The sequence below is a fragment of the Microbacterium murale genome (genome assembly GCF_014635185.1).
GTDB lineage: Bacteria > Actinomycetota > Actinomycetes > Actinomycetales > Microbacteriaceae > Microbacterium > Microbacterium murale.
Genome location: NZ_BMCM01000002.1, coordinates 54,690 through 170,032 on the forward strand (window position 1 = coordinate 54,690; position 115,343 = coordinate 170,032).

A 115,343-nucleotide genomic window follows, 5' to 3' on the forward strand; every position below is an offset into this window, starting at 1 on the left:
CAACGCGGCCGCGATGGACTGGTTGTCACCGGCGACGTCCATCAGCCTGGTCTGGATGGCTGGGCTCAACACCGACGAGACCAGCCCGACCGCGAACGCGAGCAGCGCGAGCAGGATGATCTGGAAGGACAGCAGCGCCAGCATCCCGAGCACGATCGCGAGGCCGGCCATCCCCAGCCGCAGCGTCAGGCGCAGATCGCGGTCTGCCAGATATCCGCCCAGCAGGTTGCCGACCGTCATGCCCAGCCCGACGATCACCAGCACGATGGGCACCGCCCATTCGGGAGAGCCGGCGACCTCGGTGACGAGCGGTGCGACGTAGCTGTACACCGCGAAGAATCCGCCGAAGCCGATCGCTCCGATACCGAGCGTGAGCCAGACCTGCCCGATACGGAACACGCCGAGTTCCGAGCGCAGCGTGCGACCGGCATCACCCGGATGCTTCGGGACGAACTTCGCGATGCAGACGGTGGCCAGCGCGAACACGACGGTCACGACCATGAATGCGCTCCGCCACCCCCACTGCTGTCCGAGGTAGGTGCCCAGCGGCACGCCCACCACGTTCGCGATGGTGAGGCCGGTGAGGATGAACGCGACGCCCTTGGCGCGCTTGCCCGGTCCGAGCACATCGGCGGCGACGAGCGCGCCGATGCCGAAATACGCCCCGTGTGGCAGCCCGGCGAGCAGGCGCGAGGCGCCGACGAGTCCGAAGCTCGGCAGTACGACGGTGAGTGCGTTGAACACGGTCAGCGCGAGCGCGAGACCGATCATGACACGGTGACGGGGGAACCGCGCGACCAGGCCGGCGATCGTCGGTGCACCGATCACGACGCCGAGCGCGTACAGCGAGATGAGCACGCCGGACTGTGCGATGGCGTCTTCGTGGCTGGTCTGCCAGAGGTCGGGCAACAGGTCCTGTGCGATCTGCGGCAGCAGGCCCATCATGACGAACTCGGTCATGCCGATTCCGAATGAGCCGATGGCGAGGGAGAGGAGCGCCCACTTCGCCGCACCCCTCGAATTCTTCGAGGGATTCACCCGTCCATGCTACTGGTCGCCGGACTCCTCGATCGCCGCCTCGAGTCGGTCGATCTTGGCGTCGAGCTCTCCGCTGTACCCGGGTCGGATGTCGGCCTTCAGCACGAGCGAGACGCGTGACCCGAACGGCATCACGGCCTCGGTGGCGCGCTTGACGACATCCATCACGGTGTCCCAGTCCGGTCCCTCGATCTCGGTGAACATGCTGGTCGTGCGATGTGGGAGCCCGGACTCGCGGACGACCTTGACGGCGGCTGCGACCGCATCGTGCACGGATCCGTCGGTGTTCCCGGAGCCGCCGGGGGCGACGGAGAAGGCGATGAGCATGAGGATTCCTCTCGTTCAGTGGTCAGGTTCGGATGGACTTGCGCGTCGTCGGCACCCGCACCATGGCGCGCACCCCGATGACGAACAGCGCGATCAGCAGCAGATTGCGTGCGGTGAGCAGGAGCACGGGTACGAGCTCCGCATGCAGCAGCCCGTCGTACGTCAACGGGTAGATCAGGCATGTCAGTGCGCACAGTACGAGCACCACACCCGCCGGCAGGCCCGATCTCGTGCGGTCGAAGATGATCCAGAGGATCACCGGGGCGATCAGCCAGGTCTGGAACTGCGGCGAGCCGACCTTGTTCGTCACGATGAGCACGGCGACGAGCGTGAGAGCGAGCGGCGGGAAGAGCCGCGGGAACGACGCCCCTCGGGTGGCTTTGACGACTCCGACCACGATCAGCGCCGCGACGGCGACCACCATGATCGGCGTCAGCACGCCCGCCAGCACACTCACGCCGGGCGCCCCGATCTGGAAGGTGAGGATCTCGAAGCTGTAGTCGATGGATGCTGCGCCGAAATGCGCCAGCCACATGAACGGCGTCGCGGCGACCGATTCGATCTGCACCCCGCGCCCGGTCTGCTCCGTGAGGAACCCGAGCAGGTGCCGGTCGGCGCCGACGAGGAAGAGTACGAGCACGATCGCCGCGCACGCCCCGACCGCGGCCAGCAGAATCCGGATGCGTCCCCGCGCGGCGACCACCGCGGCCAGCACGAGCGCGCCCGGCCAGATCTTGATCCATGCCGCGACCGTGAGCAGCGTCGTCGCGACGACAGGGCACTTGATCAGCCAGAGCCCGCCGATCACCGCGAGCGCCACGGTCACGGCGTCGATCCGGTAGATGCCGATCGGTCCGAGCAACAGCAGCGCAGCGGTCCAGAACCATCCGGCGGAACGCCGAGCGGCCGTGCCGCGTCTGCCCACGAGCACGCCGAAGGCGACAGCATCCACTGCCGTCACCATCACCGCCCAGCCGATCAGGTAGGCGCCAGAGGTGCCGACGAATCCGATCAGTGGCCACGCCAGCAGCTTCGTCAGCAGCATCGGCAGCAGTGCCAGCTGCGGGTACACCCACGGCTCCGTGATCCCCACGATCGCGCCGCCGGACACCGCGGCGGTCGACCAGGGCTCGTAGACGAGGACCACATCGCCCATCGGCTGAGTCGGGTACACCCATCCCAACCACGCGACCAGCACATGGACGGCGAGGAAAGCGGCCCACAGGAGGGTCGTGCGCGGCCTCACGACAGCAGGTCTTCGATGGCTGCCGGCAGGGCTTCGGCCACATCGAGCGCGACGATCGGATGGCCATGAGCCCCCGCGGACGACCCCGACGCGAGAGTTGCGGCGCGCCCGTGCAGCCATGCCGCCGATGCCGCGACCTCCGCAACGGAGGCGTCCGGCGCAGCCGCGAGGAGTGCACCGAGCACGCCGGCGAGCACGTCCCCCGCACCCGCCGTCGCCAGCCAGGCGGGGGCGGATGCCACCGAGAGCACGCGGGCACCGTCGGATGCTGCGACCAGCGTCGTCGCGCCCTTCAGCAGGACAGCACGACCGAGGGCGTGCGCCGCCTCGGCGGCATCGACGACGCGATCGCCCGTTCCCTCCGGCGGCAGGCCCAGCAGCTCCCGCAGCCGCGCGAATTCGCCGGCGTGCGGGGTGACGACGAGCGGAGCCGAGGCCATCGGCGCGAGATCCAGCGCCCCCGCATCGACGACGACCGGGACGGAGCCGCTCAGGATGTCGCGCAGTGCGCGCTCCTCGTCCGGCGAGCGGTCCGCGGCATCCGTGCCGGATCCGATGACCCAGGCACCCACACGAGTGCGTCCGATGTCCGGTGCGGCGACGGTCTCGGGTCGGCGGGCGATCACGGCATCCGCTGCGCGTTCCTCGCCGACGAAGCGGACGTATCCTGCGCCAGCGCGCCAGGCGGCTTCCACACCCAGCACGGCCGCACCGGGATACGCGTTCGAACCGGTGCGCAGCGCGACGACGCCGCGCGAGTACTTGTCATCGCCCTGGCCCGGAACGCGCAGCAGGCGCGCGGTGTCGGCGCTGCACCATTCGCGGACGTCGACCATGCTTCCACGCTAGCGCGCCTCGTGCTCCCCAGCGGCACTACGGTCGAAGAGTGAGTCACCTCTTCTCCCCTCTCAGCATCCGCTCCGTCACGTTCCCGAATCGCCTCTGGGTGTCGCCGATGTGCATGTACAGCGCCGTCGACGGTGTGGTCCAGGAGTGGCACCACACGCATCTGACCCAGTTCGCCTCAGGAGGCGCCGGCCTCGTCGTCGCCGAGGCGACCAGCGTCGTCCCCGAGGGGCGCATCTCGCCGCGTGACACCGGCATCTGGAACGATGAGCAGCGTGACGCCTGGGCGCCGATCGTCAAGGCGATCCATGATCGCGGCGGGCTCGCCGGTATCCAGCTCGCGCATGCCGGACGCAAGGCATCGACCTGGTGGCCGTGGGCCGAACAGCACGGATCGGTGCCTGAAGCCGATGGCGGCTGGACGACAACGGCTCCGTCCGCAGTGGCGTTCGAAGGATTCGCGGCGCCGACCGCGCTGGACGACGCCGGCATCGAGCGGGTCGTCGAAAGATTCCGCACCGCGGCGCGGCGTGCGCTGGATGCCGGGTTCGATGCCCTCGAAGTGCACGGCGCCCATGGCTACCTGTTGCATCAGTTTCTCTCGCCGCTGTCGAACCTGCGCACGGACGAGTACGGCGGACCGCTCGAGAATCGCGCACGCCTGCTGCTGCGCGTCGTGGATGCTGTGCGCGAGGTCGCTGGCGACGCGGTGCCGCTGTTCGTGCGGATCTCCGCCACCGACCACGCCGAGGGCGGCTTCACGCCGGACGAAGCGGCAGTGGCCGCCGGCTGGGCGATCGAGCACGGCGCCGACCTCATCGACGTCTCCAGCGGCGGGCTCGTCGCACATCAGCGGATCGACGTGCACCCGGGTTACCAGGTGCCATTGGCCGAGACCGTCCGCCAGGGCGGGCGGATCCCGGTCTCGGCTGTCGGACTCATCATCGCCGCAGAGCAGGCGGAGCGGGTGCTCGCCGACGGCGCGGCCGACGCCATCTTCGCCGGTCGGGAGTGGCTGCGCGACCCGCACTTCGGTCTGCGGGCCGCGCACGAGCTCGACGACACGGTCACATGGCAGCCGCAGTACCTGCGGGCGCGCTGGCGCTGAGCGCTCGGCTCGAGGTCGGGTTCAGCGTCCGTGCACGCGACGAGTCGCGTCCTGCACCTCTCCGACCAGCTCCTCCAGGATGTCCTCCAGGAACAGCACTGCAGTGGTCTCGCCCTGCGCATTGCGGACCTTGGCGAGGTGGCGACCGGCACGACGCATGACCGCGAGAGCGTCTTCCAGATCGGTGTCCTCCTGCACCGGCACCATGTGATGGATGCGCTTCGAGGGGATGGGCACCGCCGTCGTGGTTGCGGCATCCGCCCCTTCCGAGGCCCGGAGGATGTCCTTGAGATGCACATATCCCAAGGGTGCGCGCGCCTGATCGACGATCACGTAACGCGAGAATCCGTAGCGGGCGACGGCCTTCTCGATATCGTCCGGGGTGGACGTCTCCGGCAGCGTCACCAGGTCGCTCAGTGCCACGGCGACGTCGCGCGCCTTCTTGTCCGTGAACTCGACCGCCTTCGACACAGTGCCTGACGCGTCTGTCAGCACGCCTTCGCGACGCGACTGATTGACGATCGTGGCGACCTCGTCGATCGTGAAGGTCGATGCCGCTTCGTTCTTCGGCTCCACGCGGAACAGGCGCAGCACGCCGTTGGCTGCGGCGTTGAGCACCCAGATCACCGGGTGGAAGATCTTCGAGATCCACACCAGCGGCGGCGCGAGGATCAGCACTGCGCGATCGGGCAACGAGAACGCGAGGTTCTTCGGCACCATCTCGCCGAAGACCACGTGCAAGTACGACACGATCAGCAGTGCGACGACGAACGCGACGACGTCGACGACGGCATCCGCCCACCCGAAGGCGTGCATCGGGATTCCGAGCAGGTGGTGGATCGCGGGCTCGGAGACATTCAGGATCAGCAGCGAGCAGATCGTGATCCCGAGCTGCGATGTCGCGAGCATGAGGGTCGCGTGCTCCATGGCGTAGAGCGCGGTCTTGGCGGAGCGCGAGCCCTGTTCGGCGCGCGGTTCGATCTGCGAGCGGCGGGCCGAGATCACCGCGAACTCGGCGCCGACGAAGAAGGCGTTCGCGACGAGCAGGATCACGAGCCAGACGATTCCCATCCAATCGCTCATCGCGTCACCTCCTCACTCGCGACATCGACCGGCACCGGCGTGTACCGGATGCGGTCGACACGGCGCCCGTCCATGCGGACGACCTGCAGTACACCGGAGTCCAAGGTGACCTCGTCACCGTTCACGGGCACGCGTTCCAGAACGCTCATGACATAACCGCCGACGGTGTCGTACACGTCTCCCTCAGGCACCAGGACGCCGGTGCGACTTCGAAGTTCATCCGGGCGGAGCTCGCCAGGGAAGGTGATGGAGTCTCGGCCGCGGACGACGCCGGCGCGACTGCGATCGTGCTCGTCTGACACCTCGCCGACGATCTCCTCCACCAGGTCCTCCAGCGTGACGATGCCGGCGGTGCCGCCGTACTCGTCGACGACGATCGCGAGCTGGTATCCCTTCGCGCGGAGCTCCGAGATCAGCACATCGAGGTGAACGGTCTCGGGAACGCGCAGCGGCTCGGTCGCGAGCGCACCGACCGGAACCTCGCTGCGACGCTCACGGGGCACGGAGACCGCAGCCTTCAGGTGCACGACACCCGTGATGTCGTCGAGGTCGTCGTCATAGACGGGAAAGCGACTGTGGCCGGTGCGGCGAGCGAGCTGGATGACGTCCTCTGCGGAGTCGCCGGCGGCGATCGCGTGCATGCTCGGCCGCGGCGTCATCACGTCGTCGGCGGAGAGCCGCGAGAAGGTGAGAGTGCGATCGAGCAGGCTGGCGGTGTCGGCCTCGAGCACGCCGGCGCTGGCCGACCGGCGAACGAGCGACGAGAGTTCTTCGGCCGTACGCGCGCCGGAGAGTTCCTCCTTGGGCTCGACTCCCATCGAGCGCAGGATGCCGTTGGCACTGCCGTTGAGCAGCACGATGGCGGGCTTGAACACCGTGGTGAACGCCACCTGGAACGGCACCACGAGCTTCGCCGTCGCGCGTGGCAGTGCGAGCGCGAAGTTCTTGGGCACCAGTTCACCGAGGATCATGGAGAGCACAGTCGCGATGAACATGGCGACCACGGTGGCGATCGGGCGCACAGCGCCCTCAGCGATCCCCCATCCGGTCAGTACCGGACTCAGCAGGTTCGACAGCGCCGGTTCCATCGTGTAACCGGTGAGCAGCGTGGTCAGCGTGATGCCGAGCTGCGCGGACGACAGGTGCGTCGAGGTGTGCCGCAGAGCACCGATCGTGATCGCGAGCCGTGTCTCGCCTCGGGCCTGACGAGCCTCGAGTTCGGCTCGGTCCAGGTTCACGAGTGCGAACTCGCTGGCGACGAACAGTCCCGTTCCCACCGTGAGCAGAAGCCCCACGCCCAACATGATGTAATCCATCAGCAGTTCCCCTCCTGAGGAAGCAGGGGCGGACAGTGGGGCGATGTACTACAACTGGGAGGGTCGTCCATGGTGCAACGATTCTACAGATTCTCGGCAGTGTCGAAGCTGTGCGCCCGACTATTTCTGACGGGGCTGCATCGATTGCGCGCCTACCAGCTGACCGGCAGCGCCTTGCCCTCTTCGTAGCCGGCGGCGGACTGGCGTCCGACCAGGGCGCGGTCGTGGAACTCCGGCACCGTCGCCGCGCCCGCGTACGTGAACGATGACCGAACGCCCGACGTGATCATGTCGAGCAGGTCCTCCAGTCCCGGCCGCAGGGGGTCGAGGTAGATCTTCGATGACGAGATGCCCTCGGCGAACAGCTCTTTGCGCGCACGCTCGTACGCATCGAGCCGTCCGAACCGCGCCTGCACGGCCTTGGTCGACGCCATGCCCCACGACTCCTTGTAGATGCGCCCATCGGCGTCGGTCTGCAGCTGACCTGGCGCCTCGATCGTCCCGGCGAACCAGGAGCCGATCATCACGGATGCCGCGCCGGCGGCGAGCGCGAGCGCGACGTCGCGCGGGTAGCGCACTCCCCCGTCCGCCCACACGTGGGCGCCCAGTTCGTGCGCGGCCTGGGCCGTCTCGAGCACGGCGGAGAACTGCGGGCGTCCGACCGCCGTCATCATGCGCGTGGTGCACATGGCGCCAGGGCCGACCCCGACCTTGAGTATCGACGCTCCGGCATCCACGAGGTCGTTCGCGCCGTCTGCGGTGACGATGTTGCCCGCGACCAGCGGGATGCCGAGGTTCAGAGCCGCGACCGTCGTCAGAGCGCGCAGCATCCCCTCCTGATGACCGTGCGCGGTGTCGAGGACGAGCACATCGACACCGGCTGCAGCGAGCGCCTTGGCTTTGGCGGCCACATCGCCGTTGATACCGATCGCGGCGCCCACCGCCAGACGCCCGTCCGCATCGACCGCTGGCGTGTACAGCGTCGAGCGCAGTGCACTGCGTGCGCTCAGTGTGCCGATCAGATGGCCGTGACGCTGGATCGTGACGAGCTCGGCGCCCGTCGCGGTGATGACGTCGAAGGCCGCGCGTCCGCTCGTGACGTCTTCAGCATCCAGTGCCGGGGTGCCCGCGTGCACGAGATCTCCCAGCTGCGCATCCGGAAGCGCCGTCGCGAGCCTGGTGGCCGGAAGGATGCCGCGCACTGCTGATGCCTCGACCACGGAGCCTGCGACGCCTTCAGCGACCACGATGCCGTGACCCGCCGTGGCGGGCATCAGATAGAGCGCTTCCGCAACGGTCGCCGAGGGCGGAAGCACGAGCGGCGTGTCCCACGCGACCGGTTGGCGCTTCACATCGCGGATGGCGGCATCCAGATCCTGCAGCGGCATGTCCTGCGGGAGGATCCCCAGACCGCCGCGCCGAGCGAGCACTGCGGCGAGCCTGGGGCCTGTGACCGAGTTCATGTTCGATGCGACCAGGGGGATCGTCGCCGGTGTGCCGTCCCGTGGGGTCAGATCGACCTCGAGCCTGCTGGTGATTTCAGAGCGACGTGGCACCAGGAAGACATCCGAATAGGTGAGATCCACGGCAGGTTGCTCGCTGACGAACTTCATACCCCCACGGTAGCTTCACAGGGTCGGATCGGGCAGCCGCACTCGCGTATCCGTGCACGAGAACACGTTAGGCTAGAGGGTAGAGCGCGCTGACCCGGGGGCCTCCCGTTTCGCGCGTGGACAAAAGCTTCAGCGATGAAAGAGGGCGATAGCGCGTGGCGAACCAGGTGGCCGGCGTCGGGAGTTCAGACGACGGAGATTTCGGAGCCAACTCGTGGCTCGTCGACGAACTCTACGAACAGTTCAAGATCGATCGCAACTCCGTCGACAAGGAGTGGTGGCCGATCCTGGAGACCTACAAGCCGGATGCTGCGTCCCCACCAGCCGCGACGGCGCCTGCACCGCCCTCCGGCGCAGCGTCCGCTGCAGCCGCCGAGCATCCAGTGACCGCGCCGATCCCGGTGATCGGCTCGCAGCCCGTCGCCCGCACCACGGCGAAGCCCGCCGCCCCGGCGCCGATCCCCGCCCAGGCGCCGAAGCCGGAGGCCAAGACCGCCGAGGAGACGGCCGACGAGGACAAGGCCACTCCGCTTCGCGGCATGTCCAAGACTCTCGCCGCGAACATGGACCAGTCGCTGACGGTTCCGACCGCGACCAGCGTGCGCACCATCCCGGCGAAGCTGATGATCGACAACCGCATCGTCATCAACAACCACATGTCGCGCTCGCGCGGCGGCAAGATCAGCTTCACGCACCTCATCGGCTGGGCCCTGATCCAGACGCTGAAGGAGTTCCCGAGCCAGAACGTGTTCTACGCCGAGATCGACGGCAAGCCGTCCGTCGTCGCCCCGGCTCATGTGAACCTCGGCATCGCGATCGATCTTCCCAAGCCCGACGGCACCCGCGCCCTCATGGTGCCGAGCATCAAGCGCGCCGACACCCTGACATTCACCGAGTACCTGTCCGCGTACGAAGACCTCGTCACCCGTGCGCGCGCCAACAAGCTCACCGCCGCCGACTTCGCAGGCACCACTGTCTCGCTGACCAACCCCGGCGGCATCGGCACCGTGCACTCCGTGCCGCGGCTCATGAAGGGCCAGGGCTGCATCATCGGCGCCGGCGCGCTCGAGTACCCTGCCGAGTTCCAGGGCGCGAGTTCGAAGACGCTCGCCGAGCTCGGCATCGGAAAGACCATCACGCTCACCAGCACCTACGACCACCGCGTCATCCAGGGTGCCGGTTCCGGCGAGTTCCTCAAGAAGACGCATGAGCTGCTCCTCGGCGAACGCGGATTCTACGACGACATCTTCGCGGCGCTGCGCATCCCGTACGCGCCGATCCGCTGGAACGCCGACATCGCGGTCGACCTCGCCGAGCGGGTCGACAAGCAGTCCAGGGTGCAGGAGCTGATCAACTCCTACCGTGTCCGCGGACACCTGATGGCCGACATCGATCCGCTGCAGTACGTGCAGCGTTCGCACCACGACCTCGAGATCGAGAGCCACGGCCTCACGTTCTGGGATCTCGACCGGGAATTCGTCACCGGCGGCTTCGGCGGCAAGCGCGTCATGAAGCTGCGCGACATCCTCGGTGTGCTGCGCGACTCGTACTGCCGCACACTCGGCATCGAGTACATGCACATCCAGGATCCTGAACAGCGTCGCTGGTTCCAGGAGCAGGTCGAGGTCAAGTACCAGAAGCCGGGCCACGACGAGCAGCTGCGGGTGCTCCGCAAGCTCAACGAGGCCGAGGCGTTCGAGACGTTCCTGCAGACCAAGTTCGTGGGTCAGAAGCGCTTCTCGCTCGAGGGCGGCGAATCGCTGATCCCGCTGCTCGACGAGATTCTCCAGGGTGCCGCCGCAGGCGGTCTCGAGGGCGCCGCGATCGGGATGGCCCACCGCGGCCGGCTGAACGTGCTCACCAACATCGCCGGCAAGACGTACGGACAGGTGTTCCGCGAGTTCGAGGGTCTTCAGGCCACGGGCAACAAGCGCGGCTCCGGTGACGTGAAGTACCACCTCGGAACTCAGGGCACGTTCATCGCCGACGACAAGTCGGAGTTGCCGGTGTACCTCGCGGCGAACCCCTCGCATCTCGAGACCGTCGATGGCGTGCTCGAGGGCATCGTGCGCGCCAAGCAGGACCGCAAGCCGATCGGCACGTTCTCGTGGCTGCCGATCCTCGTGCACGGTGACGCGGCCTTCGCCGGCCAGGGCGTCGTGGTAGAGACGCTGCAGATGGCGCAACTGCGCGGTTACCGCACGGGTGGCACGATCCACGTCGTCGTCAACAACCAGGTCGGCTTCACCACGACGCCGACGGATGCTCGTACCTCGGTGTATGCGACCGACGTCGCCAAGACGACTCAGGCGCCGATCTTCCACGTCAACGGCGATGACCCCGAGTCGGTCATCCACGTCGCACAGCTCGCCTTCGAATACCGTGAGCGCTTCCACCGCGACGTCGTGATCGATCTCGTCTGCTACCGCCGTCGCGGCCACAACGAGGGTGACGATCCCTCGATGACGCAGCCGCTCATGACCGACCTCATCCAGGAGAAGCGCTCGGTGCGCAAGCTCTACACCGAGGCTCTGGTCGGCCGCGGTGACATCACAGAGGAAGAATACGACCAGGCCAAGGACGACTTCCAACGTCGTCTCGAGGTCGCGTTCGCCGAGACGCATGCGGCGGAGACCGGCGCTACGCCGATCGCTCCGGATCTCGTCCCCGTCGACGAGATCACCGGCGAACCCGATGTGACCGGCGTCTCCGCCGAGGTGGTCAGTCTCATCGGAGAGGCGTTCGCCAACAAGCCGGAGGGCTTCACCGTGCACCCGAAGATCCAGCAGCTGCTGGACAAGCGGGTCGAGATGACGCGCAGCGGCAACATCGACTGGGGCTTCGGCGAGCTGCTCGCGTTCGGCTCGCTGCTCGTCGAGGGCACCCCGGTGCGTCTCGCGGGTCAGGACTCCAGGCGCGGTACCTTCGTGCAGCGTCACGCCGTCATGCACGATCGCGCGAACGGCCAGGAGTGGTTGCCGCTTGCGAATCTCTCCGAGAACCAGGGGCGTTTCTTCGTCTACGACTCCCTGCTGAGCGAATACGCCGCGATGGCGTACGAGTACGGCTACTCGGTCGAGGCGCCTGAGGCTCTCGTGCTGTGGGAGGCGCAGTTCGGCGATTTCGCGAACACGGCGCAGGCTGTCATCGACGAGTACATCTCCTCAGCCGAGCAGAAGTGGGGCCAGCAGTCCAGTGTCACGCTGCTGCTGCCGCACGGCTACGAGGGCCAGGGACCGGATCACTCGTCCGCACGCATCGAGCGCTTCCTGCAGCTGTGCGCGCAGGACAACATGACCGTCGCCCGTCCGTCGACTCCTGCCTCGCACTTCCACCTGCTGCGGCGCCAGGCCTACGCCCGTCCGCGCCGCCCTCTGATCGTTTTCACACCGAAGGCGATGCTGCGTCTTCGCGGTGCGACCAGCAAGGTCGAGGACTTCACCCAGGGACGCTTCGAACCGCTGATCGACGACCACCGCGAGTTGGACCGCGAGAGCGTGAAGCGCATTCTCGTGCACTCCGGCAAGGTGCACTGGGATCTTCGCAGCGAGCTCGACAAGAACCCTAACCCCGAGATCGCGCTGGTACGGCTCGAGCAGTTGTACCCGACGCCGATCGACGAGCTCAAGGCGATCACGAACACCTACCCCAACGCCGAACTGGTGTGGGTTCAGGAAGAGCCGGAGAACCAGGGAGCGTGGCCGTTCCTCGCGCTCGCGTTCGACGCAGTGCGCGAGCGCGGTTTCCGCGTCGTCTCGCGCGCAGCCTCGGCATCACCCGCGGCCGGATCCTCCAAGGTGCACGCCGCAGAGCAGGCCGACCTGCTCAAGCGTGCCCTGACCCTCTGACGCCAGGGTTCCCGCTGCTCAGTACCAGATACCGAGCAGCGGGACCTCTGCGGCGCGGAATGCGTCGTCGACGGATGCTGCGACTTCCGCAGTAATGCTCAGCAGGCCTGCGGCCCGAAGCTGCACGGCACTCACTCCCCCGGCGTAGAGCGCTGACAGCGTCGCCACGTCGAGGACCACGTCGGCGGCGGCATCGTCCGCGGACGTGACGGTCGCGTGCCCGCCGTCTGCGGTGAGCCGCCAGGAGCCGGCGGCGAAGCCGAGCGAGTCGGCCACGCGGAACACCAGATCGATCGGCGCGCGGTACGTACGCGCGGAGAGCGCTGCGGGAACGTCGAGGATGCGCAGCCAGCCGTGATCATGCACGACGACTTCCACGCCACGGCGGTCGGCGACGAGCCACGGCAGAGGGTCATCGATCGGGCGGAGATCGACGCTCACCTTGTCGACCAGGTCATGCTGCAGCGCGAAGCCCCAGAGCGCGGTGAGCGCATCGGAGGTCACGGCGGAGAGGTGGAAGATCGTCATCTCCGAACGGAAGACGCCGGGGATCTCGGCGAGCTTGTACGCCATCACGCCCCGCACCGCACCGCTCTCGTCGAGATAGCGGACGCCGCGCACCGCCGCGGCGGACGGATGATCCGGCGTCAACCCCGCCGCCCTCTCCCAGCGCAGATTCCACCCCGCGATCTGGCCGGAACGCCGGGTACGCTCCACCTCGTGCAGCGTCGAGAGGTGATCTCTCAACGTCTCCTTGTCGATGTACTCCACCCGGCCGGCGGGTGTGGTGGCGCTCCAACCGGCGCGACGGGTGTCGACGGTGATCCGCGCCACCGGGATGGCCGGAGCGAACCCGTAGCGGCCGTAGATCGTCGCCTCGGACGCGGTGAGCCCGGCGATCGGGACACCGGCGTATGCCGCGGTTCGCAGCTCGCCCTCGAGCAGAGCACGCGCGATGCCGCGCCGCCGGTGAGTGCCGGAGACCGTCACGGAGCTGATCGCCCACATGTCGACCTCGCCACCCGGGACGGTGAGCGGCGTGATCCATGAGTTCACCGTCGCCACAGGCAGAGTGCTCGCCTCGGCGCCGGCCTCGAACACGCCGATGTTGCGACGGTCCTTCAGGGCGGCGGTCGTCGACGCAACAGCCTCGGCGGTGGGCTCGGAGTCGAGGAAACCCCGCGCATCGGCACGGAAGAACGCCTCGGCCTCGGCCGGCGACGACATGTCGATCATCCGGTACGTGAGGTGCTGGCCGCCCAGCCGCTCGACGGACGTGGGGTCGGCTGGGATGCTGCGCGCGTCGGTCATCCCTCCACCCTAAAGGCAGCCGCCGACTCCGCGTCAGAGCGAGGACTCAGTGCGCGGCGACCTGCGCGGCGCGCAGCTTGGCGAGCACCAGATCGCGCAGCTCCTCCGGAGCCGTCTCCTTGCATGCACGCGCCACGACCTCGGTGAGGGTGCTGGCGACGAGAGCCTCGCCCTGGCAGGACGGGCAGTTCTCGATGTGCTCGCGGATCTGGGTGTGCTCAGTCTTGCACACCTCGTTGCGGAGGTACTCCTCCAGATCCTGACGGGCCTTGTCGCAGCCGCAGTCGCTCATTTCTTGCTCCTCGTACCAGCCGCGGCGATTCCTCGCTCAGCGGCATAATCGGACAGCAACTCGCGCAGCATTCGCCTGCCACGGTGCAGGCGGCTCATCACGGTGCCGATGGGGGTCTTCATGATGTCGGCGATCTCCTGGTACGCGAATCCCTCCACGTCAGCCAGGTACACCGCCAGTCGGAAGTCCTCCGGGACCTCCTGCAGGGCATCCTTCACGACGGATGCCGGCATGCGATCGATCGCCTCAGCCTCAGCCGAACGGCTGTGCGACGCGGTGGTCGATTCCGCACCGCCCATCTGCCAGTCCTCGAGCTCGTCGATCGTGCCCTGGAACGGCTCGCGCTGCTTCTTGCGATAGATGTTGATGTACGTGTTCGTGAGAATGCGGTACAGCCAGGCCTTCAGATTGGTGCCCTGTGTGAAAGAGGCCCACGACGCGAAGGCCTTCACGAAGGTCTCCTGCACCAGGTCAGCGGCGTCGGCGGGGTTGCGCGTCATGCGCATAGCCGCCGCATACAGCTGATCCATGAAGGGGATCGCCTGTTCCTCGAACTCGCGCCGAGCGTCGCCGACCGTGTCGGCGGGTGCCATGTCATCCATCACGGGCCAGTCTAGGCCGGTGATGTCCGTGATCCCGCTTTCCAGCGTTGCGAGCATACGTTCTCCTTCTCGGCGCGTGCCCCGCCGTTCACTAAGGTGGAACCGATGAGCGACACTCGGTATTCCACCTCCCCTGCCAGGGGCGCCTACAGTGCGCCCGTAGCCGCCGGTGCTGCGCACTCGACGCTGACCATTCCGGGGTCGAAGTCGCTCACCAACCGCGAACTGATCATCGCCGCGATCGCAGACGGCCCCGGTCGCCTGACTGCGCCGCTGCATTCGGACGACTCCCGGCGCATGGTCGACGCGCTGCGCTCGCTGGGCGTCAGCATCGAGGAGATCGAGGGCGAAGGCGAGTTCGGGCCGGATCTGCTCGTGACCCCAGGGCATCTGCGCGGCGGCGGCACGGTCGACTGCGGCCAGGCGGGCACCGTCATGCGCTTCATCGCGCCGATCGCCGGCCTCGCCGGCGAGGACGTCCATCTCACCGCGCATGAGACCGCGCTGCACCGCCCCATGGGCGCGATGATCACCGCACTTCGCGACCTCGGAGTCGATATCGACGACGAAGGCACCTGGTCTCTCCCGTTCACCATTCGCGGTCATGGCCGCATCCGCGGGGGTCGGATCGAGATCGACGCCTCCGCATCGAGTCAGTTCGTCTCCGGCCTGCTGCTGGCCGCTCCTCGATTCGATGTCGGCCTGCACCTCGTGCACACCGGCGAGCACCTGCCGAGCCTTCCGCACATCGACATGACCATCGAGTCCCTGAGCCGCCGCGGCATCCGCATCGAGCGTCCCGCCGCCGGGGAATGGCTCGTCGAGGCGGGCGTCCCGCGGGCGAAGGAGATCGCGATCGAGCCGGATCTCTCCAATGCGGCTCCGTTCCTCGCCGCGGCGATGGTGACCGGCGGTGAGGTCTCGGTCACCGGCTGGCCGCTGCATTCCACTCAGCCCGGTGCGCTGCTGCCCGACATCCTGCAGGCGATGGGTGCGCACGTCGGCCGCCACAGCGGCACGATGACCGTGCGCGCCGGCGACGGCATCCGCGGCCTCGATCTCGACCTCTCCGCGGCCAGCGAGCTGTCCCCCACCATCGTCGGACTCGCTGCTTTCGCGGACGGCCCGACGACGATCCGCGGGATCGGACACATCCGCATGCACGAGACCGACCGCATCGCGGCGCTGATCGGCAACCTCACCGCGCTGGGCGGCGAGGTGGAGGAACTGTCGGACGGCCTGCGGATCATCCCGCGGCCGCTGCACGGCGGAATCTGGTCCTCTCACCACGACCACCGCATCGCGACGACGGGCGCTCTGGTCGGACTGCGCGTGCCCGACGTTCAGATCGACGACATCGGCACGACGGCGAAGACCCTTCCGGAGTTCACGCAACTCTGGGAACGGATGCTGGGAGGCACCTCCGCGTGAGCTGGCTCGACCCTGACGACGACCTCGACGGCGACTTCGAGGACTTCGACGAGAGCAGCATCCGGATGCGGCCCAATCCCAAGGCGAACCGTCCGCGCACCAAACGCCGTCCTGCCCACGACGACGCGCAGATCGGTCGAGTGCTCGGTGTCGACCGTGGACGCTACAGCGTGATGCTCGATGAGGGCACCGATGACGAGCGCACGATCACCACCACGCGAGCCAGGGAGCTGCGGCGCATGCCCGTCGTCACCGGCGATCAGGCACGCGTGGTGGGCGACACATCGGGCGATGAGGGCACCCTGGCGCGCATCGTGGGGATCGTCGAGCGCTCGTCGCTCCTGCGTCGCAGCGCCGACGACACCGACCAGGTGGAGCGCGTGATCGTGGCCAACGCCGATCAGATGCTGATCGTCGTCGCCGCTGCCGATCCTGAGCCGCGTGCCCGCCTGGTCGATCGATACCTCGTGGCGGCGCTGGATGCCGGCGTCCGTCCGCTCCTCGTCGTCACCAAGACCGATCTCGCCGACCCTGCGCAGTTCCTGTCGCACTTCGACGGACTCGACCTGCGTGTGTTCACGAGCGCACAGGAGGAGATGCCGACTGACGAGATCGGCGCGGCGCTGATCGGGCACTCGACCGTGTTCGTCGGCCACTCCGGCGTCGGCAAGTCGACTCTCGTGAACGCGCTCGTCCCGTCCGCCGGACGCGCGACGGGACATGTGAACCAGGTGACGGGCCGTGGACGCCACACCTCCTCATCGACGGTCTCGCTGCGCTACGTGAGTCCCGGGGGCACCGGATGGGTGATCGACACGCCGGGCGTGCGCTCCTTCGGCCTGGGACATGTCGACCCGGCGAACATCCTCGCGTCGTTCACCGAGCTCGCCGAGATCGCCGAGAACTGCCCTCGAGGATGCACCCACCTGACCGATGCGCCCGACTGCGCGTTGATCGAGGCCGCCGAGCGCGGCGAACTCAGTCCGGCGACCCTCTCGCGCCTGGACTCGCTGCAGCGTCTTCTGCAGACGTTCGCCGACAAGGCAGAGGCCAGTTCCGGGTCATCGCCTCGGTAGGCTGGAGGGCGTGACTGTGCGCCTCGAATCCGGTACCTCTGCCCCCGACTTCACCCTCCTCGATCAGGACGGTGCGACGCTCTCCCTGGCCGACCTCCGCGGCCAGAAGACGATCCTCTACTTCTACCCTGCGGCGATGACGCCCGGCTGCACGACCCAGGCGTGTGACTTCAGGGACAGCATCGCGTCCCTGCAGGGCGCCGGTTACCGCGTCGTCGGCATCTCGCGCGACGAGCCTTCGAAGCTGAAGGAGTTCCGCGATCGCGACGGCCTCACCTTCACCCTCCTGAGCGATCCAGACCATGCGGTGCACTCCGCCTACGGCGTGTGGGGCGAGAAGATGAACTACGGCAAGGTCATCGAGGGAGTGATCCGCTCGACCTTCGTGCTCGACGAGGACGGCACGATCACGCAGGCGCTGTACAACGTCAAGGCCACCGGCCACGTCGCACGGCTGCGCAGGATGCTCGGCGTCGACGCCTGAGCGTCAGTCGTCCGCCGAATCGTCCACCGGTTCGATGCTCTCGCTGCGCGCGCTCGCGATGAGCAGCACGAATCCCACGACCGCCGGCAATCCGACCCCGAGCACGAACGTCCACAGCACCGGCTGAACGGTCAGCGACGCCAGTGCGAGCGCTGCAGCGAGCACCTGGAGCACGACGCCGCCGGAGCGGGCCCATGTGCGTCCTCGGAGGGTGCCGACCGCGAATGCGAACAGGGCGCCTGCGCCGATCAGCGTGAGCACGATGAGCGCGATCGCAGTGGGAAGCGATGCGGCGTCTCCGGCGCCGAGTCCGAAGAGTTCGACCAGGGCGACGACGGTGAGCGCCGCTCCCTCGAGCGCGAGCACTGCTGCGGCGGCGGCCGCCAGACGGGGTGAACGCAAAGTGTCTCCTGGGAAATCAGATTTGTAGGCACAAAATCCTTGATTTCGGGCCCGAGCTGTAACACAATGTTAACAGTCATGTGCTCCCACAGCGGCGTGGGGCGAGCAACCGCTCGCATCACTACGGGTCGACGACACCCCGATTTCGCCGCCCATCACCGAGCCATCGCCCTGCGACCGCTCACGAGAATCCACACCGAGGAGCCCCCATGGACTGGCGCGACAAAGCCGCCTGCCTGACTGTCGACCCTGAGCTGTTCTTCCCCGTGGGGAACACCGGGCCGGCCGTCGATCAGATCGAGAAGGCGAAAACCGTCTGCGCCACCTGCACGGTGACCGAGGTCTGCCTGCAGTACGCACTGGAGACGAGCCAGGACTCCGGAGTGTGGGGCGGTCTCTCCGAAGACGAGCGCCGCGCCCTCAAGCGCCGCGCTGCGCGCGCCCGCCGCGCCTCCTGAGTCGAGAGGTACCAGGCGGCCTGGGTTTCGACCCTGGCTGCTTCGAGTGCCCCGCTCAACCTTGAGTTGACCCGCGTCAGATCCGCTTCGCGGACGAGACCCGGGTCAACTCAATGCTTCAACCAGCGCATCGGGATGTCGATCAGCACGTCCGTGCCCTCGCCGTCGGCACCGCGCCACTCGATGCTGCCGCCCAGCTCTCCCTGGATGAGCGTGCGGATGATCTGCGTGCCGAGGCCCTGACCGATCCGCCCCTCCGGGAGGCCGTGACCGGTGTCGTGGACCGACACGTGCAGCTTCTCGTCGGTGCGAACGGCGTCGATCGTCACCATGCCCTCCTTGCCGGCGAGGCCGTGCTCGACGGCGTTCGTGACGACCTCGGTGAGGGCCAGTGCGAGAGGCGTGGCGTACTCGCTGGGCAGGACGCCGAAATGTCCGGTCGACATGGTGCGAGCACGCGTGTTGGGTGCGGCGGCGACCTCGGCGACGAGTTTGAGCACCCGGTGGAAGACCTCATCGAAGTCGACGGTCTGCGTCAGTCCCTGCGCCAGTGTGTCGTGCACGACGGCGATGGCATCCACCCGCCTCATCGCCTGCGTGAGCGCGTCACGCGCTTCATCCGAATGCGTGCGGCGCGCCTGGATGCGCAGCAGCGAGGCCACGGTCTGCAGATTGTTCTTGACGCGGTGGTGGATCTCGCGGATCGTCGCGTCCTTGGTGATCAGCTCCTGCTCCTGGTGGCGCAGCTCGCTCACATCGCGGCACAGGATGATCGCGCCCACACGGGTGCCGTGATCCTTCAGCGGGATGGCACGCAGGGAGACGGTCACGCCGCGCGCCTCGATGTCGGTGCGCCATGGCGCACGTCCGGTGACGACGACGGGGAGAGACTCGTCGACCTGTCTGGTCGAGGGCAGGATGCGCGTGGTCACCTCGGCAAGCGACTCCCCCTCGAGCTCGTCATCGAAGCCCATCCGGTTGAACGCCGAGAGAGCATTGGGGCTCGCGAACGTGGTGATCCCGTCGACATCGATGCGGATGAGGCCGTCCGACGCGCGGGGAGCGCCCCGCCGCGGCGATGTGGGGGCGGTCGGATCGGGGAACTCGCTCGACGAGATCATCCGGAAGAGGTCGTCGGCGCATTCGTCGAACGTGATCTGCTGCCGTGACGGTGTGCGGGTCTCGCCCAGGTTGCTGTGCCGCGTGAGCACGCCGATCACCGGCGGCCGGTTGCCGTCCTTGCCGCGCTCGCGAACGATCGGCACGGCGCGAAGCCGCGTGGGCGTCTCCTCGAACCAGTCGGGCGAAGAGGAATCGACGATCTGGCCGGAGTCGAAGGCACCCCGCACCTGGGTGCGCCACTGCTGCCTGACACCCTCCCCGACGATGTCGCGGTAGAACAGGGTTGCGGCTCCGCTCGGACGCGCGTGGGCGACCGCGACGAACGATCCGTCGTTCGTGGCGACCCAGATCACGATGTCGGCAGAGGCGAGGTCGGCGAGCAACTGCCCGTCGCTCGCGAGTCGATGGAGCCATTCGACATCATTGTCGTTCAAGCAGCCCTGGGCATGGACGAGATCACTGAGGGTGGACACCACACAAGCCTAATGGCGCGCGCCCGGCCACTCAGAGCACGGCGACCGGCAGCTCAGAGCACGGCGAACGATGTGGCGCGCCAGCGCCGGTCAAGACCTTCCAGCCGGATGGCCACGGCCCGCGTGCGCCCTGGCCCCGCAACCACGACGACAGCCTCCACCACGCCGTCGGCTGGCACCGTCTCTCGGATGGAGAGCACTTCGAACACCGGTCTGACGGGAGGGACTCCACGTGCGCTGCGCGCCCGTGCGGAGAGGTTCGCTCTCGCGCCGAGTCTTCGAAACGCCTCTTCGCTGAACCAGCGTGCGAGCTGGTCGATCTCTCGAACGCCGGCGAACACCTCGAGCACTCCCTGTGTGAGGCTCCGCAGCAGTTGCGTCGGATTCGGCAGATCTGCTCCCGGAGTCGGCTGCGGGGCGAAGTACTCGTGAAGCGTCATCGTATTCACTTTCGGTCTCGATGCGTGCCAGTAGACCACGTCCTGCAACCCTCGCGCCAGACCCGAAACGCAAGTTGTGGATAACTCCCGCGGCATCCGCATGCTCTCCCCTACGCTCGTTCGCGTGCACTGGGATCGTCTGTTCGAAGACCTCGAAGGTCAGCTGGCCGCCGAATGGGAGGCCGAGCGCGCTGTGCTCGATGCGGAGTCGGAGCGGCTGCGCATCGCGAGACTCGGCCTGCGCACACGCCTGCGCAGATTCGAGCACGATGCCGCGCTGGTCGGTCTGCGACTGGCCGACGGGGAACGCCGATCCGTGCGCGTGCGCGTCGTCGGGGCGGATTGGATCGCCGCCCAGCCCTCCGACGTCGGCGGCGCTCTGATCGTGCCGCTCAGCGCGATCACCGGTGTCGAGACCACGCATGGCGCGCTGCTGGCGACGCTGGAGGACGCAGTGCTTCCGACCGATGAGCTGCGGGGGCGGATGACGCTGGGTTTCCTGATGCGAGACCTCGCCCGACGGCGCACGCCGTTGCACGTCGCGTTGCGCGACGGCGAACGTCTGCACGGGACCGTGGACCGCGCGGGCGCCGACCATCTCGATCTCGCCGTCCACGACGCAGGCCAGGCACGACGCGCCGACGCCGTGCGGGCGTTCCGCATCGTCCCGTTCGACGCGCTGGTGTCGGCGCGAATGGACGGCGCGGTGTTCTGAAGGAAGCGGGGCCGGTCAGCGCGTGGGGCGCTGCGTGCCCCAGACCTCTGGGAAGCTCGCGGCATCGGCCTGACGCCACAGCGCCATGCGCCGTGCTTCTTCGGTCTGCTCTGCCAGGTACTCGGCGATGCTGTCCTCTGCCACCCGCCAGCGCGCGGGTGTGCCGAGCTGCGCACCACGCAGTCTGCCGCTGATCACGAGTGCCACGACTTCGTCGACGTCGATCGCGAGGAGCTCGGCGACCTGCGCAGGCGCGAGGAAGCGAGGAGCTGATGCGGGCGAATCGGCCATGACTTCATTGTCTCGCGTCCTGGATGCTCATATGCCCACGCGGAGCCACCTTGTGGATAACTTTCGACTCCACCCGGGCGATTCTGTGACGATATGTGCATGACGACCCAACCACGCGCACGGCGTGCCTTCTGGGGTGACATCCGTTTTCTGATCGGCATCGCCCTGGTGATCCTCTCCATCGTCGGTGTCTGGTTGATCGTGTCGTCTGCGCGCCAGACGACGCCGGTGCTGCAGGCCGATCGGACGATAGCGCAGGGCGAGGCCCTCGTCTCCGACGACTTCCGCGTCGTAGAGGTGAGCCTCGGCACCGTCGTCGACGGATACCTCGCCCCTCAGGATCTCGAACCGGGCATGATCGCGTCGCGAACGCTCTCGGCCGGAGAACTGTTGCCGGCCACGGCAGCCGCCGATGCGCAGTCCAGCCGCACGACGAGCATCGTGATCGAGAGCAGCGTCGGCATACCCGAGAGCGTCGCGGTCGGAACGCCCGTCGAGCTCTGGTACGCACCGCTGGTGGCGGAGACCGACGAGTTCGACCCGCCGCGCATCCTCGTCGCCGATGTCGTCGTCGCCTCGATCCCCGAGACCGATGGGATGCTCGCGCAGCGCACCGCGATGCTCGAGATCGTGATCGATCGATCCGATGTGGCCGACGTCCTCGCTGCGATCACCGGTGGTGCTGCCCTGTCAGTGGTGCCGCTGGGACACGCCTCATGACCTCGGTCCTGATCGCTCTCGACGAGCCGAGGGCATCAGCCATCGGCTCGGATCTCGAACGCGACGGCATCCGGGTCATCGGCATCCTTCCGCCTGCCGAGCTCACTGTCTCGCTGCTGAGCGAGTCGGATGCCGTGATCCTGCCGGCCACCCGATCGGCGCTGACGAGCGAGCTGGTGGAAGCCTGCGACCGGAGCGGGGTGCGCATCATCACTCTGGGAACGGGCGACTCGCGTCTGCTCAGCCGCTACGGGCTCCCAGAAGCGCTCCCTGAGGATGCCGACGCGTGGCTGATCGCAGACGCCCTCTCCGACGAGGTCCCGGTCACCGCGCCGCCTGAGACGCCAGCGAGCCGACGAGTGATCGCGGTGTGGGGTGCGCAGGGCGCGCCGGGGCGCTCCACCGTCGCGATCCAGCTGGCCGTGGAGATGATGCGATCAGGCCGGTCCTGTGCACTCGTCGACGCGGACACGGTCGCACCGTCGCTCGCCCTGCTGCTCGGACTCGGCGACGATGCCCCAGGGATCGCAGCGGCCTGTCGGCGTGCGGAGCTCGGCGGCCTCGATGCCGCAGAGCTCGGCCGCCTCGCCACGCGAGTCGAGACGAGCGCCGGAAGCCTGGAGGTCCTCGGCGGACTCAATCGTCCCTCCCGCTGGCCCGAACTCGCTGCCGGACGACTGCGCACAACGCTTCAGGTGTGCCGGGAGTGGGCGGACGTCACGATCGTCGACGTGTCAGCGGCCTTCGACGCCGACGAGGAGATCACCGACGACCTCGCCGGTCCCAGACGCAATGCCGCCACCACCACCGTGCTGCGGGAAGCGGATGTCGTGGTGGCCGTCACCGCAGCCGACCCGCTGTCGGTGTCGCGATTCCTTCGTGATCATGCCGAACTGCGCAGACTCATCGGGCCCACCGCGCGCGTCGCCGTCGTCGCGAACCAGGTGCGACCCGGTCCGCTGGGAATCGACGCGCGTGGTCAGATCCGGGGCGCACTGGAACGGTTCGCCGGCATCACCGACGTCTCCTTCCTGCCCCTCGATCAGCGCGCGGCGGACGCCGCCCTTCTGCATGCGCGGCCGATGGCGGACATCACTCCCCGCTCCGCGCTCGTGGCGGCGATACGGCGTCTCGCCGAGACGCTCGAGCCGGTCCGGACGACCGGGTCGAAGGTCACTGCCGGTAGTCGGCGAGGAAGTTCCCCAGTCGCTCGATGGCTTCGCCCAGCACGCGGGGCTCGGGCAGCGTCACCACTCGGAAGTGATCGGGAGTGGGCCAGTTGAAACCGGTTCCCTGCACGAGCAGGATGTGTTCGGCGACGAGCAGATCGTAGACGAACTTGCCGTCGTCACGGATCTCGTGCACGTTCGGGTCCAGCCGCGGGAAGGCGTACAGCGCACCGAGCGGCTTCACGCATGAGACTCCGGGGATCGACTCCAGACCTTCCCAGGCGACATCGCGCTGTTCGTGCAGCCGGCCGCTGGATGAGATCAGACCGTCGATGGACTGCACGCCGCTGAGCGCGGCCTGCACCGCGTGCTGTGCGGGAACATTCGGGCAGAGGCGGGTCGATGCGAGCAGCGTGATGCCCTCGAGGAACCCTTTGGCATGCTCCTGCGGCCCTGTGATCACCAACCAGCCGGAACGGAACCCTGCCACCCGGTACGTCTTGGACAGACCGTTGAACGTCAGGCACAGCAGATCGGGGGCGAGCGTGGCGGTGGGGATGTGCACGGCATCGTCGAACAGGATCCGGTCGTAGATCTCGTCCGACAGGATCAGCAGTTCGTTCTCGCGGGCGATCTGAACGAGGCCTTCCAGTACCGATCGCGAGTAGACGGCACCGGTGGGGTTGTTCGGGTTGATGATGACGATCGCCTTGGTGGCGGGTGTGACCTTGGAGCGGATGTCTTCCAGATCCGGTTCCCAGCCACTGAGCTCGTCGCAGATGTAGTGCACCGGAGTTCCGCCGGCGAGGCTCGTCATCGCGGTCCACAGCGGGTAATCCGGGGCAGGGATCAGCACTTCGTCGCCCTGGTCGAGCAGCGCCTGCATCGTCATCGTGATGAGCTCGGAGACGCCGTTTCCGAGATACACGTCCTCAGGTCCGAACGACGGGAAGCCCTCGATCTGCTCGTACCGGCTCACCACGGCGCGACGCGCGGAGATGATGCCCCGACTGTCGCTGTAACCGTGCGAGGTCGGCAGCGCCGCGAGCATGTCGTGCACGATCTGATGCGGCGCCTCGAATCCGAAGATCGCCGGATTGCCCGTGTTGAGCTTGAGGACGTTGTGGCCCTCGGCCTCCAGCCGCGCCGCCTCGACGAGCGCTTTGCCGCGAATCTCGTACAGGACGTTCTTGAGCTTCGACGACTGGTCGAAGTGGCGTGGAGGGGTCATTGCGAAAGCCTACCGGCTCGGGCCGGATGCTCAGCGCCGCTCAGGGCGCTGAGCTCAGCCGTCGATCACTTCTTCTTCTTGCCCTGCGCACGTCGCTGCTCACGGTTGCCCGGGGCGGATGCCGGAGCATCCGTCCGCTGACCGAAAGCTCCGCGCGCGCCCTGTTCGGGTGCGGCCGGTGCTTCGCTCTCGGATGCCGCGGCTGTGGCGGCGGCCTGTCGAAGGCGGTCCGTCGCCGACTGCTGCACCTGACCGCGGTCGTTGCGGACTTCCACTTCACCGGCGTCGTTGGGCGCGGAGTACTCCAGCCGCTGCTCTCCGCCGTCTGTGGCGAGGCCCTTGGCTTCGACCTCGGTGGTTTCGGAGTCACCGGCCCGCCGCACCTCGACCTCGAGGTTGTAGAGGTAGCCGACCGACTCCTCCTTGATCTGGCCCATCATCGACTGGAACATCGCGAAACCCTCGCGCTGGTACTCGATCAGCGGGTCGCGCTGCGCCATCGCCCGCAGGCCGATGCCGTCCTTGAGATAGTCCATCTCGTAGAGGTGGTCGCGCCAGCGACGATCGAGCACCTGCAGAACGACTCGGCGTTCCAGCTCACGTGTCGCGGCCTCCCCGAGCGTGCTCTCGCGCGTCTCGTAGGCGATCCTGGCGTCGGAGAGCAGCTCGCGCGTCAGCCCCTCGGCGTCGATGCCGCCCTTGCGGCCGCTGGCCTCGGCGACGACCTCGTCGATCGTGACGCTGACGGGGTACAGCGTCTTCAGCTCGGTCCACAGCGCGTCGAAGTCCCAGCTCTCGTTGTGTCCGGAGCCGGTGTGATCCGTGACGACGCCGGTGATGGCATCCTCGATGAAGTGCTGCACGCGGTCCGCGATGTCATCACCCTGCAGGATGTGGCGACGGTCGGCGTAGATCGCCTCGCGTTGACGGTTGAGGACGTCGTCGTACTTGAGGACGTTCTTGCGCATCTCGGCGTTTCGCGACTCGACCTGCGACTGCGCGCTGCGGATGGCGCGGGAGACGAGTCCGGATTCGATCGGAACATCGTCGGGGAAGTTGGTGCGCGCGAGGATCGCCTCGGCAGCACCGGACTGGAACAGCCGCATGAGGTCGTCGGTGAGGCTGAGGTAGAACCGGCTCTCGCCGGGGTCGCCCTGACGGCCGGAGCGCCCACGAAGCTGGTTGTCGATGCGACGCGATTCATGACGCTCGGTGCCCAGCACGTAGAGGCCGCCGGCGTCGGTGACCTTGGTGCTCTCCTCGGCGACGACGCCCTTCATCGACTCGTACGTCTCGTCCCAGGCGGCTTCGTACTCCTCCGGAGTCTCGGCCGGGTCGAGGCCCTTGCCCTTGAGCTCCTGCACGGCGAGGAACTCGGCGTTGCCGCCGAGCATGATGTCGGTACCACGACCGGCCATGTTGGTGGCGACCGTGACGGCGCCGAGACGGCCGGCACGTGCGACGATCTCCGCCTCACGGGCGTGGTTCTTCGCGTTCAGGACCTCGTGCTTGATGCCCTTCTTCGCCAGCAGCCGGGAGAGGTACTCGCTCTTCTCGACGCTGACCGTGCCGACCAGCACCGGCTGACCCGTCTCGTGACGTTCGACGATGTCCTCGACGACCTGCGCGAACTTCGCCGTCTCGTTCTTGTAGACGAGGTCGGCGTTGTCCTTGCGGATCATCGGGCGGTTCGTGGGGATCTGCACGACGCCGAGCTTGTACGTCGACATGAACTCCGCGGCCTCGGTCTCGGCCGTACCGGTCATGCCCGCGAGCTTGTCGTACAGGCGGAAGTAGTTCTGCAGCGTGACGGTCGCGAGGGTCTGGTTCTCGGCCTTGACCGGCACGGCCTCCTTCGCCTCGATCGCCTGGTGGATGCCCTCGTTGTAGCGACGACCGACCAGGATGCGACCGGTGTGCTCGTCGACGATCATGACCTCGTCGTTCATCACGACGTAGTCGGTGTTCTTCTTGAACAGGGCGAGCGCCTTGATCGAGTTGTTCAGGAACGAGATGAGCGGCGTGTTCGCCGACTCGTAGAGGTTCTCGATGCCGAGGTAGTCCTCGACCTTCTCGATGCCGGGTTCCAGCACACCGATCGTGCGCTTCTTCTCGTCGACCTCGTAGTCCTCACCGGGCTCGAGCGTACGAGCGATCTTGGCGAACTCGGTGAACCAGCGGTTCGCCTCTCCGGAGGACGGGCCGGAGATGATGAGCGGCGTGCGCGCCTCATCGATCAGGATCGAGTCGACCTCGTCGACGATCGCGTAAAAGTGCTCGCGCTGGACGAGATCCTCCTTGCGCCAGGCCATGTTGTCGCGCAGGTAGTCGAAGCCGAACTCGTTGTTCGTTCCGTAGGTGATGTCTGCGGCGTACTGCTCGCGCCTGACAGCGGGGGTCTGCCCCGAGACGATGATGCCGGTCTTCATGCCGAGAGCGCGGAACACGCGCCCCATGAGCTCGGCCTGGTAGGAGGCGAGGAAGTCGTTGACCGTGATGATGTGAACGCCCTTGCCGGCGATCGCATTCAGATACGCAGGGAACGTCGCGACGAGCGTCTTTCCCTCACCGGTCTTCATCTCGGCGATGTTGCCCATGTGCAGGGCCGCACCGCCCATCAGCTGCACGTCATATGCACGCATGCCGAGCGTGCGCTTGGCGGCTTCGCGGACGGCGGCGAAGGCCTCGGGCATCAGCTGATCGAGGGTCTCGCCCTTCTCGAACCGCTCCCGCAGCTGGGTGGTCTCGTCCGAGAGCTCCTCATCCGTGAGTTTCTCGAAGTCCTCCTCCAGCGCGCCGACGGCCTTCACGACCTGATTCAGGCGTCGAAGGATGCGACCCTCGCCCGCGCGCAGCAGCTTCTCAAGAGGATTCGCCACTTAAGTCATCTCCCTTTTGTGGGTCAGAACCCCGGCCACCCAGATCGGGCTTCAGTACCGGGCATACCTCGCTATGTTACCGGCCGGTGACCTTTGCATCGTCTGGATGGGCCATTCCGTCGACATTGCCACGTATGTATATATTGAGAAATCACTTCCGGAGGTCATATGTCGGTACGTCAGAGCCTGCTCGCCATTCTCGATCAGGGTCCCTGCTACGGCTACCAGCTGCGCAACGAGTTCGATCGCCGCACCGGCTCGACCTGGCCGCTGAATGTCGGCCAGATCTACAACACACTCGAGCGTCTCGAGCGCGACGGCCTGGTGGGACGCGGCGACACGGACGAGCATGGCCACGTGTACTGGCAGATCACGGATGCCGGTTCCGCCGAGGTCGCCTCGTGGCTCTCCTCCCCCGTGGTGCGCAGCGGTGCGACCAGGGACGAGCTCGCGATCAAGCTCGCGGTCGCTGCGACGCTGCCCGGCGTCGACGTCGCGGCCGTCATCCAGGCGCAGCGGACGGCATCGCTGGAGCAGATGCAGTCGCTGCAGCGTGCGCAGTACGCGGGCGCCGACCCTGACGGGCCGCAGGAGCTCGCCTGGTCGCTCGTCGTGGATTCGATGATCTTCGCGGCCGAGGCCGAGGTGCGCTGGCTCGATCACACCGAACAACGACTGACGCGGCATCCGCGCCACGCCATGGGTCTCGAGCTCGCGACCGAGCATCCGAAGAAGGGGCGCCCGACGCTGTCAAGGCCCAAGGCCCAGGTCGCGACTGCGGATCGATGACGCAGGGTGGTCGGCTGATGCACAGCCCACGCATCGTGAACGGAAAGTAGGATCGATCCATGGCCGGATTCTGGGGTAAGCGCAAGCGCGAAGAAGAGGCTGCGCAAGCAGCACAGGACGCCGATCTCGCTCGAAAGGCGGAACAGGCACTGGTCGCGGCAGATGAGCGCATCCGCACCGCCGGCGATGAACTCGCCTTCGCCGAGGCGGAGCTGGGGCTGTCGCTCACGAAGGATCTGACCGCAGCGCTGGATGCTGTGCGCACGCACCTGCGCGAGGCTTTCCAGCTGCATCAGCTCAACCATGACGAGATCCCCGACACGGATGAGGAACTCCGCACGCGCAACGCCCGGATCGTGCAGCTGTGCGACTGGGCCGAAGACCTGCTGGATGAGAAGACCGCGGCGCTGGCCGAATCCATCGCCAAGGTGCGCCGCGCACCGCAGGTGCGTGAGAAGGTGCGTGCGGATGCCGAGAGGTTGTCTGCACGTCTACCGCAGGCTCGCGAGATCATCGAGCGCCTCTCCACTCGGTACGCCGAGAGCGCGCTGCACCAGATCCGCAACAGCGCCGACGAGGCCGAGCAGCTCATCGCCTTCGCCACGCACGGCGCCGACGTCGCAGAGCGGCGTCGCGCCGCCAGGCAGAACGAAGAGGCGAATCTCGCTCTGGAGACCGCAACCGAGGCGATCCGTCGTGTCGGTGCCCTACTCGACGCGGTCGAGGACTTCGAGATCGAGGCGCTGCGCGCAGAATCCACCCTCGCCGAGGTCGTCGCCGACTCGCGAGGCGACATCATCGCGGCGCGCACGGCGCCGAAGCTGCCCGCCGTGTCCGAGGCGACGGCCGAGCTGGAGAAGGCGCTGGAGTCGCTGGCGCCGGCCGGATCCCGCAACGACCCGTTCGCCGAGTTGACCCGGCTGCGCACGGCCAACACCGCACTCGACGACGCGATCGGCAAGGCGCAGTACCGCATTCAGAACCCGCTGCCGAGCATCGCTCAGGTGCAGCATTCCCTCGACGATGCCGATCGTCAGCTCGGCGTCGCACGCGGACTGATCTCCGGGCATCGCGGCTGGATCGGCGCGGATGCCCGCACCCGCTTCGCGGAGGCGGAGCGACTGCGCATCGACATTCCAGAGCTCATGGCCGACGAAGACACGCGTGAGCAGGCACTCGCCGGGTCCCGTCGCGTCGCTCAGCTGGCAGCCGAGGCGCTGCAGCTCGCGCAGCGCGACATCGACTCCGCCAGGCCGCAGCAGCAACAGCAGGACTGGGGCGGCGGCTGGGGTGGCGGACGCCGCGGCGGCGGCGGCGACGTCATGGGCGGCATCATGGGCGGCCTTGTCATCGGCAGCATCCTGGATGGCATCTTCGACTGACAGCGGATATGAAGGAGGCCCCGGTATCCGCGGATACCGGGGCCTCCTTCAGTTCTCAGGAAGCGAGCGCCTCGCTGGGCGGAGCCTGGGCGGTCAACGAGATCACTCCGTAGTCCCAACCCTTGCGCCGGTAGACCACACTCGGGTGATCGGTACGGACATCGACGAACAGGAAGAAGTCGTGTCCGACGAGTTCCATCCGGTCGACGGCCTCTTCGACCGTCATCCATTCCGCGTCGAAGTTCTTCGTGCGGATGACGACGGGTGAGTACGCCTCCTCCTCGTCATTCTGAACAGGAATGGCGCCCGTGGCGACGGCGTGCAGCACGTCGGCCGACGCGGGTTCGACATCGATCCCTTCGAGAGCGCCGCTGCCCTTCTCGAAGTGTGCGCCGCGAGGATGTTGACGTCCGTCGACGCGCTTCTCCTTCGCGCGCCGCAACTGCTCGGAGAGCTTGTCGATCGCGAGGTCGAGTGCGACGAACTTGTCGCCGTCCTCCGCCTCCGCCCGGACGACCGGCCCCTTGCCGACCAGCGTGAGTTCAACAGTCTCATCGGGAACACGCCCGCCTCGATACGCGCGGTGCGTGACTTTGACATCCAGCCGTTGCGCCTTCGCTGCGAACGGCTGAACGCGGGCGATCTTCTCCTCGACAACGGTCCGGAAGCGATCGGTGATACCCACCCCGACGCCAACGATGCTTGTTTCCATTGCTGCCTCCTTGTCCCGGTCCTCCCGGCCAAGGGCGGACCGTGGTCGCCTTGTGAACCCCTACCGTAGTCCGCGTTGGTGTGGATGTCACCAGCCATTCACGATGCGTTCGCCTTGAATCCGCTATGTCGCGGTGTCGCAGCGAGCGTCACAGCCCCACGCACCCGGAATCCCGCCGTTGTCAGGGCGCGCGCGGCCTCATCGAGCGTGGCGCCCGTCGTCACGACATCGTCGACCACGATCACGTCGTACGCATCCCGGGCGTGTCGCGCGCGCATGCTGCCGGCTACATTTCGCCCACGCTCGGCCGCACCGAGTCCACGCTGATCCGCTGTCGAGCGCGCGCTGGCGAGCAGTCGGCTCGACTGAAAGCCGGCGCGGCGGATCAGCAGTTCCGGTACGCGGTACCCGCGGCGGCGGAAGGCTGCGGCCGAGGTCGGTACCGGCACCAGCGACGGTCGTTCCGCGTCGTAGGCTTCATCCGCGATGGCCGACCGCAGCGCCGCGCCCAGCGCCGCGCCCAGCGCCGCGCCCAGCGGTCGCGCGAGCAGCGTCTCGCCCTCTTCCTTCAGGCGTCGGATGCAGCGTGCAGTCACCGCGTCGTAGACGAGAGCTGCGGTGACCGGCAACCCGCCGGGCGTCTCCCGGCGCATTGGTGCCGCGACGAGCGCTCGTCCGCATTCGTCGCAGAGCAGCGTGCCGAGCAGATCGCAGCCAGCGCAGCATCCGGACAGCGCGAAGGCGGCGAGCTCATCGATGAGAGAGGACCACGGCCTTGCGAGCGGCATGCGATCGACACTGGCAGGTCCGGTCGCTGCACGCGCGGGGCGTGGGCGCGATCGGTGAAGAACGTCGGCGGACGCGGATCTGTGCAGGAGCTATTGCCCGGTGTGCGTGCCGAGCACCAGGACGTCTGCCAGCCCCATCTGCCATGTCGTCCCACGCTGTGCGAACAGCACACCCTCGGCGTCGAGTATGCGCACGGCCGATGGTGTGCTGCCGCCCGAGATCGAGATCGACGTGTCCGGTGCAGCAGCGAACAGGCCGGTGCCGCCGACAGCCTGCGTCAGCACCACACGGTTCCCGTCCGAATCCATCAGCACGCTGAGGCTGTCGTCGCCGACCCAGCTCACGCCGAGCGCGTCGCCGTCCAACTGCGCCACCGTGTGCACCGGTCCGAGCTCGGTCGGCGCACGATCCTGATCTCTGATGATGGCGGCGACGACCAACCAGCGCTGCCCGCCGATGGTCGCGACGGCGGCGACGCGCACCCCGTCCGGCCCTATCCGCAGATGAGAGATCGAGGAGGCGTCGGGGAACGCGTTCGCGATCTCGAGCGGCACCACATCCGGCTGCCATGCGGTGAGCGCGTGGGGGTTCGACGACGGCACGGTCCACGTGTAGCCGTACGGATCCATCGTCGGCTCGATGAGCCCCGGCCTGTTGTCCAGCCGATCGACGTTTCCGTCCGCCAGCGTGTAGACACCGCCGTCGTTCAGGAGCACAGCCGCCCTGGCGTCATCGGCGGCGACCTCGACCGACACGACTGATGCGGCGAGTTCGACCAGTTCCGCGGAGATCCCCGGGTACGACGCGATCTCGTCGCCGAGGTAGAGGCCGAACTCCGAGTCGGTGAGCACGACCGTTCCGGTCTCCGCACGCGGCGACTCGATCGTCGCGCGGCCGGCGTTCAGATCTCGACCGTTGACCGTCATTCGAACCTCGGTGACGCCGGCCGGGCGCAGCGTCTCCTCCAGCTGTGTGCGCATCCGAGACAGCGCGGTGGCGTCCAGCGACAGCGCGGGCTGAGTGAGCTCGACCGTGGCGACCTTGTCGGTGTCGACCGGAACCGAGTCGCGAGCGAGCGACACATCGCTCGGGAACGCGCTGCGCACCGCGGGAACCAGCCATGGACTGGGCGCACCTGAGAGCAGCGCCTGGGTCAGTGTCGTCGTGATCTGCCCCCGACGCGGGTACCACCTCACGTCGGGCACCAGATGGGTCCAGCCCTGATCGTAGAAGTGCAGGGCATAGCTGCGGTACACCTGCGGGAATGCCTCGGCGTCGAGGATGATGCCGTCGGAGGCGACCGTGATCCGCCACTCCCCATCGTCGTTCTTCGCTACTTCGAACGACACGACCGAGGTGTCCCCCGACAGCTCGGTATAGGCGCCGAATTCATTGACGCTTGCCGTCTGATCCAGCAGCACGCGCACATCGCCCTCCTGCGCTTCGTCGCCGACACCGGAGACGTCGGCGGTGAACTCCCGCGCGGCCGCCCCGGAGTCGATCGTGACCCCCGCGCCCGGACGCCATGTCTCGGCGAGATCCGGGCTCAGGAACTCACGGGCGGTCTTCCATCCGTCGGCGGGCGTGAGCGCGGCATCCAGGAAACCCTCCACGATCTCGTCAGGACTGGCGCCCTCCAGCGGACCGGCGGCGATCTGGCTGATGTCCGGCGGCAGATCGACGTCGCTCAGGGCGAGACCGGACTTCACCTCCCCCGTCGTCGGCAGCCCGGCGCACGCGGAGAGCAGCACCGTGAACACGGTCAGCAGAGCGATCGGGAGTCCTCGGCGTCTGCGTGTCATGGAGTGTCCTCCTCCGCGTTCAACATGGAATCGGGGAAATAGAGCTCGCGCAGTTCGGTGAGCTGGATCGGCTGCGTGGCGTGGCTGACGTCCGAGAGTACTTCCTCGGGCTCGAGCGACACCGGGGAGGCGCCGCTCAGATCTCCCGGCTGACGCGGCAGCGTCAGCACGAAGTTGGTGCCGACGGCGAGTTCCGACCAGACGGCGAGCGTCCCGCCGTGCAGCCTCGCATCGCCGAGCGCGATCGAGAGGCCGAGGCCAGTGCCGCCGATCGTGCGCTGACGGGACGGGTCGGCCCGCCAGAACCGGTCGAACACGCGCTGGGCGTCGTCCGGATCCATCCCGAGCCCGAAGTCGCGCACGCCCACCGCGACGGCGTGCTGATTGCTGTCGACGGTGACGACGACCGGACGCCCCTCGCCGTGCTCGATCGCATTGCCGATGAGGTTGCGCAGCACCCGGCGCACACGTCGCGGGTCCATGTCGACCGGGGTGTAGCCGCCCGGGGCGACCAGACGCAGTTCTGAACCGCGTCCCTGCGCGAGCGGCAGCATCTGCTCGATGATGTCCTCCGCGAGAGTCGTGAGGCTGGTCGCCTCCAGCTCCAGCTGGACGGATCCAGCGTCGTACCGGCTGATCTCCAGCAGGTCGGCGAGCAGCGTCTCGAAGCGCTGCACCTGGGTGTGCAGCAGCTCGGCCGTGCGGTTGGTCGTGGGGTCGAACTGGTCGCGCTGATCGTTGAGCATGTCGGCAGCGAGCCTGATCGTGGTGAGTGGTGTGCGCAGTTCGTGCGAGACATCCGAGACGAACCGCTGCTGCACGAGAGACAGCTCGCCGAGTTCCTTGATCTGGGACTCGATGCTGTCGGCCATGGCATTGAACGATCGCGCCAGAGTCGCGAGTTCGTCCTCGCCGTGCACGGGCAGGCGCACCTCCAGATCTCCCGAAGCGAGTCTCGCGCTGGTCTCGGCGGCCTCGATGATGGGCTTCGACACCGTGCGCAGCACGACCCATGAGATGCCGATGATGATCGCGATGAGGATGAGGCCGGCCACCCACAATGTGCTCTGCACGAACTGCAGGGTCTGCTGCGAGTCAGCGAGGTCGTACGCGATGTACACCTCGAACACACCGACCTCCGGCACGATCAGCTGCTGTCCGACGACGATCCCCGGGGCGGTCGACCCGTCCTCCATGGGGAGCGACAGCGACTGCCATGCTTGGCGATCCGGGAACGAAACCACGCGTTCGCGCAGCCCTGGGCTCAGCAGGTCGGCGCTCAGCCCGGTGGTGAAACCCCGCACGCCGGTGCCGACCGGAGGCTCGTCGATCGGGAAGGCCGCGATCAGTGAGGAGGAGGACGCCCGGGGGATCTCGTCGCGCACATCGGCCCACAGCGCCCGCAGTGCGGATGCGTCATCGGCCACCTCGGCGGAATCGAGCGTCTTCTGCGCGGCGCCCACCGCACTCAGGGCGTCGCTGAGCACCTCATCACGACGCGACTCGAACAGATTGTTCTGGATGACGAGAGCCATGGTCACGCTCGTCACGAAGATCGCGAAGGAAGTGAGCAGCAGCGTGATGGAGATGATGCGGAATCGCAGCGAGCGGCGCCACAGCGTCGCGATCGTCTCCGGCCAACCCCGCCAGTCGCGCAACAGCGCGACCGTCGTCGGAGTCGCGCTCGTCGCGGTCACCCCGGTCTCCTAGCTGACGCTGCCGGCCCGATAGCCCACGCCACGGACCGTCATGACGATCTTCGGCAGATCGGGGTCGAGTTCGACCTTCGCCCTCAGCCGCTGCACGTGCACATTGACCAGACGGGTGTCGGCCTTGTAGTGGTAGCCCCAGACCTGTTCGAGCAGCATCTCGCGGGAGAAGACCTGTTGCGGCTTCGACGCCAGGGCGACCAGCAGTTGGAACTCGAGCGGCGTCAGCGGAATCGGCATCGTGCCGCGGCGCACCTCGTGCGCGTCGACGTCGACGACCAGGTCGCCGATTCGCAGCACCTCGCTGGTCGCCGCGGTCACCGGACGCAGCCTGGTGCGGATGCGCGCGACGAGCTCCTTCGGGTTGAAGGGCTTGACCATGTAGTCGTCCGCGCCGACTTCGAGCCCGCGCACGACGTCTGCCGTGTCGCTGCGTGCGGTCAGCATGATGATCGGGATGCCGGATTCGGCGCGGATCTGCGTGCAGATCTCGATCCCGTCCATTCCGGGCAGCATGAGGTCGAGCAGCACGAGGTCGGGGCGCTGAGTGCGCCACTCTTCCACGGCCTTCGCGCCGTCGGCGCAGAACACCGGCTCGAAGCCTTCGGTGCGCAACACGATGCCGATCATCTCGGCGAGCGCGGTGTCATCGTCGACCACGAGGATCCGTGAGGTCATCTGATCCCAGCCTCATCTTTCTACGCATGTGCGCGGCGCCCGCGGGTCAGGGTGGAGCGCAGCACTTCTCAGACTACTTCATGACAACGTTTCGATCACGGTAGCGCCCCTGGCGTTCCTCTGCGGGAGGCCGGGGTATGACACGATGGTTTCGCACCGTCGGAGGGAGCGCCGTGAGCGCACAGGGTTGGACATCCGTAACCAGTTGGACGCCTGCCCTCAAACCTGGGCTCATCCCACTGCATCCGCTCACTTTCGGCGCCCTGCTCGGAAAGCCCTTCGCCACGCTGCGCCACAACCCGAAGGTGCTGTTCGGCTTCGCGATCGTCATCCAGCTCGTCGTCGCCGTCGTCACGGCGCTGGTCGTCGGCGCCGTCGTGTTCGCGACGTTCCTCCGGATGGAGTCCCTCTCCCCCAGTTCGCCCGATTTCTTCCCCGTGATGTGGGGCGCGATCGCCATCAATGCACTGGTCGTGCTGGCGATGGGATTCGTGAGCCTCGCGTTCACGGCCGTCATGCAGGGTGTCGTCGCGGCGAACGTCGGCCACGCCGCACTGGGCGAGAAGCCGTCGCTCGGCAGGCTGTGGCGCCTGATGCGACCGGCGTTCTGGCGTCTGGTGGGCTGGAGCGTCCTGCAGTCGCTGGCCGCACTCGTGCTCCTCGCGGTGATCGGCGGCATCATCGCCCTCGGCGTCGCGGCCGGAGTGGGCGGCTCCGCAGAGGGGGTCGGGCTCACTGTCGTGATCGGCATCCTGCTCGTGCTCGCGATGATCCCGCTGTGGGTGTGGCTGAGCACGAAGCTGCTGCTCGTGCCTTCGATCCTCGTGCTGGAGAGCGCCGGCATCCGTGCCGCGATCGTGCGTTCGTGGCGGCTGACCCGCGGTCGGTTCTGGACCGCGTTCGGTGTCATCCTCCTCGTCAACCTGATCATGGGCGCCGCCGTGAGCGTCGTGAGCATGCCGCTGTCGCTGCTGGGGTCACTGTTCGGCACCGTGATCGCGCCGACGGGCCCCAACGACACCTCGGGGATCGCGCTCTACATCATCACCGCGCTCGCACCGCAGCTGCTGATTTACGTGCTGCAGGCCGTCACCGTGGTCGTGCAGTGCGCCGCAGGCGTCTTCATCTACCTGGACTGCCGGATGCGATACGAAGGCCTCGATCACAGCCTCATCAGTTATCTGGAGCGACGCGACCTGGGCGCGAGCGAGGACGAACTCGGCGACCCGTTCGCGGTCGACCCCACCCGCGCCGTGAGCAGCACCCCACCGCCGAAGCCCGTCCCCTCGTACCAGGCAGCGCCGGTCGGCTGGGGTCAGTATCCGCAGCAGTCCTATCCGGCAGCGCCTCAGCCGTACCAGGCACCTCAGCAGTACCAGCCGTACCCGACGCAGCCGCCCTACCCGGCGCAGCCGCCCTACCCGGCGCAGCCGCAATACCCCGCCCAGCCGCCGTTCGCCACGCAGCCGCCGCCCCCGGCACCCGCTCAGCCGCTCCCGCCGCAGAGCGAGAGCGAGGGCGAGAGCGAGGGCGAGAGCCCGTGGGCTCCGCCCGGGTCAGGTGGCGCGTGATCCGATTCGACATCGATCCGTACGCGCCGGACGGCGATGAGGCACGACGCTGGGCCGAGCAGGAGTTGCAGAACCAGCGCTACGCCGACGCCAAGCCGACGTGGTTCGACTATCTGGCCGAAGACGTCGCGGAATTCATCAGCGGCCTGTTCTCGCCCGACACCGGCCAGCAGGTGGGGAATGTGGCGTTGATCATCGTCACGGTGGTCATCGTGGCCGCGCTCATCACCGTGCTGATCCTCTGGGGTCGGCCACGCGGATCACGTCGGGTGAGGCGCCCCGGGACCGATCTGCTCGGTGAACGCGATCGTCGCACGGCGGCGCAGCTTCGGGCGGATGCTGCGCGCAGCGCCCGTGAGGGCGATTGGGACACCGCGACCGTGCTGCGCTTCCGCGCCCTCGCCCGTGCGCTGCTCGAACGCGACATCATCGATCCCGCCCCGGGTGCGACCGCGCAGGCGATCGCCCGTGAAGCCGCGGTCGCCTTCGGCGCGCAGCGCGTCGAGCTGACTGCGGCGGCGAGTGCCTTCGACGATGTGCGCTACCTGCGCAGACCGGCATCCGAACAGAGCTATCTGGCCCTCGCCGAGACCGATGATCGGCTGGCATCGCTGCATCCCTCACTCATCGGCCCCACCTCACCCCAGGCGGTGCCCGCGTGACGATGACGGCAGAGCCGGTTGCCGAGGCGGCGGAGCGCGCGCCCAGCACGGCCGTGCGTGAGAAGGGGCGCCTGCGCTCCGCGCTCGGATGGGCGGCCATCGCCGCTCTCGTCATCGTGTTCGCGCTCTTCATCGGGAGCATCACCATCAACGCGCCTGGCTCACGAGGAGCGCTCGACCCGGAGAGCGCAGACGAGTCCGGTGCCCTCGCGCTCGCCGAACTGCTGCGCGATCAGGGCGTCGACATCACGATCACGCGCACCCGCTCCGAGGCCGCGGCCGCGCTCGATGCCGACAGCACGCTCGTGATGGCCGACCCGTTCGCGCTGTCCGATCAGGCGGTCGAAGACCTCATCGCGCCGGCCGATCGCACGGTCATCCTCTCCAGCGCGAGCCGTCTGCTTCGGATCCTGGAGCTCGGCGAGAACGCTCCGGCCACCTCCGACGCCGACGTGAACGCGCAGTGCGGTCTGCCCGAACTCGCCAATGTCGGCGCCGTGCATCCCGACCGCTTCTTCACCCCCGCCGACGGCGTCACCGGGTGCTACACGGACACCGACGGCGCAGCGGCGCTGCTCGTCGATGACAGCGGCGACCGCCGTGTCGCACTCATCGAAGGCAGTGCGCTGTTCGGCAACGAGCACCTCGCCGAGAACGGGAACGCTGCCCTCGGACTCGCCCTGCTCGGCCAGAGCGACCACGTCGTCTGGTACGTCCCCTCGTTCGACGACAGCGACATCGAAGCCCAGAGCGTCGACACTCTCGCCGCGCTCACACCGGAATGGGTGACACCGGCGATCCTCCTGCTTCTGTTCGCCGGCATCGTGGCCGGAATCGCACGCGGCCAGCGCTTCGGTCCCCTCGTCGCGGAGACACTGCCGGTGACCGTCCGGGCATCCGAGACCATGCACGGTCGCGCGCGCCTCACCGCGAAGGCCGCTGATGCCGCACACGCCGCGCGAGCGCTGCGCGATGGCTCACTGCGGCGCCTCGCCGCACGCCTCGGCCTGACGGCACGGTCGACGCCGTCCGAGATCGCGGATGCCGCAAGCGACCGGCTGCGCATTCCACGCGGCTCGCTGCACCAGTTACTCGCCGGTGATCTGCCCTCGAGCGACTCCGAACTGATCGACACCGCACGGCGGCTCGCCGAACTCGAAACGGCGGTCGAGACCGCCGTGCACGTGGAAAGGAACACACCGTGACAGACCCCTCCTCCCCTGCCACCACAGCAGCACCCGACGAGGCTCAGCTGCGCGCAGCGATGCACCGGGTGCGCGCTGAGGTCGACAAGGCCGTCATCGGCCAGGCCGGCACGATCACGGGGCTGCTGGTCTGCCTGCTCTCCCGCGGACATGTGCTCCTGGAGGGCGTGCCAGGCGTCGCGAAGACGCTGGTCGTGCGCTCGTTCGCGCGGGCGCTCGGCCTGGACACCAAGCGCGTGCAGTTCACCCCCGACCTGATGCCGGGCGACGTCACCGGCTCGCTCGTGTACGACGCGCGCACCGGGGAGTTCGAGTTCCGTCAGGGCCCGGTGTTCACCAACATCCTGCTGGCCGACGAGATCAACCGCACGCCGCCGAAGACGCAGGCCGCCCTGCTCGAGGCGATGGAGGAGCGTCAGGTCTCCGCGGATGGAGTCAGCCGCGACCTGCCCGATCCGTTCCTCGTGGCCGCGACGCAGAACCCCATCGAGCACGAGGGCACCTACTCCCTGCCGGAGGCGCAGCTCGACCGATTCCTCATGAAGCTCGTGGTGGGCATGCCGGAGCGCGACGCCGAGGTCACGGTGTTGCGACTGCACGCGAGTGGTTTCTCGCCCCGCGAGCTCACCGGTGTGGAAGCGGTCGTGACGGCGGATGAGATCCGCGCGGCACAGGACGCGGCATCCAGGGTCGAGGTGACCGACGAGGTGCTCGGCTACGTCGTCGACCTCGCCCGCGCCACTCGCCAGTCTCCCTCGGTGCTGCTCGGCGCGAGCCCGCGTGCCTCCACCGGTCTGCTCGCCGCCGCGAAGGCGTGGGCGTGGCTGAACGGCTCCAGCGCCGTCACCCCCGACCACGTGCAGACCATGCTCGTGCCGGTCTGGCGCCACCGCCTGCAGCTGCGGCCGGATGCCGAGATGGAGGGCGTATCGGCGGATGCCGTGCTCGCCAGCGTGATCCAGCAGACGCGGGTGCCGATCTAAGGTGTTCGTCTCCATCCGTCTCGCCGCAGCCATCGGGCTCGGCATCATCCCCCTCGTCGCGTTCACCGCGGCGGGGGTGCCAGTGTGGGCGGTGCTCTGCGGGTGGCTGCTGCTGTGCGGCATCCTGCTCGTCGTCGACATCTCCTCGGCGGCATCCGCACGGGCAGTGACGGTGACCAGACGCGTGCCGGCGCGTGCCCGGATGGGTGAACCCGTGACGGCGAGCGTCGCGATCCACAACCACGGAGCGCGAACCATGAACGCGCTGCTGCGCGACGCGTGGCAGCCGACAGCCGGTGCGGATCCCGCGCGACTGCATGTGAGGATCCCCGCGGGCGAACGACGCAGGGTGGAAGTGCCGCTGCTCCCCCGCCGCCGCGGCGAGCTCGTGAGCGAGTTCGTGTTCATCCGCTCCCGCGGACCGCTGGGACTCGGTGGCCGTCAGGCCCGCCACGAAGTACGAGGCGCGACCAGGGTGCTCCCCGCGTTCTCCTCCCGCAAGCACCTGCCCTCGCGTCTCGCGCGTCTGAGGGAGCTCGACGGCAACACCAGCATCCAGGTGCGGGGCCAGGGCACCGAGTTCGACTCGCTGCGCGAGTACGTGCGCGGTGACGACGTGCGTTCGATCGACTGGCGCGCGACGGCGAGAGCAGGAACGACCATGCTGCGCACGTGGCGCCCCGAACGCGACCGCCACGTGGTGATCCTGATCGACACGGGTCGAACCGCCGCGGCGCGCGTCGGCGACGGCACTCGACTGGATGCTGCGCTGGAGGCATCACTCCTGCTCGCGGCGCTCGCGACCAGGGCAGGCGATCACGTGCACCTGCTGCTGTACGACCGCGTCGTGCGCGCCCGGGTCACCGGTATCGATGGAGCAGGGCTCCTTCCCGCCATGACGGATGCCATGGCGCCCGTGCATGCGCGACTGGTCGACACCGACTGGTCCGGCGCGTTCGCCGCGATCCGCCCACTCACGACGCGGCCATCGCTCGTCGTCGTCCTGACGGCACAGGACGCCGCGGAGTCCGCTCGTGGATTCCTCGGCGCGTTCCCCACTCCGTCGCGAGCGACCACGGTGCTGGTCGGATCAGTGACGGACGATGCCGTCGGCGAGCTGGCGCAGCAGCGCTCCTCGCGCGAGGACATCTACCTCGCCGCGGCCGCCGAGCGCACTCTTCGTGACGCCGAGAACGTCGCGGACGCGATCCGGCGCGCGGGCGGAGAGGCGATCACGGCAGACCCGGAGTCGCTGCCCCCGAAGATCGCCGACCGCTATCTCGAGCTCAAGGCCGCCGGCCGTCTGTAGTCCGCTCATCTGACTGATTCCTTTTTGCGAATCATTCAGAACAGTGCCAGACTGGACCCATGGAGATGACGTCAGCGGCACCCGAGCGCCTGCGGGCCGCAGGGCTGCGCGTCACCGTCCAGCGCGTCGCGGTTCTCGAAGCGCTGACCGCACGCCCGCACGCATCGGCCGAGACCGTGTACTCCCGGCTTCGGGGCGATCTCAGCGGCGTCGCGCTGCCCACCGTCCACGGCATCCTGAACGACCTCACCGGTGCAGGCATCGTCCGCCGCGTGAGCCTTCCTGATGCGGCGAGCGCCCTCTACGAGGTGCAGGACGACTTCGACAACCACCACCACCTGCAGTGCGTGGAGTGCGGCCGGGTGGAAGACGTCGCCTGCGCCGTGGGCGAAGCGCCCTGCCTGCACCCCTCCCACGACCACGGGATGCGAATCCTCGAAGCCACTGTGACCTACCGAGCCATCTGCTCCGATTGCGAAAGGAAGAAGTGAATGACTGACAAGACTTTCACCACCACCCAGACCGGCACACCGGTCGCCAGCGACGCCCACTCGCTGACCTCCGGTGCCGACGGCATCACCGCGCTGCACGACCGCTACCTCGTCGAGAAGCTCGCCTCGTTCAACCGCGAGCGCGTGCCGGAGCGCAACCCGCACGCCAAGGGCGGCGGCGCGTTCGGCGAGTTCGTCGTCACCGAGGACGTCTCGCAGTACACCCGCGCTGCCGTGTTCCAGCCCGGGGCGACGAGCGAGACGCTGCTGCGCTTCTCCTCCGTCGCCGGTGAGCAGGGCTCGCCCGACACCTGGCGCGATGTGCGCGGCTTCGCCCTGCGCTTCTACACCACCGAGGGCAACCTCGACATCGTCGGCAACAACACCCCGACGTTCTTCCTGCGCGACGGCATCAAGTTCCCCGACTTCATCCACTCGCAGAAGCGCCTGACCGGTTCGGCCCTGCGCGACGCCGACATGCAGTGGGACTTCTGGACCCTCTCCCCCGAGTCCGCGCACCAGGTCAGCTACGTCATGGGAGATCGCGGCCTACCGCGCTCGTGGCGCCACATGAACGGCTACGGTTCGCACACGTACCAGTGGGTCAACGCCGAGGGCGAGCGCTTCTGGGTGCAGTACCACTTCCTCACCCAGCAGGGTGTCGAGCCGATGTTCGCCGACGAGGCCGAGCGCATCGCCGGTCAGGACTCCGACTACTACCGTCGCGACCTGTACGACGCCATCGAGCGCGGCGAGAACCCGTCGTGGGACGTCTACGTGCAGGTCATGCCATACGAAGAGGCGAAGGACTACCGCTTCAACCCGTTCGATCTGACCAAGATCTGGTCGAAGAAGGACTACCCGCGCATCAAGGTCGGCACGTTCACGCTGAACCGCAACCCGAAGAACTTCTTCGCCGAGATCGAGCAGGCCGCGTTCTCGCCCGGCAACCAGGTCCCCGGCACCGGCATCTCGCCGGACAAGATGCTGATGGCCCGCGCCTTCGCCTACGCGGATGCACAGCGCTACCGCATCGGCACGAACTACAACCAGCTGCCGGTGAACCAGCCGCATGCCGCCGTCGTGAGCAATTACATGCACGAGGGCAACATGCAGTACCACTTCAACACCGCAGAGCACCGCGTCTACACGCCGAACTCGTACGGTGCTGCCGGTGGTCCGGAGGCCGACCCTGCACGCGGGGTCGAGGCCAGCTGGGAGACCGACGGCGCCCTCATCCGCACCGCCGCGACCCTGCACTCGGAGGACGATGACTTCGGCCAGGCACGCACCCTGATCACCGAGGTGTTCAACGATGAGGAGCGTCAGCGTTTCATCGAGACACTCGCCGGGCAGTACCAGGCCCTCACTGTTCCCGCCATCCAGGAGCGCTTCTTCTGGTACTGGGGCCAGGTCGACCAGGACACGGCCGACAAGGTGCGCGCCCTCGCGCTGAGCACCGCGGACGCTTCGGCGGACCCGGTGGGCGTCGGCGAGTAAGGACACACCGTTCAGGGAGGGTCGGATGCTTCGGCATCCGGCCCTTCGTCGTCGGTGCGGCCGTGCGTCCGCTGTGAGAACGCTGAGTGCCCTTCGGCGCGCCTCCCTCATCGATACTCGCCCGGCGTGGAAGATGTGCCGTGAATTCGGTCAACTTCGACTCGAACCGATGAGAGGGAATCCCATGAGTGAATCACTCGCCGAAGCCGCGCCTCCGACACCGTCGGTCGGCGCTCGACTCACTGCCGAAGCGCTCGGCACCTTCCTGCTGGTGTTCGGCGGCGTCGGCACCGCACTGTTCGCCTCAAACCACTTCACCGACCCCGGATCGGGATCCGCCGTCTACGTGGCCGTCGCATTCGCGTTCGGTCTCACGGTCGTCGTCGGCGTGTACGCCTTCGGTCCGATCTCCGGCGGGCACTTCAACCCGGCAGTCAGCCTCGGCCTCGCCGCCGCCGGCCGACTTCCGTGGCGGGACGTCCCCGGCTACATCATCGCCCAGATCGTCGGCGGACTCATCGCGAGCACCGCGCTCGTGCTGATCGGTCTGTTCGGTCCGGACGGCTGGCTGACCACCGCGCAGGATGCCGGCTTCGCCAGCAACGGCTGGGGTGAGCACTCCCCGGGCGGATTCGGGATGTGGGGCGCGATCATCATCGAGGTGATCCTTACCGCGATCTTCCTCTTCGTGATCCTCGGAACGACGCACAAGCTGCGCCCGACCCCGTTCGCAGGACTGGCGATCGGCCTCACACTGACGCTGATCCACCTCATCAGCATCCCCGTCGACAACACCTCGGTGAACCCGGCACGCTCGATCGCCGCGGCGGTCTACGGCGGAGTCGGCCCGCTTTCTCAGCTGTGGGTCTTCCTGGTGTTCCCGATCGTCGGCGCACTGATCGCGGGCTTCGCGTACAAGACGCTGCTCGACGGCACGAAGAAGGTCTGACCGCCGTATCCACGACGATGCACGAAGAAGATCCCGCCTCCGGTTCGCCGGGGGCGGGATCGTTCTGTCAGCCGGCGACGAGCTGCGGCGTACCGGCCTCGTACTCGAGCAGATCGCCGCGTTCGCCGCGGCGATGGGCCCGACCGCCGACGAGCAGCATGTAGACGAGGAACGCGGCGAGGGCGGCAGCGCCGATGCCGATCTTGACCGGCCACGGCAACGACCACCCCGTCACGAAACCCTCCACGAGTCCCGACAGGAACAGCGCGAACACCAGGCCGATCGCCACTGTCGCGAGAGCTCTTCCCTCCTGGGCGAGTGCGGTCGCGCGGCTGCGCCGCCCCGGTGCCACCCAGGCCCAGAACAGGTGCAGTCCGCCGGCTGCCGCGACGAAGATGCTCGTCATCTCCAGCATCCCGTGCGGAAGGATGTAGAGCACCATCACATCGAGCCGGTCGTGCACCGCCATGACGGCCGCCGACACGCCTAACCCGAACGCATTCTGCGCGATCGCGTAGATCGGCCAGATCCCGGTGACGCCGAACAGCACGCACTGCACGGCGATCCACGCATTGTTCGTCCACACCATCCCGGCGAACACCGCGGCGGGGTTGTCGGTGTAGTACCCGGTGAAGCTCTCCTCGGCGTACTGCTCGAGGAAGTCAGCGGGTCCGAGTGTGGCGACGAGCGCCGGATCGCCGGATATCCACGCCGCGACGCCGACGGTGATCGCGATGAAGCACAGCGCGATCACGAGCGTGGTCCATCGCAGCCGGTACAGCGCGGCCGGCAGCTGGTCGGTGAAGAACCGGGCCGTCTGCGTGAGGATGCTGTCGGACGCACCCGTCAACCGCAGTCGCGCCTTCGCGAGGATCGAGGACACGTACGCGCCCTGCGGAGACTCCCCCACTGAGGTCTTCAGCTCGGCGAGGTCTGCGGATGCTGCGCGATACCGCACGATGAGCTCGTCCACTCCGTCGCCGTCGAGTCGCTGGCGGCTGAGTTCGTCCAGCCGCTCCCACTCGGTACGGCGGGCATCGCTGAGAGCATCGGCATCCACCTGATTTACTGTACTCATGTCCATGCCGATCGATACCGCCGACGAGGTGCTCTCAGGCGAAGCCGTCGCTATCGACGTGCAGCCGCTCAGCTTCTTCATGCGCGCCCTCGGCGCCCTGATCGACGTGATCATCAGCTGGGTCCTGTTCCTGCTGTTCCTCTGGTTGCGCATGTGGCTGCTGGGCAGCGGCATCGTCGATGCATCGATCGACGGCATCATGAACGTGACGGCGATCGTCGTGTGCTTCGTGGTGGTGCCGATCGTGGTCGAGCTCGCGACGCGGGGGCGCAGTCTCGGACGCCTTGCGGTCGGCGGTCGCATCGTGCGCCTGGACGGTGGTGCCGCCGGGTTCCGGCACGCATTCATCCGCGCCCTGGTCGGCGTGCTGGAGATCTACATGACGTTCGGCGCGATCGCGATCCTCGCCGGTGCGTTCACCGCACGATCGCAGCGGCTCGGCGATCTGGTCGCGGGCACGTACAGCCAGCGCGTGCGCACCCCGAGGCTCGTCCCCCTCGCCCCGGTGATGCCGCAGCCACTCGCAGGGTGGGCCCAGATCGCCGATGTCGCGCGGATGCCGGATCGCCTGGCGCGGCGCATCTCGCAGTTCCTGCAGCACGCTGAGCGGATGTCACCACCCGCCCGCGCACGGATCGCCCAGGAGCTCGTGACCGAGACGGCCCGCTACGTGTCGCCGCAGCCGGTCGCCCACCCGGAGCAGCTTCTGATCGCCATCACGGTGCTGCGTCGTGAACGCGAGCGTCGCGCACTGGCGATCGCCGACGCCAGGGCCGAGAAGCTCACCGGGCGCCACGTCGGCGTCTGAGAGCCTTCCTCGGGCACAGCGCGTGCACGCCGCCGCGGCCGGTCAGAACCGGATCGCGTCGATCACCTTCACGCGCAGCGCCACGAGCGCGGGGATGAAGCCCGCCACGGCGCCGACGACGACGGATGCCACGAGCCCCGTGATCGCAGCGCGCATCGGGAAGGGCGGCACATCCTGCATGCCCTGGAACATGGCCGGGATGACCCAGTCCGAGCGAAGGATCGCGACGACGACCGCGATGCCGATGATCCCCGCGACGGTGGTCGCGACCAGGCTCTCCAGCAGCACCGAGACGAACACGCGCCCGGCAGTGGCCCCGAAGGCGCGTCGCACGCCGATCTCGCGCACGCGCTGACGCATGGCGACGAGTTGGATGTTGATCAGGCTCAAGGCGCCGAGTGCCAGGATGAGAATGGCGATGCCGCCGGTGATGAGCTCGAACGTCCGCATGGATTCCGCCATGCCCGGTGTCGCACCCCAATCGGTGCGACTGACGGAGACGACCTGCCCGTCCGGCAGCCCTGCCCGCAGATCCATTGCCAGCACGGGACCGATCTCGGCGGACTCATCGGCGCCGACCCAGATCTCGTACTGGGGCCATGCGCCTTCGGGCAGGCTGTCGACGCGGTCGCGATACGAGTCATAGAGCACGTCGATCCGCAGCTCCTCGTCGCCGAACCCCTGACGAGGTACGACGCCGATCACCTGAAAGGTGCCACCGGCGTCGCCGGTGATCGTGATTGTCGGATGCTGATCCATCGGCACACGACCGGTCCGCTCCCACAGCGCTTCCGTGACGATCACGGGAGGCGCCAGGGCCGCGGTGTCATCTGCTCTGAACCAGCGTCCTTCCAGGAGCTGCTCCCGATGGATCTGCGAGTAGGCCGGATCAAGCAGGCGCCCGTTCACTTCGACGATTCCGTCCGGCAGCTGCGCACCGAACATCACACCCTGCGCGACCCTGGCGGTATGGCTGAAGCCGAACCGCTCAGAGACCCGCTCGAACCGGTCGCCGAACGCGTCGAAATCGACGGGGTCGCCGTTCTCGGTGCTGACGCTCACGACGATCGTCGCCGCCCTGCCGCCCCAGCGGTCGGACTGCTCGGTCTGATACTGCTGCTGATACTCCGAGAAGGCGATCACAGCGGTGAGCGCGGCGACCGAGACCGCGATGCCGATCAGACTCAGCAGCACGCGCAGCTTGTGCACTCTGATCTCGGCCCATGCGTCGGCCAGCGCGCCGAGGAACCCGCTCATGCGTCGGTTCCCAGGGCGAGCGTGGACGCCTCGAACGCACGGCTGAGGTCGGTGGGCGCCAGATGGCCCGCATCCAGCCGGTAGTGCCTGCGAGCGCGCGCCGCCACATGAAGATCGTGTGTGATCGTCACCAGCGCAGCGTCGGTCTCCGTCGCCACTTCGTCCAGCAGCGCCATGATGGATGCCCCGGTGTCGATGTCGAGCGCGCCGGTGGGCTCGTCGGCGAGGATGAGCACCGGCTGTCGCACCAGAGCCCTGGCGATCGCGACCCGCTGCTGCTCGCCTCCGGAGAGCCGGTCGGCGATCTGATCGATGCGGTGGCCGAGCCCGACGCGCTCAAGCATGTCTGTCGCGATCGCACGCCGCTTCCAGAACAGCCGCCCTTTGGCGTGCCCGAGCGGCATCATCACATTGTCGAGCGCCGTGCGTCCGGCCAAGAGGTTGAACTGCTGGAAGACGAACCCCACATTGTCACCGCGCACCCTGTCGAGCCTTCCGCTGCGCATCTTGTGCACCGGTCGGCCCTCGAACGCGACGGTGCCCGTCGTCGGCGCGTCCAGCATCCCGAGGATGTTCAGCAACGTGGACTTTCCCGACCCCGACCGCCCGACGATCGAGACGTGATCTCCTGCACTGACCTCCAGGGTGACGCCGCGGAGGATCTCGAGTCGCGAGTCGTCCGCGAGGAGCACGCTCTTGGTGACCTCGTCCAGGGCGACCAGGGTCACCAGCTGGTTCCGCTCTCGCACTGCTCGACGCCGGGCGAGACCTCGTAGCAGAACTCCTCGACCGGAGCCAGGAACCCGGGCACGAACTGGCGGATCGTCTCGCCCTCTTCCAGCCCTTCGACCACTTCCACCATTGCGCCGTCATTCACTCCAAGAGTGACGGCGCGTTCCTCCGCTTCGCTGCCGTCTCCGGCATCCACCCACACGCTGCCGGTGCCCGAGCCGCCCTGCACAGCCGTGACGGGGATGACGAGGGCATCGTCGACCTGGCCGAGAGCGAGGTCCATCTGTGCCGGAAGTCCGGCGAAGACGACCTGATCGGTGGGAATCGAACAGCGCACGCTTGCCGTGCCCTCCGTGCTGACCTGCACCCGCACACCGGTGCACCCGAACGGAGCCGGGCCTCCCGTGATCGTCACGGTCGCATCCGTCGGTGCGCCCACGAGCCGGTAGAGCTGCACGGGCTCGACCGTCGCGAGCAGGTGGTAACGGGCCGGGGTGAGGGTCGCCACCTCCGCGCCGACCGTGACGGTCTGCCCCTTGACGAGCGCGATCTCCGAGAGATCCCCCGCCTCCGGCGCCAAGATCTCGACGGTCTTCTGGGGATAGTCCTGCTTGACTGTGAACAGCAGCTGACCAGACGCGACTGCCGCGCCGTCTGCGACGTGCACGTCCGTCACTGTGCCGTTGATCTCCCCCCTCAGAGCGAAGGAATCGTCGCGAGCGATATTGCCGCTCAGGCTGAGCGCGTTGACCACGGATCCCCGCTCTACGGCGAGAACGGGGTCGGTGACGCCTGCTTCAGGGGTGACCTGTGCGTCGGCGGCGTCGGGGAAGAACGCCAGCTTGACGAGCGCGGCCGCGCAGAGTCCGAAGATGATCACGAGAAGCAGTGGGAAGACCCAACGACGCCAGACGATCACGAAGGCCTTTCCGGCTGCGCCACCGTGACGCGTCCGCGATCAGCATAGCCAGAGAGAACTCAGGCGCGCATCGCCTCGTGACGCACGACGATCCAGCCGGTCGGCACGGACACCCGCTCTGCATGCTGCGCACACAGATCATGCGCGTTGGGATGGTTCGTGCCCCCCAGCGGACCGAGTGCGGCCATCTGGTCGCCGTAGTCGTAGGTGAGCGTCGCCACGGCCTCACGGGCGCAGGTGACCTTCGAGCAGAGTCGTCCGTCCATCTGTGCCAGCGTAGAACGCTCCGCGGTCTCCGACCGGATGCCGCGCGGGACGCCATAGACTTTCGTCATGCCCCGTCGTCGGTCCGATCGCACCAGTGCAGCGCCCCGTCGTGGGGCACGGCACGGCCGTCATGGACGTCTCGGACGCAGTGAGGTCGTGCGTCCGCCGCTGCCTCCGCTGGAGGGGCGCGTGGAGCGGTTCGATGTCACGATCGGCACCGCAGTGGAGTTCCTGCGGGGCACGTGGCCGGAGCTGCAGGAAGTGCGCTTCGAGATCGGCGCGCTGCCGCCTAGCCCCGACACGACAGGGATCCCGCGCTGGCACATCGATCGTGAGGGCCGCCGGATCGTACTGTTCCGCATCCCGATAGAGCGGCTGCTTCCCCCTGGACATGACGACGCGATGCACCGCCGCATCGCGATCGAGAGCGCGGTCTTCCGTGCTGCTGCAGAGTACGTCGGCAAGGATCCGTGGGAGTTCGGCCCCGATCAGGGATAGACGGTCACGGCGTCGGCGGCAGCCGCGCCCGACCAGATCGGCCAGCCCGCGATCGCGTTCGTGCCCGCCATGTTGATCGCGGCGTGCACCGGAGCATCCATCGTCAGCGAGTACGTGCTGCCCTCGGAGACATCGACGGCAGCGGTGCCGCCTGCAGGAATCGCGATCTCCTGTGCCGCACCGCCCGCGGTGGGTGTGAGAGTGGCCGAGGCCGCTGCGTCACCGGAATTGATCAGATGGATGCGCGGACGCGGGCCGTTCGGCACGGCGATGAGCACCTCGCTCGAAAGCTCAGGCGCCGGCGTCATCCATGCGAAGTCGGCACCCGCGCCGATGCCGGTGACCTGGCGGACGGCTCCGACCAACGGCGCATCGGCTGTGACCTCGACGGTGTACACGCCGGTGTCCAGCCCATCAAGGTTCACCTCCGCCGGGATCCCCGCATCCAGCGGGACCGAGAGCTGCCGCACCACCTCATCGTCCGATCGGACAGTGATGTCCGCCTGTCCGCCTTGGTCGGTCGCCATCAGCCGGAGCAGGGCGACAGGGTAATCAGGGTTCTTGACGAGCACCTGAACACCCGCGAACGTGAGGTCCGTGCGCGGAGCACCGGCAGTGTCCTGCAGGTCGATTCCAGACGGGTCGAGCGTGCGGATGAGCGAGGACTGCAGTACCGCGCGCAGCGGTGCACCGGCGGCGGTGACGCGCACGACGGGCTGCTGAAGTCCCGCCGCGACAGATGCCAGGGGCACAGCGAGTTGAGTGCCGGCCGGCACGAGCGTCGTGGTCGACGACTGCTCACCTCCGAACACCGTGATCGTCGCCGTGGCGGTGACGTCGCCGGGATTGGACAGGATGATGAGGTCGCTCGTTCCGGTCTCGACGGTGCCGCCGACGAGCCATGACTCGGTGCTCGGCTCGCGGCATGCGCTGCCTGCCAGACCGGAGAGGTCTTCGGCTGCCAGCGAGATCGACTCCGCGGCGGCGATCAATGCGGCGGAACCCTGATCGGGGCTGCCGACGATCTTGCTCGGGCCGGACGCTGGACCGCTGAAATCGGCGGTGAGCAGATCCGAGGCGGAGAGCTCGGAGCTCTCACTTGCGCCGACGCTGTCGCGTGTCAGGGCGAAGTCACCTGCGGACGACATCTGACCGGCATTCTGCGTATTGCGGCCGATCGCCCGGAAGTCGCCGGTGCACACGAGCGTCGAGTCGCCCGCGGTCGGCGTCACCGAGACCTGAGCGGGCTCGTTCATCACGCCTGGCCACGGCAGAGCGACGGCAGCCGTCACTCCCACCACGCAGCCACCAGCGACTATCGCTCCGACGAGGAGCCTGGCGCCGGTCGCGACGACACGGATCGCACGGTTCTGAGTCATCGCTCCTTCTCCCGGTCGGTGCTGTCTTCAGGATCGCTGCTCTGCCCCGGTTCGGGTTCCTCGAGCGCGTCCTCGTCGGCCGCGGTCCCGTCGTCGTCTCGGACGGCTTCGTCGTCTCGGACGGCTTCGTCGTCTCGGACGGCTTCGTCGTCTCGGACGGCTTCGTCGCCGGCATCCGCCGTCTCGTCGTTCCGCTGCGGATCGCCGACCTCGTCATCCTCGTCGCGCCGCCGGCTCTCGTCCGGATGCTCATCGTGCAGCTGATCGTCGAGGCGTCTGGGGAGCACGATCGGCTCTTCGGGCGAGCGCCCGACGATGCGCGACTGGGCGCGCGCGGCCCGCCTGGAGGATCGGGTGGGGATGGCGAGCAGGAGCGCCGCGAACAGGACGATCAACTGCAGTGTGGTGACCGCGGTGGCCGTGCCTTCCTGCACATTGCTGAGGCCCACCCGCTCTGAGGGCGTGGCCTCGAGGCGCCAGAGCACGCCCTTGTCCGTCGCCCCGACCTTCACGAAGCCGGCGCGCTGGTCCAGCGCGGTGATCGCTGCCACTCGGAAGGCGCGCGCGGCATCCGACTCTTCGGTGTCGACCTGATCGAGAAGGACGAAATGGATGCCGTGAGCGGCGAGTTCGGCCGCCGCGTCGAAGGTGCGCGTGGAGAGCAGATCCACCGACAGCGCGCTGATGTCGGTTCCCTGCGGCGTGGTGGCGGTGCTGAGCATCGTCGTCTGCGCGCCCAGCGTCTCGCTCGCACCCCACACGACCTCGGCCGCCAGTCCGCCATCGTTCTGCGGAATGAGCATGAGGGTCGCGATCTCGCGGTCGCCCTTCGCCTCGGCCGCGACGAATGCAGGAAGAGTGCTCTCCGGCCCATCGGTGAGCACGGTGCGATCGGTGTGCAGAGCGGTGAGCGCCGGCACTGCGCAGAGCGCGAGCGCGAGGCCGGCGACGGTGACGGCGGCCACGCGAAGATTCGGCAGCGTCACCGCGGTGTCGAGTGTGACCAGGGCCGCGCCGACGACCCCGACCCAGGCGAGGCTCAAGCCGGTGCCGGGCCAGATCTCGACCGGCACGCCATGCGCGAAGCTGACGACCACGCCGACGGCGACGAATGCCGTCGCGAGGCCCGTCATCGCGACACCGAGAAGGGTGATGCCCGCGCCCCACCGAGGCGCGATCGCCGCGGCCAGAGCGAGCAGCGCGATCGGCACGATGAGCAGCGGAGCCCAGACGGCGACGGCCGGGTCGATCACTTCGGTCCAGCCAGCGAGGTCAGACGTCGGGAATCCGGTCGCCAGCAGCAACCGTCCTGCACTGTCGGCTGCGACCTGCGGACCGGCCCACGCCAGCCCTGGATCGGCGAAGATTGCCCACAGGTTGCCTCCACGCACCTGCCAGATCACCAACGGCGCGAACAGCACTGCGGTGGGGGCGAGCATCCAGAGCAGACGGACTGCACCATGGAACCAGCCGCGGGTCAGCACGATCACGAGGGCAGTGGCCCAGAGCAGGCCGAGGGCCGGAGCGAGTGCCGGCGCGCATGCGAGTACGGCGGCGAGAATGATGGATGCCGCGCCGGCGGCACCCCATGAACGATGCGCGACGACTGCGGCGTGGAAGAGCCACGGCAGCAGCAGATGCAGCAGGACGGCAGCCGGTCGCCCCTCGACCAGCGCGGTGAGGAAAGTCGGCGCGAGAGCCCATGCGACGCCACCGAAGATGCGCAGTCCGCCGCGGTCGGTGATCCGTGTCGCCGCGAACCAGCCTCCGAGCACAGCAAGAGGAAGGGCGAGCAGCCAGAGCAGCACGATCGAGAACGATGGAGCACCGGCCCACAGAGTACCGAGCACGGCGAGGACCCCGGAGAACGGATCTGCAGGGCCGACGACGCCGACTCCGATGCCGCGTTGTCCCCATGCCGCGTCCTCCCAGAGCGCGGCGACGGTGTTGCGCAGGGGCAGCAGGGCGCCCCCGCCGATCGCCGGCCACGCCAGCAGCGTGAAGAATGACGCGACGCCGACGACGAGCGCGCCGAGCACCGCCCAGGCACCACCGCCCGAGAAGAAATTCAGCTCACTGAGTGCGCCGCCCTCGCTGCCGTGACCGTCGTCGAGGCGTCGATGAAGCTGCGCGCGCGTCATGCGCAGCGGGGCGATGCTCGACCAGTTGGCGGTGCGGGAGGTGCGGATGCTCCGCCGCGAATGCGCGACGGCGCCGACACGGACCATCGCCATGATGGCTGCGCCCCACTCGGGGAGAACGGATGCCGGACGTTTGCCGATCAGGTGCACAATGGTGCGCCACAGCGCCAGCGGCAGCAGCGACAGCCAGTGCAGCGGCACGGTTGCCGCCGGCGCGTAGGAGAGGCGGCGGTGCAGCTGTGCGAGCCGCGTGACGTACGCGCGTTGTGCGGCGTTGCGCGGGAGGCCGGCGGGCCCGTCCGGGTGCACGGACACGCGCGCGCTCGGTGCCAGCACGACACGAGCTCCGGAGAGTCGTGCACGCACGCCGAGGTCGAGTCCTTCGTCCGCACCAGCGAGGGCGGGGTCGGGTCGCAGCCGATCACGCACCTCGCTGCGGATCAGGATGCCGCGGATGTCTGCGCCGAGCGCATCGTCGCCCCGGTCGTGCTGACCCTGATCGAGTTCGCCAGCGGCGAGCTCGACGGTGCGGCCGAGCGTGGTCATGGTGACACCGAGCGATACGAGCTCGCGTTCGTTGTCGACGTTCACGAGCTTGGGCGCCGCGAACGCCGCGGACGGCGAGCGCTCCAGTGCACCAGCGAGTTGCGCGAGCGCCTGCGGATGCGGTGCGGTGTCGTGGGCGAGCAGCCACACGGCAGCGCCTTCGGCCACGCGCGGGCGAGCGAGTTCGACGGCCTCGGCGTACGAGGTTCCGCCGCGTGCTTGGATGATGCCTTCCACAACGACCGCCACGGCGTCGCTGGCGCGCACATCCGAGCCGTCACCGCACACGACCAGTGTGACTGCATCGGCGCGTCGGGTCTGGAGAGTCAGCGCGTCGAGTGTTCGCAGCAGCTGTGCACGCGCGGATGAACCGGGGCGCGCGACGATGATGGCATGAACTGGGGTAGGCATGGCCTGGTCAGCCTATGCTCTGACTTCGACGGCCACGGTCACCGCGCCCGGCGTGCCTGCCAAGCGGTGCGCGATCAGCCGGCGCTGCGCTTGAGCTTGCGGCGCTCGCGCTCGCTGAGCCCGCCCCAGATGCCGAAGCGCTCGTCGTTGTTCAGCGCATACTCGAGGCATTCGCCCCGCACGTCGCACGACGAGCAGATCCGCTTCGCGTCACGTGTCGAGCCGCCCTTCTCGGGGAAGAACGCCTCAGGGTCGGTCTGGGAGCACAGTGCATCTGTCTGCCATGACAGGGTGCTCTCCTCGTCGGGCTCTGCGCGCCTGACCCCGGGAACCCCGAGATTGACCGGATCAACAAACCAGTTCTCGGGAACGTCGGAACGGTAACCCGTCATGTCGCTCTCCTTGCCCTTCAGAATGCCCCCCACCGGGCCTTGCTGAACTAATTACACCCGTGTCATTCGCTGCGGTCAAGTCGCAGATAGTAAAGCCTCAATCGACGATTGAAGGTTCACGGCGTGTCTACGGCGTGTCGTGTCAGTCGGAACTCAGCACGGCGAGCCCCCGGGCGTGTCGGATCGGGAGAACGTCGTGTGCCATCAGGAGAACTGCACGTGGGTCTGCGGGTGATCTATGAAGACCAGACCGTGCGGACTCGTCCACTCGATCCTTCCGCCGGAAAGCTGGCGCGCCGCCCATCGATACTTCACATCGACGTCGGGATGTTTGAGCGAATGGTGCCGCCGACACAGGTGGCTGAGGTTCTCGCACGATGTCGCGCCGCCCCTGCTGTGCTCGTGCGTGTGATCGAGATCGCATCGCCTGACCGAACCGGCGCAGCCGGGGAAGCGGCAGCGGCCGTCTCGTGCTCTCAGGTATCGCCGCATCTCGGCGGTCGGTCGATAACGGTCCGTCGCCATCACGATTCCGGAGTATCCGTCGAGATACAGGCGATCCCAGCCCGGCGCGACGCCAGCAATCTCTCGGATGAGGTCGGCATCAACCGGGCCGATGCCGGACAGATCGGCCGGAGCATCGGAAGCGCCCGCCAGGGCCGCAGCAGGAATCGTCACTTGAACGTGGCCCCGTACTGCCTCAGCGCCTGCCGCAGTCACCGTCTCTGCAGATGCGGCGAGCAGCAGATCGATCATGACGTCGGCTCGCGCCTGATCCATGGTGCGAGGGTCGTCGTGAGGAGCGCCCACGCCGTCTTCGCCGTCGTACACCCAGTCTCCCGGTATCAGTGACTCGTCTTCCCACGTGATCGGCTCCTTCTCGGCTTCGCCGAGCGAGGGGTGGGTCTCGGACGAGTTCGGGTCGCGCGCCAGCCTCGCGAGGCCGCTCGCACGGTCGACCGCGGCATGCGCCAGTACCGAGGAAGTCAGGATGTGCAGTTCGGCCTGTCCGTCGTCGAAGTCATCCACCCAGACACGACGGGCCTCATGCCCCTTCTTCCTCCGTTCGGCTGCGCTGGCGCCTCCGTGCTTGGCCGCCAGCATCCGCGCCACCGCCCTGACGCGGTTCGGGCTCTCTCCCGAGGCGTAATCGACGGCAGCGAGCTCGTAGGCGAAGCGATCGGCCTGATCGGAGATCTGGGCCCCTGCGTCGGTGATGATGCGCGCATGCGTGGGACTGATCTGCGCGCTCTCGAGCGCCTGGAACGTCACGGGGAAGTTCGCCACGAGGCTGTAGGCGTGCCACATGGCCGACTCCATGGTGCGAGACGAGATTCTTCCCGCGGCACTGAACTCGGCGACGAGCGAGCGCACGGGAATGTCGCGCATGTCTTCGGTGCCGGTGCGCTTCTCGCGCTCGTCAAGTGCTTCGGTGAATGCCTCGTGAAGCAGAGAGGCCTCCCGTGCGTGCAGTCGCGCCTTCTCTGCCTGAATCTCGAGCCACGCAGACATGCTCGCCGACGCCGTGTCCGGCGGAGCGGGAGCTGTCATCGTTGGCATGCAACCAGATTAGTACATCCATTCGATTTCAGTCAAGCCCGACTCGAGTTTTGTTTCGAACCATTCAAGTGGCTGACGAACACGCGATCAGCTGCCGGGCTGCGCGATGAAGGCCTCGCCGGCGCCGCTCAGCAGCAACGATGTCTCGTCGATCGCGAAGGCCGCCGTTCCGACCGCGACAGCGAGCGCGACACCGTCGGCACCCGTGACAGTGACTTCTCCCCCGGTCGAGAGCACCATCGCGGGGCCGGAAACCTCCAGCGACAGCGGCGTGCCCTCCAGCACGATGCGCCGCAATGCGAAATCAGGCACCTCGATCGGGTAATCGGTCACCGCGTCGGGCGCGGGCGCGAGCACCGGCACCTCCGCAGGGGTGGTGTCGAGCACCGACAGAAGTTCGGGCACATCGATATGCTTCGGCGTCAGCCCGCCGCGCAGCACGTTGTCGCTCGCCGCCATGATCTCGACGCCGAGGCCGGAAATGTAGGCGTGCAGGAGCCCCGCACGCAGGAAGATCGCCTCACCACGACCGAGGACGAGGTAGTTCATCAGCAGCGCGACGACCACACCCGGGTCGCCGGGATACCGCTCGGCGATCGCTCGCACCGCGCTGAGCTCTGCGTCGAACTCGTCGGATGACGCCCCGGCTAGCGCAGCGATGATCTCATCCACCTCGCGCTGTGAGTCGCCGGAAAGCAGCCAGCCGACAGCATCCCTCAACGCATCCTCATCGCTGTCGCCCTCGAGACGCTCGCGCAGCGCGCGCACGCCGGACGACTCGCCCAGCGCATCCAGAAGTCGCAGCGTGTCGGCGACGGGACGCAGTCCTCCGAGCGCCTCGAAGCGGTCGCTGAGGGCGACGATGAGCTCGGGCTTGTGGTTGGCATCGCGGTAGTTGCGTGCAGGGTCGTCCGCGGCGAGGCCCTGCTCCCTGTCCCACCCGTCTCGCGCCTGAGCGATCGTGGGGTGCACCTGGATCGAGAGCGGATCAGCGGCGGCGAGCAGCTTCAGCAGATAGGGAAGAGTGCCCCCGGTGACGGTGTCGAGCGTCGAGCCGCCTGCGACATCGGCGGGGTCGCCGGCGTGGTCGCCGAACCATACTTCGGCCTCTGGCACATCGGTGAACTCGCGGCCCTCCAGATCGGCGAGGAGGGATGTCGACCCCCAGGCGTAGTCACGGGGTTCGTTCGACAGGCTCAGCAGCATGGCACCAGCGTAGCGATCCGGACGTGGCACAGCAGACGGCGGGCTCGGGCGCGGTAGCCTGAACGCGATGGCGCAGTACACGAAGCATCCAGTGACAGCCCCGCCCACCGCGCCGGAGCGCGAGTCGACGGGGCATCTGCTGTTGCGCGGATACGTCATCCTCGTGTTCATCGTCGCCTTCGCGCATACGGCGCTGTACAACCTCGTCGGCGTGTACGTCGCCGGCGGTGTGATGATCGTGCTCACGCTCGCCGCCCTCGCGATCGGCATTCCGATGATCGCGCGGGCACAACCGCATCCGTTCCCATGGCGGAGACTCCCGTGGTCCGCGCTCGGATACGTGGGGCTCGCGCTGGTTTCCGTGGCGTGGTCGCAGTGGCGACTCCCGACGATCCTCACTTGGATGCTGCTCGCCGCCGTCACCGTGAACGCGCTGCTGGTCGCGCATGCTCTCAGCTGGGAGGAGATCGTGCGTGCGCTCGCGTCGGCGTTCAAATGGATCCTCGGGCTGTCCCTCGCCTTGGAGCTGTGGGTGTCACTGGTCGTGCACGGACCGCTGCTGCCGAACTTCCTGACGCTTCCCGACGGCGACGTCGACCCGCACTGGTACTGGGTGCGCGACAACCTCTTCGACGGCGGGCGCATCCAAGGCATCGTCGGCAACTCCAACGTGCTCGCGATCATCAGCCTGTTCGCGATCGTCACGTTCGGTGTGCGCTTCGCGCTGCGCGCACGCTGGCGCGCTGGGCTTGTGATGTGGATGCTGGTGGCGGCGTACATGATGCTGCGGGCGTCGTCGGCGACGACGTACGTGTGCGCGCTCGCAGCGGCTGTCGTGCTCATGGTGGCCCTGCTGATCCGCCGTGCCCGCACACCGGGTGCGCGCACACGGATCTATGCGATCTGCGGCGGGGCCGTCGTCATCGTCGTCGCAGCCCTGATCGTTTTCCACCGCCCGCTGTTCGAGGCGCTAGGCCGCAGCGCAGACCTGACCGGACGCACCGACGTCATCTGGACGAAGGTGCTGGAACGCGCAGCGACCCACCCCGTGTTCGGCAACGGCTTCTCCAGCCCCTGGATTCCGACCGACCCGTCATTCGACGGCTGGATCACCGACCATGGCATCACCGTGTTCCACGCGCACAACATGTGGCTCGATGTGCTCATGCAGCTCGGCGCGGTCGGCGTCGTGCTGATGGCCGCCGCGTACTTCGGCCTGCTGTGGCGCGCGTGGTTCTTCGCCGCCGATCGGCCACGCTGGAATCTGCGCGCCGACCGGCCGTACTCGCCGCTGACGCTGCTGCCTCTGCTGTTCACGATCATCCTGCTGGTCCAGGGTCTCGCAGAGTCCACTCCGATCATGCTCTGGGGATGGCTGCTGCTGATTCTCTTCTCGTTCAAGATCAAGTCGGTTCCTCTGGTCGGAGTCGGACTCAACGAGCAGTCCCGCGTGACCGAGCACGGCAGCACGGCTCGGCGGGTCCCGTGACCTCAGCCGCGGATCGAGTGAGCCGTCTGCTCGGCTCCGTCGAGATGGCGCGGGCATACACGCTCGCGGCGCTCACCGCGACGTTCGCTTCATTCGCGATCGAGCAGATGACGTCGTCGACGACGTACGCGACGATCATCGTCATCCTGTGCGTGCTCGGCGTGGCGATCCTCTTCGTGCGACGGGAGGAGCTGTCGCTGCTGCGGCTCGCGCCCTCGTCGCTGCTCGCGTTCCTCGCACTGGCGCTCGCGAGCCTGATCTGGACGACGGATCGCTCCGACTCGCTCGTCGGATGGATCTGGACGTTCGGATTCGCGGTGCTGGCGATCACGATCGGACATATCCGCGACACGCTGCAGACCGTGCGCGCGATCGGCGACACGCTGCGGGCGCTGCTGCTCGCCTCGCTCGGTGTGGAGATCCTCTCCGGCATCCTCCTCGACGTGCCCATCTCATTCCTCGCCGTCGAGGGGAATCTCGCGATCGGCGGTCCCATCCAGGGAATCTTCGGCACCCGCAACATGCTGGGCTTCATCGCGGTGATCGCGCTGATCACGTTCTTCATCGAATGGCGCACCCAATCGGTCATCGCGCCCATCGCGGTTCCGTCGATCGCGCTCGCCGGCTTCCTCGCGCTCGTGTCGGCGTCTCCGACGGTGCTGGTGCTGGCTGTCGCCGTCGGCGTTGTGACCGCCGCACTGACGATCGTGCGGCACGCACCCGCGGCGCATCGCAACCTGGTGCAATGGATGCTGGGGGCTCTGGCCGTCGCGTCGCTCGTCGTGGCCTTCGCCTTCCGGCATCCGATCATCGCCTGGATGGGCGCAGGGTCCGACTTTTCGATCCGCGCCGATCTGTGGAACAAGATCCTCGACTTCGTGGCGATCAGGCCGCTTCAGGGCTGGGGCTGGTTCGGCCCGTGGCAGCGCGGTGAGTATCCGTTCACCTACATCAACTACCTGCTCAACAATCAGCACCAGACAGCGTTGAACGCGTTCTTCGACGTATTGCTGCAGCTCGGCATCGCCGGGTTCCTGCTGTTCCTGATCCTGGGCGGTGTCGCGCTGATCAGATCGTGGCTGGTCGCCAGCGTTCGGCACTCTGTCGTGTACGCCTGGACCCCGCTCGTGCTCGTCACGCTCGCGGTCGACTCGATGTTCGAGAGCTTCACGCTTGCCGGTGCAGGCTGGTTCATGCTCGTGCTGTGCGCACTGCGCGCCGGACAGTCGAGGTCATGGCGCGAGAACATCGATGCGGCGAACACCGGGGCGATACCGACGTTGCGGCCGCAGGTGTAGCGGCGGCGCATGTCATAGCGTGCTGGGCGCGCTCTGCGAAGTTCTGCATGACCGGAAGGTAGGCTACTTCGTGCCCGCTGAACCAGCCGAGCGCCCACCCGGGCGGGGCGAAGCAATCCCGGAGATCTCGCCCGTGACCCACGTCCTGCAGAACGTCGTCTTCCCTCTCGACCGCGACCCCGACCTCCTTCCGCTCTACGCCGACCCTGAGACCTGGTCGGTCATCGACGAGGAGCCCGTCCGCGTCTCGAACCGCGCACATCTGGGCAACATCCTCAGCCGCCACAGCGCGCGCATCGTCGCCGGCCGGCGAGTCTCGCTCGGCACGTACTTCAATGCATTCCCGGCGTCGTACTGGCAGCACTGGACGAGCGTGCGTCAGGTGCGGCTGACCGTTCGGACGAACGGCCCCGCAACGATCCTGGTCTACCGGTCGAACGGCTCCGGAGTGCGTCAGCGCGCGGACACGAGAGAAGTCACAGGCGACGCGGAGACCTCCTTCGACCTTGCGCTCACGCAGTACAGCGACGGCGGATGGATCTGGTTCGACATCGTCGCCGATGAGAAGTCCGCCATTCTGAAAGGCGCGGAATGGACGACCGAGCAGGAGCCGGCACGCGTCGGAAAAGCCTCGCTCGGCATCACGACGTACAACAAGCCGGATTACTGCGTCGAGACCCTCCAGTCGCTGGCGGCCTCACCCGATGCGCTCGAGTTCGTCGATCGCATCTTCCTCATCGATCAGGGCACACAGCTCGTCTCAGCGCAGGAGGGCTACGACGAGGTCGCGGCTGAGCTCGGCGACACGCTTCAGGTCATCAGGCAGCCCAATCTCGGTGGCTCCGGCGGTTTCGCCCGCGCGATGCACGAGACGCTGCAGCGGCCGGAGAGCGACTTCGTGCAACTGCTCGATGACGACGTGCGACTCGAGCCCGAGTCCGTGCGGCGCTCGATCGTGTTCGGACAGTTCGCGACCAACCCCGTGCTCGTCGGCGGTCACATGTTCGACCTGCTCGACCGTCCCAAACTCCACGGCTGGGCGGAAGTGCTCGACAAGGTTCCGTTCATGTGGCGCAATCTCTATCAGGAGAAGATGCCGCATGACTTCGGTGCATCGAACCTGCGCCAGTCGAAGTTGCTGCACATGCGCATGGATGCCGACTACAACGGCTGGTGGATGTGCCTCATTCCTCTGGACGCAATCCGCAAGGTCGGGCTCTCATTGCCCGCCTTCATCAAATGGGACGATGCGGAGTTCTGCCTCCGTGCAGGCGAGGCTGGGTTCCCGACCGTCTCGATGCCCGGTGTCGCGCTCTGGCACGTGTCGTGGATCAACAAGGATGACTCGATCGACTGGCAGGCGTACTTCCACGCTCGCAACCGCATCGTCGCGGGGCTGCTGCACTCGGAAGTTCCGCGTGGCGGCCGTCTGTTGAAGCACAGCCGCCGCGTCGACCTCAAGCACTTGATGATGATGCAGTACTACCCCGTAGCGTTGCGCACCAAAGCGTTGCGCGACGTGCTCTCTGGGCCGGCCCACATGCGTGGGAATCTCTCGACGGCGATGCCCGAGGCACGTGCCCTCGCCGCCGAATATCCCGAGACCGTGGTGCATCGGGATCCGTCGACCGTGTTGCATTCGAGACATGGTCGCCAGGTGTACAAGCAGCAGAAGCAGAACGAGTTCGACAGCCCGAAGGGGATTCGGCTCCGATGGTTCACTCTGACCACTCTCGTCGCACACTGGCTACACAATCCCAACCCGGCAAATATCGCGCAGCCCGAGGTCGAATTCGGCAAGGAGGACGCGCACTGGTGGCGGCTTCCTGTGTTCGACAGCGCATTGGTGAGCGCCGCTGACGGCTCCGGAAAGAACATCTACACCCGGGACCGCAAGAAGTATCGCCATATGCTGCGCGACACGATACGTCTGCACGCCGAGTTGAGGCGTCGGTGGCCCGAACTACAGAAGCAGTATCGGCAGGCACTTCCGGAGCTCGTCTCCCCCGATTCCTGGCAGCAGATCTTCGAGGAGAAGGCATGACCGCGGCGCCTGCTGCATTCGACCCCGCGTCGGCGACGATCGTCATCGTCACGTACAACCGCTCGCATCTTCTCACTCGGCTGCTCGAGAGCATCACCGTGATGGATCCGAAGCCTGGGAACGTCGTGATCGTCGACAACGCTTCAGCTGACGACACCACAGAGGTCGTCGATTCGTTCCGTACGCGCGTCGGCACGGAGATCGTGTACCGCAAACTGGAGACGAACACGGGCGGGTCCGGTGGCTTCAGCGAGGGGATGCGCACAGCGTACGAGCTGGGCTCCGAGTGGATCTGGATGATGGACGACGACGTCGAGGTTCTACCCGACGGCCTGGCACGGATGGGCAAATGGACTCCGCGCTTCAAGAGCATCCAGGGACGACGCTACGACTACGACGGCAGCGAGTTCTACTGGCAGTACCGCATCGCCGAGCGGATGGGCATTCCGATCCCCTTCGCGCCGGCCGGATTCGACGCGTCTGGCTTCAAGGAGATGAACAGCGGATGCTTCGAGGGGATGTTCATCCACCGCTCCATCGTGACCCAGATCGGGCTCCCCGACCATCGGTTCTTCATCTACTGGGATGACCAGATGTACGGCTGGCTCGCGTCAAGGCTGACCACCGCCGTCATCGTGGACGAATTCGTGCTGCGCCGCACCCGCGAGATCAAGCAGTGGGACATGGGTGTGCGCCACATGAATGCGTCGAGCAACGCGTACCGGTACTACATCATGCGCAACCGGGCATTCATCAAGAACTACTACCGCGTGCACGGCGTCTACAACCCTGTGCTGTTCGGACTCGGCACCACTGCGACGTTCTTCAAAGAGCTCATCCGGCTGCTCTTCGTCGAACGGACGGTGCGGGGCACGAGCAATCTTTTCCGAGGCATCCGCGATGGTGGGAAGATCGGTCGAGACCGCGCCTGGCAACCCATGCCCGCATTGGAGAAGTGATGAGCGACGAGCAGCAGCCCCGCGCCGAGTGGATCTTCCCTGAACAGAAGAAGAGCAACAAGGGACGCATCTGGCTGATCGTAGGCCTGTCCGTCCTGGCTGTGGCCATCGTCGCGGCTCTGCTGTTCTTTCTGCTGCCGCGAGGCGGTGAGCCCGAGCCGACGCCCACGGATTCCGCGAGCTCCACGCCCACGCCGACTGCCACGCAGACGCCGACGGCCACCCCGACGCCGACCGCCGCTCCCACGCAAGAGCCGGGGGCCACTCCTCCGCCCGTTCCGGATCCCGACATCCCCACGTTCGCCGCGCAGGTTCAGCCGCGCCTTGACGATGCTTCGACAGGGCTCACGATCGCCGCCGATCTGGGCGGCCAGGAGGCCGCTCAGGTCGTCGAATCGCTGCAGCAGGATGCCGGGCGTCTGTCGGATGCTGCGGCTCCGAGTTCGATCTCGTCGGCGTGGTACGAGGGCGTCGGACAATACAACGCGCGGCTCGGAGAGCTCCGAAGCGCGTTCGAGAGCGGTTCCGACACACAGAGTGCTATGAACGCCGCCACCGCAGCTCTGAAGGACCTCCGGGCGCTCGTCGGACTCTGATTCGCTCGACGCGTTCGTCGGCTAAGCCGCCGGCATCGAGTCGGCGTTATACCGATCGAGTACCTCATTGATGCCGGCATCCAGCACCAACGCGCCCTTGTTGAGGTACAGGCCACGAGTGCAGAAGCGACGCAGGTCACGTTCGTTGTGGCTGACGAAGAACAGCGTGCGTCCATCGGCGAGAAGCTCGTCGATGCGCTTGTAGCACTTGTCGCGGAATGCCTTGTCGCCGACGGCGAGAACCTCATCGACGAGCAGGATCGGCTCGTCGAGCTGCGACACCACGGAGAACGCAAGACGAACCTTCATGCCGTTCGAGAGGTGCTTGTACGGCGCATCCTGGAAGTCTTCAAGCTCCGCGAACGCGATGATGTCGTCGTAGCGCCGGGAGACCTCTGCCTTCGACATGCCATGGAGGCCGGCTGTCAGGCGCACGTTCTCGCGCACGGTGAGGTCGCCGACGAAGCCACCGGTGATCTCGATGAGCGGTGCGACGCCGCCGTAGACGGTGACCGTGCCTTCATCGGGCAGGAGCACCTTGGCGACGAGCCGCAGCAGCGTGGACTTTCCCTGTCCGTTACGGCCGACGACGCCGATCGACTCCCCCTGCTGCACGGTGAAGGAGACGTCGCGCAGAGCCCAGAACTCTCCGGGACGGTTGCGCCGAGAAGCCCCCGCGAACAGATCCTTGAAGCTGCGACGACCACGCCGGTTACGGCGAAAACGCACGCCCAGCCCGTCGACTTCGATTGCGGCGGTCATCACAGCTCCTTCAGCACGGGACGCTCAAGGGACCGGAACACCCAGATACCGAGGACGAAGATGCCGATCGTCATGACGACGCTGATCAAGATGGTCATCGTGTGCCACTGGTCGGGGAAGAATCCGACCCGATACAGCGTGAAGATGCCCGCGAGCGGGTTGAATGCGCCGACGACGTCGAAGGGAGCCGGCAGGTCATTGACGCTGTAGATCACGGGAGACGCGTAGAACAGCGCACGGAGGATTAGTGCGGTAGTGCGCTCCAGATCCGCGTAGAGCACGCACAGCGGCGCGACGAGCATGCCCAGGCCGACAAGCAGCATGCACTGTAAGACGATGGCGACGGGGAACCACAGCAGCGACCAACCGACCGTGATCTTGTCGGCGTTGAAGATGATGAAGAGCGCAAGCACCGGGATGGAGAACAGGAACTCGAGCCCCTTGCTCAGGACGATGCGATTCACCCAGATCGAGCGCGGGATCGAGGTCGAACGCACCAGCCTCGCGTCCTTGCGGAACGCGCGGGTGAAATCGGAAACCGAGGTGTTGAACCATACCCACGGCAGTAACGCCAGGATGAGGAACACGATGTACGGCTGTTCGCCGATCTTGTCCCGGTGGAATACCTGGGTGAAGACGAACCAGTAGATCCCGCTCATGATCAGCGGGTCTAGCACAGACCACAGGTAGCCGAGCCAACTGGTGGCGTAGCGGACCTTCAGGTCGCGGGCCGACAGCAGCCACAGCGAATGCATATATCGCCGGGGCGTACCCGGCGCCCCGACAGCAGCGTGACTCACGGTTCCGAGTTTAGGCGAGTGTGTTGTTCCACATGGTCAGCGCCGAGCCGATCGCCATATGCATGTCGAGGTACTGGTAGGTGCCCAGACGTCCTCCGAAATGGACGTCCTTCTCACCCTTCTGCAGCTCTCGGTACGAGAGCAGGCCCTCGCGGTCCGCGGGGGTGTTCACCGGGTAGTACGGCTCATCAGCCTGCTCCGCGAAGCGGGAGAACTCGCGCATGATCACCGTCTTGTCGTCCGGGTATACGTCCTTGCGCTCCGGGTGGAAGTGCTTGAACTCGTGGATGCGGGTGAACGGCACATCCATGTCCGGGTAGTTCATGACGGGCGTGCCCTGGAAGTCGCCGACGTTCAGCACCTCACGCTCGAAGTCGAGCGTGCGCCAGCTGAGCTCGCCCTCGGCATAGTCGAAGTAGCGGTCGACGGGGCCGGTGTAGACGATCGGCACCTGTCCGACGAGCGCCTTGCGGTTCAGCGGCTGCGACTCGTCGAAGAAGTCGACGTCGAGCTTGACGTCGATGTTCGGATGATCGGCCATCCGCTCCAGCCACGCGGTGTACCCGTCGGTGGGCAGGCCCTCCCACGTGTCGTTGAAGTAGCGGTTGTCGTAGTTGTAGCGCACGGGGAGTCGGCTGACGATGTCGCCGGAGAGCTTGTGCGGGTCGGTCTGCCACTGCTTCGCGGTGTAGTCGCGGAAGAAGGCCTCGAACAGCGGGCGCCCGACGAGCGCGATCCCCTTCTCCTCGAAGTTCTGCGCCGACTTGACGTCGTACTCGCCAGCCTGCTCCTTGATGAGCGCACGAGCCTCGTCGGGAGAATACGCAGCCTGGAAGAACTGATTGATCGTGCCCAGGTTCACGGGCATCGGGTACACGACATGCTTGTGGTTCGTGTAGACGCGGTGCACGTAGTTCGTGAACGTCGTGAAGCGGTTGACATACTCCCAGACCGTCGCGTTCGACGTGTGGAAGAGGTGCGCGCCGTAACGGTGCACCTCGATGCCCGTCTCCGGGTCAGCCTCGCTGTAGGCGTTGCCGCCGATGTGCGGGCGGCGTTCGATGACGGTGACCTTGCGGCCGGCATCCGCGGCGCGCTCAGCGATGGTGAGGCCGAAGAAACCCGACCCGACGACGAGAAGATCCATGTGTTCCATCGTATCGGCGGCCAGCTGGGAACCTCGGCCACGCGCTGGGGGAACCGCCACGTGTCACTGAACGTCGAAGGGCCACGGATGAACGAGTACGGAACTTCAGGTATTAGAGTTGCCGTCATGCCCAGCGCTCCGAGTTCCCGACTGAGCGATCTGGACTACCTTCGTGGCATCGCTGCCCTGGGCATCGTCGCGTACCACTACACGAGCTGGACGGCAGGTCCTCAAAGCGCCGAGTTCCCTCTGGGACGGGTGGGTGTCTACGGGGTAGCCGTATTTTACGTCCTCAGTGGATTGACGATGTTTCACGTCTATGGCCACCGGTTGGGCACCGCCCGACAGATTCGAACTTTCTTCGTCCGTCGCGCGTTTCGAATCTTCCCTCTTCTCTGGCTCGTCACCATTGCAACCATATTGTTGTCGCGCAGCTGGCCCGGATGGCGAGCCTTCGGGCTGAACATGACCGGGCTGTTCGGCTTCGTCGACTGGGACGGGTACATCGCCCTCGGCGTTTGGTCGATCGGTAACGAGCTCGTGTTCTACGCGCTCCTACCCCTCATCGCATGGGCTGCACATCGGCGATCCTGGTTCGCTGTGTGCGTTGCGGTATTCGTCGGAATCGGCGCTTACTTCGCGTTCGCGGTGCTGGATCCGTCGCTTCCCCTAGCCGAGCAATGGGGCGCGTATGTGAACCCATTGAATCAAGCATTCCTCTTCGTTCTCGGGTTCGCCGTGGGGAAAGTCCTGCGCGGCGTCCATATACCTCGATGGGCGCTCTTGTCCGCACTCGTCGCCGCACTATTGGTCTTTTGTATCTGGCCGTCAGGAGGCGACTTGATCAACCTTGTGACGGGAACGAATCGCTTCGTCTTCACGCTGGTGTGCGTGGTTCTGTGCGCGGTTGCGTACAAACTCGCAAGCGATCTGCCGCCGATTCTCGATCGTCCACTGGCGACGCTTGGTGAAGCCAGTTACTCGGTATACCTAATTCACCCGATCGCGTTCACCGCCGTCGGGATCGTCGCCCAAGGCGCGCTACCGATGCCTGTCACGACGCTGCTCGCGATTGGCGTCACGCTGACGGCAAGCGTCCTCTGCTATCGGATTTATGAGCGCCCTCTCATCAACGTCGCGCGTCAGCTCACGCCAACTCGCTGAGATGCCCGCTCGACCGGGTTGCGCGTCGAATCAACGCAGCCCGGTGCGAGCGAACTCGCAACGCTTACGCGGCGGTGCCGACGACGATGCGGGGGGTGCCGACCCAGCGGGCGGCGTCGGTGGCGTTGCGGCCGTCGACAAGGAGCTTCACACCGGGCAGACGGTCGGGGCCGAGGTCGCGGTATTCGGCGTGGTCAGTCTGCAAGATCGCGAGGTCGACATCGCCACCGAGAGCGTACGGCTCGAAGCCGAGTCCGCGCAGTTCCTCATCGGAGTAGATCGGGTCGTGCACGACGACCTCAGCACCACGTTCCCTGAGGGCCTGTACGGTCGGGAAGACGCCGGAGAACGCGGTCTCCTTCACTCCCCCGCGGTAGGCAGCACCCAGCACCACAGCCTTCTGCCCCGTGAGGGAGCCGAGGATGCCCTCCGCCTGCGCGACGAGACGCTCAGGCATCGACGCGTTCAACTGACGGGCGACGCGCACGATGTCGGCGTCCGGGTCCGTGGACAGATACAGGCGCGGATACACCGGGATGCAGTGCCCACCCACCGCGATACCGGGGCGGTGGATATGGCTGTACGGCTGCGAGTTGCACGCCTCGATCACCTTGTACACATCGATCCCGTTCGCCGCCGCGAACAACCCGAACTGATTCGCCAGCCCGATGTTCACATCCCGGTACGTCGTCTCCGCCAGCTTCGCCATCTCCGACGCCTCCGTCGTACCGAGATCCCACACCCCGTTCGGGCGCGGCAGATCGGGACGCTCGTCGAACTGCAACACCGCCTCATAGAACTCCCGAGCCAGACGGTTGCCCTCATCAGAAAGCGCACCGATCAGCTTCGGATACTTCCGCAGATCCGCGAATACACGACCCGTGAGCACACGCTCCGGCGAATACGCCAAGTGGAAGTCCTTACCCTCGACGAGACCAGAGCCCTCCTCCAGCATCGGCTTCCAACGGTTGCGTGTGGTGCCAACGGGAAGCGTCGTCTCATACGAGACAAGGGTGCCAGGAGTGAGATGCTCAGCAAGCGATCTGGTCGCGGCATCCATGTACTTGAAGTCCGGCTCCCACGTCTCGTCGTCCACGAACACAGGAGCGACGAGCACAACGGCATCCGCGCCGGGAATCGCGTCCGCATAATCCGTCGTCGCACGAAGACGACCGGCCGGGATCAGCTCCGCTAGACGCTCCTGCAACTCCGCCTCACCAGGAAACGGCTCAACACCGGAATTGATCGTGTCGACAGCCCTCTGATTGACATCGACACCGATCACGTCGTGACCGGAAGAGGCGAACTGGACGGCGAGGGGAAGCCCGATCTTTCCGAGGGCCACAACAGCAATACGCATGGAAGCCAGTCTACGGGGCAGATTCGGAGCCGGTGTCGAGGAGGTCCTCCAACGTCGGCTCCAACGCCGGCGTCAAGTATGAAACGAACGTCGAGGTCATGTGATTGATGTCGCGATAGACGAAGATATCGTCAATGATCACCGGACAGATCTTGGCGTCACAGATGAAATCTGTGAGGTCGACATATGTCGCGTCGCTGGCGTCTGCAACATTGCGTTCTGCGGCGGCAAGCGCATCATCGATCGCCCATTCGCGATCACCGTCGCAGCTCGTGACGTCGAGTACATCCGTCGACACGCACGTCGGCGGGTCAGTGGGGAATCGAGGCGAGTCCGCGATGATCAGTACTTCGATGCCAGCTCCTCGCAATCTATCGATGGTCGATGCCAGTCCGGAACTCCACATCTTCAGACGTTCCGCGTCGTCCTTCACATCCGCGAGAACGTAGTGAGCGTAGCTGGACATGACCACAAGGTCAGGCGGGTCCGCGAGCAAGTGCTCTACGACTCGCTCCTTCCAGCGATCGCAGGAGGCATACGGCACACCTTTGACGAGCACAGTGACGGAGACGGCAGAACAGGATGTTTTCGTGTAGGTATGGATCGCCGTTTCAGGATGCTCAGCGGCGAAATCCTCGATCGCCGGGAACCACTGCGCCGTATGCGAATCACCGAACATCGCCACGTCGAGATCGCCCTGCGGATTTCCATATGTGCAGTTCTGCACGTCTTCGGTATTCACATCGTGCTGACACCCGTCGGTAAACAACGGAGCAAGATCTGCGGCCACTTCATCCAGCGCCGGTGACATGTTCCGCGGCACGAACTCAGTCGCTCTCGGGGGCGATTCCGGAAAGTCCGGCGCGACCGCCACTACCTCGCCCGTGCCGACGTCGCGCGCTGAGGCCCATTGCACAGCGGCCAGTGATGTTCCGGCCAGCACGAGGGTAAGGCCGAGGGCCGTGAGAAGGGTAACTCGAGGTGGCCGGTCGACCAGTGCCCTTGGCGAACGAAACGGCGTCTCTATGAAGCGGAACAGCAGCCACGCGAGTGGAATCGCAAGGGCGATTCCCACCACCACTTTCACTGATATCCCTAGTGGATTCTGCTCGCCGACCGCAGCCTGAGTTATAACGAGCAACGGCCAATGCACAAGATAGAGCGAGTAGGAGATCAGCCCCACAAACTGGATCGGTCGTATCGACAGAACCCGGCTTGGGCTTCCCTTGGCCGTTGTCGCGCCGAAATAGAGCACCAACGCTGTCCCAAAGGTTGGAAGCAACGCGACGATCCCGGGGAACGCGGTGTCATCGTCGAACCACAGCGCACTCGCAAACACCATGGCGATGCCGAGCCAGCCCCCGGCGGCGGCAAGCCAGCCGGGGATACGAGGCGATTCGTGGAGCAATACCGCTCCGACAAGCGCTCCGATGAGAAGCTCCCAGGCACGCGTCGGCAGCAGGAAGAACGCGGATGGTTGATCAACTTGCGTGAGAATCGCGCCAGCGACGAAGCTAACAGCCCCGACTGCGGTGATCGCCGCGATCACCAGAACAGAGCGGCCGCGTAGCACGATGAAGATCAAGAGGAGCAGAAGCGGCCACAGCAGGTAGAACTGCTCTTCCACGCCGAGCGACCAGTAGTGCTGGAAGGGTGAAGCCGAATGGTCCGCCAGGTAGTCGGTGTCCTGAATCGCGAACCAGACATTCGGCACGTACAGAAGCGTCGCCAGCCCGTCTCTGAGCACCCGTTCGAGGGCGAGGGGCGGGTAGAACACAATCGCCGCCGCCGCGGTGAGGATCGCGACCGTCAAGGATGCGGGCAAGATCCTTCGGATGCGACGAGCGTAGAAGTCAGCGAATCGGATCCGTCCGTCACGCTGGAGGGTTTCCAGTAGGTGACTCGAAATCAGAAACCCGGAGATGACGAAGAAGACATCGACGCCCACATAACCGCCAGTGACGATGGGCACCCCGGCGTGATAGACGAGGACCAAGCCGACTGCGATCGCCCGCAGGCCTTGGACGTCAGCGCGGAACCCTCTGCGGACCGGTTCCGTGATCGCCGGTTCTGTCACGCGCCGCCAGCACCACCAGCACCGATGATCAACTCTGCGACGACCCGCTGTGCGGCCTTGCCGTCGCCGTACGGCGATTCGTCCGTCTCCACGGGACGTGGACGTGTCACTGCCGCCGCGATCTCCGTTGCGGTATTCGCGAGTACGTTCCAACCGAGCTCGATCGTCTCGACCCACTCGGTCTCGGTACGCACAGTTGTACAGGGCACCCCGAGCAGGAACGCCTCCTTCTGCAAGCCGCCGGAATCCGTCACCACACCAGCGCTGGACAGGGCCGCAGCAATGAGGTCCTTGTACGCCAGTGGAGCGTGTGCGATCAACGCTCCTTGCGTGAGGGAGATGCCGTGGGAAGCGGCCTTCGCAACCACGCGCGGGTGCGCGAGGAGGATGACCGGCTTGTCGAGGCTCGCCAACGCGGCTGCCACGTCACCTAGGCGCACCGGGTCATCCGTGTTCTCGGCACGATGGATCGTGGCGACGTAGTAGCCGTCGGGAGTCAGACCGAGCTCATCCAGAAGCGCAGACGGCGCACCCGCGAGTTCGTCGCGAACTTCGAAGAGCACGTCTGTCATGACGTCGCCGACGAGGACTGTGCGCGCTGCGAGCCCCTCAGTCGCGAGGTGATCGACGGCCACCTGAGTGGGTGCGAGCAGCAAGTCCGCCGCGTGGTCGGTCATCACACGGTTATGCTCCTCCGGCATGCGGCGGTTGAAGCTGCGAAGGCCCGCTTCCAGGTGCGCCACTGGGATGTGCATCTTGACCGCGCTCAACGCCGCAGCGACGGTGGAATTCGTGTCGCCGTACACCAGGACCCAGTCCGGGTGGTGTTCGTCGAAGACAGCATCCAAGGCCGCGAGCATGGCACCCGTCTGCACGCCGTGCGAGCCGCTGCCCACGCCGAGGTGCACGTCGGGTGCGCCGATGCCAAGGTCTTCAAAGAAGACGTCGGAGAGCATCGGATCGTAGTGTTGCCCAGTGTGGACGATGACGTGTTCAACCCCGGCAGCTTTGGCCGCCGCGTGGATAGGCGCAAGCTTCACGAACTGAGGGCGGGCGCCAACGACGCTGATGATCTTCACGGGAGACGATTCTATGCTGAGCTCCCTCTGAATCCGATTGATACCGTAGGTGCGTGCGCATTCTTTTCGTTACCCCGTGGTTTCCGACACTCGCCTCGCCGGTATCCGGGGTGTTCGTCCGGCGCGATGCGGAACTACTCAGCGAACATCACGAAATCGAGATCGTTCATCTTGTCGACCCAAGCCTGCTCAGCGACGACGATATCGCAGCGGATAGTAGTTCGACCATGCGAGTGCACCGGATCCCCATGGCGCGCAATGATCCACTCGCCCCGTTTCGAGCCTGGAAGCGAGTCCGACCGATGATCGAAAGCGTCGATCTCATCCACTCGCACGCCTTCCAAGCTCTCTTGCCGTTCGCCTGGCACCGCGTCAAGCGTCCATGGGTGCACTCGGAGCACTGGTCGGGGGTCGCGAACTCCGAGTCTTTCAACGCACAGGGCAGATTCATCTTCGCGCTGACGTCGCGTCTGTTACGACGACCGGATGTGGTCACAGCAGTGAGCACATTCCTGCTCGAACGCGTGCGCGAACATCGAAGCGGCACCACGATGATCGTGCCCTCCGTCGTATTGCCTGCCTTTCCAAAGCCGGTGCGACACACCTCGGACGAGCTGCGACTCGTCACAGTCGCGAACCTCGTGGAAGGCAAAGATCCCATGCTCGCGATCGAGACGATCGAGGAGCTTCGCAGCCGAGGCATCCCCGCGACGCTTCGCTGGGTCGGAGACGGTCCTATGCGCGAGGAGGTCGAGAAACGAATCCAGGGCGGTGCGAACGTCACGCTGTTGGGCGTACTGGACCACAGCGGTGTGGCGGCCGAACTCGCAGCCGCTGAAATCTTCCTGCTGCCGACACGAAGTGAGACACTCTGCCTGAGCGCCATCGAGGCGATCTCGCACGGCCGCCCCGTGGTGATGGGAGCCCGAGGCGGCCAGCGTGACTACGTGAATACGGACAACGGCGTCCTCGTGGCTGATAGATCCGCGCAGGCGTATGCGGACGCCGTGCAGGAAGTCGTTGATGCTTTCGGCCGTCTCGATCCGACTCATGTCGCGGCTACTGTGAGCGGCCGATTCACACCCGACCGAGTTCTCGAACTGTACGAGGTCGCGTACGCCGCCGCATCAGTTCTCCACGAAGCGAAGGTCGCACCATGATGCCCAGCTCCGAAGCCGCCGTCTCTTCGGACACTAAGCCGCCGCTGCTCATCATCTCGTATTCGCCCATCGCCAGGGATGCTCGTGTACTGCGACAGATCGAGCTGTTCCAGGGGCGTTATGACCTCACGACCGTCGGCTTCGGGCCGGCCGCGCCCGGGGTTGGCCAACATCACGAAATCCACGTACACGTCGGGCTCTCCCGGCGGATCCGCGGCTATGCGGAGGCGGCGCTGCTGCGTCTCAAGCTGTATCGGCTGATGTATTGGTCGGACCCGCTGGTGCGAGCCACGCGGCGCGCGCTTCGACTGTACCGTCCTGAACGCATTCTCGCGAACGACATTTACACTGTGCCGCTTGCGTTGCATCTAGCCCCTGACACGACTCATACCGACCTGCATGAGTACTACCCGGGTCTGCACGACGACAGCGCCCAGTGGCGCCGTCTACGCCAGCCATATCTGACTTGGCTGGTCGAGAAATATGCCCCACGGGCCGCCTCCGCTACGACGGTCGGTGAAGAGATCGCCGATCGTTACCACCAGCACGGAGTGCACGCCGCAGTCGTCGTGAACGCGCCGGAACGGAAGGGCTTCACCCCCGGCGCGGTCAGCTCGCCGATACGACTTGTGCACGCGGGCGCGGCGCTGCCCACGAGAAAGATCGAGAAAATGATGCGGGCGGTCGCGGAGAGCACCGCGGACATCGAGCTCTCGGTACTCCTCACGCCGAACACGCCGGCGTATGTGTCCAAACTCGAGGCGCTCGCCCTCGAACTCGGACCGCGCGTGCGGATGATTCCGCCTGTGGCGCATGAGAACCTTCTGCAGACCCTGAACTCCTTCGACGTCGGCATCCATGTCTTGCCGCCGACGGTCACGAACCAGGCGCTCGCGCTGCCGAACAAATTTTTCGACTTCGTGCAAGCGCGGCTCGGGATCATCATCGGACCGACCCCAGGCATGGCACGCCTCATCAACGAGCACGACCTCGGCACGGTGACCTCCGGTTTCGAGGTGGAGGACATCCGAGCAACCCTTGATGCGTTGACCGCAGCGAGAGTCTCGGAATGGAAGAGAGCCGCGGATCGAGCCTCAGAGGTTCTTTCCTCCGCCACCCAGCTCCCTGTGTGGGCGAAGGCGATCGACGCGCTCAGCGCGCCGCATTGACTCTCTGCGCGACACCCCTACCGCTCAGCAGCGAACGGAAAGGTGCGTGTCGGTGCAATATACGGAGTGGATTGGACGTCACCAGCACTTCGAACGCGAGGTAGCGGCTGCGGTCGCCCAGAGCTGCCCTCAGCGTGGCCTCGGTCGCGGCGGGCCGCACGGCCTCGTTGAGAATCCGGATGTCACGAATCGCCAGGATCCCATTTACTCCGGGCGCCCATCGCCGGAGCCGCTCCCAGATTGCGACGAACGTCGCACGATCCGATGGCAGGAGCCCCCCGTCGTTGATGTGTGTGGAGATGGAACCGATCAAGTGCACGCGGATGATCTTGGCCGCAACCGCCCTTTTCGCGCTCGGTGACATTCGGGAGAAGACCGAATCAGATTCGATGGCGTCAAGGTATGCAAGGTCATCCGCCGCGGGTCCACCACCCTTCGTCACCCGATCCTTCTGGTCGTCGTGCTCAAGGTAGGGCGGCGAACCAGGATCGAACGCGATCGACGCGCCGCTGAACCAGAGATGCAGACCGAATGCCTGGTCGACGCCCCGAGGCAGCCCCTCGGTGAAGCGGAGGCTCTCGAATCGCGTGCGTCGCCAGAGACCCAGAGGCGCACTGCGTTCGAACAGTCGATCGCGGTCCCCATCCAGATCGTGGGTTCGATATGGCCGAACACGCGGCGACGGGACCGCACCGGACTCGATCCGGCGTATCGGAGCGATGACAACGTCGGCCGCGTGTTGTTCTGCAAGACCGAGCCAGGCGTCGAGTGCACCGGGCGCGAGTTCGTCGTCCGACCCCAGAAGCCCTACGAACTCGGCCTCCGCGCGCTCCAGGCCGAAGTTGAATGCGTTCGCAGGCGACCGTACACCGTCCCGGAGAGAGAGTACGCGGACCCGATCATCTACGGCGAGAGTGCCGAGCCGCGAGATGACCAGCTCGACGTCGATATTGTGCGCGATCACGGTCACGCGTATGTCTCGCTGATTCGACAGAAGGGAAGACACCGCGCGATCCACCGGGCGTGTCGAGTTGTGGACGCCGATGATGATCTCTGCGTCAGTCATTTTACGTCGTCCTCCTCGACAGGCAGGATCCGGGGTTCGTCGGGACTCGTCCGCTCAGCACTGTCCAGATCGACCAGTCCGGCGAGCGCGGCCTGCAACGCGAATTCTGACTCGGCCGCGACGACCTCTTCGAAGGTTCCAGAGGCGGCGACGTCTCCGTCTCGCATGAAGAAGATCCGGTCCGCGTTCCGGATAGTCGACAGCCGATGTGCCACGGTGATCGTCGTGACGCGGCCCCGCAGGCGTTCGATGGCATTCGTGACCGCCGCTTCCGTCGCGGTATCAAGCGCACTGGTGGCTTCATCCATCACGAGGACCCGAGGCTCGGTGTACAGAGCTCGTGCAATACCGAGGCGCTGACGCTGTCCACCCGAGAGCGCCAGGCCACGCTCACCGATGCGACCGTCGATGCCACCGTCGCGCGCGTCGATCAGAGTCAAGAGTTGCGCTTGGTCGAGCGCGGAGCGCACGCGATCGCGGTCGAAGTCCTTGCGCCAGCTGAGCGCCACGTTCTGGGCGACCGTCGAATCGAAGAGAGACACGTCCTGGGGAACGTATGAGATCTGCGAACGCCATGCGTTCACGACACCGTGCAGCGGCACATCGTCCACCGAGATCGCACCGCTCGTTGGCTCGATCAGACCGAGGAGAAGATCAACCATCGTCGACTTGCCGGCGCCAGACGCCCCGACAAACGCCACCTGTGAACCGAATGGTATCTCCAGCGACACACCTCGCACGGCGTCGGGCGCCTCAGGTGAGTAACGAAAGCTCACGTCACGGAACCTGAGACTCTTAGGCGCTTCCGGCAGGACACTCGTGTCGCCAACACGAGCGGCCTCCATATAGCGGTCGGAGTTGCGAACTTCATCCAGCACAGCTCGCGCGTGGGGCGTCGAGACATTGAGTTGTTGCAGCACGCCTTGAAACCGCACAAGAGAGGGTGCAAGCCGGAATCCGGCCAGGCCGAAGAGCGCGATCGACGCGATCGCGCCCTGGACGTTACCGCCCGTGACGAAGCCCGCGCCCCCGACCAGCACGATGCCGCCGATCAGTGCCACGTCCATGATGTGCCGCGGGACCTGGGCGAGAAACTGCGAGTTCGCACGGGCGCGGGTGGCGTGGGCACGATTCTCGCGAACGACGCCTGCGACATCTGCTGCGCTTCCTCGTAGAGTCACTTCTTTGAGCGCGCCGATCATCTCAGTGATGAGTCGGGAAGAGCGCAGCGAATAGCGGAGTGCGACGAGCCCGGCCTGCTTTGAACGACGAGAGATCTGCAACTGCAGCAGGAGCGCGATCACACCAAGATAGACGATTGTCACCAATCCGACGAACGGCTGCGCGATCGCGAGCACGAGGATGAGTGAGAAGAAGCTCATGAACTCGCCTATCAGCGAGGCGCCTGGGAGAAGGAACCCCGAGATCGTGGTGCTGACACTTGAGTCCGTGATGCGCACAAGGTCCGAAGAATTGCGACGCAGTCGTTCCACCCACGGAGCTCGGATGTAACCATCGAAGACACGCACCCCGAGTTCAAGCTCGTAACGTGCGAAGCGCCGGGTCGCGAACCACTGCAATGTGAGTGTCAGTATGCCTTTGAGCACGATGAGCCCGCACACGATGGATAGCGGCCAGAGGATCTGCGCTCCTTCGAGCCGTCCCACGATCGGCAGGACCAGCGGCGAATTGCTGACCAGAGGGGCGATCACGACGGCAAGTAACCCAAGCGCAAGCCCGTCCATGAGCGCAAGAACGCCCATCACAGCGGCGTAGACAGAGAGAAACTGGCCTGCACTGCGAGGTAGCACGCGAAGCACTTCGCGGTACAGCGCCCAGTTTGCCTTCATCGCACATCCCCCGAGATTCTCGATCCATTGATGGCGGCGAGGAACGCCCGGCCTTCAGCGGCGGAGTTGATGTCCGCAGCTACAGCCGCAGACTTGGCCTTCATCGCGCTCACCGAATCTGCGTCCAGCTCATCCAAGGTGTCGCGCAATGACTCCCACGTGAACTCAGGAACCACAAGTCCATGACCGTACTTCCGAACGATCGGCGCCATTGTCTCCGTCTCGCCCACCACCAGCGCAAGGCGACCCTGCGCTGCCTCGAAGAACTTGTTAGGCATCGCGTACTGAAGATTGATTCCGGTCGGTTTATAGAAGACGATCTCGACGTCATACTCATTGATGCACTCGGCGATCTCGCGCATCGGGGCAGGGGGTACGATCCGGATGCGTTCGCGGGCTGGATGTGTCTCCAGCTCCTTACGTAACATCGCGTGCACCGGCGGATTCGACGTGAGCATGAACGTCATCGAGAACCGAGGCGGCAGCTCCCGCAAAGCGGCCAAGATCTCCTTGAACCCGCGCGACCAACTCGGCAGTCCGTGAAACAGCAAGCGGATGTCGTCACCGTCGACAGCGCTCGGGACGAGATCGGGTTCGTGAGGAGGCGCATTGCGGACCTGGACCGGTGGGTCAATGCCGAATTCCGCGGCATACAGTCTTCCGATCGGTCCGTTCACCACAGACCTGCTGGTGAACCGATCCGAAGCGATGTGTGCCCGCCCCCATCGGTAGTGCGGTCCGGTGACCTTCCCGCCGAAATTCTTTCGCCGAACATCGGGATTGTGGTACTCATGCAGATCGAGATGACGTAATCCACGCAAGGCGGCGATGGTAAAGTCTCGCTTCTCATCGATCCAGGGCGCGAATTCGAGCTCATTGAACACCACGAGATCGTACTGGCCCGCGCGCACTCTTCGCCGCAGTGCTACCGGTATACGGGACGACATGAGGACCTTGAAGCGCAAGCGATCAGGCAGAAGTGTGTGTATGAGAAGCATGCCCACGCGTCCGCGGGTCCATGAGACAGGCCTAGCGATCTCGAAATGATCTCGTACAGCCGCTGCGGTGCGGTCGCCGATACCAAGCGTGTCGACCGACCACCCGTCCTCGACAAGCCAATCGATCTCGCGATGAACTCTTGGGTCCGAGACGATCTCAGAATAGGACAACACGAGAGCGCTGCGAGTCTTAGCGTCTGTCACTTCAGGAGTCACTCTCACCCGGTTTTGATCGGCGCCCATCGCTTGCGTCAAAGCTTGATCGAATCGCCGGTGCGCGCGGAGTCGAGTGCGGCTTCGACGACGACGAGGGTGCGTTGGCCTTGTTCCATGGTGACGACGTCCGTCTGCTGGCCAAGGACGGCGTCACGGAATGCTTCGTGCTCGACGCGCAGCGGCTCACGTTTCGCGAACGAGTAGCGGGTCACGTCTCCTTCGGAGACCCCGCGGAAGGATGACACGGATTCCCATTCCAGGGGAATGGTGCCGTTCGCGTAGAAAGTGAGGTCGCCGGTCGCGGTATCCGCGACGAACGCACCCTTCTCCCCCGTGACGACTGTGACGCGCTCCTTCATCGGGGAGAGCCAGTTCACGATGTTGTTCACGATGACACCCGACTTCGTGCGCCCCGTGATCGTGATCATGTCCTCATACTCACGACCGGACTTGAATGCCGTCTGTGCGAACACCCGTTCGTAGTCGGACTGCACGACCCACGCCGTGAGATCCACATCATGCGATGCCAGATCCTTCGCGACCCCGACATCCGCGATCCGCGCCGGGAATGTGCCCTGCCGGCGCGTCGCGACCTGATAGACCGCGCCGAGTTCGCCCGCCTCGATCCGACGACGGGCTTCCTGCAGCGCCGGGTTGAACCGCTCGATATGACCCACCGCACCCACGAGCCCGGCATCACGGAATGCATCGACCATCCGCTGCCCGGCTTCGAGGGTGTGAGCGATCGGCTTCTCCACCAGCGTGTGAACGCCGGCGGCAGCGAGCTTCAACGCGGCGTCCTCATGGAAGCGTGTCGGAACCGCGACGACGGCGATGTCGATGCCGGCGCCGATCAGCGCCTCGATGTCCGGAAGAACCTTCAGGTCACCGGCCACGCCGTGCGGGTCACCGCCCGGGTCCGCGATGGCGACCAGTTCGACGCCGTCGAGTTCGCGCAGCACACGAGCGTGATGACGCCCCATCATGCCTACGCCTAGAAGCCCCGCGCGCAGCACCATCAGGCGCCTGCCTTGGTAACGGTGTTGACGGCGGCGACGATGCGTTCGAGGTCGTCCTGCGACAGCGACGGGTGCACGGGCAACGATGCGACCTCGCGGGCGGCTCGTTCCGTCTCGGGAAGGTCCAGGCCCGGCGCATACGGCGCCAGGGATGGCAGGCGGTGGTTCGGGATCGGGTAATACACGCCCGCACCGACATTGTGCTCGGCCTTCAACGCCGCGACGAACCCGTCCCGGTCCTCGGGAACACGGATCGTGTACTGGTGATACACATGCACCGCACCCTCAACGACCGGCGGCGTGACCACACCGTGCAGGTTCGCATCCAAGAACGCCGCATTGGCCTGACGCTGCGCCGTCCACGCGTCGACCTTCGTCAACTGCACCCGGCCGATCGCGGCGTGAATGTCGGTCATGCGGGCGTTGAACCCGATGATCTCGTTCTCGTACTGCCGCTCCATGCCCTGGTTGCGCAGCAACCGCAACCGGCGAGCGATCTCCTCGTTCGCGGCGGTGACCATCCCGCCCTCACCACTGGTCATGTTCTTCGTCGGATACAGGCTGAACATCGCGAACTCACCGAACGAACCGACCGGACGCCCATCCAACGACGCCCCATGCGCCTGCGCCGCATCCTCATACAACGCCACACCCCGCGCCGCCGCGAGAGCCTCCAACTCCCGCATCCGGGCCGGGTGCCCATACAGATGCACCGGGAGGATGCCCTTCGTCTTCGTCGTGATCGCCGCGGCGACCGCCTCCGGATCCAAGCTGAACGTGTCGGGCTCGATGTCCACGAACACCGGCGTCGCCCCCGTCAGCGCAACAGAGTTCCCCGTCGCGGCGAACGTGAACGACGGGACGATGACCTCATCGCCCGCACCCACACCCGCCGCCAGCAAGCCGAGATGCAGCCCCGCGGTTCCCGAGTTCACAGCGACCGACGGTCGGCCAGGCACGAAGTGCTCTGAGAACTCCGACTCGAACGCCGCGACCTCCGGCCCCTGAGCGACCATGCCACTGCGCAGCACACGGTCAACCGCCTCCCGCTCCTCGTCACCAATGATCGGCTTCGCCGGGGGAATGAACTCGCTCACACAGACTCCTTGGTCAAAATTTCATCAGTCTCGATGTAACGGGCCCCACTGGTCCGACACACCCACACTCCATCGGCGTCACCGGGCGTCAACGGAACGCCGGATTCGCCCACCCAGCCGATGCGCCGCGCCGGAACGCCGGCGACAAGCGCATATGCAGGGACATCTTTGACCACGACCGCGCCGGCCGCGACGGTCGCCCAGGCTCCGATCGTGACGGGGGCCACGCAAGTCGCCCGTGCACCGATGGAAGCACCGGTTTGGATCGTCACACCGACAGGCTCCCAGTCCTGCGCGCTCTTCTGAGATCCGTCTGCATTGATCGCGCGCGGATAGGTGTCATTGGTCAGCACGACGGCTGGTCCGATGAAAACGCCATCGGCAAGCTTCGCGGGCTCATACACTAAGGCGTAGTTCTGCACTTTGCAGTTGTCGCCCATGATCACGCCGGTGCCGATGTACGCGCCGCGCCCTACGATGCAGTTTTCCCCCAGACTGGCGCGCTCGCGTACTTGCGCGAGATGCCAGATGGAAGATCCATCGCCGACTGCGGCTTCGGGCGACACATCGGCTGAGGTAACGATGCGCACACGAGGAAATTTGCTCAATGGATGCTCCTTGGGCCGGTGTCCGCACGCCACGGCCACCCGACAGTCAGCAAGTCTATCGCGCGGCAACTGGATGCCTTCTCCGTGCGCCCGGCGTCTTCCCTAGCGTCCCCGCCTACTGCGCGCAGCGCTCAGAACCGCCGCAACGGCTCGTTCGGCAACGGCCTGAGCTGACACATTGTGATGCGCCCATCGCACCAGACTCGGGATTGGTTCGGCGTCATTGCGGTCGAGAAGAAGTCGGATCGCGTCAGCGAATTCGACGGCGTCGAACGGCGCCGCCTTTCCTAGTGCGTTGTCAGTGACGACTTCCCGCAGAGCCTCTGGGCCTGCGTATGCAATTGGCGTACCTACAGCGATGGCGGCGTAGAGCTTCGTGGGCACCGCAAAGTCGTACCCGACGCTTGGCTTGAGCGTCGCGAGCGCAACGCGCGCAGATCTCGTCCATCGAGCCGCGTCTTCGGCTGGAACAGGGGGCAGGAAACGGATACGGTCCGCCAAGCCGTACTCTTCGACGGTTTCTTGTAGCAGTTGCTTGTCAGTCCCTTGGCCGATGAATGTCGCGGTAACGGAAGGATCGTCCTGCATCACGATGGCGAGCGCCTCAATGGCTATGCCTGCACCGTGCCACTCGCTCATCGTTCCGACGTAGACGATGTCAGATGGGTTGTCCACGCCCACTCCATGAGGCGAGAACAAGCTGGTGTCCACACCGTGTCCGACCACCACCGTCGGCGATCCATGAGCCAGCGCCTCGATACGCTGAACGACGCCGTCGGAGACGACGAGGTTCTCGGCCGCGCCGAGCAGCGCAAACCGCTCAACTGCTCGCACTGCCTTTATCACCCAGGCGGCAACTCCTGTCATCTGGGCTGCGTCAGACCAGATATCAGCCGCGTAGTAGATATACGGGCGTCGACGGATCCAGGAGGCAACACGCATGATCGCGCCAGTCGTCGGCGGCGGTTCGACAATGTACGCATCTGGGCGTGACGAAAGAAGTACGCGAAAGAACAGCGGTACGTCATAGCTCAAGTACTGAAGGTAACCGCGAACGTAACCCGCGCTGTCGCGAAGGACGGGCCAACGACGAATCGTCTCTCCCGACGTCTGCCCCAATGGGATGCTCTTGGGAGGCTTCGTTGTCAACACCGTCACGTCATGACCCTGGCGACCGAGTTCGGTTGCCAGTGCCTGCAACCTCATCGAGCCTGCAGACGGTTCAGGAGTGTAGATACGCGAGACGATCGTCAAGCGAAGCGCGCCAAGGACTTCAGATCTGCGTCGCTTCGTTCTCATTGGTCGCCGGTCTCGCCCTCATCGGATGTTCGTTCAACTGCCTCCGAAGCGGCCTTCGACTCTAGTACGCGTAGGCGCTGCTCGGTGAACGCCGCGTGCTCACTGAGATCGCGCATCCGTGACTCGATACGGGTCAACTCCGCCCCATATTGGAGCGTCACGACGAACAAAAGTCCGATCGCGACAAAGAACACGAGGTTTGTCGCAACCGAGATTCCGAGCAACGTCGAGGCCCACGTGAGCACCTGCGGAAAGACAGCTATGACGAGTGCGAGGACACCGCCGAAGAACCACCACACCGCATGACGTTCACGGAGCGTGCCTTTGCGCATCAGTTCGACGATCGCGACGAGAACCAATAAGGCGGCTACGATGCCGAAAGCGTAAGTCACGCCGTTCATAATGCGATGTCCTTTCCGGACCGCGGGCGCATCATGGCCAACGCGAAGGCCGCGCACGCTCGCACCAGGTAGACGGCCGCCTTCACCGGGTGGTGTGACGGTTCCCCACCCTGGCGAACGCGCATCTCGACGGGGATCTGCTGGATACGAAGGCCGGAACGGGCCGCAATCACCAAAGCTTCAACCGTGTCACCGAGATACTCCGCAGGAAGATTATCCGCGAAGACCTCAATAGACCGTGGTCCGGCCGCTTTGAATCCGCTCGTCACATCAGTGAGTCGAGTATTCGCGACACGACTCACCACCACCGCCAACAAGCGCATCGCCCATCGCCTCGGTCCCTTGACGGAATAAGATCCGACACCAGCGAATCGAGCACCGATCACGAGGTCAGAGTCAGTTAGTCCGTCCAGAAGCGTCGGGATTGCAGATGCGTCATGTTGTCCGTCGGCGTCGACCTGCACGACGACGGAGAAGTCATGGTTTCGAGCGAAACGGAACCCCGCGCGCATTGCCCCGCCGACCCCGAGGTTGTACGGCAAGGTGAGCACGATTGCACCTGCTGCATGCGCGCGCAGGCCGGTCTGATCTGACGACCCGTCGTCGACGACAAGACACTGTGCCAGCGGAATAGCACGATTGACGTCGCGGACCACGTCCGCGACGGAATCCTCTTCGTTCAGCGCCGGAATGACGACGAGAACGGATCGATCGACCGGACGCATCGATTGAGATCCTATCGACCGGTCCGGCGAGGTTACTGAGCGCACGCCGTGATCCGCCAGAGTGAGACCGTACCTTCTTGCACGACCAACTCGAATCCGTCCTGTCCGGCGAAATCGGTCATGCCTGGCATTTGATACCGCCCAGGACCTTGCTCACCGATACCGAAGTCGAGTACGTACTCCGGGTCGTCGTACGCAGCGAGGGCTTCGCAGACCTGAGGTTCCTCAGCGACATCCCTGAGATCAGCTGCGAGGATGGTCCAGGCTCCGCTCGTCGGCGGTGACCACGTTCGGGGATAGACGTCGAGTCCGCTAAGGAAATAGCCGAACGCCGTGCCCGTCGACGGGTTGCCGATGATACGAGCATCAGCATCTACCAATTCATCCAAAGACTCGAGCAGGGCTCGCTCATCCGGATTCAGATAGGCGTCCGCCATGGCGAGATATCGCGACTCCCGGTCGTATGTGCCCTCGAGAACGGCGGGCATCGCCACAGGGCGTAGCAACACGAGAACGATCATGAAGACCGCCGTTCCCCCCAACGCCAGCAGACGCGCGGCCGACGTGCTCGGCGAGCGATGCACCAAGCGCGCAATCGCGTGTGCGATCCCGTCGACGCCGATCGCCGCGAGTGGGATCACGACGATCGGCGCGAGCGCGGCGATGCGATAGGGATCTGCATACCAAGCGCCGAGGATCTCGGCGCGGATGAACGGGTTCCCGATCGCTGCGACCATGACGTACAACAACGAGATCCCGAGCCACGCGACAGCGAACCATCGCAGCCTGCCGTGACGCAGCGCAATCACGAGTCCGATGATCATCAGCACGCTGATCCCGAATGCGAAAGGGACGAGCACATGCCCGTTGAGGAGGACGTCGAAGGCGACTTCGAGCTTGCCGCGGAACGGTGGCCAGTGTGACCCGCTCGTGCCGTTGGCAAGGAAAAGCCACGTTGCGATGAGAGCAAGCCAAGCGATCACGCCCAACGCGGCAGCCCGCGCGGGGCCGATCATCGCCGCCCTGTCAACAAGCCGGAAGGTCAGCCACGTCACGAGGATCGCCGCCCACGGGAGGATCGCCGCGGGCTGCGAAAGAAGCAGCGCCCCCATCGTCACGAGTATGAGAAGCGCACCACGAACTACCGCCTGCCAGGGCTTTGCACCGACGCTCCAGCGCGGCAACGACATGACCAGCGCGACACCTGCCGGGATGAGCGCGATGGACAGCGCATTCGGGAACAGCACGCCCCATTGGAACATCAGTAATGGAAACGTCTGCAGGGCGCTGGAAAGAACTGCAGCGTATCCGGCCACACTGTCTGACCCGGTAAGGGTTCGGGCGAGCCAGGCGATGCCAAGCGGCCAGATGAACGCGCCTATCACGACAGACACGATGTTCGCAGTCACCGGAATCTCAGCCCCAGTGATCATCACGATCAACGACACCACGCCATGCCATGCAGCGGGATAGAAGCTCTGTCCTCCGATAACGGCGTTGACGTGCATCGAGGATGCGTCCGAGGTCTCGAGGATGAATCGGATCGCGTTCATGTGGAACACGGCGTCGTTCGTCTGAGAGATTCCGGACGGGTCCGAGATATAGCCTGCGAGTCGCCAGATTGCGATCACGATGCCCAGGGCGAGGGCGACGGGGATAATCCATCGACGGCCGGTCGTTGCCGACGACGACCATGGAATCCTGTGGCCGAGTGCCCAACTGATCGCCCAGGAGACGGCGATGAGGAGGAGCACAGCGATTCCCCAGCTCAGCGGCGACCATCCGATACCGACTGCGCCGAATGCCACCGCGATCACCGCTGTGGCGGCCACTGTGAACAGCGGTGCGGTCGCGAACAGCGCGAGCCCACGCAGCCCCGCGCCGAACATCGCGACGGTCCCAGGGACGAAGACGACGAGCAACGACGCCAGCAGAATCGGCGTCTGCCCCAGCCAATCCAGGATCACTTGTCCACCAGAGCGATCGCACCTTCGATCTCACCGTCGTAGATGACCTCGCCTTTGTTGATCACCACGCCCCTGGAGCACAGTTCCCGAACCATCTCCATGTCATGGCTCACGACGACGAGCGTCTTGCCCCGTGCGATGAGTTCTTCGAACTTGAGGCGGCACTTCTCACGGAACGGCGCGTCGCCGACCGAAAGGATCTCGTCGACGAGCAGCACGTCAAGTTCAACGTGAATGGCCACCGAGAAGGCAAGACGCATGAACATACCCGACGAATAGTGCTTGACCTCTTGGTCGATGAACTGTTCGATCTCGCTGAACGCCACGATCTCGTCGTACCGCGCTTCGATCTCATGTCTCTTCATACCGAGTATCGCAGCATTGAGAAACACGTTCTCGCGGCCCGAGAGTTCGGGATGGAACCCGGCGCCGACTTCTATGAGTCCAGCGACACGTCCGCGAGTAAGGACCTCCCCCTCATCAGGTTCCATCACACCGGAGACGAGCTTGAGCAGCGTGGACTTGCCCGATCCGTTCAGGCCGAGGACCGCGACGGACTCCCCTTCGCCGATGACCAGATCCACACCTTTGAGTGCCTCGAACTGGCTCGTGAGCTGGCGCCGTTTGATCCAGGAGACGACGGTGTCCTTCAGCGAGAACGCGTGATTGAGTGTGAATCGCTTCTTCACACCGTCGATGATGATGCTCGGCTTGATCGCCGCCTGATCGCTCATAGGTCTTGTGCGAACCTTCCTTCGAGGCGACGGAAAATCAACTGTCCCAGAAGCAGCGTGCCGAGTGCGATCAGGAACGTCCAGAGCGTGTTCCATGCCAGTCCCGGCGGGATTGCCATCATCTGATCGCCGCCGTAGCCAGCGGCGGACACCAGACCCTCAGTAGCGGGTCTCCAGAATGCATAGTGGAAGAGCTCGACACCGTGCGTGATCGGGTTCAGCAGATACACCTCGACCAGCCACTGGGGCCACTGCAGTCGGTCGACAACGGCTTCCTGCACCATCGTCCAGGAGTAGAGCACGGGAGACGCCCATGTGGCGAGGAGCAACATCAGCTCGACGATGTTCTCCGCGTCGCGGTAACGAACGTTGATCGCCCCGAAGAACAACCCGACTCCGAGCGAGAAGAGCATCACGATCACCATCGCGGCGAAGATCGCCAGCACGCCGAAGATTGAGACGTGTGTGATCCATCCCATCAGCAGGCACACGAGCAGCAGCAGTCCGACCTGCGGCAGGAAGTGCACGAACGAGACGATGACCGCGGATACGGCGAACAGCTGCCTCGGCAGGAACACCTTTCGCACCAAGGGTGCATTGCCCACGATCGACGTCGTGGCGTTCTTGAATCCCTCGGAGAACAGATTGATGACGACGATGCCGGAGAAGAGGTACACCGCGTAGTTCGGAACGTCGCGGTCGAGGTTCATGAAGACGCCGAGAACGATCCAGAACACCAAGAACTGCGCCGCCGGCCGGACGTATGACCATGTCCACCCCAACACGGAGTTGCGGTAGCGAGTCGTCACACCGGTGCGGACGAGCAGGTTCAGCAGATATCGCCAGCGCACGACATCAATCAGCCCGCGGCTCTTACCAGGGGTGTCGAAGTCAGAACGCGGGACAGTAGCGAAAAGATCTCGGGTGTCAGTCACGGGCCCACTCACTCGGCGACAGCGGCACAGGCCGCCTCGAATTCAGTAGTTTACGGTACGGATCCTGACGCCTGACTTCGCTGGCTGAAGCCGCCGCAGCGTTCACGAGGTTGACAGACTGAGACGGCCCGCCAGCCAGGCACGATATCCCTCGACCGCGTCAGGCCTCCAGATATACGGATCGGTGGCAGCGCTCGTCGACGATGAATGCTCTGTTCCAGCGATCCGTTCAGCAACTTCCGATGCCGTCTGGACACGAGGACCGAAGGTGTCGCCGATGATGCTTGCCGCGAATGCGTTCTCGCGCGCGACGACCTGGCACCCGAAGGCGACCGCCTCGAACAGTACGGTGCTGGCCACGCCGACGACCACACGCGCCTCCGCGAGCGACTCGTACACGTCCGACGCACGGTCGATCGACACGCGGTCATCTTGAACGATGAGCGGATAACGACTTTCGACGGCCCCGCGTTCCGCGGGATGCGGTCGGAACACGATGTTCCAGTCAGCGTCGACGGCTGCGCGAAGATCCATCACGAAGGCGTCTGTCGCTTCGGGCTCAGCCCTTGAAGATATGACAAGGATCTGACGCGGCCTGTTCGCCGGAGCAGACCTCACGCGATTCTCGAGATGTGGTTTGCCGATCGCCGTCACGGGAACAGGCATACGCACCGATTCGGACCAGAAGTCACCGAATGTGAGGACCTCATCTGGGAGTCCCCTCAGCAACGACGGATGCTTGAACACCCTTCCGTAGTTGTACGCCGCATGCGATGGACCGATCCATCCGTGCTGAGGTTCCGCGACATATGCTCCGGCATCCTTGAACACCCCGACGGTCTCGCCGTTGTAGGTGTACGAGGCGGTATCCATGATCACAACTCGAGGCTTGACCCGTCCCAGGACATGGCGGAGCTCGGCCAGTTCGTACGGTCGATGCGCTTCGGCGCGCATCACCCGCGACCTGATTCCGGCGATCTGATCGTCAGAGACTCCAAGCCGCTGGGCGAAAGCCTTCATCAGACGGTCGATGGCCTTCACCGTTTCCGGTGGCGTCGTGTACCCGCGCGCCCACAACCGGGATCGTGCGGTTCCCCCCTCCATGCTCAGTGTGGGTGTGAAGGCAGGGCGGCCTATCGGTGAAGGCAGCGGGCGCCGCTGGACGATGGTCGCATTGCCAGACGTTTCGGCGAAGTCGTCGACCAACCAGTTTCGCGCCCGACCGTCGCTCGTACTCAGGGTGCCCCCGCCGACGTAGAACATCACGTCATGCCGGCGTGCGAACTGCCGCGCGTCCCAACGGTTCGGCAGAAACGCCTTCGCGAGGCGCTTCGCCTCCTTCCAACGCGTCCAGTCATCGGTCTTCACCGCCACACTCCCCGTCGTTTCCTCGGAAAGCGCCCAAGCTATCTGCATTCGAACCTGAGCCCAGAACGGCACCGTGGATCCAGGCAGGACCTCAAGCAACTCGTCCGGGGCAGCATCCTCGAGATCAAGCAGCGACTGCATGGATCTGGTCGTCACCACCGACGGTTTCCATCGTGGTTCCGTCACAGGTCCGCCCGCTGATTCATCAGCCATTCCACAACCCGGAAGTCGAACTCACTGTCGACATCGATCGACCGGTCTGCCGGCATCTCGTACAGAATCGTGGACGAGAAAAAGACCACTTGTTCTTCGAGCAACGCTTGACGTCGCCATACGTAGATCGAGCCATTCATGTCGAAGCAGCGTGGTGCATCTTGCCGTCGTAAGACGGCGTCGTCCGGTGCTTTACTCACCGCGACCGTGCCGTCTGGCTGTTCTTCAACGAGGTTGAAGTAGGGATTTCGGCGAGCCTCTGCTCCGGTGATGAGCGAGTCGACATCAGCGTCCTCGAACATGCGTACTGCAATCCGGATGTCGTCAACGGTGCGCAGCGGGCTCGTCGCATCGAGATCGACACACACCTCGTACCGAGCACCGGTTCGTTCCTCGGTCGAACGTACGGCATGCGCGATCGCCGGTACCTTCCCCGCTGTGTCCGTCGCCATCTCTGGCGGACGCCGTACTACCCCGGTGGCACCGAACGAGGGTGCCAGAGCAAGGATGTCTTCGGAATCGCTTGACACGACGACTTCGTCGAATAGCCCCGACGCAACTGCCTGCGCCACCGAGTGACCGAACAGCGGCCGGCCTGCGACGACCCGCAGGTTCTTTCCCGGCACACCCTTCGAACCGGCTCGCACCGTGATCGTGCAGATCCTCATCGCCGACTCCGTTCCCACGCCTGACGCGCGCGCTCGAGATCCTCCGGGCGTCCTACGTCGATCCACTCCTCGTGAATCTCGAACGCCCCCACCTTTCGGCCGTCATCCATGAGCCGCGCCAGCAGCGTCGGCATGTCGCAGTACTCGTCTGGCGCGAGCAGATCAAGCGCGCGCGGGTCCAGGACGTAGATGCCCGCGCTCACCAGCTCGCTGTGATACGGCTTCTCAGCGAGCGCAGTGACGATGTCACCCTCCCGCCGGATCACCCCGTACGGGATCTCGAATCCGTACTCCCGTGCACCGATGGTCGCGGACGCGGCGGCCTCTGTGTGGAACGCGAGCATTCTTCGAAGATCCACCATTGTGAGCAGATCCGAGTTCATCACCACGAAGGGTTCAGCGATCGCGTCAAGAAGCTGCGCCAGTGCACCGGCTGTACCCAGCGGTGCGGGCTCATGGAGGTACGTGATCTCCAGGCCGCGCGAGCTCCCGTCACCGAGGTGCTCCTCGATGAGGTGACCGAGGTGATTCACAGACACGTGGATCCGACGGAACCCCTGATCGTGCAGCCGGCCGAGAATGATATCGATCATCGGCACGTCGCCGAGGGGCACAAGCGGCTTGGGGATGTCCTTGGTGATCGGATAGAGCCTCTGCCCTCGTCCTCCGGCCATCAGCACCACAGGAGTGTTCAGTGGGGTGGCAATGTGCGCCAGTTCGCCGACCACGTCGACCATTCGGCCGTCGCCGTCCACGACCGCGACCACGCGGATGCCGCGGAGCGCCTTCAGAGCATCCACATCCTCCTGGCTCGTTGTCGGAGAAACCGAAGCAGGGTGGCGATTCATCACCGTGTCCACGCGCGCATCCAAAGATGTTCCCGCCAACAATCCTCGCCGGATGTCGCCATCGCTGACAGCGCCCACGAGCCGCCCGTCCGCGTCCTCAACGAAGACCACCTGAACAGCACCGCGATCGAGTTGCATGAGCGCGGCGCGAATACTCGTCTCCGGCTCGACGACGAGAATGCCTCTGTCAATCATGCTCTCTCGCCCTCAACTCCTGGAACGGCCGTGCGGGTACTCCCACGACGATGGCATCTGCGGGCACCGAGTGGGTGACGACCGCGCCCGCGCCGACGACACTCCCCGACCCTACCGTCAGTCCTTGGAGGACCATTGCTCCCATTCCGATGTGGGCGCTCGCCTCGATCACAACATCCCCGGCCAGGAGGGCGCCGGGAGCGACATGGGCGTGCTCGCCTATCACCGTGTCGTGTTCGACGATCGCGCCCGAATTGATCAGCGCACCCGTTCCGATCTGCGCACCCGCGTTGATGACGGCGCCCGCCATCACCTGCACACCGGCAGGCACGGACACAGAAGGATCGACGAATGCACGCGGGTGCACGATCGTTACGACGGTGAACCCTCGTGAGGTCGCTGCCAAGTGCAGTCGACGGCGCGCCGCCGTGGATGAGACGGATCCCATGGCGTTGACGATGTCGACCTCGCGCGGGTCGAGTACGTCGAGAAACTCATCACCACCAAGATGAGCAAGCCCAGAGAGTCGCGCCGAAGGTTCGGGGGCGAGGTAACCGTACGCGCTTCTGCCTGACATCGCGAGCGCCGCGAGCACCGAATGCGCGTGCCCTCCTGCGCCGAGAAGTACGAGATCAGCCATCGATGAGCTCACCACGCCGGTAGTCACGGGACGCAGGCGCACCCACCACATCCCAGTAGTCGAACGAGGTACGCCCACTTGCCGGGCGGAAGCACGCGACGTCGACGTCAGCGACGATCGCACCCTCTTTGATATCGGTGGTCGCCACCAGGCTACGTCGGACAACCGCACGGTTGCCTTCCTCCACCGGCTGACATCTCTTCTCGGTTGACCCCAGCATCACCGGCACGCGACGGAGGTCGGCGACGTAGTCTCGCAAGCCGTCTGGGTCGAGGGACGCCGCATGATCGGGGCCCTCGGCCCGCACGTCGAAGGTGAAGTGCTTTTCGACGACCGTGGCACCGAGCCCGACGGCAAGCACCGACCCGAGCGACCCGAGCGAATGGTCGGAGTAGCCGACCTGATGCCCGAAGGTCGTGGCGATCGTCTGCATCGCGCGTAGGTTCAGATGCTCGTCGGCAGCGGGGTACTCGGTCGTGCAGTGAAGGATCGTGACATGCTGCGCGAACGCGACTTCGTCATTGCGACGCTGCCATGCGTTCTCCAGAACGTCATCCGTGAGCCGTACGGCGTCAAGCTGCCCCCGCGATTGCAACAGCCCCGCAGCGATGAAGCGCAGCGCACGCTCAATCTCGGCCATCTCAGCCATCCCAGTGGACAAGATGACAGGCAGCCCGGTCCGACCGGCTGCGACCAGAAGCGGCGCGAAGGTCAGGTCGCCGGATGCAATCTTGACCTTGGGGATCCCCAGCTCTGTGACGAGGAAGTCGAGGCCCGCGATGTCGAATGCTGTCGAGAGGAACTCGATCCCGCGAGACTCACAGCGATCTCGAAGGCGTCGGAATTCTGCATGGCTCAGCTCGAGTTGGCGGAGCAGGTCATGCTGCGAACGACGATCATCATCGGACGTGCGCTGGTAGGCGGCCAGCTCGGCGCTCTCAAGCGCGAGGCCGTCTGCCGAGAACGTCTGAAACTTCACCGCATCGGCACCGGCGGACGCGGCGAGGTCTACGAGCTCCTCTGCCGTGGTGACGGAGCCGTTGTGATTCACTCCGGCTTCAGCGATCACGAAAACGTGTTCGGTCATGATCCCGATCCCTCCTCGAGGTCGTGGAATTTCTTGCGCGGCGGCGTAGGAATCGTCGCGTCGCGTAGCGTCGCAGCAGTGCGGGCAGCGAATCCGGGATGACCAAAGATGTCGATGTCCGACTGATCCTGCACCCCCCGGATCGCATCTCTCAGGGCGGACGCGATGGCAGTGCGGTTTGCGTCCGGCGTGGCGACGCTGGACGCGAGCGGCCGCCCCTTCTGCCGATCCCCGACCAGTACGGACGGAGTACCGAGTACTGGTGCCTCCAGCACGGTACTGGATGAGTTCCCGGCCACGACGGTCGCCGCTGACATGGCACTCAGATACCCGAGCTGACCGAATGATTCGACGAAGTCCACACGGTCCGTGTTGGACTCTACGAACGCCGCGATGCGCTGACGGACATCCGCGGTGCCGATGTCGGAGTTCGATCCCGTGACTACCACATGCAGTCCGTCCACCTCGAGGAGAGCAACGAGGAGCTCTTCCAGCACGACCTCAGGAGCATCGACGTCCATCACAGCAGGGTGGAACGTCACGAGCGCGGTCGGCTGCGAAAGCCGGACGCCGAAGCGCCGCTCCACCTCCTCCCGAGGAAGAAGTTCAAGCGCGCTGAGCGCGTCGACGATCGGTGCCCCGTGGAAATACACCCGGTCCGGCTGCTCCCCCATTTGGATCACGCGTCGACGATGGTCTTCGGTCGACGTGAAATGGAGGTACGCCATCTTGGTGATCGAGTGGCGCAGCGCGTCATCCATCGCGCCCTCGGTGAGTTCTCCACCGTGGATGTGCGCCAGCGGAACCGAAACGACCGTCGCGGCAGCTGCCGCCGCGAATGCCTCGAGACGGTCACCCAGGACGACAAGGATGTCCGGCGCAAGGTCGGTCAGCACACGCGCGTAACGCGGCAGTGCGCTGCCGACGTCTTCGGCCGCGCCCAACCGGCTGTCGTCTGCTGACCAGATCGGCACGGATGCAGCGACCCTGAGTCCGTCATCTTCGATCTCCGACTCAGTGCGCCCGAAAGCGTCGCTGAGGTGTGTACCGGTGACGATGAGTTGCAGCTCGAGCGCTTCGTCCGCCTCGATCTCCTGCAGCAGCCCTCTCAGGAGGCCGTAGTCAGCGCGGGTACCGGTGAGAACAGCGATCTTCCTCATGCCGCCGCCAGGGCCGGCGAGCTCGGAATGCACACCACGCTGGCTTGAAGAGCGTCAGCCACCGGAGTGGGGGCATGCGGCAGATGGCGATATGGCGCCTGCCGATGGAGAAGATTCCAGAACGGGCGACATTGCAGTCCCGCATCGTTCGTGGCCTCGAGCAGCTCATCGCGCCTTTCGACTCCGCCGGTCACGCGCACTGCACAGAGCCAATAGTTGCTTTCGGTGCCGTCCGGCTCGGAGAGAAAATGCACCCCGGACAAGTCCTCAAAAGCATCCCGATAGCGATCGGCGAGCCGTCGCTTGGCTGCAAGGAACTCGGGAAGTCGTTTCAACTGCGCAACTCCGAGTGCGGCGTTGAGATTCGGCATTCGGTAGTTGTAGGCCACCTCATCATGCTCGAACTCCCACCGGTGCGGCAGCTTGGCTGTCGTGGTGACATGCCGCGCGCGGCGCGCGAGTTCTTCATCGCTCGTGAGGATCATTCCCCCGCCACCGGTGGTGAGGATCTTGTTGCCGTTGAAGCTGAGAATTCCGAGCGTCCCGAACGTTCCTGTGTGCGAAGTGCCGGCACGGCTGCCGAGCGACTCGGCGGCATCCTCCACCACCGGAATTCCGTAGGCGTCGGCAAGCGCGACCAATTCGACAATGCGCATCGGGTGGCCCAGCGTGTGCATCGGGACGATTGCTCCGATTCGACGTCCGGTGACGCCGTTGACAAGGCCCTCCGGCGTAGATCGCGCGGCGGCGAGCACCGCCTCCACAGCCTCGACCGAGAGACCGAGGGTCTCCTCATCGCTGTCCACGAAATACGGTTGCGCACCGGCGTGCGACACCGCGTTCGCAGTGGCGACGAACGACAGCGTCGGCACGATCACGTCGTCGCCCGCTCCTACTCCGGCAAGTTCCAGTGCCACCTGGAGCGCTGAAGTCCCGTTGGACACGGCGACACCGTACCCGGCGCCGGTGAGCTCCGCGATCGATTGCTCGAACTCTCCGACGAAACTTCCCACGCTCGACACGAAGGTGGAATCGAGGCACTCCCGCACCTTCTGCTTCTCGACATCGGTGATATCTGGGATATGCAGGCCGACGAACGAGTCCTCGCCGACCACCCCACGGATCGTGCGGACGAAGTCCTTGGCGTCACTCATACGATGTAGGCGTCGGTGCGGTAACGAGCCAAGTTCGCCGGGTCGGTGAACCACTCGGCGGTCGCACGCAAACCCTCGCGGAATCCGTCGACACCGTCGTACCGCGGGCTCCAGCCAAGAACTTCCTGCGCCTTCGTGTTGTCGGAGTACAGTCGTTCTACCTCAGAGTTGGCGGGGCGCAATCGGGCCGGGTCCTCAGTCGCGGTGGCGTCGATGCCCATTGCTTCCGCGATGAGTTCGAACGTCTGACCGATCGAGACTTCGAACCCGACGCCGAGGTTGATGACTTCACCTACTCCTGCCGTGCTCGTGAGCGCGGCAGTGAACCCGGACACTGTGTCGGGCACGTAAGTGAAATCACGCGTGGGAGTGATCGCGCCGAGCTGAATCTCCCGCTTCCCGGCAGCGAGCTGGCTGATGATCGTCGGGATCACAGCGCGGGCGGACTGACGCGGCCCGAACGTGTTGAAGGGCCGAATCGTCACCGTGGGGAGCCCGAATGACGCATGATACGAGTTGACCATCTGATCGGCGGCAATCTTCGAGGCGGAGTACGGCGACTGACCCTGGAGCGGGTGCCCCTCATCCATCGGAACGTAACGCGCCGTCCCATACACCTCGCTGGTGGAGGTGTGGATGAAGCGGCTGACGTCCGCGGCACGAGCGGCGTTGAGCAGGTTGAGCGTGCCCTGGATGTTCGTCTGCACGTATAGATCCGGAGCGGCGTACGAATACGGAATCGCGATCAACGCTGCCAGATGGAGCACCGCATCGCGGTCTCGGACTGCCGACATCATGAGCGCCGGGTCCCGCACGTCGCCCGGAACGAACTCGATCTGAGCCGCGACCTCCGGATCGACGCCGTCGAGCCACCCGCGCGAATCGAACGAGTTGTATAGGACGAGCGCTCGGACTTCGTGTCCATCCCGGACGAGCTGCTCCGCGAGGTGTGATCCGATGAATCCGTCAGCTCCTGTGAGCAGTACCTTCATACCCGCCAGTCTATCCGAGCGTCCTTTCCCTATTTTTTGTACGAGAGCGTGCCATTCACGAACTTCTGAGAGCACGTACCGGCCTGGCAAGTTTCAGCGCTGGTCGGCCAACCCAACTCTCCTCGGATCCATCCGCGCGCGCTGTAGAGCGTCATCATCGAGGTCGACGAAGCGAATGTTCCGTACTTGGACGAGTGAATCCATCCGCCATCGAACGCCTGTCCGAAGCCGTCGCCGTTCGGATCTGTCACCGTCACTAGGGACGATGCCGCGTTCCCCAGCGGACCACCCGCGCCGCCGGCCGCGGTGTACACGTCGTAGATTCGCCGATTCTCGTTTGTTAGATAAACCTTTATGCCGCCCGCCGCGCCTACTCGGATGGTGCCACCTGCGAACGCTTGGACACAATCACCGCTCGTGCACTTCTCTACTCCAACCGGCCATCCGAGCGCACCGCGCAGCCAGCCGGCATCACTGTATGTCTCCATGATCGCCGTGGACGAGACGAATGTTCCCGTCGCCGATGAGTGAATCCACCCGCCGTCGAATCGCTGAGCATAACCGTTTCCGTTTGGATCGGTCACTGTCTGCAGTGCTGTTGCGGCGTGTCCGAGCGGACCAGCAGCGCCGCCAGCCTCGCTATAGACGCGCTGGATGGAAGCATTCTGGGAAGTCAGCATCACGACTGCCGGGGAGCCGACCTGGTATCGGATTGTTCCCCCCGAGAAGGCCTGCGCGCACTTCCCAGCGGAACATGTTTCAGCACCGACCGGCCAGCCAAGTGGTCCGCGCAACCAGCCTGCGGCACTGTAGGCCTTCATGATCGCAGTCGACGAGGAGAACGTCCCCTGTTTCGATGAGTGAACCCAACCGCCGTCGAACTTCTGAGCGAGGCCGTTACCCTTCGGATCCGAGACTGCTGTCTCCGCGCCCGCCGGCCATCCGAGCGTCCCGCGGACCCAGCCTGCGGCGCTGTAGGCCGTCATGATCTGTGTCGAAGACGAGAAGGACCCCGACTCCGACGAGTGGATCCACCCGCCATTGAACTTCTGGGCGACGCCGTTCCCATTCGGATCCGAGACGGCCGTCTCCGCACCCGTCGGCCATCCGAGCGTCCCGCGCAGCCAGCCCGCCGCGCTGTAGACGGACATGATGCGGCTGGACGAGGTGAAAGTGCCAGCCGCCGACGAGTGAATCCACCCACCGGCGAAGCTCTGCACATCACCGTTCCCATTGGGGTCCACGATGTGCTGAACCGCGATCATCGCAGCACCCAGCCAACCTGTGACTCCGCCGGCATTCTGGTGCGTCGTGCGAATCGCCTGATTCAACTTCGTATTGTCCGACCCAGCAGTCGCAGTCGTGAGGGTGCCATTCGCAAACTTTTGCGTGCAGCCGAGGTCAGTGCACTTCTCTGCGGACGTCGGCCATCCGAGGCGTCCACGCAGCCATCCAGCGGCGGAATACGCCGCCATAATCTGAGATGAGCTCGCGAAGGTACCGCGCGTGCTGGAGTGGATCCACCCACCAGTGAAGACTTGGATGTAGCCGTTTCCGTTCGGGTCAGTCACCCGCTGCGAATTGTGCAATGGGTAGCCCAACGGCCCTGAGGCACCGCCTGACGCCTTGTAAGTAGCAAGAATCGCAGCGTTGGTGACAGTTGCCGCTGGTCCGGCCGCTCCACCCTTTTCGTACTGCAACACGCCATTCTCGAAGGGTTGCGAGCACGCGGTGCTGGTGCATTTCTCGGGGCCGGTAGGCCAGCCGAAGGCGCCGCGGACCCAGCCGACTTTGCTGTACGCCGTCATGATCGTATTCGACGAAACGAAGGTACCGCGCGCCGAGGAGTGAATCCACCCCCCATCGAACTTCTGCGCGTATCCATCGCCGTTTGGATCGACGACGTTCGTGGTCGCGGTGACGGCGTATCCGAGGAGTCCGGAGTTGCCGCCCTGGGCCGTGTACGCACTCTTGATCTTCGCGTTATCCACGGGTGGCACGACATACGCCTTCTGGCCCGTCTTATAACGGATTACCCCGCCTGCGAAGGTCTGCAGACACCCGAGCGTGTCGCACTTCTCCGCCCCCTTCGGCCATCCGAGCGTGCCTCGCAACCAGCCTGCACCGCTGTAGGCAGTCATGATCGTGCTGGAGGAAGCAAAGGCTCCCGCCGCGGACGAATGGATCCACCCCTTGTCGAACTTCTGGGTGATTCCGTTGCCGTTGGGGTCCGTCACGGCCTTCGGAGTGTCCGCCGGGTAACCGAGCTTGCCTGTAAGACCGCCCTGCGCCGCGTACTCCGTGTACACATCCCCGTAGACAGTGACAGCGCCGAGAGCCCGCGTCCACGTGATCACGCCTTTCGCGTAGAACCATGTGCAGCGAGTCGTTGTAGCCGTGCATTTCGGTTCCGCTCCAGCTTTGCCGAGCACGCCGGACGCTCCGCCGAGTGCAACGTACTGCCGGTTGATCGTCCCGAGCGGGTCGATCGCCTGAGTCGACCCGAACCAGTCCGTGAAGTAGTTGTAGAAGTTGCGGTTGCCGTAGCTCGAGCAGCTGTTGCCTTCGCCGTATCCGGCTTTCAGGGCAGCTGCGTTCGGCTGGTACGGCGTGTAGTAGTAGAGCGCCGCAGTCGCCTTGTTCGCGACATAGACGTTTCCTCGTCCGCACGAAGCGTTCGGGTGGTACAGAATGCCCCAGGTCTTACCCGGCGCGTACCACTGGAACCACTTGCCCTCCATGTAGATCTGCATCTGGCGCGCTGCGCCGTAGATCTGGTGGAAGAAGCCGACGAAGTTCGGGTCGCACGGGGCAGTGTCCGGGCAGCCCTGCCCCAACGCGCTGTCGTAGCGCCACGAGCTCGGCCACGTGTGGCTGATGAGCCCCTGCTCCTTCTGGAGCATCACGATGAGCACCTGCGGATTGATGTTGCACGACTGCGCCACCCGATAGATGATGCGCGCGGCGGACTCGTTCGCCGCGCCGGTGTACCCGCTGCAGTACGCATCGGCGGGACGATTCACCGAGCTGATCTTGAAGTCTTTCAGACAGACATAACCCGATTGGCATCGCGAGACCTTGCCGTTGAAGAAGCTCTGGATCTGCGCCTCTGTCATGGTGCTCTTGTTGGTGAACACCGCATCGCTGATGATGTTTCCCGCGCTGAAGCCGGCGAGCGAAGTCTTGACGATTCCCGTCTGCGCGGGGTCGCCTGCGGTGCGCGCGAGGCTGGCGGTCGTGCTCTGCGAGGCGGATGCCGTGGCCACCGCCACCGGCGCGACAGTGCCGACCACGACAGCCGTCACAGCAACGAGGACGGTGAGGAATCGCGCGATGTTGAGCGCGTTTCGAGAGCGTGGGGCAGGTCGAGACATGTGACTAGTGTGGCGGAAGTTACGGGATGATGCCACTGCGACCAGAGAAACTGGAGAGAAACGCCGCGTGTCGCGCGGATTCACCGTCTCTCACCAGCTTCACGACTCGCGCGATCCATGTGCCACGATGGACTCGTGAAGGGCATTATTCTCGCGGGCGGCTCGGGTACTCGGCTGCACCCGATCACTCTCGGCGTCTCGAAGCAGCTGATCCCGGTGTACGACAAGCCGATGGTCTATTACCCGTTGTCGACGCTGATGCTCGCGGGTATCAGGGACATCATGGTGATCACGACGCCGCACGACGCGGAGCACTTCGAACGTCTGCTGGGCGACGGTTCGCAGTTCGGAATCAATCTCACTTTCGCGCAGCAGGCGTCTCCGGATGGACTCGCACAGGCGTTCACGATCGGCGCGGACTTCATCGGCGATGACAATGTGGCCCTCGTGCTCGGAGACAATCTGCTCTACGGACCGGGCCTGGGCACGCAGCTCAAGAGGTTCTCCGATATCGAGGGAGGTGCGATCTTCGCATACTGGGTCGCTGAGCCTCAGGCGTACGGTGTGGTCGAGTTCGACGGTGAGGGCAAGGCGATCTCTCTGGAGGAGAAGCCCGCGTCCCCGAAGAGCAACTACGCGGTGCCCGGCCTGTACTTCTACGACAACGACGTGGTGGCGATTGCACAGAACCTCGAGCCGAGTGCGCGCGGAGAGTATGAGATCACTGATATCAACCGTGCCTATCTGGAGCGGGACAAGCTGCAGGTGGAGGTGCTGCCGCGCGGCACCGCGTGGTTGGACACCGGGACATTCGATCAGATGACGGACGCCGCGGACTACGTGCGCACGATGGAGCGTCGTACGGCGTTGAAGATCGGTGTGCCCGAGGAGGTGGCGTGGCGTCAGGGGTATCTCACAGATGACGAGCTGCGCGCGCGTGCGGACAAGCTGGTGAAGTCGGGCTACGGCACCTACCTGCTGGACTTGCTCAGGAGAGGACACGTATGAGCCGTCTGCTCGTGACGGGAGGGGCGGGCTTCATCGGTTCGAACTTCGTGCATCACGTTGTGGAGAACACCGACGACCACGTGACCGTTCTCGACGCGCTGACGTATGCCGGTAACCGGGCATCGCTGGCGGGGCTGCCTGAGGACCGGGTCGCATTCGTGCACGGTGACATCACGGATGCGCCGCTCGTCGACGAACTCTTCGCGAACACGGATGCGGTCGTGCATTACGCGGCAGAGTCCCACAACGACAACTCGCTGGACGACCCTCGCCCTTTCCTGGACACGAACATCGTCGGCACCTACACGCTGCTCGAGGCTGCGCGCCGCCACGACACCCGTCTGCATCACATCTCCACCGATGAGGTGTACGGCGATCTTGAACTGGATGACCCGGTGCGGTTCACCGAGACCACTCCGTACAACCCGTCTTCGCCGTATTCGTCGACGAAGGCCGGATCCGATCTGCTGGTGCGCGCGTGGGTGCGCTCGTTCGGAGTGCGGGCGACGATCTCGAACTGTTCGAACAACTACGGCCCCTACCAGCATGTGGAGAAGTTCATCCCGCGTCAGATCACGAACGTGATCCGCGGCATCCGCCCCAAGCTCTACGGCGCTGGCGAGAACGTGCGGGACTGGATCCACGCCGATGACCACTCTTCCGCCGTGCTGACCATCCTCGACAAGGGCGCGATGGGTGAGACGTACCTGATCGGCGCGGACGGCGAGAAGAACAACAAGGACGTCGTCGAGCTGATCCTCACCACCATGGGTGAGCCTGCAGACGCGTACGACCACGTCACCGACCGCGCCGGGCACGACCTGCGCTACGCGATCGATTCGACCAAACTGCGCACGGAACTCGGCTGGACACCTGCATACGGCGACTTCGAGTCGGGCCTTGCCGCGACGATCGATTGGTACCGCGCGAACGAGGACTGGTGGGCGCCCAGCAAGGACGCGACCGAGGCGTTCTACGCGGGGAAGGGCCAGTGAGCGACATCTTCGGCAAGCAGCTGCAGCGCATCGAGACCCCGATCCCCGGACTGGTGCTGTTCGAGCTGCCCGTGCACGGTGACTCGCGCGGCTGGTTCAAGGAGAACTGGCAGCGCGAGAAGATGACCGCACTCGGGCTCGATGACTTCGGTCCGGTGCAGAACAACATCTCCTTCAACGACGAGGTCGGCACGACCCGCGGCATCCACGCCGAACCATGGGACAAGTGGATCTCGGTCGCGACCGGACGCATCTTCGGTGCGTGGGTGGACCTCCGCGAGGGCCCCAGCTTCGGCGCCGTCTTCACGACCGAGATCGACCCCTCGAGAGCCATCTTCGTGCCCCGCGGAGTCGGCAACTCGTACCAGACGCTCGCACCCGACACGGCATACGCCTACCTCGTGAACGACCATTGGTCGCCCGCCGCCGAATACGCATTCCTCAACCTCGCAGATGAGACGGCCGCCATCGAGTGGCCGATCCCGCTCAGCGAAGTCGAGATCTCCGAGAAGGACAAGTCGCACCCGCGGCTGGCAGGTGTCAGCCCGATTCCCCCGCGCAAGACGCTGGTACTCGGTGCAGGCGGGCAGCTCGGTCGCGCACTGCGTGCTCGTCTCGGCGATGCCGCACACATCGAGTACGCCACCCGTGCCGAACTCGACGTCACAGCCCCCGACATCGCGCGGGCGCGACGCTGGCGCGACTACGGCACGATCATCAACGCCGCCGCGTACACGGCTGTCGATGCCGCAGAGACGCCCGAAGGGCGTGCTGCCGCATGGCAGGCAAACGCTGTGGCCGTCGCTGCCCTCGCACGCATCGCCAATGAGAACCGCATCACACTCGTGCACGTCTCGAGCGACTACGTGTTCGACGGCACTGAGGACGGCGCCTACACCGAGGACGCCGCGTTCGCGCCGCTCGGCGTATACGGGCAGTCCAAAGCGGCCGGCGACCTGGCCGCCCAGACCGCGTCACGGCACTACATCGTACGCACGTCCTGGGTGATTGGCGAAGGCAAGAACTTCGTGCGCACCATGGCCTCGCTCGCCGAACGCGGCATCGATCCGAGCGTCGTCAGCGACCAGATCGGACGACTGACGTTCACGACCGACATCGCGGATGCGATCGTGCACCTGCTCGAGGTGAGTGCCGACTACGGCACCTACAACGTCACGTGTACCGGCACTGAACTCTCCTGGGCGGACATCGCCCGCGAGGTCTTCCGACTGACCGAGAACGACCCTTCACGCGTGAGCGATGTGACCACAGCCGCGTACTTCGCGAACGCGACTGCGCCGGTATCCCCTCGCCCGCTGAACAGCGTCCTGGATCTGACCAAGATCACTGCGACCGGATTCACACCGCGTGACGGAGGCGACGCCCTCGCGGCATATCTCGGCCCCTGATCGGTACAACGGGCATGGCACCGACATGACCCGAGCGAGCGACCTGCGTCAGAGATCCGCGTGCAGCGCCCAGACCCGCTCCGCCGCGCTCGCCCACGAGAAGGCCCGTGCCCTGTCCCCCGCGAGCACTCCGAGCCGCTTTCCGCCCGCACCGACGGCATCCGCCAGCGCATCGGAAAGCTCCTCGGGCGGGACCAGCGAGCCGCCCTCCGCGATGACGTCGCGGTGCACTCCGCTGTCGACCGCGATGAGTGGCACGCTCAGCGACATCGCCTCCATCGCCCGCCACGGCCATGCCGACAGAGCGCTGGTCGCGACGAACGCTGCGGCGCCGGCCAACACGGCGGCACGGTCTTCGGCAGGAAGTGTGCCGCGCACGTGCGCGCGACGCTCCGGCAGCCCGACGGCAGACGCGATCTCCACCAGTCGCGGCTCCGCACCATCCGCGGCATCCAGAACGACGGCGTCGACGTCAGCGGCAGCCGCAGCCCGGAAGCCGGATTCCAGGCTCTCGGCCGAACCGGTGAGCACGACGTAGCGCTCCGGGAGGGCCATCGCGGTCCGCCGCTGCGCTGCGTCGACCGGAACCCCGAACCCTTCCGGGGCCGCGCCAGAGATCACCCGCACCCGATCACCGAGTTTCGCGAACGAGCCGATCCTCTCCGCCATGGAGTGAGAGGGAACGACCACGACGTCGGCGTGCCTGGACGCGCGACGCAGCATCCCGCGCTGCCACGCGACAGCGCCTTTCGACTTCAGTTCCGGTGCTTCCCACGCCTGCAGGTCCCAGACCGTGACCGCGACCTGGTCGTCGTGGTGCAGACGATCGTGTTTGACGAGCGGCGCCATGAGCGTCGGGGCGTGGATGAGCCCGCCCCCCACGCCCGGCACGATCCCGAGCTGCCAGGAGCCTGCGAGCTCGCGCCGCCCCAGCGGAAGCACACGCGTGCCTGCGAGTCCGACCAGATCGGCCGCTCCCCCGGCGGGCACGATGGCCTCCACCGTGCATCCCGACGGCGCCGTGGCGACCAGGCCCGCCGTAAGGTCCAGCGCGGCGGTCGCCTGATCCGGGTCGATGACCTGTGTGATCTGGTCGAGAACGACACGCAACTGGGCACCCATAACCACAGAGTATCCGCGACGTCCAGGAAAACCCGCGAGTGACGCCGGTCCATGCTTGAATGCAGGGGTGAGTGACGGCCGACTTCCCGTGCAGCGCCGATGGATCCGATGGGTCATCGGCGCTGTTGTGACATTGCTCATTCTCGCGATCGGCTGGGTGGCCATCCGCGGTATCAGCGCTGTCAGTGAGATGCAGGCCGTCGCGAGCTCCGCCTCGCAGATGCGTGGCTTCATCGCCGACGGGGAGCTCGAGAGGGCGGAGCTGGTTGCGCCTCGCGTCGCGCAGCACGCCGCCACAGCACACGACCTCACCTCCGATCCGATCTGGCGTGGCTTCGAGTTCGTCCCGTGGCTGGGCGCCAACTTCACCGCCGTGCGCGAAGTCGCCGAGGTCGCCGACAGCGTCGCCTCGGATGCTGTCGCGCCCGTGCTCGAGATCGCAGGAGGCATCGACCTCGCGAGCTTCGGGTTCACCGGATCCAAGATCGATCTCGCTCCCCTCGCCGAGGTCGAGGCGCCCCTCGCCGCTGCCAGCGCCACGCTCAGCGCTGCGGAGACGCAGGCCCAGCAGATCAATGCCGATGCCGCGCTGCCGCCGTTGGCGGATGCCGTCCGCGAGATGCGCGACGTCGTCACCGAGGCGGCCACTGTCGTCGGTGCGCTCCACGGCGCTTCCGTGCTGCTGCCGCCCATGCTCGGCGCCGACGGACCGCGCACTTATGTCGTTGCGATGCAGAACAACGCCGAGTTGCGGTCGGACGGCGGAATCGTCGGTTCGCTCGCATTGATGCGCGCTGAACGCGGAACGATCAGTGTCGTCCAACAGGCCTCCACCGCAGACTTTCCGCCGCTCACCGATCCCCTTCCGCTGAGCGAATCAACGGTCGCCCTGTTCGCAGAAGGCCCCGGGCTTTACGTGCAGAACATCACCAGCATCCCGGATTTCACCGAAGCCGGCGCGATGCTCGCCCTGCGCTGGGAAATGCAGTTCGGCCAGAAGGTCGACGGCGTCATCGCGATCGATGCCGTCGTGGCCGCGCACCTGCTCGAAGCAACCGGTGACATCACCTTCGGACCGTTCACTGCGAACTCCGAGACGATCCTGTCGATCTTGCTGTCCGAGGTCTATGCGACATTCCCCGACCCCGTCGAGCAGGATGCCGTCTTCGCACAGGCCGCGAACGAGCTGTTCGCGGCTGCGCTGACCCGCGGTGACCCTCAGAAGCTCATCGCAGCGTTCGCGGTCGCGGCGGAAGAGAACCGCATCCGGATCTGGAGCGCACACCCCGAAGAGGAGACGCTGCTCGCCGCGTCCACCCTCGGCGGCACTCTTCCGGTCGACGGCCCGCGCGGACCATACGTGGGAGTGCTCCTCAACGACGCCACGGGCGCCAAAATGGACTACTACACCGAAGCGTCGATCAGCACCGCCGTTGGTGTCTGCCGAGGAGAGCCCACCACCCAGGTGCGCGTCACCTGGACCAACGGCGCTCCTGCCGATGCCGAGCAGACGCTCCCCCAGTACGTGACCGGAAACGGCATATACGGCGTGCACGCCGGTTCGGTGCGCACCATGATCGCCATCTACGGTCCAGAGGGCGCGAACGTGCGCGCGGTCGATCGCGACGGCGCCGAGGAGGGGGTGCAGACCACCACTCTCGGCACGCGCAGCGTGGTGCAGCACACCGTTCTCCTCGAACCAGGCGAGTCGACCACGGTCACCGTCTCCTTCACAGGCACCGGCGCCGGCGACCGCCTCACCCGACTGCAGCACACCCCGACGATCGGAACACCGGACACGACACGCGCGGAATTCACCTGCGAGTAGTGACAACGGTGCCCCGGTCGGATATTGTCATCACCACTGGGGAATATCGGACTCAACCATCCTGCCGTGGGGGCAGGAGGAGTTCACGCAGTCGAATGCAGGGGTGTGTTCGAGTGTGATTCCATGTGTGTCTCTCTGGGGGAGAAACCATGTTGAAGAAACTGGTGGTCATATGCCTGACCGCTGGCGCGCTGGTGCTGTCCGCACCCGCTGTCGCCTCCGCCGAAACCGGCTCGTACGCCGATCCACCAGGCGTCACCGTCGAGGATCCCGTCGTCGACGTCTGCGAGTCCTCGGCCATCGTGTTCGGCGCCGGGTACTTCGCGCCGGGTGAGAGTGTCGAGGTGGGAGTATCGGGAGCGAACGCCGCAGGGGCGTCGTACTCCGGCGGAGTCGCGAACGACGACGGGAGCCTGGAACTCTCGTTCCTGCCGCCGGCCGACGGCAACGGCTCGTACGACGTCACTTTCAGCGGCTCGCGCTCCTACACCGCGACGATCACGGTATCCAGCGGACACGACGCCGCTGTGAGCTGCAATCACGACCCCGCGGTCGGACTTGCAACCACCGGCGGCGAAGTCTCGCCGTGGATCATCGGGGGCGGCATCACCGCTCTCGCTGCGGGCGGAGTGCTCGTCGCAGCAGGTATCGCACGGCGCAAGCGTGCATAGGTTTGGTCACCGCGTAACGCGATGACCACTCGCCGGGCGGCGACGGTCCCTCCCCCTCCGACTGTCGTCGTCCGGTGTCGGCCGGTGCAAACCGGAAGGCCTGCTGCTCATCGCCATAGGCGATGAGCAGTGGGCCCCCTGTCACGGAGTCGGGGTCGGCGTCTGCGTCGGTGGATGCAGCGTCTGCTGCGCGAGATCGCGGATGAAGGCGTAGTCGGGCTCGAACTCGTCGACGCCGTTCTCTGGCACGAGCTCGATCGACGTGACCGGCAGCTCCTTCGCCTTCACCATCAGATCGAAGAACTCCGAAAGCTTGTCCCTGGGCAGGTCGGTGTCCACCAGCACCGTGCCGGCGGACGCGATGTCGTTGAACCGGGTGAGCACGTTCTCGGGCGTGAACTGATCGAGGATCGCGACCTGCAGCTCACGCTGGCGCTGCATGCGATCCCAGTCGCTGGTCGTGTACCGCGAACGGGCGTACCACTGGGCGGTGTCGCCGTTCATGTGCTGCTGCCCCGGCTCGATCCAGCCGATCGCCCACTCGTTGACGTCGGTGCCGGTCCAGCCCTCCGGCGGGCCGCCCTTCGGCAGACGCTCCGTGACGTTGATGTCCACGCCGCCGAGGGCATCGATCATGGCGGCGAAGCCGTTCATGTCGATGAAGATGTAGTACGGGATCTCGATCCCGAGGATTCCCTCCGCGGCATCCTTCGTCCCCTCGATGCCCGGCGCGGAACCGTGCGCGGCAGCATCCGGATACAGCTCGGCTCCCTCGTCATCGCGACAGACCTCGGCCGCGTAGCGGATGTGGTTCATCCAGCCGTTCCAACCGCACGATGACGACGAGTGCCCCTCGAAACCGTCCGGGTACAGCGCCTGCATCGGGCTGTCCTCGCTGAACGGCGCGTTCGGCAGCTCGCGCGGTATTCCGAAGATCGTGGTCGCACCGGTGGTGGCGTTGACAGACACCACCGAGATGCTGTCGAAGCGCATCGAGTCGCGGCCATCGCCGCTGTCTGCGCCGAGGAGCAGGATGTTGTAGTAACCGTCGCTCGGCTCGACGCTCGGACCGCTCTGGCCGAAGATGTCGTCGATCGCTCCCTTGCTGGAGCCTGCGACGGTGGCCGCGTAGCCGGCTCCCCCGCCGAGGAGCCCCACGATGATCAGCGCCACGACCGGAATCGCCAGACGCGAGGCAGACGGCACCTTCACCAGGCGCACCAGCCGCAGAGTGTCGAAGGTCAGCACGATCCACAGCAGCGCGTACGCGACGAACAGCACCTGGAGCAGCGTCAGCACGAACCAGTTCGTGACCACCGAGATGAGCACCGAACGCCAGAACAGTGCGGAGACGACCGCGAGCACCACGAGGAACCAGCTCAGCAGCGTGGCCACCAGGCCGAACCGGCCGAGTCGGCGGTTACCGCCGGCGAGGACCTGCGCGGATCCGGGAACCAGCACGTTCATCGCGACCAGCCACCACCCGCGACGCCCCATGAAAGCAGGATCGGCCGCATCGGGATTGCGCAGTGGACGGGTCTCGATCAGACGGCGCCCGCTCCGTATCGCCGCACTGGGAGCGGCAACTGTCACAGGGAGCCCTTCAGTCGTTCGTTCTTCTCCGCGACCTGCGACTCGAGCGTGCGTGCGTACTCCTCGAGCAGGTCCGCGATCGCAGCATCCGATGCGCCGAGGATACGAGCCGCGAGAATGCCGGCGTTGCGAGCACCGCCGATCGACACTGTGGCGACCGGGATGCCGGCCGGCATCTGCACGATCGAGAGCAGCGAGTCCATCCCGTCGAGGTATGCGAGCGGCACCGGAACCCCGACGACCGGCAGCGGAGTCATCGACGCGAGCATGCCGGGCAGGTGCGCTGCTCCCCCGGCGCCGGCGATGATGACGCGGACGCCCCTGCCCCGCGCATCCCGCGCGTACTGCATCAGTTTGTCTGGCGTGCGGTGCGCCGAGACGACCTCGACCTCGTGCGCGATGCCGAATTCGGTGAGGGCCTGGGAGGCGTCGCTCATCACGCGCCAGTCGGAGTCGGATCCCATCACGACGCCGACGACGGGCGCAGCGGAGGAGTGCAGTGGCTCAGTCACGTCCCCAGGGTACTTTCTGCTGCCCGGGTTCTCCTGAACGGCGCGCGCTTTCTCAGCCGCTTCGCGAACCGCGCCGCCGTCCATCCGCTGTTCATCCCCGCGACCGATCCATGTCATCGCTGCGGCCCACGCCGGTCACCGGACGCCGGTCGACTGGGCACCGGCCCGGACCGGCAGTCATCTTCGGTGCCCTGGCTCCCCTGACCTCAACAAAAGATCGGAAGGCGACTCTCCTGATGTCCCTCAGCGAGCACCGCACGAGAAGAAGAGAACTCGGCTCCTTGGCGATGACGGCCGCCGTCATCGGCGCCCTCGTCGCCCCGATGATCCCGACCACCGCTTTCGCCGCGGCGCCGGTCGGCATCGACGGCGACGGATCGGCTTCCGCCCCGTACGAGATCGACACACCAGCCGAACTGCGATCGGTGACCGAATGGATCAATGAGGACCCTGGCACTCGTGGCGCGTCGCACATCGACCTCGTCGGCGACATCGACATGGCGGGCGAGGCGCCGCTTCACGGCCTCGACACGTTCAAGGGGGTGCTCGACGGACAGGGGCATTCGATCACCGGAATCGTCTACGGGGACAGGAGCGCTCAGGACGGCCGTCTCGGACTCATCCAGCGACTCGAAGGCGGAACGGTCACGAATCTGACGCTGGATTCGGTGACAGCCGACAACGGCACCAGCACCGGCTTCGTCGCGGGAATCGCGGTCATCTCGGTCGGGGGAACGATCACGGGGAACTCCGTCATCAACGCCGAACTCAGCGCGGCATCCGCCGAGAAGGTCGGCGGGCTCGTCGCCGAGGCGGACGGCGGAACGATCACCGACAACCGTGTCGATGCGTCGATCACGGCTGCGGAGATGCCGGCCGGCATCTCCGCCTACGTGAAGAACAGCACCGTCATCGCACGCAACCTCGTCTCGGCGGACATCACCATGACGATCGGGGGCGGCAGCGAGGGGCAGAAGGGCAACAACGCCGGCATGGTCGTCGGCTACCCGGGAACCCCGAACTCGAGCAGCTTCACCGAGAACGTCGCGCTGTCGGGATCGATCACCTATGAGGGCAAGATCGACGGCTTCGTCGGACGGATCGTCGGATACACGGCCTACGACGGCTGGACCGCGTCGGGCAACCTCGCCAGCACCGACATCACGATCTCCGGCGCACGGGTCACCGGCCCCGGCACCAAGGAACAGCACGGCACCGACGCAGCCCCGGCCGAACTGGCGACGCAGGCGAGCTACGAGGCTCTGGGCTGGGACTTCGCGAATCGCTGGGCCTTCGACCCGGTGCTCGGTCATCCGGTGCCCAAGTACGCGTACACGTTGAACGGCGCGGGAACCGCAGAGGCACCGTTCGAAGTCGCGACCGCATCAGATCTCGAGTTCCTCGCCGAGCAGATCAACGCAGGCAACGCCCGATACACCGAAGCGACCGACTTCGCCCTCGTCGCCGATCTCGATTTCGCCGACCGCGGGCCATTCGTCGGCATCGACGACTTCACGGCGGTGCTCGAGGGCCAGGGCCACACCATCTCGAACATCACCTACGCGGCCAGCGCGGCATCGCCGCGGCTCGCACTGATCCGCGCGCTCACCGGAGGCACTGTCCGCGATCTCGTCCTCGACGGCGTGACCGCGCACAGCGGCAGCGACTCCGAGGGCGACTGGATCGGCGGACTCGCCGTGGTCGCGACCGATGCCACCATCGAGCGCGTGAGCGTCATCGGCGCCGACCTGCAGGGCGAGAACGCCGAGAAGGTCGCGGGCATCGCTGCAGAGCTCCGCGGAGCGAGCCGTGTTCAGGACAGCTGGGTCGACGGATCGATCACCGCGAAGAAGATGCCGGCCGGTATCAGCTCATACGCCCACAACTCGAGCGTCGTCCGCCGCAACCTGGTGTCGGCCACCGTCGTATCCATCGCCGACGGCGGCACAGGAACCCGTGGCATCGATGCCGCCCTCGTCGTCGCCTACCCCGGCAGCGGCAACGCGATCGAGATCACCGACAATGTCGCCTTCTCCGGCGGCGTCGACTACCGCGGCACCGCTCCCGGCTTCGCAGGGCGCATCCTCGGGTTCTACCAGAGCGACGGCGCCTACCGGGTCGCCAAGCTCTCGGGCAACCTCGCCAACTCGCAGATCGCGGTGGCCGGCTCGCCCGTCGCAGGCACCGCGACCGACCAGCACGGTGCGGACACCGACGCCGCCTCGCTCGGCGAACAGGCGACGTACGAAGAGCTCGGCTGGGATTTCGCGCAGAACTGGACCTTCGATGCGGATCTCGGCCATCCGGTGCCGAAGTTCGTGCACGCCGGCGATCTCCCCAACCGAATCACGACCACGTTCTTCGGCGACCCCACTGCGCAGCGCGCCTTCACCTGGTACGCCACGCTCGGCGAGACCGGCGCCGTGCAGCTGTCCACCTCGCGCGAGCTCACCGACCCCCTCGTCGTCGAGGCCGAGCGCAAGACCAGCCAGGACGGCGAGACCTTCTACCAGGCCGCCGCGACGGACCTGACTCCGGGAACGCGCTACTTCTATCGTCTGGGTGACCCAGACTCGCAGAACTGGAGCAGCCTCGGCAGCTTCGTCACGAGCGACGGCGAGTCCGACTTCACCTTCATCGATCTCACCGATACGCAGTCGCAGAACCTCGCGGAGGCCGAACTGTCGGCGTCGACCATGAGCAAGGCGCTGGCGACAGTGCCGTCGGCGGAGTTCCTGATGCACAACGGCGACGTCGTGGAGAACGGCGACCGCGAACAGGACTGGATCGATCTGCTCGACTCCGCACGCTCGAGCCTGCTCGCAACGACGATCGCCCCGGTGTCCGGCAACCACGACCAGGCGACCAACGCATTCGTCGATCACTTCGCGTTGGACGCGGCGAACGGCCAGGACACGACCACCGGTGCGTACTACTCCTTCGACTACAACGACGCGCACTTCGCGATGTTGAACACCAACGAGGACGGCACGCAGTCAGTATCGGACGCGCAGATCGAATGGCTCCGTCAGGATGTGACCGAAGCGCGCGAGCGCGGCGCCAAGTGGATCATCGTCACGATGCACAAGGGTATGTACACGACGGCGAATCACCTCGACGACGGCGACATCATCGCGATGCGCGACGCCCTCGTGCCGCTCATCGACGAGCTCGACATAGACCTCGTGCTGCAGGGCCACGACCACGTGATGAGCCGCACCAAGCAACTCGTCTCCGACCCGAACGGCGTCGAGAACGCAGCGGTCGTCGAGACCGACGTCATCACCGAGATCGTCGCAGGAAAGCGCACCGAGTACACCGTCGACGCTGAGGGCACGATCTACTTCCTGCCGAACACGGCCGGCGCCAAGCACTACACCCAGTCCACGACCGCCGGCAGCGGAATCGATCTGGAGGCGTATCTGCAGCTGTTCGACCGCACCGGTGAGCAGAGCACGGAGAACTTCGTCTCCGTGAACGTCACCGAGGGCCGGCTGACCGTCGATGTGTACGACATCCGAGACAAGGGACAGCCTCGTCTGTTCGAGAGTTTCGGCATCGATCGCGAGATCAGCCCTGTCGACGCGCAGATCGAGGCGCTGCCGGGCGTGGACGTACTCAAGACGTCAGATGCGGATGCTGTCGCAGCCGTGCGCGCGAGCGTCGATGCGCTCACATCCGCACAGCAGGGCGGCCTCGCGAACCTCACCGGTCTCGAGGAGCGGGAGGCCCGCATCCGTGAGCTGACCGGCGCCGTCGCCACCGACGGTTCGGAGATCGCCTGGTCGCAGACCGACGCGGAGCGCCGCCAGGCCATCACCGTGACCAACGGTGCGCGCACCGGCTTCACGGATGTACCGGTGCGGATCGAACTCACCGCGACCGGCGAATCGGATCCGAAGCGGATCGCTTTCACAACCACCGAGGGGCTGCCGGTTCCGTTCGAGGTGGAGTCGTGGAACCCCGACGGCACCTCGGTCGTCTGGGTTCGCCTGCCCGAAGTCGCCTCAGGCGCCACGACGTTCTGGGCCTACTACGGCACCGAGCAGCACGAGAACGACCCGACCGCCGTATGGGCAGAGGACTACTCGCTCGTCGAGCACTTCGCCTCCGCGCCCACCGCGGACGAATCGCTCATCGACTCCACCGGCACCCGCCACGGTCAACTCGTCGGCGACGCACCGACGGTGACGATCGACGCCGATGGCGACGGCGTCGCGCAGCTCGGCGGCGGACGGCTGCAGTACGCGGGCGACGTCGGCGGCGACCAGGACCGCATCGCGATCAGCTCGGTCGTCTCCCTCACCGAAGAACAGCGCGCCGCGCTCACCGGGAACGCGCCGATCGTCGCGAAGGAGCCCAAGGGCACTGAGGGTGTGGCCACCCTGTGGCAGGGCATCATCGCCGAGTCCGGCAGGGTGGGTGCTCGTCTGGCCGGGAACAGCTTCGAGTTCGGCACCGTGGATCTCAACAACCAGTTCGACTTCCCTGCAGACGGCGAGAAGCACCTGGTCACCCAGACCTACGACGGGATGACCTACACGGTGTTCATCGACGGCGAGGAGGTGCACTCGCAGATGGTGGAGTACCGGTCGACCTACGGGGACAGCAGCGTGCTCACCACGATCGGCGACTACTTCACGGCTGACGACACGCTCTCCTCCCCCTTCACCGGGTCGGTGTCCGACGTGCAGATCGCCGGAGTCGCCTTCTCCCCCGACTTCGAACGGTTCCGCTACGAGAACCTCCTCGGCGACGTCGTCGCGTACAGCGACATCGTCTCGCACTCGGGCGAACCGGTGACGCTCGTCGTCGGCAGCCCGAGTGCCGGAAGCGCCATCGAGGCAGGTCTCGTCGACGTCACCGGCACGCTCTCGCAGCGCGCCGACATCGTCGCCGTGGTCGACGGTGAGGAGGTCTCGCGCACTCCGCAGGACGCCGGTGCCTTCACCATCACGGTGCCGGTCAACGCCATCGGCGCGCAGACCCTCGTACTGCGAGCTGAGCGCGCCGGCTCCTCTGCGGAGGTGAGCATCGATCTGGACGTCTCCGACACGTCCGCGCCGCTGAGCCCAGCGGTGAGCGATGACTCGTCTGCCGCCCGGGGCGACGACGCGGAGATCACCTTGACGGTCGAGCCCGACTCAGACGACCGCGAGCGGCTCTCGACGACGTTCCACGCGAACGCCACCGTGCCGCTCACGGCCGAGAACACGACTGTGCGGACCGGGTCCACCGCCGACCGCACACCGGATGCGCTGCTGCCCGACAGCGGCGCCGTCACAGCGGATCTTCGCCCGACCACCGTCGGCGACGATGCGAACCCGTTCCAGATCTACGAGATCGCCCTCACCGAGGAGCAGGCCGCTCAGGAGCAGCTGCACTTCGCGTGGGCAGGTACCGGAGACGACCGTCGGGTATCCGCTTATCTGTGGGACGCAGTGACCTCGACCTGGGCGCTCGAAGACAGCGGGTCGGCGGCGGACGGTGAGGAGTTCGCCCTCGACATCACGGCGGATGCCGCGCAGAATGCGGTGTCATCCGAGCGGACGGTGTCGCTGCTGATCTGGCGAGGCCTCGACTCGTCGCCGTGGGCGGAGGGAACCGACTACACGGTCGAGCCCGAGCGCGCCGACTACGACTGGGGCCTTGACCACGTGCCAGACACGCAGTTGTACGCGCAGGCGACGCCGGAACTCATGGTCGACCAGTTCGATTACGTCGCCAAGCGCGCGCAGGAGCGCAACACCCGCCTCGTGCTGCAGGCCGGCGATCTCGTCAACCGCGAGTATCTGTCGCAGGAGTACCAGTGGCGAAACGCCGAAGAGGCGGTCACGCTCATCGAGGACGCCGATCTGCCGTACATGATCTCGTGGGGAAATCACGATTACTCCGACCCTCGCAACAACAGGGTGATGCTGCCGAAGTACTACCCGATGGAGAGGTTCGCGGCGAGCCTCGAAGGAAGTGAGTGGACGTTCGGCGAGAGCCAGAACATCGACAACTACTACTACACGGGCCAGCTGGACGGCGCGAACCTGCTGATGCTGACGGTCGGCTTCTTCTCATCCGACAACGCAGGCGATGCGGGCCTCGCGTGGGCTGCGGACGTGATCGCGGCCCACCCGGATCACACCGTGATCCTGGCGATGCACAACTCCGTGAACACCGGTGCGAACAACTGGTCGAACGGGAACATCACCGACCAGTTGATCGCGCCTTACTCCAACGTGAAGCTCGTGCTCGGCGGCCACATCACCGGTACCGGGGTGGCGTCGTACACGAGGGCGGACGGATCGATCGCGTACGGCATCCTCACCGACTACCAGGGACGCGTTTACGGCGGGCAGGAGTTCCTCCGTCACCTGTCGATCGATTCCGAGAACGGCCTCATCTACGCGAACACGTACTCGCCCCTGCTTGACGCGACGACCTCGGACGGGCCGTGGCACCAGGTGATCGACGAGACGACCATTCCTGGATTCCACGGCGCCGAATCCGAGAACTTCGTGCTGGAACTCGACCTGGGCGGATCCACGACACGGACGGTGGCGACCTCGTCGCTGTCGCTCGCCGTCGGCGACCCTGTGCAGGTCGGAGCCTCGGTGGAGAGCGTCGGTGATGAGAAGGTGGAGATGGTGCTGAGCGGTGCCGTTCCCGGGGTCGAGTACGAGTGGTATGCCGACCTCAAGGACGCCGCGGGCAACGTCACTCGCAGCCCGGTATCGCTGTTCACCATCGCGGAGAACAACGCCGAGCGTCCGAGCGCACCCCAGGACGTCACTGCATCCGCGGTCGCCGCCGACACGGTGCGCGTGAACTGGACTCCTCCGCAGAACGATGGCGGATCGGCAGTACTCCGCTATGAGGTGACCGTCGGCGACCGGACGACGACCGTCGACGGCAGCACACTCTCGGCGGATGTCAGCGGGCTCGCCGTCGGCACTCACGCGGTGACGGTGCGCGCGGAGAACGCCGCGGGCTGGTCGGAGAACTCCGAACCTGTCGAGATCGTGCTCATCGGCGATGAGATACCCTCGCCGAGCATCTCGGTGACCGGTTCGTTCGTCCCCGGCGGAACGATCGAGGTGAACGGCTCCGCCTTCGCGGCACAGAGCGAGTACGCGCTCGAGTTGCACTCCGACCCGGTGTCGCTCGGCGACGTGATGACGGACGGTGCCGGCGCGTTCAGCGCGACGGCGAGCATCCCTGCATCCGTCGCCGCCGGCGTGCACGAGGTC

96 protein-coding genes (2 of these 96 cut by a window edge) are annotated in these 115,343 nt (G+C 65.9%); 35 read left to right on the forward strand and 61 right to left on the reverse strand.

Annotated features, from left to right (window positions below; all coding sequences use genetic code 11):
* The 4 genes in view from IEV67_RS06755 to IEV67_RS06770 are tightly spaced (at most 22 nt apart) and all read right to left on the reverse strand, a layout consistent with a single transcriptional unit that may run on beyond the window.
* A protein-coding gene (locus tag IEV67_RS06755; protein ID WP_188435839.1) for an MFS transporter crosses the window boundary here: on the reverse strand, positions 1–1,038 show its 5' portion. 174 nt of this gene lie to the left of the window's left edge; only the first 1,038 of its 1,212 coding nucleotides appear in the window; the start codon lies at positions 1,036–1,038; the stop codon falls past the left edge of the window.
* A 9-nt stretch (positions 1,039–1,047) separates the two neighbouring features.
* Positions 1,048–1,365 (reverse strand): thiamine-binding protein, encoded by a 318-nt coding sequence (locus IEV67_RS06760; protein WP_188435840.1) that lies wholly within the window; start codon positions 1,363–1,365, stop codon positions 1,048–1,050.
* A gap of 22 nt (positions 1,366–1,387) precedes the next feature.
* Positions 1,388–2,611, reverse strand: a complete 1,224-nt coding sequence (locus tag IEV67_RS06765; protein ID WP_188435841.1) for a hypothetical protein — start codon at positions 2,609–2,611, stop codon at positions 1,388–1,390.
* Entirely contained in the window at positions 2,608–3,447 is an 840-nt protein-coding gene (locus IEV67_RS06770) for an ADP-dependent NAD(P)H-hydrate dehydratase (protein WP_188435842.1), read from the reverse strand. The genes IEV67_RS06765 and IEV67_RS06770 overlap by 4 nt, the downstream gene beginning before the upstream one ends.
* Before the next feature lie 50 nt (positions 3,448–3,497).
* On the opposite strand from IEV67_RS06770, the gene IEV67_RS06775 reads away from it, so the two are divergent.
* Positions 3,498–4,565: an NADH:flavin oxidoreductase/NADH oxidase gene (locus IEV67_RS06775; protein ID WP_188435843.1), complete on the forward strand. Its 1,068-nt coding sequence runs from the start codon at positions 3,498–3,500 to the stop codon at positions 4,563–4,565.
* Between the two features lie 21 nt (positions 4,566–4,586).
* Here IEV67_RS06775 and IEV67_RS06780 read toward each other — a convergent pair whose 3' ends face one another.
* The 3 genes from IEV67_RS06780 to guaB1 all read right to left on the reverse strand — a co-directional run bounded on the left by IEV67_RS06780 (position 4,587) and on the right by guaB1 (position 8,577).
* Positions 4,587–5,648 (reverse strand): hemolysin family protein, encoded by a 1,062-nt coding sequence (locus IEV67_RS06780; protein ID WP_188435844.1) that lies wholly within the window; start codon positions 5,646–5,648, stop codon positions 4,587–4,589.
* Positions 5,645–6,964 carry a hemolysin family protein gene (locus tag IEV67_RS06785; RefSeq protein ID WP_188435845.1) on the reverse strand — a complete coding sequence of 440 codons (1,320 nt, stop codon included), beginning with the start codon at positions 6,962–6,964 and terminating at the stop codon, positions 5,645–5,647. Before IEV67_RS06785 ends, IEV67_RS06780 begins: the two co-directional genes overlap by 4 nt.
* 152 nt (positions 6,965–7,116) lie before the next feature.
* Entirely contained in the window at positions 7,117–8,577 is a 1,461-nt protein-coding gene (gene guaB1, locus IEV67_RS06790; RefSeq protein ID WP_188435846.1) for a GMP reductase, read from the reverse strand.
* A gap of 155 nt (positions 8,578–8,732) precedes the next feature.
* On the opposite strand from guaB1, the gene IEV67_RS06795 reads away from it, so the two are divergent.
* On the forward strand, positions 8,733–12,425 hold the full coding sequence (locus tag IEV67_RS06795) for a multifunctional oxoglutarate decarboxylase/oxoglutarate dehydrogenase thiamine pyrophosphate-binding subunit/dihydrolipoyllysine-residue succinyltransferase subunit (protein ID WP_188435847.1): 3,693 nt from the start codon (positions 8,733–8,735) through the stop codon (positions 12,423–12,425).
* An 18-nt stretch (positions 12,426–12,443) separates the two neighbouring features.
* On the opposite strand, the gene IEV67_RS06800 is transcribed toward IEV67_RS06795, so the two are convergent.
* The 3 genes from IEV67_RS06800 to IEV67_RS06810 are packed head-to-tail and all read right to left on the reverse strand — an operon-like array spanning position 12,444 to position 14,687.
* Positions 12,444–13,736 carry a GNAT family N-acetyltransferase gene (locus tag IEV67_RS06800; protein ID WP_188435848.1) on the reverse strand — a complete coding sequence of 431 codons (1,293 nt, stop codon included), beginning with the start codon at positions 13,734–13,736 and terminating at the stop codon, positions 12,444–12,446.
* Positions 13,737–13,782: 46 nt separating this feature from the next.
* Positions 13,783–14,028, reverse strand: coding sequence for a zf-HC2 domain-containing protein (locus IEV67_RS06805; protein WP_033104707.1), 246 nt, complete (start codon positions 14,026–14,028; stop codon positions 13,783–13,785).
* On the reverse strand, positions 14,025–14,687 hold the full coding sequence (locus tag IEV67_RS06810) for a sigma-70 family RNA polymerase sigma factor (protein WP_188435849.1): 663 nt from the start codon (positions 14,685–14,687) through the stop codon (positions 14,025–14,027). The genes IEV67_RS06805 and IEV67_RS06810 overlap by 4 nt, the downstream gene beginning before the upstream one ends.
* 48 nt (positions 14,688–14,735) lie before the next feature.
* On the opposite strand from IEV67_RS06810, the gene aroA reads away from it, so the two are divergent.
* From aroA to bcp, 3 genes are read left to right on the forward strand one after another with little or no spacing between them, the layout of a single operon-like run.
* A complete protein-coding gene (gene aroA / locus IEV67_RS06815) occupies positions 14,736–16,061 on the forward strand; it encodes a 3-phosphoshikimate 1-carboxyvinyltransferase (RefSeq protein WP_188435850.1) in 1,326 nt (441 codons plus the stop codon).
* Complete coding sequence (gene rsgA, locus IEV67_RS06820) at positions 16,058–17,137, forward strand: ribosome small subunit-dependent GTPase A (protein WP_188435851.1); 1,080 nt, start codon at positions 16,058–16,060, stop codon at positions 17,135–17,137. The genes aroA and rsgA overlap by 4 nt, the downstream gene beginning before the upstream one ends.
* 10 nt (positions 17,138–17,147) lie before the next feature.
* The gene (gene bcp, locus IEV67_RS06825) at positions 17,148–17,621 is read left to right on the forward strand and encodes a thioredoxin-dependent thiol peroxidase (protein WP_188435852.1); all 474 of its coding nucleotides are present in this window, start codon (positions 17,148–17,150) and stop codon (positions 17,619–17,621) included.
* A 3-nt stretch (positions 17,622–17,624) separates the two neighbouring features.
* Here the strand turns inward: bcp and IEV67_RS06830 are convergent, their stop codons facing one another.
* The gene (locus tag IEV67_RS06830) at positions 17,625–18,023 is read right to left on the reverse strand and encodes a hypothetical protein (RefSeq protein WP_188435853.1); all 399 of its coding nucleotides are present in this window, start codon (positions 18,021–18,023) and stop codon (positions 17,625–17,627) included.
* Positions 18,024–18,232: 209 nt separating this feature from the next.
* Here IEV67_RS06830 and IEV67_RS06835 point away from each other — a divergent pair, with 209 nt between their 5' ends.
* Positions 18,233–18,481, forward strand: a complete 249-nt coding sequence (locus IEV67_RS06835) for a WhiB family transcriptional regulator (RefSeq protein ID WP_033104713.1) — start codon at positions 18,233–18,235, stop codon at positions 18,479–18,481.
* 110 nt (positions 18,482–18,591) lie between these two features.
* On the opposite strand, the gene IEV67_RS06840 is transcribed toward IEV67_RS06835, so the two are convergent.
* Positions 18,592–20,076, reverse strand: coding sequence for a sensor histidine kinase (locus tag IEV67_RS06840; RefSeq protein ID WP_188435854.1), 1,485 nt, complete (start codon positions 20,074–20,076; stop codon positions 18,592–18,594).
* 53 nt (positions 20,077–20,129) lie between these two features.
* Positions 20,130–20,516: an Rv3235 family protein gene (locus IEV67_RS06845; RefSeq protein ID WP_188435855.1), complete on the reverse strand. Its 387-nt coding sequence runs from the start codon at positions 20,514–20,516 to the stop codon at positions 20,130–20,132.
* 124 nt (positions 20,517–20,640) lie between these two features.
* Here IEV67_RS06845 and IEV67_RS06850 point away from each other — a divergent pair, with 124 nt between their 5' ends.
* Positions 20,641–21,231, forward strand: a complete 591-nt coding sequence (locus IEV67_RS06850; RefSeq protein ID WP_188435856.1) for a hypothetical protein — start codon at positions 20,641–20,643, stop codon at positions 21,229–21,231.
* 15 nt (positions 21,232–21,246) lie between these two features.
* Here IEV67_RS06850 and IEV67_RS06855 read toward each other — a convergent pair whose 3' ends face one another.
* Positions 21,247–21,522 carry a helix-turn-helix domain-containing protein gene (locus tag IEV67_RS06855; RefSeq protein ID WP_188435857.1) on the reverse strand — a complete coding sequence of 92 codons (276 nt, stop codon included), beginning with the start codon at positions 21,520–21,522 and terminating at the stop codon, positions 21,247–21,249.
* Between the two features lie 99 nt (positions 21,523–21,621).
* On the opposite strand from IEV67_RS06855, the gene IEV67_RS06860 reads away from it, so the two are divergent.
* Both IEV67_RS06860 and IEV67_RS06865 read left to right on the forward strand, forming a co-directional pair.
* Entirely contained in the window at positions 21,622–22,242 is a 621-nt protein-coding gene (locus tag IEV67_RS06860) for an SAF domain-containing protein (RefSeq protein WP_188435858.1), read from the forward strand.
* Positions 22,239–23,525, forward strand: coding sequence for a CpaE/TadZ family protein (locus IEV67_RS06865; protein ID WP_188435859.1), 1,287 nt, complete (start codon positions 22,239–22,241; stop codon positions 23,523–23,525). The genes IEV67_RS06860 and IEV67_RS06865 overlap by 4 nt, the downstream gene beginning before the upstream one ends.
* Here the strand turns inward: IEV67_RS06865 and IEV67_RS06870 are convergent.
* Both IEV67_RS06870 and secA read right to left on the reverse strand, forming a co-directional pair.
* Complete coding sequence (locus tag IEV67_RS06870; RefSeq protein WP_188435860.1) at positions 23,416–24,642, reverse strand: pyridoxal phosphate-dependent aminotransferase; 1,227 nt, start codon at positions 24,640–24,642, stop codon at positions 23,416–23,418. The genes IEV67_RS06865 and IEV67_RS06870 overlap by 110 nt on opposite strands.
* Positions 24,643–24,707: 65 nt before the next feature.
* Positions 24,708–27,521 carry a preprotein translocase subunit SecA gene (gene secA / locus IEV67_RS06875; protein WP_188435861.1) on the reverse strand — a complete coding sequence of 938 codons (2,814 nt, stop codon included), beginning with the start codon at positions 27,519–27,521 and terminating at the stop codon, positions 24,708–24,710.
* A gap of 168 nt (positions 27,522–27,689) precedes the next feature.
* On the opposite strand from secA, the gene IEV67_RS06880 reads away from it, so the two are divergent.
* Together IEV67_RS06880 and IEV67_RS06885 are read left to right on the forward strand one after the other, a co-directional pair.
* Entirely contained in the window at positions 27,690–28,310 is a 621-nt protein-coding gene (locus tag IEV67_RS06880) for a PadR family transcriptional regulator (protein WP_188435862.1), read from the forward strand.
* A gap of 59 nt (positions 28,311–28,369) precedes the next feature.
* Positions 28,370–29,692, forward strand: a complete 1,323-nt coding sequence (locus IEV67_RS06885) for a coiled-coil domain-containing protein (protein ID WP_188435863.1) — start codon at positions 28,370–28,372, stop codon at positions 29,690–29,692.
* 55 nt (positions 29,693–29,747) lie between these two features.
* Here IEV67_RS06885 and hpf read toward each other — a convergent pair whose 3' ends face one another.
* From hpf to mtrA, 5 genes are all read right to left on the reverse strand, one after another.
* Positions 29,748–30,404: a ribosome hibernation-promoting factor, HPF/YfiA family gene (hpf, locus tag IEV67_RS06890; protein ID WP_188435864.1), complete on the reverse strand. Its 657-nt coding sequence runs from the start codon at positions 30,402–30,404 to the stop codon at positions 29,748–29,750.
* Between the two features lie 98 nt (positions 30,405–30,502).
* Positions 30,503–31,192, reverse strand: coding sequence for a ComF family protein (locus IEV67_RS06895; RefSeq protein ID WP_188435865.1), 690 nt, complete (start codon positions 31,190–31,192; stop codon positions 30,503–30,505).
* A gap of 90 nt (positions 31,193–31,282) precedes the next feature.
* Positions 31,283–32,995, reverse strand: a complete 1,713-nt coding sequence (locus IEV67_RS06900; RefSeq protein ID WP_188435866.1) for an LpqB family beta-propeller domain-containing protein — start codon at positions 32,993–32,995, stop codon at positions 31,283–31,285.
* Positions 32,992–34,692, reverse strand: a complete 1,701-nt coding sequence (gene mtrB, locus IEV67_RS06905) for an MtrAB system histidine kinase MtrB (RefSeq protein WP_188435867.1) — start codon at positions 34,690–34,692, stop codon at positions 32,992–32,994. The genes IEV67_RS06900 and mtrB overlap by 4 nt, the downstream gene beginning before the upstream one ends.
* Before the next feature lie 9 nt (positions 34,693–34,701).
* Positions 34,702–35,382 (reverse strand): MtrAB system response regulator MtrA, encoded by a 681-nt coding sequence (gene mtrA / locus IEV67_RS06910; RefSeq protein ID WP_033104725.1) that lies wholly within the window; start codon positions 35,380–35,382, stop codon positions 34,702–34,704.
* Positions 35,383–35,555: 173 nt separating this feature from the next.
* On the opposite strand from mtrA, the gene IEV67_RS06915 reads away from it, so the two are divergent.
* The 8 genes from IEV67_RS06915 to aqpZ all read left to right on the forward strand — a co-directional run bounded on the left by IEV67_RS06915 (position 35,556) and on the right by aqpZ (position 44,052).
* Entirely contained in the window at positions 35,556–36,953 is a 1,398-nt protein-coding gene (locus tag IEV67_RS06915) for a hypothetical protein (RefSeq protein ID WP_188435868.1), read from the forward strand.
* Positions 36,950–37,615: a DUF4129 domain-containing protein gene (locus tag IEV67_RS06920; RefSeq protein WP_188435869.1), complete on the forward strand. Its 666-nt coding sequence runs from the start codon at positions 36,950–36,952 to the stop codon at positions 37,613–37,615. Before IEV67_RS06915 ends, IEV67_RS06920 begins: the two co-directional genes overlap by 4 nt.
* 2 nt (positions 37,616–37,617) lie before the next feature.
* Positions 37,618–38,820 carry a DUF4350 domain-containing protein gene (locus IEV67_RS06925; RefSeq protein ID WP_229702959.1) on the forward strand — a complete coding sequence of 401 codons (1,203 nt, stop codon included), beginning with the start codon at positions 37,618–37,620 and terminating at the stop codon, positions 38,818–38,820.
* A 59-nt stretch (positions 38,821–38,879) separates the two neighbouring features.
* A complete protein-coding gene (locus IEV67_RS06930) occupies positions 38,880–39,803 on the forward strand; it encodes an AAA family ATPase (RefSeq protein ID WP_188436312.1) in 924 nt (307 codons plus the stop codon).
* A gap of 1 nt (position 39,804) precedes the next feature.
* Positions 39,805–41,112 (forward strand): DUF58 domain-containing protein, encoded by a 1,308-nt coding sequence (locus IEV67_RS06935; RefSeq protein ID WP_188435871.1) that lies wholly within the window; start codon positions 39,805–39,807, stop codon positions 41,110–41,112.
* A 59-nt stretch (positions 41,113–41,171) separates the two neighbouring features.
* Positions 41,172–41,603 (forward strand): Fur family transcriptional regulator, encoded by a 432-nt coding sequence (locus tag IEV67_RS06940; protein WP_188435872.1) that lies wholly within the window; start codon positions 41,172–41,174, stop codon positions 41,601–41,603.
* Positions 41,604–43,103, forward strand: a complete 1,500-nt coding sequence (locus IEV67_RS06945; RefSeq protein WP_188435873.1) for a catalase — start codon at positions 41,604–41,606, stop codon at positions 43,101–43,103. It abuts the gene before it with no gap.
* Positions 43,104–43,287: 184 nt separating this feature from the next.
* Entirely contained in the window at positions 43,288–44,052 is a 765-nt protein-coding gene (aqpZ, locus tag IEV67_RS06950) for an aquaporin Z (RefSeq protein WP_188435874.1), read from the forward strand.
* Positions 44,053–44,119: 67 nt separating this feature from the next.
* On the opposite strand, the gene IEV67_RS06955 is transcribed toward aqpZ, so the two are convergent.
* A complete protein-coding gene (locus IEV67_RS06955) occupies positions 44,120–45,112 on the reverse strand; it encodes a stage II sporulation protein M (RefSeq protein ID WP_188436313.1) in 993 nt (330 codons plus the stop codon).
* A 16-nt stretch (positions 45,113–45,128) separates the two neighbouring features.
* Here IEV67_RS06955 and IEV67_RS06960 point away from each other — a divergent pair, with 16 nt between their 5' ends.
* Positions 45,129–45,938, forward strand: a complete 810-nt coding sequence (locus IEV67_RS06960) for an RDD family protein (RefSeq protein ID WP_188435875.1) — start codon at positions 45,129–45,131, stop codon at positions 45,936–45,938.
* A gap of 42 nt (positions 45,939–45,980) precedes the next feature.
* On the opposite strand, the gene IEV67_RS06965 is transcribed toward IEV67_RS06960, so the two are convergent.
* From IEV67_RS06965 to IEV67_RS06980, 4 genes are read right to left on the reverse strand one after another with little or no spacing between them, the layout of a single operon-like run.
* Positions 45,981–47,195, reverse strand: a complete 1,215-nt coding sequence (locus tag IEV67_RS06965) for an ABC transporter permease (protein ID WP_188435876.1) — start codon at positions 47,193–47,195, stop codon at positions 45,981–45,983.
* Entirely contained in the window at positions 47,192–47,923 is a 732-nt protein-coding gene (locus tag IEV67_RS06970; protein WP_188435877.1) for an ABC transporter ATP-binding protein, read from the reverse strand. Before IEV67_RS06970 ends, IEV67_RS06965 begins: the two co-directional genes overlap by 4 nt.
* Positions 47,920–48,846 (reverse strand): biotin/lipoyl-containing protein, encoded by a 927-nt coding sequence (locus IEV67_RS06975; protein ID WP_188435878.1) that lies wholly within the window; start codon positions 48,844–48,846, stop codon positions 47,920–47,922. The genes IEV67_RS06970 and IEV67_RS06975 overlap by 4 nt, the downstream gene beginning before the upstream one ends.
* 59 nt (positions 48,847–48,905) lie before the next feature.
* Complete coding sequence (locus IEV67_RS06980) at positions 48,906–49,181, reverse strand: DUF3499 family protein (RefSeq protein WP_373284451.1); 276 nt, start codon at positions 49,179–49,181, stop codon at positions 48,906–48,908.
* On the opposite strand from IEV67_RS06980, the gene IEV67_RS06985 reads away from it, so the two are divergent.
* Entirely contained in the window at positions 49,180–49,611 is a 432-nt protein-coding gene (locus IEV67_RS06985) for a hypothetical protein (RefSeq protein WP_229702854.1), read from the forward strand. The genes IEV67_RS06980 and IEV67_RS06985 overlap by 2 nt on opposite strands.
* Here IEV67_RS06985 and IEV67_RS06990 read toward each other — a convergent pair.
* The 5 genes from IEV67_RS06990 to manA all read right to left on the reverse strand — a co-directional run bounded on the left by IEV67_RS06990 (position 49,602) and on the right by manA (position 57,246).
* Positions 49,602–50,990, reverse strand: a complete 1,389-nt coding sequence (locus IEV67_RS06990; protein WP_188435879.1) for a DUF5719 family protein — start codon at positions 50,988–50,990, stop codon at positions 49,602–49,604. The two genes, IEV67_RS06985 and IEV67_RS06990, sit on opposite strands and share 10 nt — an antisense overlap.
* Positions 50,987–54,088 carry a glycosyltransferase gene (locus tag IEV67_RS06995; protein WP_229702857.1) on the reverse strand — a complete coding sequence of 1,034 codons (3,102 nt, stop codon included), beginning with the start codon at positions 54,086–54,088 and terminating at the stop codon, positions 50,987–50,989. Before IEV67_RS06995 ends, IEV67_RS06990 begins: the two co-directional genes overlap by 4 nt.
* Before the next feature lie 74 nt (positions 54,089–54,162).
* A complete protein-coding gene (locus tag IEV67_RS07000; RefSeq protein ID WP_306440982.1) occupies positions 54,163–54,480 on the reverse strand; it encodes a WhiB family transcriptional regulator in 318 nt (105 codons plus the stop codon).
* 204 nt (positions 54,481–54,684) lie between these two features.
* Entirely contained in the window at positions 54,685–56,040 is a 1,356-nt protein-coding gene (locus IEV67_RS07005; RefSeq protein ID WP_188435880.1) for an HNH endonuclease signature motif containing protein, read from the reverse strand.
* An 87-nt stretch (positions 56,041–56,127) separates the two neighbouring features.
* Positions 56,128–57,246 carry a mannose-6-phosphate isomerase, class I gene (gene manA / locus IEV67_RS07010; RefSeq protein WP_188435881.1) on the reverse strand — a complete coding sequence of 373 codons (1,119 nt, stop codon included), beginning with the start codon at positions 57,244–57,246 and terminating at the stop codon, positions 56,128–56,130.
* 67 nt (positions 57,247–57,313) lie between these two features.
* Between manA and IEV67_RS07015 the strand changes: the two genes are divergently transcribed.
* From IEV67_RS07015 to IEV67_RS07035, 5 genes are all read left to right on the forward strand, one after another.
* Positions 57,314–58,735, forward strand: a complete 1,422-nt coding sequence (locus tag IEV67_RS07015) for an O-antigen ligase family protein (RefSeq protein WP_188435882.1) — start codon at positions 57,314–57,316, stop codon at positions 58,733–58,735.
* The gene (locus IEV67_RS07020) at positions 58,732–60,033 is read left to right on the forward strand and encodes an O-antigen ligase family protein (protein ID WP_229702859.1); all 1,302 of its coding nucleotides are present in this window, start codon (positions 58,732–58,734) and stop codon (positions 60,031–60,033) included. The genes IEV67_RS07015 and IEV67_RS07020 overlap by 4 nt, the downstream gene beginning before the upstream one ends.
* A gap of 70 nt (positions 60,034–60,103) precedes the next feature.
* The gene (locus tag IEV67_RS07025) at positions 60,104–62,077 is read left to right on the forward strand and encodes a glycosyltransferase (protein WP_229702861.1); all 1,974 of its coding nucleotides are present in this window, start codon (positions 60,104–60,106) and stop codon (positions 62,075–62,077) included.
* Positions 62,074–63,036 (forward strand): glycosyltransferase, encoded by a 963-nt coding sequence (locus tag IEV67_RS07030; protein ID WP_188435883.1) that lies wholly within the window; start codon positions 62,074–62,076, stop codon positions 63,034–63,036. Before IEV67_RS07025 ends, IEV67_RS07030 begins: the two co-directional genes overlap by 4 nt.
* Positions 63,036–63,632 (forward strand): hypothetical protein, encoded by a 597-nt coding sequence (locus IEV67_RS07035; protein WP_188435884.1) that lies wholly within the window; start codon positions 63,036–63,038, stop codon positions 63,630–63,632. The genes IEV67_RS07030 and IEV67_RS07035 overlap by 1 nt, the downstream gene beginning before the upstream one ends.
* A 21-nt stretch (positions 63,633–63,653) precedes the next feature.
* Here the strand turns inward: IEV67_RS07035 and IEV67_RS07040 are convergent, their stop codons facing one another.
* Genes IEV67_RS07040 through glf form a run of 3 tightly spaced genes read right to left on the reverse strand, consistent with a single transcriptional unit; the run spans position 63,654 to position 66,341 of the window.
* The gene (locus tag IEV67_RS07040) at positions 63,654–64,394 is read right to left on the reverse strand and encodes an ABC transporter ATP-binding protein (protein WP_188435885.1); all 741 of its coding nucleotides are present in this window, start codon (positions 64,392–64,394) and stop codon (positions 63,654–63,656) included.
* Positions 64,394–65,194, reverse strand: a complete 801-nt coding sequence (locus IEV67_RS07045; RefSeq protein ID WP_188435886.1) for an ABC transporter permease — start codon at positions 65,192–65,194, stop codon at positions 64,394–64,396. Before IEV67_RS07045 ends, IEV67_RS07040 begins: the two co-directional genes overlap by 1 nt.
* A 10-nt stretch (positions 65,195–65,204) precedes the next feature.
* Positions 65,205–66,341: a UDP-galactopyranose mutase gene (gene glf / locus IEV67_RS07050; RefSeq protein WP_188435887.1), complete on the reverse strand. Its 1,137-nt coding sequence runs from the start codon at positions 66,339–66,341 to the stop codon at positions 65,205–65,207.
* A 126-nt stretch (positions 66,342–66,467) separates the two neighbouring features.
* Here glf and IEV67_RS07055 point away from each other — a divergent pair, with 126 nt between their 5' ends.
* A complete protein-coding gene (locus IEV67_RS07055) occupies positions 66,468–67,505 on the forward strand; it encodes an acyltransferase family protein (protein ID WP_188435888.1) in 1,038 nt (345 codons plus the stop codon).
* 64 nt (positions 67,506–67,569) lie between these two features.
* Here IEV67_RS07055 and IEV67_RS07060 read toward each other — a convergent pair whose 3' ends face one another.
* Genes IEV67_RS07060 through wecB form a run of 3 tightly spaced genes read right to left on the reverse strand, consistent with a single transcriptional unit; the run spans position 67,570 to position 72,021 of the window.
* A complete protein-coding gene (locus IEV67_RS07060) occupies positions 67,570–68,865 on the reverse strand; it encodes a nucleotide sugar dehydrogenase (RefSeq protein WP_188435889.1) in 1,296 nt (431 codons plus the stop codon).
* Between the two features lie 10 nt (positions 68,866–68,875).
* Positions 68,876–70,942, reverse strand: a complete 2,067-nt coding sequence (locus IEV67_RS07065; RefSeq protein WP_268238577.1) for an acyltransferase family protein — start codon at positions 70,940–70,942, stop codon at positions 68,876–68,878.
* The gene (wecB, locus tag IEV67_RS07070) at positions 70,939–72,021 is read right to left on the reverse strand and encodes a non-hydrolyzing UDP-N-acetylglucosamine 2-epimerase (RefSeq protein WP_188435891.1); all 1,083 of its coding nucleotides are present in this window, start codon (positions 72,019–72,021) and stop codon (positions 70,939–70,941) included. Before wecB ends, IEV67_RS07065 begins: the two co-directional genes overlap by 4 nt.
* 110 nt (positions 72,022–72,131) lie before the next feature.
* Here wecB and IEV67_RS19160 point away from each other — a divergent pair, with 110 nt between their 5' ends.
* Together IEV67_RS19160 and IEV67_RS07080 are read left to right on the forward strand one after the other, a co-directional pair.
* Positions 72,132–73,181 (forward strand): glycosyltransferase, encoded by a 1,050-nt coding sequence (locus tag IEV67_RS19160; protein ID WP_373284463.1) that lies wholly within the window; start codon positions 72,132–72,134, stop codon positions 73,179–73,181.
* Positions 73,178–74,350, forward strand: a complete 1,173-nt coding sequence (locus IEV67_RS07080) for a glycosyltransferase family protein (protein WP_188435893.1) — start codon at positions 73,178–73,180, stop codon at positions 74,348–74,350. The genes IEV67_RS19160 and IEV67_RS07080 overlap by 4 nt, the downstream gene beginning before the upstream one ends.
* Here IEV67_RS07080 and IEV67_RS07085 read toward each other — a convergent pair.
* From IEV67_RS07085 to IEV67_RS07185, 21 genes are all read right to left on the reverse strand, one after another.
* On the reverse strand, positions 74,334–75,416 hold the full coding sequence (locus IEV67_RS07085; RefSeq protein WP_188435894.1) for a glycosyltransferase family 2 protein: 1,083 nt from the start codon (positions 75,414–75,416) through the stop codon (positions 74,334–74,336). The two genes, IEV67_RS07080 and IEV67_RS07085, sit on opposite strands and share 17 nt — an antisense overlap.
* Positions 75,413–76,618 carry an ABC transporter ATP-binding protein gene (locus IEV67_RS07090; RefSeq protein WP_229702868.1) on the reverse strand — a complete coding sequence of 402 codons (1,206 nt, stop codon included), beginning with the start codon at positions 76,616–76,618 and terminating at the stop codon, positions 75,413–75,415. Before IEV67_RS07090 ends, IEV67_RS07085 begins: the two co-directional genes overlap by 4 nt.
* A gap of 644 nt (positions 76,619–77,262) precedes the next feature.
* On the reverse strand, positions 77,263–78,150 hold the full coding sequence (locus IEV67_RS07095) for a glycosyltransferase family protein (RefSeq protein WP_229702870.1): 888 nt from the start codon (positions 78,148–78,150) through the stop codon (positions 77,263–77,265).
* Positions 78,151–78,515: 365 nt separating this feature from the next.
* Positions 78,516–79,502, reverse strand: coding sequence for a Gfo/Idh/MocA family protein (locus tag IEV67_RS07100; RefSeq protein WP_188436319.1), 987 nt, complete (start codon positions 79,500–79,502; stop codon positions 78,516–78,518).
* Entirely contained in the window at positions 79,499–80,596 is a 1,098-nt protein-coding gene (locus tag IEV67_RS07105) for a DegT/DnrJ/EryC1/StrS family aminotransferase (RefSeq protein WP_188435897.1), read from the reverse strand. The genes IEV67_RS07100 and IEV67_RS07105 overlap by 4 nt, the downstream gene beginning before the upstream one ends.
* The gene (locus IEV67_RS07110; RefSeq protein ID WP_229702872.1) at positions 80,593–81,204 is read right to left on the reverse strand and encodes an acyltransferase; all 612 of its coding nucleotides are present in this window, start codon (positions 81,202–81,204) and stop codon (positions 80,593–80,595) included. The genes IEV67_RS07105 and IEV67_RS07110 overlap by 4 nt, the downstream gene beginning before the upstream one ends.
* 102 nt (positions 81,205–81,306) lie before the next feature.
* Positions 81,307–82,458, reverse strand: coding sequence for a glycosyltransferase family 4 protein (locus IEV67_RS07115; RefSeq protein ID WP_188435898.1), 1,152 nt, complete (start codon positions 82,456–82,458; stop codon positions 81,307–81,309).
* 41 nt (positions 82,459–82,499) lie between these two features.
* The gene (locus IEV67_RS07120) at positions 82,500–82,904 is read right to left on the reverse strand and encodes a DUF2304 domain-containing protein (protein WP_229702873.1); all 405 of its coding nucleotides are present in this window, start codon (positions 82,902–82,904) and stop codon (positions 82,500–82,502) included.
* Positions 82,901–83,629, reverse strand: a complete 729-nt coding sequence (locus IEV67_RS07125) for a glycosyltransferase family 2 protein (protein WP_188435900.1) — start codon at positions 83,627–83,629, stop codon at positions 82,901–82,903. Before IEV67_RS07125 ends, IEV67_RS07120 begins: the two co-directional genes overlap by 4 nt.
* A 32-nt stretch (positions 83,630–83,661) precedes the next feature.
* Positions 83,662–85,596, reverse strand: coding sequence for a DUF6541 family protein (locus IEV67_RS07130; RefSeq protein ID WP_188435901.1), 1,935 nt, complete (start codon positions 85,594–85,596; stop codon positions 83,662–83,664).
* Positions 85,593–86,330, reverse strand: a complete 738-nt coding sequence (locus IEV67_RS07135; protein ID WP_188435902.1) for an ABC transporter ATP-binding protein — start codon at positions 86,328–86,330, stop codon at positions 85,593–85,595. The genes IEV67_RS07130 and IEV67_RS07135 overlap by 4 nt, the downstream gene beginning before the upstream one ends.
* The gene (locus tag IEV67_RS07140; RefSeq protein WP_188435903.1) at positions 86,327–87,265 is read right to left on the reverse strand and encodes an ABC transporter permease; all 939 of its coding nucleotides are present in this window, start codon (positions 87,263–87,265) and stop codon (positions 86,327–86,329) included. The genes IEV67_RS07135 and IEV67_RS07140 overlap by 4 nt, the downstream gene beginning before the upstream one ends.
* A 102-nt stretch (positions 87,266–87,367) precedes the next feature.
* Positions 87,368–88,789, reverse strand: coding sequence for a hypothetical protein (locus IEV67_RS07145; protein ID WP_188435904.1), 1,422 nt, complete (start codon positions 88,787–88,789; stop codon positions 87,368–87,370).
* Between the two features lie 26 nt (positions 88,790–88,815).
* Positions 88,816–89,514, reverse strand: coding sequence for an acylneuraminate cytidylyltransferase family protein (locus IEV67_RS07150; protein ID WP_188435905.1), 699 nt, complete (start codon positions 89,512–89,514; stop codon positions 88,816–88,818).
* Positions 89,511–90,557 (reverse strand): nucleotidyltransferase family protein, encoded by a 1,047-nt coding sequence (locus IEV67_RS07155; protein ID WP_188435906.1) that lies wholly within the window; start codon positions 90,555–90,557, stop codon positions 89,511–89,513. Before IEV67_RS07155 ends, IEV67_RS07150 begins: the two co-directional genes overlap by 4 nt.
* A complete protein-coding gene (locus IEV67_RS07160) occupies positions 90,550–91,197 on the reverse strand; it encodes an acetyltransferase (RefSeq protein WP_188435907.1) in 648 nt (215 codons plus the stop codon). Before IEV67_RS07160 ends, IEV67_RS07155 begins: the two co-directional genes overlap by 8 nt.
* The gene (locus IEV67_RS07165; protein ID WP_188435908.1) at positions 91,190–92,284 is read right to left on the reverse strand and encodes an N-acetylneuraminate synthase family protein; all 1,095 of its coding nucleotides are present in this window, start codon (positions 92,282–92,284) and stop codon (positions 91,190–91,192) included. Before IEV67_RS07165 ends, IEV67_RS07160 begins: the two co-directional genes overlap by 8 nt.
* Positions 92,281–93,444, reverse strand: coding sequence for a UDP-N-acetylglucosamine 2-epimerase (gene neuC / locus IEV67_RS07170; protein WP_188435909.1), 1,164 nt, complete (start codon positions 93,442–93,444; stop codon positions 92,281–92,283). The genes IEV67_RS07165 and neuC overlap by 4 nt, the downstream gene beginning before the upstream one ends.
* Positions 93,441–94,598, reverse strand: coding sequence for a LegC family aminotransferase (locus tag IEV67_RS07175; RefSeq protein WP_188435910.1), 1,158 nt, complete (start codon positions 94,596–94,598; stop codon positions 93,441–93,443). The genes neuC and IEV67_RS07175 overlap by 4 nt, the downstream gene beginning before the upstream one ends.
* Entirely contained in the window at positions 94,595–95,590 is a 996-nt protein-coding gene (locus IEV67_RS07180; protein ID WP_188435911.1) for a GDP-mannose 4,6-dehydratase, read from the reverse strand. Before IEV67_RS07180 ends, IEV67_RS07175 begins: the two co-directional genes overlap by 4 nt.
* 29 nt (positions 95,591–95,619) lie before the next feature.
* Positions 95,620–98,964 (reverse strand): LGFP repeat-containing protein, encoded by a 3,345-nt coding sequence (locus tag IEV67_RS07185; protein ID WP_188435912.1) that lies wholly within the window; start codon positions 98,962–98,964, stop codon positions 95,620–95,622.
* 135 nt (positions 98,965–99,099) lie between these two features.
* Between IEV67_RS07185 and rfbA the strand changes: the two genes are divergently transcribed.
* Genes rfbA through IEV67_RS07200 form a run of 3 tightly spaced genes read left to right on the forward strand, consistent with a single transcriptional unit; the run spans position 99,100 to position 102,376 of the window.
* Positions 99,100–99,972, forward strand: coding sequence for a glucose-1-phosphate thymidylyltransferase RfbA (gene rfbA / locus IEV67_RS07190; protein WP_188435913.1), 873 nt, complete (start codon positions 99,100–99,102; stop codon positions 99,970–99,972).
* Positions 99,969–100,967 carry a dTDP-glucose 4,6-dehydratase gene (gene rfbB, locus IEV67_RS07195; RefSeq protein WP_188435914.1) on the forward strand — a complete coding sequence of 333 codons (999 nt, stop codon included), beginning with the start codon at positions 99,969–99,971 and terminating at the stop codon, positions 100,965–100,967. Before rfbA ends, rfbB begins: the two co-directional genes overlap by 4 nt.
* Positions 100,964–102,376: a sugar nucleotide-binding protein gene (locus tag IEV67_RS07200; protein ID WP_188435915.1), complete on the forward strand. Its 1,413-nt coding sequence runs from the start codon at positions 100,964–100,966 to the stop codon at positions 102,374–102,376. The genes rfbB and IEV67_RS07200 overlap by 4 nt, the downstream gene beginning before the upstream one ends.
* Positions 102,377–102,424: 48 nt before the next feature.
* Here the strand turns inward: IEV67_RS07200 and IEV67_RS07205 are convergent, their stop codons facing one another.
* Positions 102,425–103,498: a glycosyltransferase gene (locus IEV67_RS07205; RefSeq protein ID WP_188435916.1), complete on the reverse strand. Its 1,074-nt coding sequence runs from the start codon at positions 103,496–103,498 to the stop codon at positions 102,425–102,427.
* Between the two features lie 67 nt (positions 103,499–103,565).
* Here IEV67_RS07205 and IEV67_RS07210 point away from each other — a divergent pair, with 67 nt between their 5' ends.
* Together IEV67_RS07210 and IEV67_RS07215 are read left to right on the forward strand one after the other, a co-directional pair.
* Positions 103,566–105,326 (forward strand): DUF4012 domain-containing protein, encoded by a 1,761-nt coding sequence (locus IEV67_RS07210; RefSeq protein ID WP_188435917.1) that lies wholly within the window; start codon positions 103,566–103,568, stop codon positions 105,324–105,326.
* Between the two features lie 149 nt (positions 105,327–105,475).
* Positions 105,476–105,997: an LAVTG motif-containing sortase-dependent surface protein gene (locus tag IEV67_RS07215; RefSeq protein WP_188435918.1), complete on the forward strand. Its 522-nt coding sequence runs from the start codon at positions 105,476–105,478 to the stop codon at positions 105,995–105,997.
* A 141-nt stretch (positions 105,998–106,138) separates the two neighbouring features.
* Here the strand turns inward: IEV67_RS07215 and IEV67_RS07220 are convergent, their stop codons facing one another.
* Together IEV67_RS07220 and purE are read right to left on the reverse strand one after the other, a co-directional pair.
* Positions 106,139–107,590: an LCP family protein gene (locus tag IEV67_RS07220; RefSeq protein ID WP_229702875.1), complete on the reverse strand. Its 1,452-nt coding sequence runs from the start codon at positions 107,588–107,590 to the stop codon at positions 106,139–106,141.
* A complete protein-coding gene (gene purE, locus IEV67_RS07225; protein ID WP_188436322.1) occupies positions 107,587–108,054 on the reverse strand; it encodes a 5-(carboxyamino)imidazole ribonucleotide mutase in 468 nt (155 codons plus the stop codon). The genes IEV67_RS07220 and purE overlap by 4 nt, the downstream gene beginning before the upstream one ends.
* 284 nt (positions 108,055–108,338) lie before the next feature.
* On the opposite strand from purE, the gene IEV67_RS07230 reads away from it, so the two are divergent.
* Positions 108,339–115,343: the 5' portion of a metallophosphoesterase gene (locus IEV67_RS07230; protein WP_188435919.1), read on the forward strand. It continues 246 nt past the right edge of the window; the window shows 7,005 of its 7,251 coding nt (coding positions 1–7,005); it begins with the start codon at positions 108,339–108,341; the stop codon falls past the right edge of the window.

What these genes read in the sequence shown, in the direction of transcription:
- rfbB (WP_188435914.1), top strand. Translation starts at nt 99,969, where the DNA reads ATGAGCCGTCTGCTCGTGACGGGAGGGGCGGGCTTCATCGGTTCGAAC.
- manA (WP_188435881.1), bottom strand. Translation starts at nt 57,246, where the DNA reads ATGCTGCTGAGCCTGTCGAACGAACCCCGTGACTACGCCTGGGGGTCG.
- IEV67_RS06805 (WP_033104707.1), bottom strand. Translation starts at nt 14,028, where the DNA reads ATGAGCGACTGCGGCTGCGACAAGGCCCGTCAGGATCTGGAGGAGTAC.
- IEV67_RS06885 (WP_188435863.1), top strand. Translation starts at nt 28,370, where the DNA reads ATGGCCGGATTCTGGGGTAAGCGCAAGCGCGAAGAAGAGGCTGCGCAA.
- neuC (WP_188435909.1), bottom strand. Translation starts at nt 93,444, where the DNA reads ATGAGGAAGATCGCTGTTCTCACCGGTACCCGCGCTGACTACGGCCTC.
- IEV67_RS07015 (WP_188435882.1), top strand. Translation starts at nt 57,314, where the DNA reads ATGGCGCAGTACACGAAGCATCCAGTGACAGCCCCGCCCACCGCGCCG.
- IEV67_RS06965 (WP_188435876.1), bottom strand. Translation starts at nt 47,195, where the DNA reads ATGAGCGGGTTCCTCGGCGCGCTGGCCGACGCATGGGCCGAGATCAGA.
- aqpZ (WP_188435874.1), top strand. Translation starts at nt 43,288, where the DNA reads ATGAGTGAATCACTCGCCGAAGCCGCGCCTCCGACACCGTCGGTCGGC.
- mtrA (WP_033104725.1), bottom strand. Translation starts at nt 35,382, where the DNA reads ATGACCTCACGGATCCTCGTGGTCGACGATGACACCGCGCTCGCCGAG.
- hpf (WP_188435864.1), bottom strand. Translation starts at nt 30,404, where the DNA reads ATGGAAACAAGCATCGTTGGCGTCGGGGTGGGTATCACCGATCGCTTC.
- IEV67_RS07175 (WP_188435910.1), bottom strand. Translation starts at nt 94,598, where the DNA reads ATGAGTGACGCCAAGGACTTCGTCCGCACGATCCGTGGGGTGGTCGGC.
- IEV67_RS07150 (WP_188435905.1), bottom strand. Translation starts at nt 89,514, where the DNA reads ATGAGGATCTGCACGATCACGGTGCGAGCCGGTTCGAAGGGTGTGCCG.
- IEV67_RS06980 (WP_373284451.1), bottom strand. Translation starts at nt 49,181, where the DNA reads ATGACGAAAGTCTATGGCGTCCCGCGCGGCATCCGGTCGGAGACCGCG.
- IEV67_RS07205 (WP_188435916.1), bottom strand. Translation starts at nt 103,498, where the DNA reads ATGGGTGCCCAGTTGCGTGTCGTTCTCGACCAGATCACACAGGTCATC.
- IEV67_RS07035 (WP_188435884.1), top strand. Translation starts at nt 63,036, where the DNA reads ATGAGCGACGAGCAGCAGCCCCGCGCCGAGTGGATCTTCCCTGAACAG.
- IEV67_RS07160 (WP_188435907.1), bottom strand. Translation starts at nt 91,197, where the DNA reads ATGGCTGATCTCGTACTTCTCGGCGCAGGAGGGCACGCGCATTCGGTG.
- IEV67_RS06785 (WP_188435845.1), bottom strand. Translation starts at nt 6,964, where the DNA reads ATGGATTACATCATGTTGGGCGTGGGGCTTCTGCTCACGGTGGGAACG.
- IEV67_RS07185 (WP_188435912.1), bottom strand. Translation starts at nt 98,964, where the DNA reads ATGTCTCGACCTGCCCCACGCTCTCGAAACGCGCTCAACATCGCGCGA.
- IEV67_RS06945 (WP_188435873.1), top strand. Translation starts at nt 41,604, where the DNA reads ATGACTGACAAGACTTTCACCACCACCCAGACCGGCACACCGGTCGCC.
- IEV67_RS06780 (WP_188435844.1), bottom strand. Translation starts at nt 5,648, where the DNA reads ATGAGCGATTGGATGGGAATCGTCTGGCTCGTGATCCTGCTCGTCGCG.
- IEV67_RS06900 (WP_188435866.1), bottom strand. Translation starts at nt 32,995, where the DNA reads ATGACACGCAGACGCCGAGGACTCCCGATCGCTCTGCTGACCGTGTTC.
- IEV67_RS07215 (WP_188435918.1), top strand. Translation starts at nt 105,476, where the DNA reads ATGTTGAAGAAACTGGTGGTCATATGCCTGACCGCTGGCGCGCTGGTG.
- purE (WP_188436322.1), bottom strand. Translation starts at nt 108,054, where the DNA reads ATGGGATCCGACTCCGACTGGCGCGTGATGAGCGACGCCTCCCAGGCC.
- IEV67_RS07155 (WP_188435906.1), bottom strand. Translation starts at nt 90,557, where the DNA reads ATGATTGACAGAGGCATTCTCGTCGTCGAGCCGGAGACGAGTATTCGC.
- IEV67_RS06845 (WP_188435855.1), bottom strand. Translation starts at nt 20,516, where the DNA reads ATGACGCTTCACGAGTACTTCGCCCCGCAGCCGACTCCGGGAGCAGAT.
- IEV67_RS07135 (WP_188435902.1), bottom strand. Translation starts at nt 86,330, where the DNA reads ATGAGCGATCAGGCGGCGATCAAGCCGAGCATCATCATCGACGGTGTG.
- IEV67_RS06835 (WP_033104713.1), top strand. Translation starts at nt 18,233, where the DNA reads ATGGACTGGCGCGACAAAGCCGCCTGCCTGACTGTCGACCCTGAGCTG.
- IEV67_RS07030 (WP_188435883.1), top strand. Translation starts at nt 62,074, where the DNA reads ATGACCGCGGCGCCTGCTGCATTCGACCCCGCGTCGGCGACGATCGTC.
- IEV67_RS06870 (WP_188435860.1), bottom strand. Translation starts at nt 24,642, where the DNA reads ATGACCCCTCCACGCCACTTCGACCAGTCGTCGAAGCTCAAGAACGTC.
- IEV67_RS06960 (WP_188435875.1), top strand. Translation starts at nt 45,129, where the DNA reads ATGTCCATGCCGATCGATACCGCCGACGAGGTGCTCTCAGGCGAAGCC.
- IEV67_RS07125 (WP_188435900.1), bottom strand. Translation starts at nt 83,629, where the DNA reads ATGCGTCCGGTCGATCGATCCGTTCTCGTCGTCATTCCGGCGCTGAAC.
- IEV67_RS06880 (WP_188435862.1), top strand. Translation starts at nt 27,690, where the DNA reads ATGTCGGTACGTCAGAGCCTGCTCGCCATTCTCGATCAGGGTCCCTGC.
- IEV67_RS06800 (WP_188435848.1), bottom strand. Translation starts at nt 13,736, where the DNA reads ATGACCGACGCGCGCAGCATCCCAGCCGACCCCACGTCCGTCGAGCGG.
- IEV67_RS07000 (WP_306440982.1), bottom strand. Translation starts at nt 54,480, where the DNA reads ATGACGGGTTACCGTTCCGACGTTCCCGAGAACTGGTTTGTTGATCCG.
- IEV67_RS06855 (WP_188435857.1), bottom strand. Translation starts at nt 21,522, where the DNA reads ATGGCCGATTCGCCCGCATCAGCTCCTCGCTTCCTCGCGCCTGCGCAG.
- IEV67_RS07080 (WP_188435893.1), top strand. Translation starts at nt 73,178, where the DNA reads ATGATGCCCAGCTCCGAAGCCGCCGTCTCTTCGGACACTAAGCCGCCG.
- IEV67_RS07120 (WP_229702873.1), bottom strand. Translation starts at nt 82,904, where the DNA reads ATGAACGGCGTGACTTACGCTTTCGGCATCGTAGCCGCCTTATTGGTT.
- IEV67_RS07055 (WP_188435888.1), top strand. Translation starts at nt 66,468, where the DNA reads ATGCCCAGCGCTCCGAGTTCCCGACTGAGCGATCTGGACTACCTTCGT.
- IEV67_RS06940 (WP_188435872.1), top strand. Translation starts at nt 41,172, where the DNA reads ATGGAGATGACGTCAGCGGCACCCGAGCGCCTGCGGGCCGCAGGGCTG.
- IEV67_RS07180 (WP_188435911.1), bottom strand. Translation starts at nt 95,590, where the DNA reads ATGAAGGTACTGCTCACAGGAGCTGACGGATTCATCGGATCACACCTC.
- glf (WP_188435887.1), bottom strand. Translation starts at nt 66,341, where the DNA reads ATGGATCTTCTCGTCGTCGGGTCGGGTTTCTTCGGCCTCACCATCGCT.
- IEV67_RS06770 (WP_188435842.1), bottom strand. Translation starts at nt 3,447, where the DNA reads ATGGTCGACGTCCGCGAATGGTGCAGCGCCGACACCGCGCGCCTGCTG.
- IEV67_RS06930 (WP_188436312.1), top strand. Translation starts at nt 38,880, where the DNA reads ATGCACCGGGTGCGCGCTGAGGTCGACAAGGCCGTCATCGGCCAGGCC.
- IEV67_RS07005 (WP_188435880.1), bottom strand. Translation starts at nt 56,040, where the DNA reads ATGCCAACGATGACAGCTCCCGCTCCGCCGGACACGGCGTCGGCGAGC.
- IEV67_RS06995 (WP_229702857.1), bottom strand. Translation starts at nt 54,088, where the DNA reads ATGCCTACCCCAGTTCATGCCATCATCGTCGCGCGCCCCGGTTCATCC.
- IEV67_RS07060 (WP_188435889.1), bottom strand. Translation starts at nt 68,865, where the DNA reads ATGCGTATTGCTGTTGTGGCCCTCGGAAAGATCGGGCTTCCCCTCGCC.
- IEV67_RS07090 (WP_229702868.1), bottom strand. Translation starts at nt 76,618, where the DNA reads ATGATCGGCGCGCTCAAAGAAGTGACTCTACGAGGAAGCGCAGCAGAT.
- IEV67_RS07085 (WP_188435894.1), bottom strand. Translation starts at nt 75,416, where the DNA reads ATGACTGACGCAGAGATCATCATCGGCGTCCACAACTCGACACGCCCG.
- guaB1 (WP_188435846.1), bottom strand. Translation starts at nt 8,577, where the DNA reads ATGAAGTTCGTCAGCGAGCAACCTGCCGTGGATCTCACCTATTCGGAT.
- IEV67_RS07040 (WP_188435885.1), bottom strand. Translation starts at nt 64,394, where the DNA reads ATGACCGCCGCAATCGAAGTCGACGGGCTGGGCGTGCGTTTTCGCCGT.
- IEV67_RS06985 (WP_229702854.1), top strand. Translation starts at nt 49,180, where the DNA reads ATGCCCCGTCGTCGGTCCGATCGCACCAGTGCAGCGCCCCGTCGTGGG.
- aroA (WP_188435850.1), top strand. Translation starts at nt 14,736, where the DNA reads ATGAGCGACACTCGGTATTCCACCTCCCCTGCCAGGGGCGCCTACAGT.
- IEV67_RS06860 (WP_188435858.1), top strand. Translation starts at nt 21,622, where the DNA reads ATGACGACCCAACCACGCGCACGGCGTGCCTTCTGGGGTGACATCCGT.
- IEV67_RS06990 (WP_188435879.1), bottom strand. Translation starts at nt 50,990, where the DNA reads ATGACTCAGAACCGTGCGATCCGTGTCGTCGCGACCGGCGCCAGGCTC.
- IEV67_RS06925 (WP_229702959.1), top strand. Translation starts at nt 37,618, where the DNA reads ATGACGGCAGAGCCGGTTGCCGAGGCGGCGGAGCGCGCGCCCAGCACG.
- IEV67_RS06810 (WP_188435849.1), bottom strand. Translation starts at nt 14,687, where the DNA reads ATGCTCGCAACGCTGGAAAGCGGGATCACGGACATCACCGGCCTAGAC.
- IEV67_RS06865 (WP_188435859.1), top strand. Translation starts at nt 22,239, where the DNA reads ATGACCTCGGTCCTGATCGCTCTCGACGAGCCGAGGGCATCAGCCATC.
- IEV67_RS06760 (WP_188435840.1), bottom strand. Translation starts at nt 1,365, where the DNA reads ATGCTCATCGCCTTCTCCGTCGCCCCCGGCGGCTCCGGGAACACCGAC.
- IEV67_RS06895 (WP_188435865.1), bottom strand. Translation starts at nt 31,192, where the DNA reads ATGCCGCTCGCAAGGCCGTGGTCCTCTCTCATCGATGAGCTCGCCGCC.
- IEV67_RS07165 (WP_188435908.1), bottom strand. Translation starts at nt 92,284, where the DNA reads ATGACCGAACACGTTTTCGTGATCGCTGAAGCCGGAGTGAATCACAAC.